Source organism: Arthrobacter sp. zg-Y1219, assembly GCF_030125545.1.
Lineage (GTDB): Bacteria > Actinomycetota > Actinomycetes > Actinomycetales > Micrococcaceae > Arthrobacter_B.
Window position 1 is genome coordinate 56,680 of the sequence record NZ_JASKLY010000020.1, and the last position, 111,224, is coordinate 167,903.

At 64.7% G+C, this 111,224-nt stretch carries 110 protein-coding genes, 1 other RNA gene and 1 riboswitch (1 of these 112 running past the window's edge); of the genes, 46 read left to right on the forward strand and 65 right to left on the reverse strand.

Annotation, left to right across the window (positions count from 1 at the left end; all coding sequences use genetic code 11):
• Window positions 1-98 precede the first annotated feature (98 nt).
• A complete protein-coding gene (locus tag QNO00_RS15345; RefSeq protein ID WP_284025121.1) occupies window positions 99-746 on the reverse strand; it encodes a hypothetical protein in 648 nt (215 codons plus the stop codon).
• A gap of 793 nt (window positions 747-1,539) precedes the next feature.
• Here QNO00_RS15345 and QNO00_RS15350 point away from each other — a divergent pair.
• Both QNO00_RS15350 and QNO00_RS15355 read left to right on the forward strand, forming a co-directional pair.
• Entirely contained in the window at window positions 1,540-2,598 is a 1,059-nt protein-coding gene (locus QNO00_RS15350; RefSeq protein WP_284025122.1) for an SMP-30/gluconolactonase/LRE family protein, read from the forward strand.
• 75 nt (window positions 2,599-2,673) lie between these two features.
• Window positions 2,674-3,144, forward strand: coding sequence for a hypothetical protein (locus QNO00_RS15355; RefSeq protein ID WP_229966207.1), 471 nt, complete (start codon window positions 2,674-2,676; stop codon window positions 3,142-3,144).
• Here the strand turns inward: QNO00_RS15355 and QNO00_RS15360 are convergent.
• Window positions 3,141-3,599 (reverse strand): DoxX family protein, encoded by a 459-nt coding sequence (locus QNO00_RS15360; RefSeq protein ID WP_229966208.1) that lies wholly within the window; start codon window positions 3,597-3,599, stop codon window positions 3,141-3,143. The two genes, QNO00_RS15355 and QNO00_RS15360, sit on opposite strands and share 4 nt — an antisense overlap.
• Window positions 3,600-3,620: 21 nt before the next feature.
• Window positions 3,621-4,796 (reverse strand): M20 metallopeptidase family protein, encoded by a 1,176-nt coding sequence (locus QNO00_RS15365; RefSeq protein WP_284025123.1) that lies wholly within the window; start codon window positions 4,794-4,796, stop codon window positions 3,621-3,623.
• A gap of 247 nt (window positions 4,797-5,043) precedes the next feature.
• Between QNO00_RS15365 and QNO00_RS15370 the strand changes: the two genes are divergently transcribed.
• From QNO00_RS15370 to QNO00_RS15400, 7 genes are all read left to right on the forward strand, one after another.
• Window positions 5,044-5,403: a hypothetical protein gene (locus QNO00_RS15370; protein ID WP_284025124.1), complete on the forward strand. Its 360-nt coding sequence runs from the start codon at window positions 5,044-5,046 to the stop codon at window positions 5,401-5,403.
• Window positions 5,404-5,407: 4 nt separating this feature from the next.
• Window positions 5,408-7,339: a hypothetical protein gene (locus QNO00_RS15375; RefSeq protein WP_284025125.1), complete on the forward strand. Its 1,932-nt coding sequence runs from the start codon at window positions 5,408-5,410 to the stop codon at window positions 7,337-7,339.
• Window positions 7,336-7,956 carry a hypothetical protein gene (locus tag QNO00_RS15380; protein WP_284025126.1) on the forward strand — a complete coding sequence of 207 codons (621 nt, stop codon included), beginning with the start codon at window positions 7,336-7,338 and terminating at the stop codon, window positions 7,954-7,956. Before QNO00_RS15375 ends, QNO00_RS15380 begins: the two co-directional genes overlap by 4 nt.
• A 69-nt stretch (window positions 7,957-8,025) precedes the next feature.
• Window positions 8,026-9,441 (forward strand): sensor histidine kinase, encoded by a 1,416-nt coding sequence (locus tag QNO00_RS15385; protein ID WP_284025127.1) that lies wholly within the window; start codon window positions 8,026-8,028, stop codon window positions 9,439-9,441.
• Window positions 9,442-9,542: 101 nt separating this feature from the next.
• Complete coding sequence (locus tag QNO00_RS15390; protein WP_284025216.1) at window positions 9,543-10,274, forward strand: response regulator; 732 nt, start codon at window positions 9,543-9,545, stop codon at window positions 10,272-10,274.
• Window positions 10,275-10,383: 109 nt separating this feature from the next.
• Complete coding sequence (locus tag QNO00_RS15395; protein ID WP_229966215.1) at window positions 10,384-11,265, forward strand: ABC transporter ATP-binding protein; 882 nt, start codon at window positions 10,384-10,386, stop codon at window positions 11,263-11,265.
• Window positions 11,262-12,494: an ABC transporter permease gene (locus tag QNO00_RS15400; protein WP_284025128.1), complete on the forward strand. Its 1,233-nt coding sequence runs from the start codon at window positions 11,262-11,264 to the stop codon at window positions 12,492-12,494. Before QNO00_RS15395 ends, QNO00_RS15400 begins: the two co-directional genes overlap by 4 nt.
• Here the strand turns inward: QNO00_RS15400 and malQ are convergent.
• Both malQ and QNO00_RS15410 read right to left on the reverse strand, forming a co-directional pair.
• The gene (gene malQ, locus QNO00_RS15405; RefSeq protein ID WP_284025129.1) at window positions 12,491-14,647 is read right to left on the reverse strand and encodes a 4-alpha-glucanotransferase; all 2,157 of its coding nucleotides are present in this window, start codon (window positions 14,645-14,647) and stop codon (window positions 12,491-12,493) included. The two genes, QNO00_RS15400 and malQ, sit on opposite strands and share 4 nt — an antisense overlap.
• 58 nt (window positions 14,648-14,705) lie before the next feature.
• Window positions 14,706-15,035: a DUF6221 family protein gene (locus tag QNO00_RS15410; RefSeq protein ID WP_229966218.1), complete on the reverse strand. Its 330-nt coding sequence runs from the start codon at window positions 15,033-15,035 to the stop codon at window positions 14,706-14,708.
• Between the two features lie 123 nt (window positions 15,036-15,158).
• Here QNO00_RS15410 and QNO00_RS15415 point away from each other — a divergent pair, with 123 nt between their 5' ends.
• Both QNO00_RS15415 and QNO00_RS15420 read left to right on the forward strand, forming a co-directional pair.
• Entirely contained in the window at window positions 15,159-15,407 is a 249-nt protein-coding gene (locus QNO00_RS15415; RefSeq protein ID WP_284025130.1) for a hypothetical protein, read from the forward strand.
• 119 nt (window positions 15,408-15,526) lie between these two features.
• Window positions 15,527-15,757 carry a hypothetical protein gene (locus QNO00_RS15420; RefSeq protein WP_229966220.1) on the forward strand — a complete coding sequence of 77 codons (231 nt, stop codon included), beginning with the start codon at window positions 15,527-15,529 and terminating at the stop codon, window positions 15,755-15,757.
• On the opposite strand, the gene QNO00_RS15425 is transcribed toward QNO00_RS15420, so the two are convergent.
• The 3 genes from QNO00_RS15425 to QNO00_RS15435 all read right to left on the reverse strand — a co-directional run bounded on the left by QNO00_RS15425 (window position 15,754) and on the right by QNO00_RS15435 (window position 20,808).
• On the reverse strand, window positions 15,754-16,512 hold the full coding sequence (locus QNO00_RS15425) for an SDR family NAD(P)-dependent oxidoreductase (RefSeq protein WP_229966221.1): 759 nt from the start codon (window positions 16,510-16,512) through the stop codon (window positions 15,754-15,756). The two genes, QNO00_RS15420 and QNO00_RS15425, sit on opposite strands and share 4 nt — an antisense overlap.
• A gap of 165 nt (window positions 16,513-16,677) precedes the next feature.
• Window positions 16,678-16,950 carry a hypothetical protein gene (locus QNO00_RS15430; RefSeq protein ID WP_284025131.1) on the reverse strand — a complete coding sequence of 91 codons (273 nt, stop codon included), beginning with the start codon at window positions 16,948-16,950 and terminating at the stop codon, window positions 16,678-16,680.
• Window positions 16,951-17,331: 381 nt separating this feature from the next.
• A complete protein-coding gene (locus tag QNO00_RS15435) occupies window positions 17,332-20,808 on the reverse strand; it encodes a proline dehydrogenase family protein (RefSeq protein ID WP_284025132.1) in 3,477 nt (1,158 codons plus the stop codon).
• Window positions 20,809-20,954: 146 nt separating this feature from the next.
• On the opposite strand from QNO00_RS15435, the gene QNO00_RS15440 reads away from it, so the two are divergent.
• Window positions 20,955-21,884, forward strand: a complete 930-nt coding sequence (locus QNO00_RS15440; RefSeq protein ID WP_284025133.1) for a LysR substrate-binding domain-containing protein — start codon at window positions 20,955-20,957, stop codon at window positions 21,882-21,884.
• 69 nt (window positions 21,885-21,953) lie between these two features.
• Here the strand turns inward: QNO00_RS15440 and QNO00_RS15445 are convergent, their stop codons facing one another.
• The 6 genes from QNO00_RS15445 to QNO00_RS15470 all read right to left on the reverse strand — a co-directional run bounded on the left by QNO00_RS15445 (window position 21,954) and on the right by QNO00_RS15470 (window position 29,762).
• Window positions 21,954-22,847, reverse strand: coding sequence for a YsnF/AvaK domain-containing protein (locus tag QNO00_RS15445; RefSeq protein WP_229966225.1), 894 nt, complete (start codon window positions 22,845-22,847; stop codon window positions 21,954-21,956).
• 247 nt (window positions 22,848-23,094) lie between these two features.
• Entirely contained in the window at window positions 23,095-24,783 is a 1,689-nt protein-coding gene (locus QNO00_RS15450) for a long-chain-fatty-acid--CoA ligase (protein WP_284025134.1), read from the reverse strand.
• A gap of 63 nt (window positions 24,784-24,846) precedes the next feature.
• Window positions 24,847-25,824 carry an ATP-grasp domain-containing protein gene (locus QNO00_RS15455; RefSeq protein WP_229966227.1) on the reverse strand — a complete coding sequence of 326 codons (978 nt, stop codon included), beginning with the start codon at window positions 25,822-25,824 and terminating at the stop codon, window positions 24,847-24,849.
• A 26-nt stretch (window positions 25,825-25,850) separates the two neighbouring features.
• The gene (locus tag QNO00_RS15460; RefSeq protein WP_284025135.1) at window positions 25,851-27,458 is read right to left on the reverse strand and encodes an AbgT family transporter; all 1,608 of its coding nucleotides are present in this window, start codon (window positions 27,456-27,458) and stop codon (window positions 25,851-25,853) included.
• A gap of 75 nt (window positions 27,459-27,533) precedes the next feature.
• Entirely contained in the window at window positions 27,534-28,916 is a 1,383-nt protein-coding gene (locus tag QNO00_RS15465) for a M20 family metallopeptidase (RefSeq protein ID WP_284025136.1), read from the reverse strand.
• Window positions 28,917-29,000: 84 nt separating this feature from the next.
• Complete coding sequence (locus QNO00_RS15470) at window positions 29,001-29,762, reverse strand: SDR family NAD(P)-dependent oxidoreductase (protein WP_284025137.1); 762 nt, start codon at window positions 29,760-29,762, stop codon at window positions 29,001-29,003.
• A gap of 169 nt (window positions 29,763-29,931) precedes the next feature.
• Here QNO00_RS15470 and QNO00_RS15475 point away from each other — a divergent pair, with 169 nt between their 5' ends.
• The 3 genes from QNO00_RS15475 (at window position 29,932) to QNO00_RS15485 (ending at window position 32,860) form a co-directional block, all read left to right on the forward strand.
• A complete protein-coding gene (locus QNO00_RS15475; protein WP_229966230.1) occupies window positions 29,932-30,621 on the forward strand; it encodes a phosphoribosyltransferase in 690 nt (229 codons plus the stop codon).
• 185 nt (window positions 30,622-30,806) lie between these two features.
• Window positions 30,807-31,400 (forward strand): HdeD family acid-resistance protein, encoded by a 594-nt coding sequence (locus tag QNO00_RS15480; protein WP_229966231.1) that lies wholly within the window; start codon window positions 30,807-30,809, stop codon window positions 31,398-31,400.
• Window positions 31,401-31,579: 179 nt separating this feature from the next.
• Window positions 31,580-32,860, forward strand: coding sequence for an ammonium transporter (locus tag QNO00_RS15485; RefSeq protein ID WP_284025138.1), 1,281 nt, complete (start codon window positions 31,580-31,582; stop codon window positions 32,858-32,860).
• 24 nt (window positions 32,861-32,884) lie between these two features.
• Here the strand turns inward: QNO00_RS15485 and QNO00_RS15490 are convergent, their stop codons facing one another.
• Window positions 32,885-34,723, reverse strand: a complete 1,839-nt coding sequence (locus tag QNO00_RS15490) for a thiamine pyrophosphate-requiring protein (RefSeq protein ID WP_284025139.1) — start codon at window positions 34,721-34,723, stop codon at window positions 32,885-32,887.
• Between the two features lie 140 nt (window positions 34,724-34,863).
• On the opposite strand from QNO00_RS15490, the gene QNO00_RS15495 reads away from it, so the two are divergent.
• A complete protein-coding gene (locus tag QNO00_RS15495; RefSeq protein ID WP_284025140.1) occupies window positions 34,864-35,400 on the forward strand; it encodes a dihydrofolate reductase family protein in 537 nt (178 codons plus the stop codon).
• Between the two features lie 159 nt (window positions 35,401-35,559).
• Window positions 35,560-36,120, forward strand: coding sequence for a GtrA family protein (locus tag QNO00_RS15500; protein ID WP_284025141.1), 561 nt, complete (start codon window positions 35,560-35,562; stop codon window positions 36,118-36,120).
• 78 nt (window positions 36,121-36,198) lie between these two features.
• On the opposite strand, the gene QNO00_RS15505 is transcribed toward QNO00_RS15500, so the two are convergent.
• From QNO00_RS15505 to QNO00_RS15520, 4 genes are all read right to left on the reverse strand, one after another.
• Window positions 36,199-37,578 (reverse strand): NAD-dependent succinate-semialdehyde dehydrogenase, encoded by a 1,380-nt coding sequence (locus tag QNO00_RS15505; RefSeq protein WP_229966236.1) that lies wholly within the window; start codon window positions 37,576-37,578, stop codon window positions 36,199-36,201.
• A 96-nt stretch (window positions 37,579-37,674) separates the two neighbouring features.
• A complete protein-coding gene (locus QNO00_RS15510; RefSeq protein WP_284025142.1) occupies window positions 37,675-38,496 on the reverse strand; it encodes a trimeric intracellular cation channel family protein in 822 nt (273 codons plus the stop codon).
• Between the two features lie 81 nt (window positions 38,497-38,577).
• Window positions 38,578-39,018, reverse strand: a complete 441-nt coding sequence (locus QNO00_RS15515) for an SRPBCC family protein (RefSeq protein WP_229966238.1) — start codon at window positions 39,016-39,018, stop codon at window positions 38,578-38,580.
• 75 nt (window positions 39,019-39,093) lie between these two features.
• The gene (locus QNO00_RS15520) at window positions 39,094-39,768 is read right to left on the reverse strand and encodes an NUDIX hydrolase (RefSeq protein ID WP_284025143.1); all 675 of its coding nucleotides are present in this window, start codon (window positions 39,766-39,768) and stop codon (window positions 39,094-39,096) included.
• Window positions 39,769-39,913: 145 nt separating this feature from the next.
• Between QNO00_RS15520 and QNO00_RS15525 the strand changes: the two genes are divergently transcribed.
• Window positions 39,914-40,549: a GyrI-like domain-containing protein gene (locus QNO00_RS15525; protein ID WP_229966240.1), complete on the forward strand. Its 636-nt coding sequence runs from the start codon at window positions 39,914-39,916 to the stop codon at window positions 40,547-40,549.
• Between the two features lie 14 nt (window positions 40,550-40,563).
• Here QNO00_RS15525 and QNO00_RS15530 read toward each other — a convergent pair whose 3' ends face one another.
• On the reverse strand, window positions 40,564-41,115 hold the full coding sequence (locus tag QNO00_RS15530) for a dihydrofolate reductase family protein (RefSeq protein WP_284025144.1): 552 nt from the start codon (window positions 41,113-41,115) through the stop codon (window positions 40,564-40,566).
• A 201-nt stretch (window positions 41,116-41,316) separates the two neighbouring features.
• Between QNO00_RS15530 and QNO00_RS15535 the strand changes: the two genes are divergently transcribed.
• Entirely contained in the window at window positions 41,317-41,670 is a 354-nt protein-coding gene (locus tag QNO00_RS15535; protein WP_284025145.1) for a hypothetical protein, read from the forward strand.
• Between the two features lie 60 nt (window positions 41,671-41,730).
• On the opposite strand, the gene QNO00_RS15540 is transcribed toward QNO00_RS15535, so the two are convergent.
• Both QNO00_RS15540 and QNO00_RS15545 read right to left on the reverse strand, forming a co-directional pair.
• On the reverse strand, window positions 41,731-42,999 hold the full coding sequence (locus QNO00_RS15540; RefSeq protein ID WP_284025146.1) for an ABC transporter permease: 1,269 nt from the start codon (window positions 42,997-42,999) through the stop codon (window positions 41,731-41,733).
• On the reverse strand, window positions 42,996-43,718 hold the full coding sequence (locus QNO00_RS15545; protein ID WP_284025147.1) for an ABC transporter ATP-binding protein: 723 nt from the start codon (window positions 43,716-43,718) through the stop codon (window positions 42,996-42,998). The genes QNO00_RS15540 and QNO00_RS15545 overlap by 4 nt, the downstream gene beginning before the upstream one ends.
• Window positions 43,719-43,850: 132 nt before the next feature.
• Here QNO00_RS15545 and QNO00_RS15550 point away from each other — a divergent pair, with 132 nt between their 5' ends.
• Window positions 43,851-44,081, forward strand: a complete 231-nt coding sequence (locus tag QNO00_RS15550) for an alpha/beta hydrolase (protein WP_284025148.1) — start codon at window positions 43,851-43,853, stop codon at window positions 44,079-44,081.
• A 164-nt stretch (window positions 44,082-44,245) separates the two neighbouring features.
• Here the strand turns inward: QNO00_RS15550 and QNO00_RS15555 are convergent, their stop codons facing one another.
• A complete protein-coding gene (locus QNO00_RS15555) occupies window positions 44,246-44,827 on the reverse strand; it encodes a TIGR03086 family metal-binding protein (RefSeq protein WP_284025149.1) in 582 nt (193 codons plus the stop codon).
• 215 nt (window positions 44,828-45,042) lie between these two features.
• Here QNO00_RS15555 and QNO00_RS15560 point away from each other — a divergent pair, with 215 nt between their 5' ends.
• Window positions 45,043-45,687, forward strand: a complete 645-nt coding sequence (locus QNO00_RS15560; RefSeq protein ID WP_284025150.1) for a TMEM175 family protein — start codon at window positions 45,043-45,045, stop codon at window positions 45,685-45,687.
• Between the two features lie 82 nt (window positions 45,688-45,769).
• Here the strand turns inward: QNO00_RS15560 and QNO00_RS17425 are convergent, their stop codons facing one another.
• The 5 genes from QNO00_RS17425 to QNO00_RS15575 all read right to left on the reverse strand — a co-directional run bounded on the left by QNO00_RS17425 (window position 45,770) and on the right by QNO00_RS15575 (window position 52,135).
• Window positions 45,770-46,279: a flavin reductase family protein gene (locus tag QNO00_RS17425; RefSeq protein WP_502863441.1), complete on the reverse strand. Its 510-nt coding sequence runs from the start codon at window positions 46,277-46,279 to the stop codon at window positions 45,770-45,772.
• Between the two features lie 30 nt (window positions 46,280-46,309).
• Window positions 46,310-47,755, reverse strand: coding sequence for a GMC family oxidoreductase (locus QNO00_RS17430; RefSeq protein WP_502863443.1), 1,446 nt, complete (start codon window positions 47,753-47,755; stop codon window positions 46,310-46,312).
• Between the two features lie 69 nt (window positions 47,756-47,824).
• Window positions 47,825-48,997 (reverse strand): ABC transporter ATP-binding protein, encoded by a 1,173-nt coding sequence (locus tag QNO00_RS15565; RefSeq protein ID WP_284025151.1) that lies wholly within the window; start codon window positions 48,995-48,997, stop codon window positions 47,825-47,827.
• 16 nt (window positions 48,998-49,013) lie between these two features.
• Window positions 49,014-50,726 carry an ABC transporter permease gene (locus tag QNO00_RS15570; protein ID WP_284025152.1) on the reverse strand — a complete coding sequence of 571 codons (1,713 nt, stop codon included), beginning with the start codon at window positions 50,724-50,726 and terminating at the stop codon, window positions 49,014-49,016.
• Window positions 50,727-50,899: 173 nt separating this feature from the next.
• Window positions 50,900-52,135 carry a cytochrome P450 gene (locus tag QNO00_RS15575; RefSeq protein WP_284025153.1) on the reverse strand — a complete coding sequence of 412 codons (1,236 nt, stop codon included), beginning with the start codon at window positions 52,133-52,135 and terminating at the stop codon, window positions 50,900-50,902.
• A gap of 162 nt (window positions 52,136-52,297) precedes the next feature.
• On the opposite strand from QNO00_RS15575, the gene QNO00_RS15580 reads away from it, so the two are divergent.
• Window positions 52,298-52,888, forward strand: coding sequence for a PadR family transcriptional regulator (locus tag QNO00_RS15580; protein ID WP_284025154.1), 591 nt, complete (start codon window positions 52,298-52,300; stop codon window positions 52,886-52,888).
• Window positions 52,889-52,975: 87 nt separating this feature from the next.
• Here the strand turns inward: QNO00_RS15580 and QNO00_RS15585 are convergent, their stop codons facing one another.
• Together QNO00_RS15585 and QNO00_RS15590 are read right to left on the reverse strand one after the other, a co-directional pair.
• Entirely contained in the window at window positions 52,976-54,136 is a 1,161-nt protein-coding gene (locus QNO00_RS15585; protein WP_284025155.1) for an acyl-CoA dehydrogenase family protein, read from the reverse strand.
• Window positions 54,137-54,269: 133 nt separating this feature from the next.
• Window positions 54,270-55,415: a WD40/YVTN/BNR-like repeat-containing protein gene (locus QNO00_RS15590; protein ID WP_284025156.1), complete on the reverse strand. Its 1,146-nt coding sequence runs from the start codon at window positions 55,413-55,415 to the stop codon at window positions 54,270-54,272.
• A gap of 333 nt (window positions 55,416-55,748) precedes the next feature.
• Here QNO00_RS15590 and QNO00_RS15595 point away from each other — a divergent pair, with 333 nt between their 5' ends.
• Complete coding sequence (locus tag QNO00_RS15595) at window positions 55,749-56,792, forward strand: extracellular solute-binding protein (protein WP_284025157.1); 1,044 nt, start codon at window positions 55,749-55,751, stop codon at window positions 56,790-56,792.
• Between the two features lie 142 nt (window positions 56,793-56,934).
• Window positions 56,935-58,323 (forward strand): MmgE/PrpD family protein, encoded by a 1,389-nt coding sequence (locus QNO00_RS15600; protein ID WP_284025158.1) that lies wholly within the window; start codon window positions 56,935-56,937, stop codon window positions 58,321-58,323.
• A gap of 265 nt (window positions 58,324-58,588) precedes the next feature.
• Here QNO00_RS15600 and QNO00_RS15605 read toward each other — a convergent pair whose 3' ends face one another.
• From QNO00_RS15605 to QNO00_RS15705, 21 genes are all read right to left on the reverse strand, one after another.
• Complete coding sequence (locus tag QNO00_RS15605; RefSeq protein WP_284025159.1) at window positions 58,589-59,620, reverse strand: ABC transporter substrate-binding protein; 1,032 nt, start codon at window positions 59,618-59,620, stop codon at window positions 58,589-58,591.
• 55 nt (window positions 59,621-59,675) lie between these two features.
• Window positions 59,676-60,461, reverse strand: a complete 786-nt coding sequence (locus QNO00_RS15610; protein WP_284025160.1) for a D-glutamate cyclase family protein — start codon at window positions 60,459-60,461, stop codon at window positions 59,676-59,678.
• Window positions 60,458-62,062 (reverse strand): FAD-dependent oxidoreductase, encoded by a 1,605-nt coding sequence (locus QNO00_RS15615; RefSeq protein WP_284025161.1) that lies wholly within the window; start codon window positions 62,060-62,062, stop codon window positions 60,458-60,460. The genes QNO00_RS15610 and QNO00_RS15615 overlap by 4 nt, the downstream gene beginning before the upstream one ends.
• A 60-nt stretch (window positions 62,063-62,122) precedes the next feature.
• Window positions 62,123-63,274, reverse strand: coding sequence for a zinc-dependent alcohol dehydrogenase (locus QNO00_RS15620; protein ID WP_284025162.1), 1,152 nt, complete (start codon window positions 63,272-63,274; stop codon window positions 62,123-62,125).
• A gap of 4 nt (window positions 63,275-63,278) precedes the next feature.
• On the reverse strand, window positions 63,279-63,476 hold the full coding sequence (locus QNO00_RS15625) for a DUF4177 domain-containing protein (protein ID WP_284025163.1): 198 nt from the start codon (window positions 63,474-63,476) through the stop codon (window positions 63,279-63,281).
• A 44-nt stretch (window positions 63,477-63,520) separates the two neighbouring features.
• Entirely contained in the window at window positions 63,521-64,795 is a 1,275-nt protein-coding gene (locus tag QNO00_RS15630; RefSeq protein ID WP_284025164.1) for a Rieske 2Fe-2S domain-containing protein, read from the reverse strand.
• A gap of 54 nt (window positions 64,796-64,849) precedes the next feature.
• The gene (locus QNO00_RS15635; protein ID WP_284025165.1) at window positions 64,850-65,878 is read right to left on the reverse strand and encodes an amidohydrolase family protein; all 1,029 of its coding nucleotides are present in this window, start codon (window positions 65,876-65,878) and stop codon (window positions 64,850-64,852) included.
• A 30-nt stretch (window positions 65,879-65,908) separates the two neighbouring features.
• Window positions 65,909-66,901 carry a PDR/VanB family oxidoreductase gene (locus tag QNO00_RS15640; RefSeq protein WP_284025166.1) on the reverse strand — a complete coding sequence of 331 codons (993 nt, stop codon included), beginning with the start codon at window positions 66,899-66,901 and terminating at the stop codon, window positions 65,909-65,911.
• A gap of 11 nt (window positions 66,902-66,912) precedes the next feature.
• Window positions 66,913-67,566, reverse strand: coding sequence for an RraA family protein (locus tag QNO00_RS15645; RefSeq protein WP_284025167.1), 654 nt, complete (start codon window positions 67,564-67,566; stop codon window positions 66,913-66,915).
• 173 nt (window positions 67,567-67,739) lie between these two features.
• Window positions 67,740-68,732, reverse strand: coding sequence for a substrate-binding domain-containing protein (locus tag QNO00_RS15650; RefSeq protein ID WP_284025168.1), 993 nt, complete (start codon window positions 68,730-68,732; stop codon window positions 67,740-67,742).
• Between the two features lie 87 nt (window positions 68,733-68,819).
• The gene (locus QNO00_RS15655; RefSeq protein ID WP_284025169.1) at window positions 68,820-69,629 is read right to left on the reverse strand and encodes an enoyl-CoA hydratase/isomerase family protein; all 810 of its coding nucleotides are present in this window, start codon (window positions 69,627-69,629) and stop codon (window positions 68,820-68,822) included.
• Between the two features lie 56 nt (window positions 69,630-69,685).
• Window positions 69,686-71,860, reverse strand: a complete 2,175-nt coding sequence (locus tag QNO00_RS15660) for a xanthine dehydrogenase family protein molybdopterin-binding subunit (protein ID WP_284025170.1) — start codon at window positions 71,858-71,860, stop codon at window positions 69,686-69,688.
• Window positions 71,857-72,726, reverse strand: coding sequence for an FAD binding domain-containing protein (locus tag QNO00_RS15665; RefSeq protein WP_284025171.1), 870 nt, complete (start codon window positions 72,724-72,726; stop codon window positions 71,857-71,859). The genes QNO00_RS15660 and QNO00_RS15665 overlap by 4 nt, the downstream gene beginning before the upstream one ends.
• Window positions 72,723-73,202 carry a (2Fe-2S)-binding protein gene (locus QNO00_RS15670; RefSeq protein ID WP_284025172.1) on the reverse strand — a complete coding sequence of 160 codons (480 nt, stop codon included), beginning with the start codon at window positions 73,200-73,202 and terminating at the stop codon, window positions 72,723-72,725. Before QNO00_RS15670 ends, QNO00_RS15665 begins: the two co-directional genes overlap by 4 nt.
• Before the next feature lie 2 nt (window positions 73,203-73,204).
• A complete protein-coding gene (locus tag QNO00_RS15675) occupies window positions 73,205-73,846 on the reverse strand; it encodes an enoyl-CoA hydratase/isomerase family protein (RefSeq protein WP_284025173.1) in 642 nt (213 codons plus the stop codon).
• A gap of 54 nt (window positions 73,847-73,900) precedes the next feature.
• A complete protein-coding gene (locus QNO00_RS15680; protein ID WP_284025174.1) occupies window positions 73,901-76,063 on the reverse strand; it encodes an acetate--CoA ligase family protein in 2,163 nt (720 codons plus the stop codon).
• Between the two features lie 41 nt (window positions 76,064-76,104).
• A complete protein-coding gene (locus QNO00_RS15685; protein WP_284025175.1) occupies window positions 76,105-77,148 on the reverse strand; it encodes an ABC transporter substrate-binding protein in 1,044 nt (347 codons plus the stop codon).
• A 38-nt stretch (window positions 77,149-77,186) separates the two neighbouring features.
• Window positions 77,187-78,026 (reverse strand): class III extradiol dioxygenase family protein, encoded by an 840-nt coding sequence (locus tag QNO00_RS15690; protein WP_284025176.1) that lies wholly within the window; start codon window positions 78,024-78,026, stop codon window positions 77,187-77,189.
• Window positions 78,019-78,390 carry a protocatechuate 4,5-dioxygenase subunit alpha gene (gene ligA, locus QNO00_RS15695; RefSeq protein ID WP_284025177.1) on the reverse strand — a complete coding sequence of 124 codons (372 nt, stop codon included), beginning with the start codon at window positions 78,388-78,390 and terminating at the stop codon, window positions 78,019-78,021. Before ligA ends, QNO00_RS15690 begins: the two co-directional genes overlap by 8 nt.
• 41 nt (window positions 78,391-78,431) lie before the next feature.
• A complete protein-coding gene (locus QNO00_RS15700; RefSeq protein WP_284025178.1) occupies window positions 78,432-79,079 on the reverse strand; it encodes an RraA family protein in 648 nt (215 codons plus the stop codon).
• Window positions 79,080-79,096: 17 nt separating this feature from the next.
• Complete coding sequence (locus QNO00_RS15705; protein WP_284025179.1) at window positions 79,097-79,783, reverse strand: RraA family protein; 687 nt, start codon at window positions 79,781-79,783, stop codon at window positions 79,097-79,099.
• Between the two features lie 217 nt (window positions 79,784-80,000).
• Between QNO00_RS15705 and QNO00_RS15710 the strand changes: the two genes are divergently transcribed.
• Window positions 80,001-81,179 carry a PucR family transcriptional regulator gene (locus tag QNO00_RS15710; RefSeq protein WP_284025180.1) on the forward strand — a complete coding sequence of 393 codons (1,179 nt, stop codon included), beginning with the start codon at window positions 80,001-80,003 and terminating at the stop codon, window positions 81,177-81,179.
• Window positions 81,180-81,186: 7 nt separating this feature from the next.
• Here the strand turns inward: QNO00_RS15710 and QNO00_RS15715 are convergent, their stop codons facing one another.
• The 3 genes from QNO00_RS15715 to QNO00_RS15725 are packed head-to-tail and all read right to left on the reverse strand — an operon-like array spanning window position 81,187 to window position 83,689.
• The gene (locus QNO00_RS15715; protein WP_284025181.1) at window positions 81,187-82,020 is read right to left on the reverse strand and encodes an ABC transporter permease; all 834 of its coding nucleotides are present in this window, start codon (window positions 82,018-82,020) and stop codon (window positions 81,187-81,189) included.
• Window positions 82,017-82,832, reverse strand: coding sequence for an ABC transporter ATP-binding protein (locus QNO00_RS15720; protein ID WP_284025182.1), 816 nt, complete (start codon window positions 82,830-82,832; stop codon window positions 82,017-82,019). The genes QNO00_RS15715 and QNO00_RS15720 overlap by 4 nt, the downstream gene beginning before the upstream one ends.
• On the reverse strand, window positions 82,829-83,689 hold the full coding sequence (locus QNO00_RS15725; RefSeq protein WP_284025217.1) for an alpha/beta fold hydrolase: 861 nt from the start codon (window positions 83,687-83,689) through the stop codon (window positions 82,829-82,831). The genes QNO00_RS15720 and QNO00_RS15725 overlap by 4 nt, the downstream gene beginning before the upstream one ends.
• 305 nt (window positions 83,690-83,994) lie before the next feature.
• Between QNO00_RS15725 and QNO00_RS15730 the strand changes: the two genes are divergently transcribed.
• A complete protein-coding gene (locus tag QNO00_RS15730) occupies window positions 83,995-85,206 on the forward strand; it encodes an XdhC family protein (protein WP_284025183.1) in 1,212 nt (403 codons plus the stop codon).
• Here the strand turns inward: QNO00_RS15730 and QNO00_RS15735 are convergent.
• Window positions 85,164-85,661, reverse strand: coding sequence for an HtaA domain-containing protein (locus tag QNO00_RS15735; RefSeq protein ID WP_284025184.1), 498 nt, complete (start codon window positions 85,659-85,661; stop codon window positions 85,164-85,166). The genes QNO00_RS15730 and QNO00_RS15735 overlap by 43 nt on opposite strands.
• 170 nt (window positions 85,662-85,831) lie before the next feature.
• Here QNO00_RS15735 and QNO00_RS15740 point away from each other — a divergent pair, with 170 nt between their 5' ends.
• From QNO00_RS15740 to QNO00_RS15760, 5 genes are all read left to right on the forward strand, one after another.
• Window positions 85,832-87,064: a multidrug effflux MFS transporter gene (locus QNO00_RS15740; protein ID WP_284025185.1), complete on the forward strand. Its 1,233-nt coding sequence runs from the start codon at window positions 85,832-85,834 to the stop codon at window positions 87,062-87,064.
• 103 nt (window positions 87,065-87,167) lie between these two features.
• Entirely contained in the window at window positions 87,168-87,827 is a 660-nt protein-coding gene (locus tag QNO00_RS15745) for an alpha/beta hydrolase family protein (protein ID WP_284025186.1), read from the forward strand.
• Between the two features lie 232 nt (window positions 87,828-88,059).
• Window positions 88,060-88,695 carry a hypothetical protein gene (locus QNO00_RS15750; protein WP_284025187.1) on the forward strand — a complete coding sequence of 212 codons (636 nt, stop codon included), beginning with the start codon at window positions 88,060-88,062 and terminating at the stop codon, window positions 88,693-88,695.
• 113 nt (window positions 88,696-88,808) lie between these two features.
• Entirely contained in the window at window positions 88,809-90,611 is a 1,803-nt protein-coding gene (locus QNO00_RS15755; protein WP_284025188.1) for a flavin-containing monooxygenase, read from the forward strand.
• Between the two features lie 74 nt (window positions 90,612-90,685).
• The gene (locus QNO00_RS15760; RefSeq protein ID WP_284025189.1) at window positions 90,686-91,492 is read left to right on the forward strand and encodes a hypothetical protein; all 807 of its coding nucleotides are present in this window, start codon (window positions 90,686-90,688) and stop codon (window positions 91,490-91,492) included.
• Window positions 91,493-91,532: 40 nt separating this feature from the next.
• Here the strand turns inward: QNO00_RS15760 and QNO00_RS15765 are convergent, their stop codons facing one another.
• Window positions 91,533-91,781 carry a hypothetical protein gene (locus QNO00_RS15765; protein ID WP_284025190.1) on the reverse strand — a complete coding sequence of 83 codons (249 nt, stop codon included), beginning with the start codon at window positions 91,779-91,781 and terminating at the stop codon, window positions 91,533-91,535.
• Between the two features lie 128 nt (window positions 91,782-91,909).
• Between QNO00_RS15765 and galT the strand changes: the two genes are divergently transcribed.
• Together galT and galK are read left to right on the forward strand one after the other, a co-directional pair.
• Window positions 91,910-93,052: a galactose-1-phosphate uridylyltransferase gene (gene galT / locus QNO00_RS15770; protein WP_284025191.1), complete on the forward strand. Its 1,143-nt coding sequence runs from the start codon at window positions 91,910-91,912 to the stop codon at window positions 93,050-93,052.
• The gene (gene galK / locus QNO00_RS15775) at window positions 93,049-94,206 is read left to right on the forward strand and encodes a galactokinase (RefSeq protein ID WP_284025192.1); all 1,158 of its coding nucleotides are present in this window, start codon (window positions 93,049-93,051) and stop codon (window positions 94,204-94,206) included. Before galT ends, galK begins: the two co-directional genes overlap by 4 nt.
• On the opposite strand, the gene QNO00_RS15780 is transcribed toward galK, so the two are convergent.
• Window positions 94,203-95,039 (reverse strand): ABC transporter substrate-binding protein, encoded by an 837-nt coding sequence (locus QNO00_RS15780; RefSeq protein WP_284025193.1) that lies wholly within the window; start codon window positions 95,037-95,039, stop codon window positions 94,203-94,205. The two genes, galK and QNO00_RS15780, sit on opposite strands and share 4 nt — an antisense overlap.
• Window positions 95,040-95,320: 281 nt before the next feature.
• Complete coding sequence (locus tag QNO00_RS15785; RefSeq protein WP_284025194.1) at window positions 95,321-95,812, reverse strand: hypothetical protein; 492 nt, start codon at window positions 95,810-95,812, stop codon at window positions 95,321-95,323.
• A gap of 79 nt (window positions 95,813-95,891) precedes the next feature.
• Between QNO00_RS15785 and QNO00_RS15790 the strand changes: the two genes are divergently transcribed.
• Window positions 95,892-96,248 (forward strand): nuclear transport factor 2 family protein, encoded by a 357-nt coding sequence (locus QNO00_RS15790; RefSeq protein WP_284025195.1) that lies wholly within the window; start codon window positions 95,892-95,894, stop codon window positions 96,246-96,248.
• Between the two features lie 105 nt (window positions 96,249-96,353).
• Here the strand turns inward: QNO00_RS15790 and ssrA are convergent.
• Window positions 96,354-96,723: a transfer-messenger RNA gene (gene ssrA / locus QNO00_RS15795) on the reverse strand.
• Between the two features lie 140 nt (window positions 96,724-96,863).
• On the opposite strand from ssrA, the gene QNO00_RS15800 reads away from it, so the two are divergent.
• Together QNO00_RS15800 and QNO00_RS15805 are read left to right on the forward strand one after the other, a co-directional pair.
• Window positions 96,864-97,616: a nucleoside/nucleotide kinase family protein gene (locus QNO00_RS15800; RefSeq protein ID WP_284025196.1), complete on the forward strand. Its 753-nt coding sequence runs from the start codon at window positions 96,864-96,866 to the stop codon at window positions 97,614-97,616.
• Between the two features lie 59 nt (window positions 97,617-97,675).
• Complete coding sequence (locus tag QNO00_RS15805) at window positions 97,676-98,059, forward strand: VOC family protein (RefSeq protein ID WP_284025197.1); 384 nt, start codon at window positions 97,676-97,678, stop codon at window positions 98,057-98,059.
• A 105-nt stretch (window positions 98,060-98,164) separates the two neighbouring features.
• Here the strand turns inward: QNO00_RS15805 and QNO00_RS15810 are convergent, their stop codons facing one another.
• Entirely contained in the window at window positions 98,165-98,464 is a 300-nt protein-coding gene (locus QNO00_RS15810) for a hypothetical protein (protein WP_284025198.1), read from the reverse strand.
• A gap of 185 nt (window positions 98,465-98,649) precedes the next feature.
• On the opposite strand from QNO00_RS15810, the gene QNO00_RS15815 reads away from it, so the two are divergent.
• The 3 genes from QNO00_RS15815 (at window position 98,650) to QNO00_RS15825 (ending at window position 100,936) form a co-directional block, all read left to right on the forward strand.
• Entirely contained in the window at window positions 98,650-99,591 is a 942-nt protein-coding gene (locus tag QNO00_RS15815) for an SMP-30/gluconolactonase/LRE family protein (protein WP_349643497.1), read from the forward strand.
• A 733-nt stretch (window positions 99,592-100,324) separates the two neighbouring features.
• Window positions 100,325-100,522: an Ltp family lipoprotein gene (locus QNO00_RS15820; RefSeq protein ID WP_284025199.1), complete on the forward strand. Its 198-nt coding sequence runs from the start codon at window positions 100,325-100,327 to the stop codon at window positions 100,520-100,522.
• A 45-nt stretch (window positions 100,523-100,567) separates the two neighbouring features.
• Window positions 100,568-100,936 (forward strand): hypothetical protein, encoded by a 369-nt coding sequence (locus QNO00_RS15825; RefSeq protein WP_284025200.1) that lies wholly within the window; start codon window positions 100,568-100,570, stop codon window positions 100,934-100,936.
• Between the two features lie 927 nt (window positions 100,937-101,863).
• Here the strand turns inward: QNO00_RS15825 and QNO00_RS15830 are convergent.
• Complete coding sequence (locus QNO00_RS15830) at window positions 101,864-102,208, reverse strand: antibiotic biosynthesis monooxygenase family protein (protein ID WP_284025201.1); 345 nt, start codon at window positions 102,206-102,208, stop codon at window positions 101,864-101,866.
• A 114-nt stretch (window positions 102,209-102,322) separates the two neighbouring features.
• Window positions 102,323-102,387: riboswitch (guanidine-III (ykkC-III) riboswitch) on the forward strand.
• A gap of 10 nt (window positions 102,388-102,397) precedes the next feature.
• Between QNO00_RS15830 and QNO00_RS15835 the strand changes: the two genes are divergently transcribed.
• The 4 genes from QNO00_RS15835 (at window position 102,398) to QNO00_RS15850 (ending at window position 105,643) form a co-directional block, all read left to right on the forward strand.
• Window positions 102,398-102,712, forward strand: coding sequence for a DMT family transporter (locus tag QNO00_RS15835; RefSeq protein ID WP_229966263.1), 315 nt, complete (start codon window positions 102,398-102,400; stop codon window positions 102,710-102,712).
• Between the two features lie 2 nt (window positions 102,713-102,714).
• On the forward strand, window positions 102,715-103,101 hold the full coding sequence (locus tag QNO00_RS15840) for a DMT family transporter (RefSeq protein WP_284025202.1): 387 nt from the start codon (window positions 102,715-102,717) through the stop codon (window positions 103,099-103,101).
• Window positions 103,102-103,228: 127 nt separating this feature from the next.
• Entirely contained in the window at window positions 103,229-104,695 is a 1,467-nt protein-coding gene (locus QNO00_RS15845) for an amino acid permease (RefSeq protein ID WP_284025203.1), read from the forward strand.
• 96 nt (window positions 104,696-104,791) lie between these two features.
• Complete coding sequence (locus tag QNO00_RS15850; RefSeq protein ID WP_284025204.1) at window positions 104,792-105,643, forward strand: GAP family protein; 852 nt, start codon at window positions 104,792-104,794, stop codon at window positions 105,641-105,643.
• Here the strand turns inward: QNO00_RS15850 and QNO00_RS15855 are convergent.
• The 3 genes from QNO00_RS15855 to QNO00_RS15865 form a co-directional block, all read right to left on the reverse strand.
• On the reverse strand, window positions 105,620-107,182 hold the full coding sequence (locus QNO00_RS15855) for a sensor histidine kinase (protein WP_284025205.1): 1,563 nt from the start codon (window positions 107,180-107,182) through the stop codon (window positions 105,620-105,622). The genes QNO00_RS15850 and QNO00_RS15855 overlap by 24 nt on opposite strands.
• Window positions 107,179-107,922, reverse strand: coding sequence for a response regulator transcription factor (locus QNO00_RS15860; RefSeq protein ID WP_284025206.1), 744 nt, complete (start codon window positions 107,920-107,922; stop codon window positions 107,179-107,181). Before QNO00_RS15860 ends, QNO00_RS15855 begins: the two co-directional genes overlap by 4 nt.
• A gap of 135 nt (window positions 107,923-108,057) precedes the next feature.
• On the reverse strand, window positions 108,058-109,260 hold the full coding sequence (locus tag QNO00_RS15865) for an MFS transporter (RefSeq protein ID WP_284025207.1): 1,203 nt from the start codon (window positions 109,258-109,260) through the stop codon (window positions 108,058-108,060).
• 140 nt (window positions 109,261-109,400) lie between these two features.
• On the opposite strand from QNO00_RS15865, the gene QNO00_RS15870 reads away from it, so the two are divergent.
• From QNO00_RS15870 to QNO00_RS15880, 3 genes are all read left to right on the forward strand, one after another.
• On the forward strand, window positions 109,401-109,781 hold the full coding sequence (locus QNO00_RS15870; RefSeq protein WP_284025208.1) for a hypothetical protein: 381 nt from the start codon (window positions 109,401-109,403) through the stop codon (window positions 109,779-109,781).
• Window positions 109,782-109,912: 131 nt separating this feature from the next.
• Window positions 109,913-110,290: a hypothetical protein gene (locus QNO00_RS15875; RefSeq protein ID WP_284025209.1), complete on the forward strand. Its 378-nt coding sequence runs from the start codon at window positions 109,913-109,915 to the stop codon at window positions 110,288-110,290.
• 154 nt (window positions 110,291-110,444) lie between these two features.
• Complete coding sequence (locus tag QNO00_RS15880) at window positions 110,445-110,810, forward strand: DUF1622 domain-containing protein (RefSeq protein WP_284025210.1); 366 nt, start codon at window positions 110,445-110,447, stop codon at window positions 110,808-110,810.
• A 12-nt stretch (window positions 110,811-110,822) separates the two neighbouring features.
• On the opposite strand, the gene QNO00_RS15885 is transcribed toward QNO00_RS15880, so the two are convergent.
• Window positions 110,823-111,224 carry the 3' portion of a hypothetical protein gene (locus QNO00_RS15885; RefSeq protein ID WP_284025211.1) on the reverse strand. 66 nt of this gene lie beyond the right edge of the window, so the window shows 402 of its 468 coding nt (coding positions 67-468); the start codon falls outside the window, past its right edge; it ends in the stop codon at window positions 110,823-110,825.

The following is a 111,224-nucleotide window of genomic DNA, read 5'->3' on the forward strand; positions in this document are numbered from 1 at the left end:
GAGGCCCGGGAGGCCCGTTTGTTTCGGCGGCAACAGCAGACTTTTCGGGGAACCGACCGAGGTCTGTTTCCTGTTCAAGGGGTTTCATGACGAGGCTCCTAATCCGTAATTTCGACGACGATGTTCAGCCCGCTGTCGGGGTGATAACCCCAGGATGCAGTGAATTCGTCCCAGTCCGCGCTCTGGCGTCCGTCCAGCGCTCGGGTGGTCCCGATCCGGCTTTCCACACTGTCCGGAATATCCATCTCAGCAAGAAGACAGGAGATATCGGCATAGTCGGCGCCGGTGGAGTCTTCTCCTTCACTGCTCATGGAGATTGACTGTCCGTTGTCACCGATGTCGATGCCATACGTGTCCGTGACGCTGCAGGACTCAGCCGCCTCTTCAATAGCGTTGGAGGAGAAGGGAATGTTGATCTGTCCCAGCCCGATTCCTGCGATCAGGCCAAAGCCGAGGCCGACTGCCCCGTAGACCAGGTGCTTCCGGCTTGCGCGCGAAGACGCCTCCGCCGGTCGCCAGTCGGCGCCTGAGGCAGGTGGATGAACGGTTTGTCCGGGAGAAGCAGGCGGAGGAGGCTGGCTTTGGCCGTACCCTGCCGCCGCGGAGGGTGGTGCGGGTGGTGCGGCAGGACCTGCTGCCGATACTGCCGGTGAGTCGATGTCACCTGCCACCTCAGCTGAACCGGTTTGCTGACGTTCCGGCTGGGCTGCCTTCTGTGGTTCGCCATTTGCTCGATGTTGCAACATTAACTGTTTTCCCTGTTCTGGACGGCGGATAAGCGTTGGATGCGGAGCTGAAGCCGTCCCCAAATTAAGGTGCACAGCTATCGCGCCAGCAGAACCAATGCCTAGCCTTTATCCTGCCCTACAAACCGAGACGGGATTGCCGGAATCCTGGAAGGCAGTCCGATAACCCTTTGATCAGAATTTTCATGGAAACCGCGCAACTTTCTGCTGCACCGAACTAATCGAAGTCCCATGGGAATGAGCAGTCAGTAACCGTTAGTGACTTCCCCTCCTGATGCCACTCTTTCGATCCGGGATAAACGCTCCAGTCAGCAGCATGCGGATATACCGCCTAGGGATTCCGTCCGGTTTCCCCAGCACGGCAGGCCGTCGCAAGAACAAGACTTCGATGCCAACGAAGTCATCCCCGGGCCGGGGATTCAAACGAAACCCCAGCTCAAGGACTTCTGTGATTTCGTTGGGAATTCATAGTTGCAGGGGCAGGTTTCGTCGGGGATGACGTCCGCTTCCCGGCACGCGTTCCCACTCTTCGTTATTCCTGTGACTGATGGGGCCGCAGCAGCCCCGGCAGGTATCAAAGAGTGGGAATCCGTGCGGGGTAGCCGGCAAAAGCGCCGAGCTCCGGACAGCATCCCGCCGGCCCCACCAATTACGGGCCGACCCGGCAAAAAGATTAGGATGATCCTAAGCACTTTGGGCGGCCGCTGTCCTCGGTCTGCAAAGCACTGCGCGGCGTTCGGCCGCCCGAGGACCCCCACCCGCAACGGAGCCTTGAATGTCACAGAACGCCAGGATGTCACAGCGCACAAAGCAACCCGCCGCCATCTGGCGCGGAATGGCAGCGCTCGGAATGATCGGCGCCCTCGTCGGATGTTCCGGCCTGGACACGGGAAGCACCTCCCCGGACACCGACAGCACGACGGCAGGTCCCAGCCAGCGCGCCGAACGGACCGCCGAAAAGGTCGTCCAGGTCAGCGAGGTCCACCCCGAAACGGGCATGACACTGATCGAAGGACCGACGTTCGGGCCCGACGGCGGCCTTTTCGTCGTCGACGTCACCGCGCCTCCGGGGGATCCGAAAGTCCTGAAGGTCGACGTCGACGGGCAGACGGTCGAAGGAATCTACACCAACGAAACCAGCGCCTTCACCTCGGCCCAGTTCAGCCCGCAGGACGGACGGCTGTACCTGACCGACTTTGTCGGCGGAAAGATCGAGAGCATCACGGCTGAGGGCACCGATCCGAAGACCTTCTTCAGCGGCGATGTGGAGGGCACCTCCACGAAACTCGACGATCTGGCCTTTGACGAGGCAGGACACCTCTTCGTCAGCGACACCACCGGCCATGACGGCCCGGCGTCGGAGGTCCAGGGCAGGATCGTGCGGATCGACAAGGACACCGCGCAGCCAACGGTCCTGGCCAGGGACCTCCCTGCCCCCAACGGAATCTCGTTCACTGAGGATTTCAAGGCCCTGTGGGTCAGCCAGTACTCGGAAAACCGCATCGACTACCTGGGCCTCAGCGAGGACAAGACCCGCGTGGAAACGTCCCACCCCGGCGTCCAGGTCAATGGCGGCAAGAGCCAGATCGACTCCAACGCCGTGGATGAGAGCGGAAACATCTACCAGGCGTTCCACGGGCAGCCCAGCATCTACGTCTACAGCCCGCAGGGCGAACTGCTGTCCACAGTCTCGGTGCCGGCGGACGACGCCGAGGGCCTGACTTCCGCAACCAATGTGGCCATCAAGCCCGGCACCTCCGAGGCCTACATGACGGTCAGCGGGCCCGACGGCGGATTCGTCTACTCCTTCGAAGCGCTGGGCACCGGGATCCGCCAGTCCAACGGCGGCTAGGCCCGACGGCGAACGCCTCCGCGCGCCGTGGGCAAATGCCGTTGTCTGTAGTGCGATCCCCTAGAGTAACCGTCCATGGACTCGCCACCGCAGTTTGTCGTCATTCTGTTTGGCGCCCTGATCGTATGCCTCGGTCCGGTCCTGCTGGCGGGAGGCATTCTGGCCTACACCGGGCGTTGGACAGACTGGGTTGGTCCATCGAGCTACCCTTCGACGGCGAAGCACTCCCGGTTTGGGTTTATGGTGTTTTGGGCCGGCCTGCCGATGACCGTTGTGGACATCCACCTCGCGCTGGAGGTGCTGGGTATGGACGCCGGGGTGACAGGGTATCTCGTGCAGCCAGCCGCTGTTTCCTGCGCGCTGGTAGTGTTCATCCAAATCTATTTCCTGCCCCGGTTCCTCCGCCCCGTGCTGCTGCCCCGGTGGTACCGGGATTGGGAGGCTGCCCAATTCGAGGTGGAGGAGCGGGAGGCTGCAAAGCGCCGTGCGAGGCGTACACGCCGTCGGGAGAAACGCCGGAAAGCGAAGGAAAAGGCCCGCAGCTAGCCCTTCTTCAGCGCGGCCCGCAGCGCCTTCCAGGCCCCGGTGGACCACAGCGCCCAAAGCACCAGCAGCGGCTGGAACAACAGCCGCACCAGCCGGGCCCGGTCAGTGTCGAGCCCGAATGCATCGGTGTGCGTCACGTACTGGGAGATGTTTCCGGGGGAAATCGCCACGAAAAACGCCGCCACGGCCAGGCCCACCGGCACCCGGCGCCTGCGCAGCAGGATCAGCGCCGCACCGAGGCTGAGCTCCTCAACACCGGAGAGCAGCACGACGGCGTCGTCGTCCATCGGCACCCAGCCCGGGACCTGGGCCTGGAATTCCTCCCGGGCGAAGGTCAGGTGGGAGGTCCCGGCGAAGGCCAGGAACGAACCGAGCGCAATGGCCCCCAGACGCCGGGGCTTCGAGGTGGGCGGAGCAGGTTCGGCAGCGGCCGTGATCAGGTGTGAAATAGCCATGGCCCGAGCCTACGCCTGCTGCTACGTCAGCCGGTTATACGCCAGCTGGGCCAGTGCGGCAGCCTGGTCGCCCAGCACCGAATCGTCAAAAAGCACCCGCGGGGAGTGGTTCCAGGCGACGGTTTCCGGGTCCAGCGACGGCGGTGTGGCTCCCAGGAAAATAAACGTGCCGGGAACCTCGTTGAGGATCAGGGAGAAGTCTTCCGAGCCCATGAGCGGATCGCGGGACTCCAGCACCCGGTCCTCACCGAATATCTCGCGCAGCCCGGAGATGGCCTCCCGTGTCCGGCCGGCATCGTTGCGCGTCACCGGATAGCGCTCGGTGAAGTGCACTTCCACACTGCATCCGTGCGCGGCGGCGATGCCCTCGGCGAGCGTCGTGGATTCCACGATCACGCGGTCCAGCGACTCGTCGGACAGCGTGCGGACCGAGGCCCCCAACTTGGCAGTGTCCGGAATGACGTTGATGGCGTCGCCCGCTTCGAGCTGAGTGACGGTTAGGACAATCGGGTCAAAGACGGAGAACCTGCGGGTGGCCATGGTCTGCAGCGCCGTGGCGATTTCGGTCAGGGCCGGAACGGGGTCGACGGCGGTCTGCGGCTGCGAGCTGTGGCCGCCGGATCCCTTCACAGTGATGCGCAGTTCGTTCGCCCCCGCCATCAACGTGCCCGGCCGGGTGCGGAAAACACCGAGCGGACCGGGCCGCACATGGATCCCGTACGCAGCAACGGGGCGCTCCCCCGCGGCGTCGAGCACTCCTTCGTCCAGCATGAGACTCGCGCCATCGTGGCCTTCCTCCCCGGGCTGGAACATGAAGATGACGCTGCCGGAGAGGTCCTCCTGCTGGGCGTGAAGCAGTTTGGCCGCCCCCACGAGTCCGGCCACGTGCAGGTCGTGTCCGCAGGCGTGCATGTTGCCGTTGGTGGAGGCATACTCCAGGTCGGTCAGTTCTGCCACCGGGAGGGCATCCATGTCTCCGCGCAGCAGCACGGCAGGCCCCGGCTCGGCGCCGCGGAGCACGGCGACCACCGACGTCGCCTTGACGCCCAACGTGATCTCCAGGTTCAGTCCCTCCAGCGCAGCCAGGATTTTCTCCTGGGTGCTGGGCAGATCCAGCCCGGTCTCGGGCTCCCGGTGCAGGGCACGCCGCAGCGCCACCAATTCAGGGAGGATCGCCTTTGCTTCTTCAACAAACATGCTCTGTGTCCTGTCATCCGCGCCGATGCCCGGCCGCCTTCGTGCCAACTTGCTACCTACGCAGTAAACCATTCCTTTCCCGCCAGCACACCGCCGGTTGCTCCCGCCCCACCTGCAACAGCCCGACCGACACCTTCCGGGGTCCTCCGCGCAGGCCCGGGCCAGTTGTCCACAGGTTTAATTCGGCCCTGTCCCTGATGCCGGGGAACGCACTTATAGTGATCGCAGAAACAGGGGTGGTGGTTTCATGTACGACGTTGACGTATCTGCGCTCCAAGCGGTGCTCATGGCGGTTGCAGTGGACGGCACCGCGCTGCACCAGGCGGCAAATGAGGCGCGGGCCGGCGGCGACGAGGCGGCCGGCCAGTTCGGCACGGCTGAAGGAGTGGCCGAGGCCTTCGGGGTTTTCTGGGCACCGCGGGATGACCTGGGCCAGCGGGTGGCCAGCCTGGTGTTCCGTAAGGCTGACGCCGTTGCGGAGGCCGCCCAGGCATTCGTGGAAGCTGACGGCGAGATGAGCAGCACCGCGCTCCGTTCCCTGGCGGAAATCCACACCGGTTATGCACCGCCGGTTAGCCGCCCCCGGCCCGGAACTCCGGTGGAGTAGCGCCTTGTTTTACCTCGAGGCGCTCCCCGATATCAATGTCCCCTGGGCTGTTCTCACTGCGGCAGCAGCCACCATGAGGGACCGGGCCTCGAACGCCGTCAGCCTGTTTGACGCGGTCTCGGCCACGTGGGACGGACTGCAGCAGGCCTACCGGGAAACCTCCACCCAGGACAGGGTGTACTCCGCGTTGCTGGACCTTCGTGACCCGCTCATGGATTGGGCAATAGCACTCTCGGCGGGCTGCACTGTGCTCGAAGATTTCGCAGCGCAGGGACTGCCCCTGCAGCGGGAGGCCAACATCCTGGCTGGGGAAGGGGTCGGCCTGCGCACGTCAGCCGCGGCTGCTGACGCCTCCGGCGACGATGAGCTGCTCGCTGCCGCAGCCCGCGACGGGACCGCCTTCAACCTGCGCGTCCAGACGCTGCAGCAGAACTGGACGCGGCTGCTGGAAACCGTCAGCTCGGACCTGGCCGGCATATCCGGCGGCACCGGAGAAACCCTGCCGGTCATCGCCGCTCTCGGCGGGCCGGTGCTGCCCGCTCCGGACTGGGTTGGGCTGACCTCCACCCTCGATGACCTCGGGGAACTCGATCCGGAGGCCGTGGTCGACTCGATCCTCTCCCTCACCGACGACGAGCTTCGTGAGTGGTCCCTGGTCAACCCGGAAGCGGCGCTGATCCTGGCGCGCAATAAACTTCCCCACACGCCCGCATCAAAGACCGCGGAATTCGTCATGGGTTTGGCCAGCGGCGGAGGCTATAAGCGGCCGTGGGGGAGCCTGGCCGCCGACCTGGCGCCGGAAGGGATCACCGTCATCCGAACGCAGTGGCTGACCCTGGATCCGCTCGAACAACGGAGGCTGCTGCTGCTGTATCCCTCCCTCTTCGGAAACATGAACGGCGTCCCCCTGGCCCAGCGGGCAGTGGCCAACATTGTCACCGTTGCCGGCTACCGGGAAGAAGTGGCCAGGCAGCTGGCGGGCATGGGTGGTGAACCTCAGAAGGAGAACTTCGCGCCGAACCCGGGCGAACAGGCCCTCTACTCCGCGGCGCGCTCCGTCTGGGATGAGCTCAACCGGAAGAAGGAGGGGCTGGACCACGCCGCCTTGGCCGGAGTCCAGGTAGTGATGGTGAGCTTGGACGGAGACGGCCGGGTTGTCACCATGAACGGAACACCCTCCCCCGCCACCAAAACCAGTACGATCCTGGTGCCCGGAACGGGCGCCGACTTGTCGAGTCTGGAAGACTACTCGCTGCGGCTCAACCAGCTGATGAAGGACAGCGGCCCCCAGGATCTCTCCTTCTATTGGCAGGGAACGGATCTGCCGGATGAGGTGAAGCACAACGCCTCCGCCCGGTACAACGAGGCAGGCGGCCCCCTGCTGGCGGGTTTCGACGCCGCCGTCGATCTCGAGCTGACCGCCGGCACTCGGACCACCAGCATCGGGTACAGCGCCGGAGCAGCACTCGTGGGGACCGGCGAACGGGAGGGCCTCGATTCCACGAACATCATCTATTTGGCGCCGTCCGGTGTCGGAAACGACGTCGGCAGCATCGGCGACACCCAGAACCGGGAAGCCCACCGGTTCTGGATCCAGGCCCGGGATGATCCCATCTCAACGGCTCTGCTCCTGAGCGGGGCGTCCCAGGGCGGCGACCCCGAACAGATGGATGTGACCCGGCTGGACTCCGGGTTCATCAATCATGATTCGGGCGGTGAGCTGGTCTCGGGCCATGAACAGTATTTCCATCCGCAGTCCACTGCCATGCAAAACATGTGGCAAGTCGTCTACGGCGGGAACGTTTACCCGTACGTTCCGGATGAAATGTACGTGGACGAGGGCGGCTTGTGGCCGTACAGTCCGTTGGAGAAGACGCCCGAGGACTATGCGGGAGACCGTATGCCCTCTGTTCCGATTGAAAGTACCGAACGATGATGCGGAATCCCCTTTCTGCGGCGCTGCCCCGGTTTGCCGCCCTGGCACTGCTGACTTCCGCCCTGGGAGGCTGCGCCTTGAACCCCTTTTCCGAAACCCCGGACCCGGCGGGCCGGCCGGCCGCTGACATCGTGCCGGAGCTGGAAGCTCTCTTCCCCGAACTCCTGGCAGAGGCAGGAGAAGGGTCACCGATCGAGGTCGCATCGCTCCGGGAAACCTCCTGCCTCGACTCGGTGCAGGACGAGCATCCAAACGCGATGACGAGCGCGCAGGCCTGGGCACTGGGGCGGTATGCCGACCATGCACCGGCCCAGGCGGCAGTGGACGCCCTCGCCGCCCATCTGAGCGGGGAAGGGTGGGCGCTGCAGGACGAGTTGCGGAAGGAAGCGGACAGCAACGGCGATGTCCATGTCATCAACTACACGAAAAACGATTTGCGGGCGCTGGTGCGCTACCGGCATGCGGAACTCGACGGCCACCGGGTCGTTGATGTGATCCTCAGCAGCCCGTGCGTGGAGAATCCGGTGGAGCACCGGATGATCCGCTCCAAGCTGGACCCTGATTACGGCGTCCACAGCAAGCACTACGATTACGAGGCCGAAGCCGCAGACCGATGAGCTCCGCGCAGGACGGCGTTCATCCCTGCGGCGGAGTTCCCGGAGCGCTCGGACTCCTAGACTGGCACCATGATCGATTCCCCGGCCTCCCACGCCGGCATCCGGAGCAGTTCCGGGGCCCGCCGCCGGCCGCGCCCAACTCCCCGGGTTCCCCGAGTTCCCCGGCTGCCCTGGCAAACCGGTGAGGACTGGGAGCGCCCAGGCCCGACGCGGGAGCAGCTGCGGCGGGATGTGCTCGGCGCCGCCCTCGTCTTACTGATCAGCGCCGTGGCGCTGGAGAGCAGCCGCGGCTTCGGTGCCATGAGCGGCGATGACCGCCCCTTCTGGGTGCAGCACCTGGTGATGGCGCTGATGGTGCTGCCGCTGGCAGTGCGGCGCCGTTTTCCGATCACCGTGCTGCTCGTGGCATCGGGCCTCTTCTTGGGCCTAAGCATGTACATGCCGGGCCTCGGCGCCCAGCTTGGCTTCCAGGCGGCCTACTTCGCCGCGATCTACGCCGCGGTGGCGTGGTCGCGGAACCGCCGCCTGCTGAACCTTGCCCTGGTGCTGGTGATAGCGGCGATGGCCCTGTGGCTGCTGCTTACCTTCACCGTCTCGCAGTCCTACGACGCCTTCCTCCAGGAAATCCAGGAGCAGAACGACAGCCACGACGGCCTGATGTCGCCGATGGTTTCGTATGCCGTCTACACCGTCCTGATCAACGCCGCCTACTTCGGCGGGGCGATTCTGTTCGGCCGCACCTCCTGGCGCAGCGCCCTCCAGCGCGAGCAGCTCTCCCAGCAGGCCGAGCAGCTCAAGATCCAGTCCGCTGTGCTGGCCCACCAGGCCGTGGTCAACGAGCGGCTGCGGATCGCGAGGGAACTGCACGACGTCGTCGCGCACCACATCGCCGTGATCGGCGTCCACGCCGGGGCTGCGCGCCGGGTACTGGCGAAGAAGCCCGAAACCACTGCCGCAGCCCTGCAGACCATTGAGGAATCAAGCCGCGAGGCGGTGGATGAAATGCGTTCGCTGCTGGGGGTGCTGCGCGCATCCGACGAGGGGGAACCCGCGAACGACGGCGGCATCCACCGCCGGCCCGAGCCCGGCCTGGCGGAGCTGGACGGGCTGGTCGCCGAGCATCGCGCCAACGGGCTCAAAGTGTCCTTTTCCCGGGTCGAAGATCTTCCGGGCGCGCTGGACTCGGTGTCCGCCCCACTGTCGCTGTCGATCTACCGCACGGTGCAGGAATCCCTGGCGAACGTGCGCCGGCATTCCACCGCCGGCGCCGCCGTCGTCGCCCTGCGCACCGGATCTTCCGGCGACGCCCGCTGGCTGGAAGTGGAAACGGTCGACGACGGCAGGCCGCGTCCCTGTGCGGCCTCCGGCTCCGGCTTCGGGTTGCGGGGAATCCGGGAACGGGCAGCCCTGCACGGCGGAACCGCCGAAATCGGACCGCGGACCGGCGGCGGCTGGCGGGTGCGGGTCCGGGTTCCGATTCGCTGAACCCCGCTCCGGCCGCTTTAGCGGTACCGTAATTTCCGCAGGCGGTACAGTCCCTGCGGCCAGGGGGGGCTTTCCCCGACGAAAGGGTGTGAACGCACGTGATGGAACCGATCCGGGTCCTGCTGGCGGATGATCAGGCGCTGGTGCGTGCGGGCTTCGCCATGATGCTTTCGGTGGAAGATGACGTCGAGGTTGTAGGGCAGGTGGCCAACGGCCGCGAGGCAGTGGACTTCGCCGCGGCCTACCCCGTGGACGTAATCCTGATGGATGTGCAGATGCCGGTGCTGGACGGAATCAGGGCCACCGAGGAGGTGGTGCAGGCCGGTCTGGCCAAGGTGATCATCCTGACCACGTTTGAACGCGACGACTACCTCTTTGATGCCATCCGCTCCGGTGCCAGCGGCTTCCTGCTGAAAAACGCCGACCCGGATGACCTGGTGGCGGCGGTGCACGCCGTGGCCAGCGGCCATGCCTTGCTTGCACCGGAAGTCACGGTCCGTGTCATCGAGCGGTTCGCCCGCCAGCTGGGGTCCGAACAGACGCCTGCGGCCGCCGGGACACCGGCTCCCGTTTCCGCCCACCACCGCAAGCTCCTGGAATCCCTGACGTCCCGGGAGCGCGAAGTCCTGGTAAATGTGGCCGCCGGATGCAGCAACGCCGAGATCGCTTCCCGCATGTTCGTGGCCGAGGCAACGGTCAAGACGCATGTTTCCAACCTGCTCGCCAAAATCCAGGTCCGCGACCGGGTGCAGGCCGTGGTGTTCGCCTACGAATCCGGCCTCATCCTTCCGGGGGAGACCGCTGCTGAAATGCCCGGCGACCGGCACCGCTGACTCCAGGTCTTCACCCGTCCGGCCGATCCCAGCAGCCGCGGCCGGAACTAAAGTCGAGGGAGAAGTTACCCCTGACGACGCCCGGCCTGCCGGGAAAGGAGCAGCCCCCATGCTGCAGGTTCAAGACCTCACCCGGAAATTCGGGGACAAGACGGCGGTGGACAGCGTCACGTTCGACGTCCCGTCCGGCCAAATGACCGGATTTGTGGGCGGCAACGGCGCCGGAAAGACCACCACCATGCGCATGATCATGGGGGTGCTGACGGCCACCGGGGGCGAGGTGCTCCTCGACGGCTCCCCCGTGACCGCCGCTGACCGGTCCCGCTTCGGCTATATGCCCGAAGAACGGGGGCTCTATCCCAAGCAGCCCATCCTGGACCAGCTGGTCTACCTCGGCCAGCTCCACCGGATGAGCTCAGCTGCCGCCCGCACCGAAGCCATGGATCTGCTGGAACGGTTCACTCTGGCCGACAGGCACAAGGACAAGCTGGAGTCGCTGTCCCTGGGCAACCAGCAGCGGGTGCAGATCGCCGCGTCGCTGCTGCACCGGCCCAGCGTGCTGATCCTGGACGAGCCGTTCTCCGGGCTTGACCCTGCCGCGGTCGATTCCATGGTGGAGTTGCTGCGCGAGCGTACCCGCGAAGGTGTCCCCGTCCTGTTTTCCAGTCATCAGCTGGACCTCGTGGACCGGCTCTGCGACAACCTGGTGGTGCTCAAGGCCGGAAAGGTCATGGCCTCCGGATCCAGCGAGCAGCTGCGCGCCGAAGCGCCCCGCCGGCACCGCATCACCATTTCCCCGGATGCCGGTTGGCTGCGGGACGAGCCCGGCCTGGAGGTTATTGACGTAGCCGGACCCACGGCAGTGCTCGAGTTCGACGGCGACACCACCGCCCAGCGCGTGCTCGGCGCCGCCCTGGCCCGCGGCACGGTTGAAGAATTCACGCCGTTGAGGCCGTCACTCAGCGAAATTTACCGGGAGGTATCAGCATGAGCACCACCGAGACCCGCCGCCCTGATTCCTCGGCGCCTCAACGGCCGGAACCGGCGGAGGACAACACTCCCCCTTGGGCCATCGTCACCCTGCGCGAGGTTATGGTGAAGGCCCGCGACCGCAGCTACCTGATTTCGACTGTGGTCACCCTTGTGCTGATCGTGGGTGCCGTGGTGTTCAACGCCTACATGGCCAACCGCGGCACCGACTACACCGTGGCCGTGACCGCAGGGTCCGGAGCGTCGGTGGTGGACACCGCCGGCCAAAGTGCCTCCGCTGACGGCAGCACCGCGTTTGAGGCGGTTACTGCCGACTCCCCCGAGGCTGCACGGAACCTGGTCAGCGACGGGGAGGCCGACGCCGCGCTGCTGCAGGACTCCGACGGCACCTGGACACTGGTGGGCGACGAGGAAATCGACAGCGGACTGCGCTCATCGGTCGCTGAAGCTCTGCGGATCACCGTGATTAATGACAACGCCGAAGCGGCTGGGATGACCGGCACGGAGCTGCTGGCCGGAAGCGAGCTGGAGGACGAACTGCTGGACGGCGATGCCGACAACGCCCTGCTGGCCACCATCGTCGGCTTTGCCTTCAGCTTCCTGTTCTACATGTCGGCCATCATTTTCGGCATGGCCATCGCCAGCTCGGTCCTGGAGGAAAAGCAGAACCGGGTCGTGGAAATCCTCGCCACCGCCATTCCCATCCGGCAGCTGCTCTACGGCAAGGTGGCGGGCAATACCGTCCTGGCCATGGTCCAGCTGGCACTGTACGGCGGGGCTGCCCTGCTGGCGCTGAACTTCACGGACACCGCGGACATGGTGGGAATGATCATTCCGGCCTCCGGCTGGTTCCTGGTGTTCTTCCTCGCCGGGTTCCTGATCCTGGCATCCGCCTGGGCCATGCTGGGTGCCATGGCCAGCCGCAGCGAAGACCTGAACAACAGCTCCACACCGGTCCTCGGCGTCATCTTTGCGGCACTGTTTGCCGGCATGTTCGCCGAGGGACAGCTGCTGGTCATCGCCTCCTTCGTTCCGGTGGTTTCGTCCGTCGCCATGCCCATCCGGATGCTGAACAGCGAGATTCCGCTGTGGGAAACCTTCCTGTCCCTCGGCATTGCCCTGGCCGCGGCCTACGCCCTGCTGCGGTTCAGCGAAAACATCTACCGCCGCGCCGTCATGCAGAGCGGAGGCGCGCTGACCCTGCGCAAGGCCATGAAGCTGGAGTCCTAGATCGACCGCTGCATCAGGTTCGCCAAGGAGTTGAAGCGGTCGTTGGACGGCAGGTCATCGAGCAGGATGGCCTGCCCGTCCGGTCCGCACAGGGGGATGCGCCAGTTGGGGTATTCGTCCCCCGTGCCGGGCTGGTTTTGGGTTTGCCGCTCCCCCACCGCGTCGGTCAGGGACACCCCGAGGAGCACCGACGGCGTCTGCAGGATAAAGGAATGCAGCGCCTCGACGGTCTGCTGTATCTTCTCGGCGCCGACGGCACCCGTTTCCGCCAGCAGCCCCCGGGTGCGCACCAGGGACAACAGGGCTTCCTGAGCCGCGGCGTCGAGCTCCCGCTCTTCCTCCACCGGGCGGCTCAGCAGGCCCAGGGACGCGCGGAGGTCCACGTGTTCCCCGGCCAGATAGCCTGCGGCAGGCGGCAGGTCATGGGTGTTCACGGTGGTCAGTGCCCCCTGCCGGTACTCCTCCGGCAGGCGCGGACCGGTCTCCGTCTGTTCGAACCACAGGATGGACGTACCCAGCACGCCGCGCTCCCCGAGGTATTCCTGCACCCAGGGCTCGAACACCCCCAGGTCCTCGCCGATGACGACGGCGCCGGCGCGTTCGGCTTCGAGCGCCAGGATTCCGATCAGGGCTTCGTGGTCAAAGTGCACATAAGCGCCGTCGCCCGGAGAAGATCCGGACGGAATCCACCACTGCCGGAACAGTCCGAGGATGTGGTCGACGCGGATGCCGCCGGCATGCCGCAGCACCGTGCGCAGCATGTCCCGATACGGCAGGTAACCGGCGTCGGCCAGCCGCTGCGGATGCCACGGGGGCTGGCTCCAGTCCTGGCCCTGCTGGTTGAACATGTCCGGCGGTGCGCCCACGGACACGCCGGGCGCCAGGACCGGACGCAGCATCCAGGCGTCGGCTCCGGCCGGATGCACGCCAACGGCGAGGTCGTGGACGACGCCGATGGCCATGCCGGCGCGGCGGGCAACTGACTGGACGTTTTCGAGCTGCTGATCGCAGATCCACTGCAGCCATTTGTAGAACTGTCCGCGGGCAGCAAGCTCGGCACCGTGTTCCTGCACGTAGGGGCTGTCGGGTCCGGTGATCCGCTCCCATTCCGGAGCTCCGGCCGGCAGCGTTTCCGTCAGCGCGCACCACAGGGCGAAGTTTTCCAACCCCTGGCCTTCCAGGGCACAGAACTGTTCAAACTGCTTTTCCCGGGCAAAACTGCGCGGCACCGCGAAAATGTCTTCCAGCGCTGCCAGCTTGGCCGCATAGGTGGAGTTCCGGTCCAGCTGCTCCGCCGACAGGTTCGCCGCGCCCAGGGTACGTGCCGCGTCCTCGACCTTTGCCCTGGCCTCGCCGGGAAGGTAGCCGTACTCCGGTATGTCTTCCACCCGGATATAGAGCGGATTGAAAAAGCGCCGCGTGGCCGGCAGATACGGTGACGGCTCCAGCGGCGGCACGGGTTCGGCGGCGTGCAGCGGGTTGATCAGGATGAACCCGGCACCATGGTCGGCTCCGGAGAGCGCGGCCAGATCCGCCAGGTCGTTGAGGTCGCCGATCCCCCAGGACCGGGAGGACCGCACCGAGTACAGCTGCGCCATCAGCCCCCAGGCGCGGCGGCGGGAGAGCTCCGCCGTCGTCGTCAGGCGTTCCGGCGTGACGACCAGGACAGTTTCGGCCTGACCGCCGCCGCCCTCAACCTCCAGTCGGTGCCACCCCAGCGGCAGGTCGTCGGGCAGCAGCACCATGGTGCGGACGATCCGGGTTCCGTCGACATCCAGTTCCTCGCTGGGAACCGCCGGCCACTCGATCTCCCGGCGGTTCCCGTCTTCCAACGTTATCCAGACGCGGTTTTCCTTCCCCGCGGGGGTGTGCACGGCGACGGAGTGGCTCCTGTGTTCGCGAACGACGACGGCCCCGGGCAGAGTCTGTCGCCACGGTGCCAGCCGCCCGCCAGCCAGGGACGCCGCCAGCTCTTCCTCGGACTCCACTCCGACTCCAAGCGCGGAGAGCACCCTGCGCAGGGTTTCATCCGACACCTCGCGGGGCGTTCCGTCCCATCCCTTGAAGGTGGTGACAACGCGGTGCTGGGCTGCGAGCTCACGCAGCAGCGTGCTGCTTTCGGCCGGAAGGTCTGTGGAGTTCGGTGAAGTCATGACAATCAATCTAAGGCTTCGGATGCCCCGGCGCCCACTCCGGAGCCTCTGGCCGGGGTCAGCTCCGCTTTTCGGTGAGCCGCCAGACATCCTGATAATCCGGATGGTCCTGGTAGGCAGCAGCCATGGCCGCCAGCGCCAGGGTTGTCCATTCCAGCTCGTCCGCGAACTGCTTCCCCTGGCCGTCCGGATCCATGACCATCCGGGCGAGGGCGTTGCGTCTGGCACCGCCAATAATCTCGATCAGCATTAGCTTGGCCTCGCATTCGCGCAGCAGCCGCTCCTCATACCAGCGGTCGGAAGGGGAAACACCTCGGGCCGTCAGGAGCTTGCGGGACTCCGCGGCATCGTCCTGGAAGCGGGTCAGCAGGAAGTCCACGATATCCATGTCCTCGATCGTACGCGGTGGAAATCAGGGCGTCAGGGACACCGTTGAAAAAGCCCTCGCTGAGGACCGGAATAATTCCGCCTCCGGGTTAGTTGACATAACTAGTCAAGCGAAAGAGAGCCCGTGCCAGCTGTCAGCACGCCCAGCACACCCACACGTTCCAAGCCTGCCCGCGCCAAGCGGGTCCGAAACATCCGCGCCATCCGCCGCGGGGACCACGTAGAGGTCCGCAGCGGAAGCGAAGTGTATTACCGCGGAGAAGTCCGCGACACCGCACCGGGCCTGGGCACCGTCTGGATCCGCGAGGACGACGCCGGAACCCGGACCGCCGTCAGCGTCGAGGATTTCACCATCTGGAAGATCCCTGCGTAACCGAAAGATTTCATCCTTCGGTTTCCCGGTGGAAATATTCCGTTAACGGAATCGGTCCACGCTTAAGTACTGCAGTTCAAATCAGTGGAACTTTCCCCGCCTGCGTCCAGGAGGCTCCCGTGACACTGCCGCCAAATCACCGCCGCGTTCGGGTTCGGAATCTCAACGACCTTCAGCGGGGCGATGAAATTGAGGCCATGATCCTCAGCGTTGTCCACCACCGCGGCCGGGTGCAGGATGTCGCTCCGGGGATCGGCGCCGTCTGGATCCGCACCGCCGCCGGAAAGCGGGCGCTGGTCCATGCTGACGAGTACCGGCTCTGGCAGCTCCGGCCCGGCGAACACGGCTAGCGGTCCATCAAGGCTCCGGCGCTGATGTTCAAGGTAGCGGCTGTCATGCTGGCCGCCTTGTCCGAGGCCGCGAACGCTGCCGCATAACCCACCTCTTCCAGTGTTGCTGCCCGCCGCAGCAGCGTGGCTTCGACAATGCTGTTGGTTATATCCTCGCGGCCGTCCAGGTCCGCCGGCAGGGATTCCGGAATGCCGCCGCTGCGCAGCGTGACCACGCGGATGCCGTATTCACCGAGCTCGACGGCCAGTTGCCGCCGCATCGCCTCAATGGCTTCGAACGCAGTGATGAGCCCGCCGTAGTAGTTTCCCGGCGTCGTGTCGCCGGAGCCCCCGAACGCCAGGATCACGCCTGACCGCTGCCGCATCATATGCCTGGCGGCTGCCCTGGCTGTCAGGAACATGGACTGCACCGCGGTGGATACCGGGCGCAGATAATCCTCCACGTACATGTCCACCATCGGCGAACCCTGGACATCGCCGTGCTGGATCACGTTCATTGAGATGTCCAGGCTCCCGGAGGCTGCCGCCACATCCTTGGCATGCGCATCCACGGCCTGCGCGTTGGTGGCGTCCAGCAGCGCCGTCTCTGCCAGCCCGCCGTCGGCGCGGATCTCCCGTGCCACGGCCTCCAGCTTCTCCGGACTGCGGCCGGCCAGGTAGACACGGGCCCCCTCGCGGGCGAAGGCACGGGCCACCGCTCCCCCGACCGCTCCTCCTCCGCCGTAGATGACGGCGGTTTTCCTGTTGAGCAGCATGTGAGCCTCTTCGGTCCGCTGTGGCTGTGGCTGTGGCTGTGGCTGTGGCTGTCAATGATGGCACCGCCGGACCGGCTTGCACAGGGACCCGGGCTGGAAGCCCGGGTCCCTGTGCCAGTTATTGGCGGCAGTTATTGGCGGCAGTTATGCGGCTGCGCCGGCGCTCTACCAGCGCACTTTTTTCTCCCTTCGGCCCTGCTTGCCGTTGGCATGCGTGGGTTTGTGGTCCTTTCCCAAGCTCTGCCATCCGGGCAGGGCGCTTTCTGCGGCCAAGGAGGAGGCGGTCCTTTCGGGAGTCTCGCCGGTCAGCTTGGCCGCCGCCGCGGGAGCCATGTTCACCGTTGCCTCCAGCGGTGCCCCCGGTGCCGGCGCGGATAGGACCGGCACGGTCGGTGCCGGCGCGGTCAGGGGATTCGAGTGGTGTTTCTTGGACGTCATGGTGGTCTCCGGATCTTCAAGTACGGGCCGGGAGCTTCGCTGGTATGGCGCAGGCGGGCCGGTCCTCACCGTTCCGGACAGGCAAGCCGCGGAAGACGCGGAGGCTGCAGCGGAACGGTCGGGGACGGAGCACGGCCACTGCTGCGCACACTGGACAAGCGCACCCGGCGATGGGTGGATGCTGTCTGCGAAATAGCGGGTGCGTGCGGCCGGGGGAAGCAGCAAATGACTCAGTTCAAACTGGCTGCTCCGGCGGCCCGGTTCCGGGCACGGCCCTACTCGTAAATGAGTTCCATGGCCACACCGTAACAACAAAAGACGGCACCGGGATAGACCCGGTGCCGTCTCTTCCGGGACTTTTGCCCGACCTTAGGTCCTGCCCTAGATCAGGGCGTCAGACAGATGATTGGGCGTTCCGAAGCGGTGAGCGGTAATGCTGATGGCCTGCTCGTGGAGGAACGGCAGCAGCTCGACGCGGCCGGCCTCGGTGACCGGGTTCGCATAAACAGCCACGTCCGGCCGGCCTCCCAGGGCCCCCGCCAGTGCCAACGCGCCGGACCCGATGAGGCGGATGCGGGTGCCGTGGAGCGCGGGATCGAAACCGGCGGCAAAGGCCAGCCACGCGGCGTCGTTTTCCTCCGCCACCGATATCCCGTGTTCGGTCAGCAGCGCACGGACGGCCAGCGGCAGTTCCACGCCGGTGGACACGCGCAGCGCGGAACCGGCCAGCAGTCCTGCGGCCACAACCCGCAGCAGGGCGGAGAGCGGCTGATCTTCGGACAGCCGGACGGTCACGGGCAGCGGCCGGTAACGGAAGACGTTGCGTTCGGCGCTCAGCGCGGAGACATCCTTGGCAGTGCCGAATTCGTCGGCCCATGCTGCCGCGTCGCTGCTCAGTGCCCGGTGCAGGAAGTCGGTGTCGGCAGCAAAACTGCCGGAAACAGCCGCGGCCAGGATCTTGGCGGCTCCCTGATGACGGACGGGGGCGCCGGCGCCGGTGGCGGGGGCGGGTTCCCACTGGCCCAAGCCCATCAGGTAGTTCGGGCCGCCGGCCTTGGTGCCGGCGCCCACCGCTGACTTCTTCCAGCCGCCGAAGGGCTGGCGCTGCACAATCGCGCCGGTGATGCCGCGGTTGATGTAAAGGTTGCCGGCGGAAACGCTGTCCAGCCAGACGTCCATTTCAGCGGAGTCCAGGGAGTGCAGGCCCGAGGTGAGGCCGTACTCGATCTGGTTCTGCAGGGCGATGGCATCCTCGAGCGTGGCTGCGGTCATCACGCCGAGGATCGGACCGAAGTACTCGGTGAGGTGGAACTCGGAGCCGGGGCGCACGCCGGTGCGCACCCCCGGGCTCCACAGCCGGCCGCTGTCATCAAGCTGCTTCGGTTCGATCAGCCAGGACTCGCCCTCGCCCAGGACCGTGAGGCCGCGCAGCAGCTTGCCGGCGGCCGGCTCGATGACCGGACCCATCTGCGTCACGGCGTCCACCGGATAGCCGACCTTCAGGGACTGCACGGCGTCGACCAGCTGGTTGCGGAAGCGCGGGGACCGGGCCACCGAGCCGACGAGGATCACCAGCGAGGCCGCGGAGCACTTCTGGCCCGCATGGCCGAAGGCGGAGGCGACGACGTCGCGGGCGGCCAGGTCGAAGTCGGCGCTGGGCGTGACGATGATGGCGTTCTTGCCGGAGGTCTCGGCCAGCAGCGGCAAATCGGCGCGGAACGAACGGAAAAGTTCGGCCGTTTCGTAACCGCCGGTGAGGATCACCCGGTCCACTGACGGATGGGCGACCAGCTGGCGGCCGAGTTCGCGCTCGCGCAGCTGCACCAGCTGCAGGACGTCGCGGGGAACACCGGCTGCCCAGAGGGCCTCCACCATGACCGCGCCGCTGCGGGCTGACTGCCGCGCGGGCTTGATGATGACGGCGGAGCCGGCGGCCAGGGCCGCCAGGGTTGAGCCGGCGGGAATGGCGACCGGGAAGTTCCACGGCGGTGTGACCACGGTCAGGCGTGCGGGAATGAACCGGGCGCCGTCGACGGTTTCCAGGTCCTTGGCGCGCTCGGCGTAGTAGTGCGCGAAGTCGATGGCTTCGGAAACTTCGGGATCCGACTGGTCCAGCGTCTTGCCGGTCTCGGCGGCCATGACTTCCATCAGGTCCGCGCGGCGGTCCTCCAGAGCGGCTCCGGCGCGGTGCAGGATCTCGGCGCGTTCGGTTCCGCTGAGGGCTGCCCAGCCCTTCGCGGAATCGACGCCGGTGGAAATGACGGCGGTCAGTGCCGCTTCGTCGGTTATCTGCGCGTCGGCGACGGCGGCCACGCCGAGGACGGAATCCTCGATGCGCTCCAGAATGGCCCGGCCCCACGCCTGGTTGGCCGGCAGTGCCGGATCAGTATCGGGGGTGTTGGAAAAGTCAGTGTTCGCGGCGTCGGCGCCGCGGGAATCTGCCGTGCGCGGCTGGCTGCGGTCCTGGACCCGGTTGGAGGCGGGAACGGCATCATCGAGGTCCGCCAGGGAAGTGAGGAAGCGCAGCTTCTCGCGTTCGAACAGCGCCTCGTTTTCGCTGAGCTCAAAGACTGCGGACATGAAGTTCTCGGAGCTGGCGCCCTCTTCCAGGCGCCGGATCAGGTAGGCGATGGCGACGTCGAACTCCGCCGGGTGCACCACCGGGGTGTACAGCAGCAGCGATCCGACGTCGCGCTTGACGACCTCGGCCTGGCCGGTGGCCATGCCCAGCAGCATCTCGAATTCGATGCCGTCGGCGACTCCGCGCTGCTGGGCCAGCAGCCAGGCGAACGCGACGTCGAAGAGGTTGTGGCCGGCCACGCCGACGCGGACGTTGGCGACGCGCTCGGGCTGCAGCGCGTAGTTAATGACCCGCTTGTAGTTGGTGTCGGTCTCCGCCTTGGTGCCGCAGGTGGCCAGCGGCCACCCGTGCAGGGAGGCCTCCACCTGTTCCATGGGCAGGTTGGCGCCCTTGACGACGCGCACCTTGATGGCGGCACCGCCGTCGGCCCGGCGTGCGGCGGCGAACTCCTGCAGCCGCATCATGGCCGACAGGGCGTCGGGGAGGTACGCCTGCAGAACGATGCCGGCTTCCAAATCCTTGAACTCGGGCATGGACAGCAGCCTGGTGAAGACCGCCATGGTCATCTCCAGGTCCTTGTACTCCTCCATGTCCAAGTTGATGAACTTCTTCCGGGCAAAGGAGGCGGCCTGGCGGTAGAGCGGAGTCAGGCTTTCCACCACGTGCTCGACGGCTTCGTCGAACGCCCAGTGCGAGTGCGGGGACACGGTGGAGGACACCTTGATGGAGACGTACTCGACGTCGTCCCGGGCCAGGAGGTCATGGGTGCCCTTGAGGCGGCGTCCGGCCTCGCGTTCGCCCAGCACGGCCTCGCCGAGCAGGTTCATGTTCAGCCGGACGTCGTCCTTCCGGATGTCGGTGATGGCCTTGCCCAGCCGGGCATCGGTGGCATCGACGATCAGGTGGCCCACCATGCGGCGCAGCACCTTGCGGGCCACGGGGATGACAACCTGGGGCAGCACGGGGGCCATGACGCCGCCGAGGCGAACCGCCGAGCGCATGTACCAGGGCAGGAAGCCCGGCACCCGGGGCGCCAGGGCAGCAAGGTTCCGACCGGCAACCCGCAGGTCCTCGGGACGGATCACGCCGTCGACAAATCCCACGGTGAAATCCAGTCCGGACGGGTCCTTCAAGACTCCGGCGAGCTGGGCTGCCGAGGCGTCCACCGGCACACTTGCGGCTTCGGCCAGCCAGCGGCGGACGAGGGCAACTGCTTCACCGGCCAGGGCCTGGGGTGCGTCCGGACCGGCGGTGGTTTCGGTGACGATGTTGCTCATGGCGGCCAGCTCTTTTCAACGTGCGACTGATTGATTCTTCTCCAAGTATCCGCGCTAATTTGCGTAAGGCAAAGGTTAGTTTTCTTACGCATATAAGTTAGATTTACTAATGATTTGGTTTATCGGAAAAACATCGGAGGAAGCCCTTGCTGGATGTGCGCCGGCTGAACCTCCTGCGGGAGGTTAAGGTGCGAGGGACGCTGGCCGCCGTGGCGGAAGCGCTGTCCCTGAGCCCCTCCGCCGTCTCCCAGCAGCTGGCCCTGCTGGAGAAGGACGTCGGCGTGCAGCTGCTGCGAAAAACCGGACGCGGAGTGCAACTGACCCCGCAGGCGGAAATCCTGGTCAGCCACACCTCAGACATCCTGGAGTCGCTGGAACGGGCCGAAGCGGACCTGGCGTCGTCCCTGACCACCGTCACCGGGCGCATCCGGGTGGCGGTCTTCCAGTCAGCGGCCCTGGCCCTCATGCCGGGAGCCCTGTCCATCCTGCGGCAGGAGCATCCGGAGCTGCGGGTGGAAATGGTGCAGCGCGAGCCGGAGACGGCACTGTACGAAACCTGGGCGCGGGACTTCGACGTGGTGATTGCGGAGCAATACCCCGGGCATGCCGCCGTGCGGCATCCGGAGCTGGACCGCGTGCATCTGACCTCCGATGCCATTCGGCTCGCCGCACCCCATGCGGGCTTTCCGCCGGTGCAGACGCTGGCCGACACCGCGGAGCTGCCGTGGGTGATGGAGCCGCGGGGTGCTGCTTCGCGCCATTGGGCGGAGCAGGCGTGCCGGCGGGCGGGTTTCGAACCGGATGTCCGCTACGAAACCGCCGACCTGCAGGCCCAGATCCGCCTGATCGAGTCCGGCAACGCCGTGGCCCTGATGCCTGACCTCGTCTGGACCGGACGGGAGCCGAGCGTGCAGCTCCTGGAGCTTGACGGCAAGCCGCGGCGCAGCATCTTCACCTCCGCACGGCGGGCCGGCAGCCGGCGCCCGGCCATCCTGGCCTGCCGGGAGGTGCTGGAGCGGACCGCGCGGCAGGTGGCGGTTCAGCACCCGGCGCCCGACCAGCGGGGCCGTCCTTAACGGACAGCAGCTCCGGCCGAAGCCGGAGCTGCTGTTCGTGAATCATTTCCCCATCAGGCGTGCCCGGAACTAGTGTCCGGAGCCGGATCCGCCTGACTTGTCGGTTCCCGACTTGCCGGACCGGCGCGGTGAGCCGTCCACATCGGTGTCGATCTGCTCCTTGCTCACTTCTTCAGTCACGCTTTCGGTGTCGGTGACCGTCTCGGTGTCGAGCCGGACCCGCTCCACCGGAACGGTCTTCTTGCTGACCACCGGCTCCTCGGCGTGCAGCGTCACCTCGTGCTCTTCTTCGCTGAGCTCCGGGCCCGACGTGGCGGCGTCGATGTTCGCATCAGTGATCGGCTCGCGCTCGACGCGGACCTCTTCGTGGCTGACCGGAACCTGGGTGGTCACGGTTTCAGTGACGACGTATTTCCGCAGCCGCGCCTTGCCGGTCTGCCGGCTCTGGGTTCCAACGTCGAGCCGTTCTTCCGAACGGGTCATGGCGTCGTCGGTGGTGGGACCGGAGGTGTCGTGGCCCACGGTTCCGGAGGAGTCCCCCGCACCGGAGCGCGTGAAGTCCTCGTCGATGCCGGTGCCGGACCGGCTGTCGGTCATGGTGCCCGTGCCGGCGCCCATTGAGCTGCTGTCGGACGAGCCGTCGTCGTAGGTGAATCCGTAGTAGCGGTAGAGCGTCACTTCCTCCTCCGGCGAGATGGATCCGTCGGATTCCACCTGCGGAGAGTTCTTGACCTCGTCCTTGGAATACGGCACCAGCACGTCCACGCCTTCAACGGTTGCCTCGCTAAGCGGAACAAAGGACTCGTTGGTGCCGAAAAGGCCGGTGTTGACCGTCACCCAGGCGGGTTCGTTGGTCTGATCATCCAAGTAAAACGTTCCAACCGCGCCAATTTTGTCGCCGTTGGGACCCAGTACGTTACCTGAACCGGCCATGAGGCCTTCGACTTGCTGATTGCTGATCATGCTGTTCTCCTTCAGCTGCGAACCTTCACCGTTGTCCGGTGCTTATTCACGTTGGGCCGGAGTATGCCGGATGCATCGAAGGACGAACGGCGGAGGAATGATGAGCCGATCGGCCGGTGACGGCGCACGCCAAACTCCGGATGAGCCTTTGTGAGGGCCCTTTTGGCGACCCGGCCTGGAATCCCAAGCCTACTTACTATTCCAACGCAACAGCTTCAGAGCGTCAATAGGTAGTGTTCCGCTTGCCCTATTTGGTATCGGCCAAGAGCTCCCGGACGGAACGGCGCAGCACCTTGCCCAGCAGGGACTTCGGCAGTTCCTCGACGGCAACGATGCGGCGCGGCACCTTGTAGGGTGTCAGCCGCTCGCGGCACCAGGCCCGGAGCGCGGCTTCGTCCAGTTTCGTTCCGGCCTGCAGCACGACGGCGGCCACCACCTGCTCGCCGCCGTCGGCCCGGGGAAGCCCCACTACGGCAACGTCGGCAATGTCCTGGTTGCTGCGCAGCACCTCTTCGACCTCGCTGGGAGAGACGTTGAAGCCGCCGGTGATGATCAATTCCTTGCGGCGGTCCACCACCTTCACGAACCCGTCCTCGTCCACCGTGACGATGTCGCCGGTGCGGAGCCAGCCGCCCTCGAGCAGCACCTCCTCGGTGTCCTCGGTGTTGTTCCAATAGCCGGCAAACACCTGCGGCCCGCGGATCAAGAGCTCACCGGGAGCGCCGGCGGGAACATCGTTTTCCGGATGCTCCGGATCCGCCACGCGCATTTCGGTGCTCGGGAAGGGAACCCCGATGGTGCCGTTGCGGCGGGATTCGGCAAACGGGTTGCCCAGCGCCACCGGCGAGGACTCGGTGAGCCCGTAGCCTTCCACCAGCAGCCCGCCCGAGACTTCTTCCCACAGTTTCACCGTGGTTGCCGGCAGCGTCATTGCTCCGGAGATGGCAAAGCGGATGGTGGACAGGTCAATGCCGCGCTTTTTGGACTCCAACGCCACCTTTTCGTAGATCGGCGGGACCGCGCAGAAGACCGTGGGCCTGGACTTCTTCGCGGCTGCCAGCACCAGGTCCACGTCAAACTTGGGGAAGAGCACCAGCCGGGAACCGGTCAGCATGGCGAACGTCAGGTACAGGGTCAGGCCGAAGGCGTGGAACATCGGCAGCACGCCGTAAATGGTCTCCTTGCCCTCCTCGGCTCCGTGCATCCAAGCCTGGCCCTGGAGGGCATTGGACCGCAGGTTGAAGTGCGTGAGCATCACGCCCTTGGGAATGCCGGTGGTGCCCGAGGTGTACTGCAGCGCCGCCAGGTCCTGCACGGACGGCCGCGGATGGGCGGCGTCGATCGGGGGTGTGCTCAGCAGCTTTTCCCAGGACATGGTGTTCTCGGTCTTAGCCGTCAGCCCGGCGCGGGTGCGGCGCAGGGAGGGCACCGGCAGCCGCAGGGCCAAACGCTTGAGCCGCGGCATGGCCTTGGTGATGTCCACGGCGATCACGGTCTTCACAGCGATGTCACCGGGGAAACCCTGGATCTTTTCCACGGCCTTGTCCCAGACGATCGCCACCTGCGCTCCGTGGTTTTCGAACTGGTGGCGCAGTTCCCGCTCCGTGTACAGCGGGTTGTGGCCGACGACGACGGCGCCCAGGCGCAGCACGGCGTAGAACGCGATGAGGTACTGAGGGCAGTTCGGCAGGACGATGGCCACCCGGTGCCCGCGGCTCACACCCAGCCTCCGCAGGCCTTCCGCCGCGCGGTTGATCTGGTCACCCAGCTCGGCGTAAGTCGTCTCAGCGCCAAAGAACTCCAGCGCCACCTTGGGCCCGAAGCGGACGACGGCGTCCTCCACCATGGCTGTCAGGGACTCGGTGGGCAACTTGATGTTTGCCGGAACGCCGGGCTGGTAGTTCTTGACCCACGTCGGTTCCTGGGCAGCAGTCATGAGCGGAAGCTCCTTCGGTTTGGCTAATTCCGACTATAGCGACGCGCCGCTCCGAGGGATAAATTACTTGTCGGAAGGCACGGCGCCGAGCCCGGCCAGATACTGCGCCAGGGCCCGCGGCGCCGAGCGCGGAGCGGTCGCTTCGACCACCGCGTTGTAGTTGGTGTTGGTGTTCACGTCATAGGTGAGGATCCGGCCGTCGGCGGTTTCCATGAACTCGATGCCGCAAACCTCCAGCCCGGTGCGCCGGGCGAAGTCGAGGTACCGGCCGACGATGGGGTGGTCGAATCCTTCCCGCAGGCTGAAGAGCTGGGTGTCGGCATCCGGGGCAATGGTGGCTCCGGGCGGCATGATGGGTTTGCCGGTGGAGGGATCGATCGCGCAGGCGTCCGCCGGGCAGAGCTGGAATCCGCCCCGGGCAGTGTCCGCGGTGATGGCGTAGATGAATTCACCGCCGACGATCTCCACCCGGGTGATGGTGGGTTCGGCGGCAACAATGAACTCCTGGATGAGGGTAATGCCGTCTGCGGGTTCCTCGAACTCCGGGCCGGCCACGTAGTCCGCCAGCTCTCCGTGGGATTCGAATTTCCGCACCCCCAGGCCCTTGCCGCCCTGGTTGTGCTTCGTGATGAAGGGGGCGGAGAACTCCTTCGCCGCAGCCAGGATCTGGTGGCGGCCGACGGCGGCAACGGTGCGCGGCGTGTCGATCCCGGCGGCGCGGAGTGCGGTGAGCTGGTCGACCTTGCTCATTTCCAGTTCCAGGATCCGCCGGCCGTTGACCGTCCGCCGGCCGTGCGCCTCAAGCCAAGACAACACCGACCGGGCGTAGTCCTTGGACAGGGTGTGGCCGCGGGTGGCGGAGGACGCGCTGATGCGGGACCAGAAGATGCCTTCCGGCGGCACCGAGTCCAGGTCCAGGACGCCGTCGGTCAGCAGCCATTCCTCCACCTCCAGGCCTTCGGCTTCAAAGGCGCGGGCAAACGGGGGAAACCACTCGGGGTTCTCGTGCAGGGCGTAGATCTTGGGGCGGGCGGAGCTCATGAAGGTGCCTTTCGCTGGTTTCAGGTCTAGCGGTCGATGTAAATGCCATTGCCCGGGCCCAGCGGCAGGTCGAACACGAAGAACACCGTCAGCACAGCCACCCAGGCCAGCCAGAAGAGCACGGTGAAGGGCAGCATCCTTGCGATGACCGTGCCCAGTCCGGCCTGCGGCTCATACTTGCGCAGCATGGTGAGGAGCACAATCATGTACGGGTTCAGCGGGGTCAGGATCTGTGTGGCGGAGTCCCCCACCCGGAAGGCGCCCTGAATGAACGCGGGTTCAAACCCGATCAGGGCGAACATCGGCACAAACACCGACGCCATGAGGGTCCACATGGCCGAGCCGGAAATGATGAACAGGTTCAGCACCGACGCGAGCAGGATGAAGCCGAGGATGGCCGGATAGCCGGTCAGGCCGATGGACTCGAGTCCGGAGGCTCCCGCCACGGCAATCCAGTTGCCGATGCCGGACCAGTTGAACAGGGCGATGAACTGGCCCAGGATGAACGCCAGCACCAGGAACCCGCTCATGTCCTTGAGTGAGGCGCCCATGACCAGCGGAATGTCCTTGCCGGAGGCGATGGTGCCGGTGATCTTGCCGTACACCAGTCCCGGAACGGTGAACAGGACAAACACAATGAAGACGATCGAGCTCAGCAGCGGAGACTTGGGCAGGAAACCGCCGTCTTCATTGCGCCAGGGTGAGTCCGGCAGCAGCGCGCCCACCAGGATGGCTCCGGCAACGACGACGCCTGCCAGCACCGCCCAGCGCACGCCGCGGCGCTCCACCCCGGTCAGCACCGACGACAGGGCCGGTGCCGGAGCGGTGCCGGTTTCCGGCTGCCTGTCGATGCCGACGGCGTCACCGGCGCTTTCCTCGGTGGGCACACCCTGCCGGGCCAGGCGGGGTTCGAGGATCTTGTCGATGATGAAGCCGGCCAGCAGGATCAGCACAAACGAGGAGACGAAGTTGAAGAAGTAGTTGGACAGCGGATTCACCGCAGCGCCGGGGTTTGGCAGGTTCTCGGTGACCGCCGTCGTAATGCCGGAAAATAGTGCGTCCAGGCTGGTGACCAGCATGGACGTGGAGTATCCGGCCCCGGCGGCGGCAAAACCGCCCAGCAGCCCGGCCACCGGATGCCGGCCTGCCGCCTTGAAGACCAGCGCGGCCAGCGGCGGGATCACCACGAAGGCGGCATCGGACATGATGGACCCGGTGACGCCCACGAAGCCGACGGCGTAGGGCAGCGCCCAGCGCGGAGCGGAGCCGAACGCCTTGCGGATCAGGGCCGACAGCAGCCCGGATTTCTCCGCCACGCCGACGGCCAGCAGGATCGGCAGCACGGTGGCCAGGGGCGGAAAGCCCAGATAGTTCGCGCCGAGGGTGGTGGTGAACCAGCTCAGCCCCTCGGCGGTGAAGAAGCCTTTGATGACCGTTTCTTCGGTGGCTCCGGGCACGGTGACCACCACGTTGGCCCAGGCCATGGCGGTGGAGACCACGGCCACCGCCAGGAAGAGAAACAGGAACAGCATGAACGGGTCCGGCAGCTTGTTGCCGATGCGTTCCACCCCGCCCAGGAGGCGGTCGGGGAGGCTGCGGCGGCCGGTGCGCAGGGCGGTCGGTGGAGTCGTCATTCCGGTCTCGTTTCCTGGTGCGGGAGAGGCGGGTCCTGGGTCAGTCGAAGGTCCTGGTCAGTCGCAGGCCCTGGGTCAGTCGAAATAGGCGGGAACGTCCACCGGGCCGCCGGCGTCGGCGAATTCCCGGGCCACCGCCCCGCGCAGTTCCGGGTCGCAGAGGTAGTCCAGGGCGGTCAGTGCCAGCCCCGCGGCGCCGTCGAGCGCACCGGACTCCGCGGCCGGCGAGCCCGCCGCCTCGGCGAAGGCCCGGGTGTGCAGGGCAACGTCGGGCGGAGCGATGCCGATCAGCGGATGGATGCCGGGAATCCGGTAGCTGACGTTCCCGAAATCGGTGGAGGCAGCGATGGTTTCGGACACCACGCCGGCCGGCAGCGGGCTGCGTCCCCGGCGCTGCTGTGCCGCCACCCACCGGCCGGTCAGGGCGGAGTTGGTGCGCACGGGCAGCGACGGCGGATGCTCATCCCAGCTGATTTCCACGCCGGTGCCGGTCATGAGGGCGGCTCCGGTGGCTATGTCTTCGAGCCGGCGGCTGAGGTCCTTCAACGTGTCGGGATACTTGGAGCGGGCGTAGAGCTTCATCACCGCTTTTTCCGGAATCACGCTGGGACGCTGGCCGCCCTCGGTGATGATGGCGTGCACGCGGTCGGCGGGCGGCAGCTGCTGGCGGAGCAGCCCGATGCCGGCGTAAGCCAGCGAGGCCGCGTCCAGCGCGTTGCGGCCCATGAACGGCTGGGCGGAGGCATGTGCCGCGACGCCGGAAAACGTGACCGTGAGCAGCCGCCGGCCGAGCCAGACCTGCTCGGCCAGGTCCATGGCATAGGGGTGGACCATGATCGCCGCATCGACGTCGTCGAAGGCGCCGTTGCGGGCCATGACCTCCTTGCCGGAGTGCCCTTCCTCGGCCGGCGTGCCCAGGAACACCACCCGTCCGGGAAAGGCTGCCGGGTTTTCTTCGAGCGTTTTCGCCAGGGCGATGAAGGCGCCCACGCCGGTGGCGGCAATGACGTTGTGGCCGCAGGCATGCCCCACCTCCGGCAGGGCGTCGTATTCGCTGAGGATGGCGATGGCCGGAACGCCGCGCGCAGCCGTACCGGCGTCGGTGCCGGTGCCCGTGCCGGTCCCGCTGCCTGATTCCTCTCCGATTTCAGCGCAGATTGCCGTGGGGAGGCCGTAGGCGCCCAGCTCCGCCTTGATTCCGTGCCGGTTCAGCAGGTCCACGAGAAACGCGGCGCTGCGGTGTTCCTCATACGCGGTTTCCGGATCCTGGTGCAGCGTATGGACGACGTCGTGCAGGTCTGCGGCGAGAGCGTCCACCTTGGCCTCCACCACGGCTGCCAGAGCCGCGGCTGCTCCGGCAAAAGGCGACTCAGGTGTCGATGCCGTCTGCATCCGGCGGCCCGTTTCGGCGTCGAGCTGGTTCAGGTAAGCGGTGCTGGGGACTGTGAGGCGCGTCATGGGCCCCCACACTAGGGCCGGGACGCGCTCCGGAGCCACTTCATGACGCGGTGTGCCGCGGCGGGGCCACCGGCCGCGGCGGAGCTACCGGCCGCGGCCGGCGATCCGTGCCACGAGGGCCTTCGGGCCGCGGGCGCCGACCCAGGCCAACGCCTTGTACCGCTTGGACGGAATGGACACGCCCTTGCCGGCGAAGGCGTCAGCGAGCCCCTCGCGCACCACGCGTTCGGCGTCGAGCCACATCCACCCCGGGTAGATGGACTTGTCCATGTCCATCCGCTGGTGAAACTCGGTGTGGACGAATCCGGGGCACAGGGCCGTGACATGCACCCCGCGGCCGCCGTAGTGGAGGTTGGCCCAGCGGCTGAAAGTGATCACCCAGGATTTCGCCGCGCTGTAGGTGCCGCGCGGGATGAAGCCGGCCACGGACGCCACGTTGATGATGTGGCCGCGTGGTTCCTCCATCCGGGAGAGCATCGTGTTCAGCGCGGTGTGGCTCAGCGCCAGCGGAGCTGCCACCAGCACGTTCAAGTGGTCCAGTTCCACGGAGAGCTCGTTGCGTTCGAAGCCGTTCTTCAGGCCGTAGCCGGCATTGTTCACCAGCATGCTGATGTCCGGCCTCTCCAGCCGCCGGCTGACCCGCTCCACGCCCTCGGGATCGGCCAGGTCGGCTGCAATGTACTCCGTATGTACGGCGTATTCGCGGGCCAGAAGTTCGGCCGAGTCCTTCAGCCGCTCCTCGTTCCGGGCCGTGAGGACCAGGTTGTAGCCGCGGTTGGCGAGCTGTCGGGCAAATTCGGCGCCGATGCCGGACGTCGCGCCGGTGATCAATGCTGTGGGAGTCATGGGTCCACCTTTCCACGCCCATCCTGCTATGCGCCGCAACCTTTGGCACGCGCCTCTGGCGAAGCTCAAGCCTTTGTCCCGCGCGGCCTCCGATCCGTGCCGACGCCTTGCACCCAGCTGCCGGCGCCCCTACCGTGGCAGGAAAGGCCCGGCCCCCATAGGAAGAGCCATGGCACCACTGCGGTTATATCGGGACAGGCAGGACGCAGGGCGGAAGCTCGGCGTCGAACTCGCGCCGTACTTCGGCACGCCGAACCTGCTGGTGCTGGGTCTCCCCCGCGGCGGCGTTCCGGTGGCCGCCGCGGTGGCGGGACTGCTGCGGGCCCCGCTGGACGTCGTGGCCGTGCGGAAAGTCGGCGTACCGCTGCAGCCGGAGCTGGCCGCAGGGGCACTGGCCTGGCTCGCCGGAACCGTCACCTCCGTGCGCAACGAAGCGGTCCTGGCCGAATGGCAGCGCTCCCTCGGGTCCTCCCGCGAACATGATCCGCGCGCTGCGGACCAGGCGTTCGACGACGCCGCTTCGGTGGAGCTGCTCGAAGTGATCCGCCGCGACAAGCTCTACCGGATGCGGCGCGATCCCCTGGACGTCAGCGGGCGCACCGTGCTGGTGGTGGATGACGGGTTGGCCACCGGCAGCACCATGCGCGCGGCCCTGCTGGGGCTGCGCGAGCAGAATCCGGCCCGCCTGGTTGCAGCTGCTCCGGTGAGCTGCGGGACAGCCGGGGAGGCGGCCGCAGCCGTGGCCGATGACGTCGTAATCCCCTGGCAGAGCGGCGCATTGTCCGCCGTTGGGCAGGCCTACGAGAGCTTCGACCAGACCACGGATGCCGAAGTCCAGCGCCTCCTGAACCTGCCGTAACCGAAGGCCGGCCGCAGCTGTGTCCGACACAACGGGCCGGCCAACATTCGGCGGGCCTGCCGGTCCCGGCGGTCTGCCGTGCCGGAGGGGCCTGAAGGGGCCCTGCCCTAGAGTTCCGGACACCTCCGGCGGGATAATCCAAGGGCGGGGGACCTTGCTGTTTCCGACTTTGTGGGAGGTTCCAAATGTCCATGTCAGGAAGTGCCCTTGGACTGGGCGGGTTGAACCTGGATGTCAGCGAACTCACTCGCAAGGCGGTGCGGAATATCCGCGGCGGGCTGGCCCTCACGGGGGCCCTCTCCATCGTGCTGGGCGTCTTGGTGCTGTTCTGGCCCGAGGCGACGCTGGATGTGGTTGCTTTCCTGTTCGGACTGTATTTCCTGGTCTCCGGAGCCGTGCGCGTTGTCACGGGCATCGTCACGCCGCTGTCCGGGGGACTGCGGGTCCTGAACATCCTCACCGGAGTGCTGCTCTTCGTCGTTGGCGTGGTGGCGATGCGCAATCCTCTGGCCTCGCTGACGGTGCTGGGCATGGTGATCGGCATTGCCTGGATCATCGAGGGCATCATGGCGCTGACCGAAATCGAGAGCGGCGGGTCGCGGTGGTACGCCATCACCTACGGGGTCATCAGCGTCATTGCCGGCGTGGTGGTGCTCTTCCTGCCGGTCGGTTCGCTGGCGGCGTTCGTCATCTTCGGCGGCATCTTCCTCGTGGTGCTGGGCATCGTGGAAGTGGTGCGGGCCCTCTCGTTCGGCCGCGGCCTGCCGCTGTCGGCGTAGGAACGCGTATTCCGCCGACTGTTCCGCGGCCGCGTCCAGCAACCTTCCAGCAGTTGTTAACACAGCGCTAACCTGCCCGGAAACCTGGATGTAATACGGGGCCTCCACTCTGGGAGAAGCACGGTTACCACCCGCCGCTCCGGCCCAGCGTGGCCGCCCATTCCGAATGGAGCATCTCCATGGACTCTGGAAACACTGCTTGGCTGCTGGCCAGTTCCGCGTTGGTCTGCCTGATGATTCCCGGTATCGCCTTCTTCTACGGAGGAATGGTCGGCTCGCGCCGGATCCTGAACATGATGTTGATGTGCTTCGGCGGAGCGAGTCTCGTCGCAGTGCTGTGGGTGCTCTACGGCTATTCGGCTGCTTTCGGCAACTCGGTAACGGGGGCGGGACTGCTGGGCAATCCGCTGGAGTTCCTCGGGCTCTCCGAGTTGCTGGTCGAAGACCCGGACAGTTCGCTGCCCGTGGCACTCTTCGCAGTCTTTCAGTTGATGTTTGCCTGCGTTACCACGGCCCTGGTGGCCGGGGCCGCCGCCGGCCGGATGAAATTCGCCGCCTGGATGCTGTTCGCCGGGCTGTGGGCCACCCTGGTCTACTTCCCGGTGGCGCACTGGGTCTTTGCCTTCAGCAGCGAAGACGGCACGGTCACGGGCGGCTGGATCGCCAATCAGCTGGGCGCGATCGACTTCGCCGGCGGCACCGCCGTCCACCTGAATGCGGGAGTGGCAGCGCTCGCACTGGCTCTGGTGCTGGGCCGTTCCAAGGGCTGGCCGCACGCCCACGGCAAGCCCCACAGCCGGCCGCTGGTGCTGCTCGGTGCGGGACTGCTCTGGGTTGGCTGGTACGGCTTCAACGCCGGTTCGGCCCTGAGCGCAGGCCACGCGGCCTCAGTCGTTTTCCTGAACACGGCAGTGGCTGCGGCTGCCGGGCTGCTCGGCTGGATGCTGATGGACCGGCTGCGGCTGGGCACGTCGTCCTCGCTCGGGGCGGCCTCCGGCCTGATCTCAGCGCTGGTGGCCATCACGCCGGCCTGCGGCGCGGTCAGCCCGCTGGGCGCCGTGGCGATTGGCCTGCTGGCCGGGCTCGTGTGCTCCCTGGCCATCGAGTGGAAGTTCCGGCTCGGCTATGACGACTCCCTCGACGTCGTCGGCGTCCACGCCGTGGGCGGGCTGCTCGGCACCCTGCTGATCGGCCTGTTCGCCACCGAGGCCGCGCCCAACGGCGTCAGCGGGCTGTTCTACGGCGGAGGCTTTGAGCTGCTGGGCATCCAGGCGCTGGCTGCCGGCGCGGTCCTTGCCTACTCCTTCGTGGTCACCTGGGTCATCGCGAAGGTGCTGCAGCTGACCATCGGCCTGCGCATCCCGGAGGAAAGCGAACTGCAGGGCATCGACATGGCGGCCCACGCAGAATCCGCCTATCTGAACGATGAGGAGCCGGTGGAACTGGGCGCACGCCCGTAGCTGCACCGGGAAAGGACAAACCCGTCAGTCCTCCGCCAGGGCCTGTTCCTGGCGGAGGTAGACGGAGAGGAGGTCGCGGGCGTGCTGCGTCTGCGGCCCTTCCTTTTCCATCGCTTCGACCATTGACGCGGCCTGCTTTTTCCCGGCGGGGAACGGCGGCAGAAGCGGAACGTCCGGGTCCGAAATGACCTCGATGATGCACGGCCGGTCGGCAGCGAGCGCCCGGTCCCAGGCGGCGCCCAGCAGTTCCGGATCCTCCACGCGGATGCCCTCGAAACCCAGCAGCTCCGCGTACCCGGCGTAGTTGAAGTCCGGCAGCGCCTGGCTGGCCTCAAACCGCGGCTCGGTCTCCATCTCCCGCTGTTCCCACGTGACTTCCGTCAGTTCGCGGTTGTTCAGCACACAGACGATGAAGCGCGGATCCGCCCACTGCTTCCAGAGCCGGCTGACAGTGATCAGTTCGGTGAGGCCGGCCATCTGCATGGCGCCGTCCCCGGCCAACGCGATGAGCGGCCGGTCGGGATGCGCCAGCTTCGCGGCCAGTCCGTAGGGCACGGCGCAGCCCATGCTCGCCAGCGTGCTGGAGAGGTGCGCCGGCACGCCCGCGGGGAGGCGCAGCTGCCGGGCGTACCAATAGACGCTGCTGCCCACGTCCACGGCCACCTGTGCGTCGGCGGGCAGGCGCCGGCTCAATTCGTGGACCGCGCGTTCGGGATTGATCGGGTCCGCCGGGGTGAAGGCCCGCTCGAGGGACAGCTCATGCCAGGAGCGCACTGCCTGTTCGACGTCGTCGCGCCAGGCGGAGCCGCCGCGCTCCTTGAGCAGCGGCAGCAGCGCATCGAGGCTGCCGGCCGCGTCACCGGTGACCGCCACCTCCACCGGATACCGGTTGCCGATCGCCGCCGAATCGATGTCGATCTGCACCGCCCGGGCGGCACCGGGCGGCGGATAGAACTCGGTCCACGGATCGTTGGAGCCGATGATCAGCAGCGTGTCACAGTTGCCCAGCACAAAGCCGCTGGCTGAGGTGCCCAAATGCCCCATGACGCCGGCAGCCAGCGGATGGGATTCATCCACATAGGGTTTGCCGAGCAGACTGGTGGTGATGGCGGCGCCGAGCTTCTCGGCCAGGGCCACCACCTGGGCCTGCGCACCCCGGGCCCCCTGTCCGACCAGCAGGGCAACTTTTTGCCCGCTGTTGAGCAGGTCCGCAGCGGCGGAGACGTCCTCCGGCCGCGGCAGGATGCGGGCCGGACTCCAGAGCGGTGCAGTGGTGAGGACTCCGTGTTCCTGTTCCAGCTCCGGCGCGTCGGCCTGCTGGACGTCGTGGGGCAGGATCACCACCGACGGGGTGCGGGTGGCCAGCGCCTCCTTGAAGGCCCGGTCAATGATCAGGGGTGCCTGCTCGGGGCTGCTCACCTGCTGCCGGAAGCCGGAGGCGACGTCGCGGAACAGATGCATCAGGTCCACCTCCTGCATGTAGGCCGAGCCCAGCACGCTCAGGCTCTGTTGCCCGATGAGGGCCACCACCGGCACCGAGTCCATCCGGGCGTCATAGAGGCCGTTGAGCAGATGGATGGCGCCGGGACCCTGGGTGGAAACGACAACTCCCACTTCCCCGGTGTACTTCGCATGCCCCACGGCCATGAATGCTGCGTTTTCCTCATGCCGGGCCTGGATGAACTCCGGGCCGCCGACGCGCCGCAGGGCACCCATCAGCGGGTTGATGCCGTCTCCGCTGTAGCCAAAGATGCGGCCCACGCCCCAGGCCTGAAGCCGCCGGACCAGCAGGTCCGCCACCAGCCCCGGTTCGCCCTGCTGTTCCGGCTTCCCCTGCTGTTCAGTACCGTCTGTTCCGCCCATGACGCCGCCTCCCGAAATGATCAGTGTGCTGAATAACCACCACTCTATCCCCCGGTCGGTTTCAGCAACTTTGCCCTCCCCAACCACAACCTGCAGCCGGCCTGGTGTGCCGGTCCTTCCCCGCCGTTATGCTCGTGGACATGGGTAAGGTCCTCTATTACGTCGCGTCATCACTGGATGGATACATAGCCACCGAGGACCACAACCTGGACTGGCTGCTGGCCTTCGGGTTTGAGGCCTTCCAAGAGCACTATGACCAGTTCATTGCCGGTGTCGGGTCTCTGGTCATGGGGTCGACCACTTATGAATGGGTCCGCGAGCGTGAGCCGGACAGCTGGGACTTCGGCGCGCTGCCCTGCCAAGTGCTGACACGACGGAGCCTGCAGGCGCCTCCGGACAGCGGCGTGCGCTTCGCCTCCGGGGAAATCCGGCGCATCTGTGCGGAAGCGGTGAACGACGCCGCCGGCCGCAACGTGTGGGTGGTGGGCGGCGGCGACGTGGCGGCGCAGTTCGCTGAGGCAGGGCTGCTCGACGAAATGCGGGTCACCTACATGCCCGTCGCCCTGGGCGCCGGGCGCCCACTGCTGCCGGTGTCTGTGCCGACGGCGCCGATGCGGCTGACCGGCACGACGTCGTTCAACGGCGGCGCCGCCGAGCTCCGCTTTTCCTTCATCTGAAGCTCTCCGTCATTGCTGCGCGGCTCTCCCGACCGCCAACTGTCTTGACCGTCACGCCCCGAATGGCCGGCAGCCTCAATTTTGTGCCCCTCGCCCCCTTGTGAAAATATCCAAGGGAATCCCGGCATCTGCCGGGCGGAGGAAGCAGGGAACGGGTCCATGGCCAACAGCAAAGTCGCGCCGGTGCGAAAGATCATGCGCCGGCTGGGCTCTTTTTCCCTCGTCGGCACCGTGGCCTTCGTGGTGGATGTATCCCTCTTCAATGTGCTGGCCTCCACGGTCCTCACGGACAGCCCGATCACCGCCAAGGTCGCTTCAGTCGCCGCCGCAACGGCCGTGTCCTGGATTGGCAGCCGCTACCTGACTTTCCGCAGCACCCGCGGCCGGAGCATCCGCAGCGAAACCCTGCTGTTCGCCCTGACCAACGTGGTGGGCCTGCTGATCGCCACCGGGTGCCTTTTCGTTTCCCACTACCTGCTGGGCTTTGACAGCCAGTTCGCCGACAACATCTCCGGGAATGTGGTGGGTGTCGCTGCCGGCAACGTCTTCCGCTACTTCGCCTACCGGTACATCGTGTTCACCACCGCAGAGGAACGGGCCGCCCGCACCGCGGCGAAAGAGACGGCGGCGGAACAAGACCGCGTCAGCGACAGCCCGGTGGAGGCCAGCCCGGCCGGGGATAGTCCGGCCACCGGCGGAGCGGTGAAGGAATCCGTTTAGTTCGCACTCCTCCGCCTACGACGACGGCGGTGCCGCCTTCCGGAGAAGGTGGCACCGCCGTCGTCGTACCGGGGTGGGTTAGCGCTGCTTCGGAGTGCGGATGAGCTTCTTGTTAACGAACTCGTCCATGCCGAAGCGGCCCAGTTCGCGGCCCACGCCGGAACGCTTGACGCCGCCGAACGGCAGGTCCTCCTGCGTGCCGGAGACTCCGTTGATCCAGACCATGCCCGATTCCAGCTGGTCGGCAACTTCCAGGGCCTTCTCCTCGTCGGCGCTGAAGACGGCGCCGCCCAGGCCGTAGGGCGAGCTGTTGGCCAGCTCCACGGCTTCGTCGGCGCTGGAAACCTTGTAGATCACTGCGGCCGGACCGAAGAGCTCCTCGGAGAAGGCACGCATGTCCTCGGTGACACCGGTCAGCACGGTGGGCTGCACGTAGGCGCCGGGACCGTCGATGAGGCTGCCGCCGGTGTGCAGGGTGGCACCCTTGTCCACGGCGTCCCGGATCTGTTCGACCAGGCCGTCCGCGGCCGCCTGCGAGGAGAGCGGGCCGAAGCGGGTGTCCTCATCCAGCGGGTTCCCGGGCTGGATCTTTTCCATCTTCGCCGTGAACTTCTGCACGAAGTCCTCGTAGAGGTCCTCCATGACGATGAAGCGCTTGGCAGCGTTGCAGGCCTGCCCGGCGTTGCCCATGCGCCCGGCCACTGCGGAGGCGACCGTGGCGTCCAGGTCCTTGGTATCCAGCACGATGAACGGATCGCTGCCGCCCAGTTCCAGCACGAACTTCTTCAGGTTCCGGCCGGCGACCTCGGCGACGGCGGACCCGGCGCGCTCGGAGCCGGTGAGCGAGACACCCTGGATCCGGGGATCGGCAATGATGTCCGCGGCCTGCTCGTTGGTGGCGAACAGGTTGATGTAGGCATCCTGCGGCAGGCCTGCGTCACGGAAGATCTGTTCCATGACCAGGGCCGACTGCGGGCAGTTGTTGGCGTGCTTGAGCAGCACTGTGTTGCCCAGCATCAGGTTGGGACCGGCGAAGCGGGCCACCTGGTAGTACGGGTAGTTCCACGGCATGATGCCCAGGATGGCGCCGATCGGTGCGGTCTTCACGGTGGCTCCGCCGCCGCCCTTGACGGTGAGTTCCTCATCGGCCATGAAGCCGGGGCCCTCGGTGGCGTAGTAGTCGTAGATGTTTGCCGAGAGGGCTACTTCACTCTTGGCTTCGCTCAGGGGCTTGCCCATTTCCGTCGCGATGAGCGCGGCGAGTTCATCGCTGCGTTCGCGGTACAGCTCGGCTACCCGGGCGATGGTTTTGCTGCGGGTTTCCACCGGCTGCCGGCGCCAGGCGGCGAAGGCGCCGTGGGCCGCGCTGATTGCTTCGTTGATCTCGCTGTTGGTGGCTTCGGCGAATTCTTTGAGTGTTTCCCCGGTTGCGGGGTTCACGGTTTTGTAAGCAGTCATTCCTGCCACGCTACCCGCGGGCAGGTGCCGGGGCCAGCCGGCATTTCGCTCCCAGCTCAATGCACCGGCGCGGTCAGCCTCAATGCAGCGGGGCGGTCAGGGGCGGACCGGCGGGGCCTCGCCGTCGGCTTCGGGTCGTTTTCGGCGGAAGGAGCGAAGGCCCGGAACCCGGTTGAAGCGGGGCCGCGGCCACCCCTGTTCCTTCTTTCGGCCGCCCCTGCGCCCCGCGGCTTCCCCGGGCAAATCCCCCACCACGGAGCCTGCCCCGCGCGGGCGGCGGGTCAGGCGGACGCTCCACTCCCCCGGTGCCGGCAGCCGCCAGCCGCGGCGCCGGGCCACGGTGCAGACGACGGCGGCCGTCACGATGGCCATGCCCATTCCGAGGTTCGGCAAACCGAGGTGATACAGGATCACCATTTCCACGGAAGCGATCAGGGCGCCGGTGGCGTAGAGCGTGTTCCCGCCGAAGATGGCCGGCACCCGGCCAACCACAATGTCGCGGATCATGCCGCCGCCCACCGCCGTGGCCATGCCGATCAGGATCGCCGGGAGCCACTCCAGATCGACCGCCAGGGCCTTGGACGTGCCGGTGGCCGCCCAGCAGCCCAGGGCGAAGGCATCGATGACGATCAAAAACCGGTTGGCCCATTTGCCTCGAAGCTCAATCAGATAGGCGATGAACGCGCCGGCGATGGCGACGATCAGATAGGCGGGGTTGGTCAGTGCCACCGGCGTTCCGACCTGCAGCAGGGTGTCGCGCAGGACACCGCCGCCCAGTGCGGAGGTCAGCGCCAGGACCAGGAACCCGATGGGATCCATGCGCAGCTGCCGGGCCACGGCACCGCCGAGCACGCCGTTTGCCAGCACTCCGGCCAAATCAACGACGTCGAAGACGGCTCCCGGATCGAAATTCTCCACGTCGCTCCCGGTGCTCGATTATTGCCGTGTTTCCGGCGTCCATTCTAGCCGTGGCGGCGGCTGGCGCGTCGCCTGCGGCGGCTACTTCGCCGAGAAGTGGGCGGCCAGCTTCTCCAGGGTCTGTTCCAGGTTTGCCGGATGCCGGCGGGTGACACCCGTGATGCGGTACATGACGCGGTGGCGGACGTTCCGCGCATCCCACTGTTCGGTCACCAGGGTGCCGCCGTCCGCGGGCTCGAGGAGGTACCGCCAGACATGGCCGCCGGAGTGGCGCCAGGCAATCCGGCGGCCTTCCTCGAACTCGGTCACCGTGTTGCTGATCTTGTAGGGCACACCCATCTTCATGTCCATCCCGAACCGGGCTCCGGGCGCCAGCCGGTCCGGGCCGCTGGGGTGCGCCGCGCGGACCGTGCCCGATCCGTCGATGACGCTGTGCATGGCCGGGCGGGCGAGCAGATCGAACACGGCATCCGGTGAAGCGGACACCAGCCGGTCGCGGGAAATCAAATAGGGACTGTTCATCGGCCCAGTGTAATGGCGGGTTGATCCGGGCCGCGGCGGCACCAGAACCGCGCCCGCCGCGAGCTGCACGGTGAGCTAGAACGTCCGCTGATAGGTCCACGCGGTTCCGTCACGGATCAGCCGGTGCCGGCGGAAGGGTTCCGCGGCCGCGTCAGCTCCCGGGTATTCAGCGTCGCCCTGCCACACCATGACAGGAGGCACCTGCCCGGGCAGCTGGCGGGTTACATACGTTTCGGGAACGGCTGCCGCAGCGCCGGCCAGCGCCTCGGCCACATTCTTCCGGTCCAGCAGCCCGTGCAGGGTGACCCAGGTGGGCGGCACCAGGTCCATCGTCCCCTCGGTGCTCCGGCGCAGCGCTTCCGCCGGTGACAGCCAGACGGCGTCGACGTGTTCTTCCGGGCTGAGCCGGATATTCCCGGCGGGCGCCGCAGCCACGAAGAACTCAGTTTTCCAGCGGCGCGGGGCTTCCGGCGGCGGCACCCAGCAGGACAACCGCGCCAGTTCCTCCGGCGCCAGCACCAACCCGGTTTCCTCAGCCGTTTCCCGCACGCCCGCCCGGCGGGCGGCAGCCACTTCGGCGTCGTCGTTCTCCGTTGGCTCCGCGGCGTCGGAGGGGTCCACCACTCCGCCGGGAAAGACCCAGGCGCCGGCGAAGGAACCCCGGTGGCGGGGGCGTTCAAGCAGCAGCACCTGCAGGCCGGCCGGGGCATCGCGCAGCAGCACCACTGTGGCGGCCGTACCGTGCAGCATGCCGGGCATCCATTCGTGAGGAAATGTCGTGCAGGGATCCGTTCCCCCAAGAGGATGGTAGCCGTTTGGTTCGGGGCGGTAGCCGTCGGCACGCTGGCCGACCTACGCTGAAGACCGAGGTGGCGGCGGTTTCCAAGGGCGGTGCATGACAGTGGAGAAGTTCGAATTCAGGAAGGCCTATCCGGAGCTGTACGCTCCGAAAGCCGGTGATTTCGTCCTCGTGGAGGTTCCGCCGCTGCAGTACCTGGCATATGACGGCAGCGGGGATCCCAACACGTCCGAGGAGTATGTCTCCGCCCTGGAATGCCTCTACCCCACGGCGTATGCCGTGAAGTTCGCGTCGAAAAAGGACCTGGACCGCGACTTCACCGTGGGCCCGTTGGAGGGCCAATGGCGGGCCGACGACATGGAGGCGTTCACCCGCGGCGCCAAGGATGAGTGGGACTGGACGATGCTGGTTGCCCAGCCGGCGTGGATCACCCGGGACATGGTGCGGGCGGCGGTCACTGCGGTGCAGCAGAAAAAAGGCCTGCCCGGGCTGGACCGGCTGCGGCTGGTCACCCTTGACGAAGGCACCTCGGTGCAGATTCTGTACATCGGCGCCTATGACGCCGAAGGCCCCGTGCTTGAGCGGCTGCACCACCAGTGGATGCCCGCCCACGGACTGACGTTTAACGGCGACCACCACGAGGTGTACCTCAGCGACCCGCGGCGGACCGCTGCGGAGAAGCTGCGGACGGTGCTGCGGCAGCCGGTCCGCCCGCTCCAGCCCTCTGATTAGACCAGGGCTGTCCGTCAGTCAGGACGCGGTCCGTACGTGAGCACGGCGTTTCCCGAAACGGTGATCTGCGAGTCGACCAGCTGCAGCCGCGTCCGCGGGTCTCCCGGTTTGAACAGCCGCTGCCCGGAGCCGGCCACCACCGGGTGGACGACGAGGGTGAGCGCATCCAGCAGCCCGGCAAAGAGCAGTTGGCGGACCACTGAAATGCTGCCGTCCACGGCGATGTCTCCGCCGTCGAGCTCCTTGAGCCGCCGGACAAAGTCTTTCAGCTCACCGTCCATGAGCGTGGAATTTTCCCACTGCAGATCCGCCTTGGCCAGTGTCGTGGAGGCGACGAACTTCTGAATCGGGTTAATGAAACTGCCGAAGGCGTCCTCCTGGTTGCCGGGCCAGTAGTCCGCCCACTGTTCGTAGGTCACGCGGCCCAGCAGCACCGTGTCCTGCGTGGAAAGTGCCGTTCCCATCAGCGCGCCCAGGTTCTCGTCGAAGTGGTCGAACTGCCACTCCCCCGGACTTTCCACCACGCCGTCGATCGAGCTGAACAGTGAAGCCGTCACCTTGCGCATGTTGATCTCCTGCCGCCGCCATGCCCTGCGTCTTCCGACCGGAGGTTTCCTGCCGGACCCGTTCCCGGGCAGGATAGCCGCTTGGTCATCTGAGGGGAATGCCGCAGGAAAGGGTCACCGGCAGGGGCTTCCGGTCGGTCCCGGATGCGTCTTAGGATGGCGGCGAAGCCTATATCATTCCGTTCCGCAGGAGGAATGGCCATGCCTTCGAACCCGCCGTCGGCGTCCGGCCCCCATGGATCCGCCGGCCGCCAGGACTACGGCAATGTCCCGGTGATTATTTCGGCCGTACTGGCCGCCGTGGCCGGCGTGGCCGTGGCCCTTTTCTCCACCGGAGGAACGGAGCGTGACTTCCGGTGGGAGCTGGGTGTTGCGGCTGCCTGCGTGACCTTCATAGTGTCGCTGCTGATTTTCCTGCTCCTGATCGTCACCGCCCGCCCCAACCCCGAGAACTTGGGCAAGGGCACCGGGATCAGGCGCAGCTTCGGTTCCAAGCCGGGCGCGGTCGACGACGACGACCGCGGGTTTCGCCCGGACGACCCGGATCCGCGGTAGCGAAGCCCGGCGGGACCACCGCCGGCGACGGGCCGCCGGGCGAACGCCCCGCCGCTGCCGTTACTCGTACCGCAGGGCGTCGATCGGGTTCTGCTTCGCCGCACGGCGGGCCGGCAAGGTGCCGGCCAAGAACGCAATCAGCATGACGACGCCGATGATGGTCGCCACTGAGGCAGGCGTGAACAGCATGATGTGCAGGCCGGGCAGGGCCGAAAGCACGGTATTGGACAGCACGGAGCTGATTATCGAGCCGAGCCCGACGGCGACGCCGGCCCCGAGCGCGGAGCCGAGAAAGCCGATGAAGATGGCTTCGAAGCTGAACAGGGCGAAGATCTTGCCGCCGCCCATGCCCATGGCCTTCATCAGCCCGATTTCCCGGGTGCGTTCCTGCACGCTCATCAGCAGCGTGTTCACAATGCCGAAGCCGGCAGCGATCAGGGCAATGACTGCGAAGGCATTCAGCACGCCGATGATGCCGTTGATGACGGTCTGGATGGCGCCGATCTGGTCCGCGACGGTCAGGCCGGTAAAGCCCTGCGCTTCAAGGTCCGCCTTGACGGCCGCGATCTGCTCTTCGTCCGTGCCGGCGTCCAGGAAGGCAATGGAGGTGATGTACCCGGTGGAGACACCCTCCGGGATGCCGGTGCGCTGCAGGGCGTCCAGTTCGGCGCGCAGGTCGGAGTTGAAGCCGGCACCGTCGCCGAACAGCGAGTCGTTCTGCACGCCGGCGATGACGGCCTCAACGGTGTGCTGGGTGCCGGCGTAGTCGGTGACCGCGATGGACACGGTCTGGTCCAGGGCGGCGTCGGCGTCGGCAAAGCCCAGCGGTTCCACGTAGCTGGACGGGATCAGCATTTCCGCTCCGGTGCCTTCGCCCAGCTGGCGTCCGGCGGCGAGGTCGGCATCGGCCAGCCCCACCATCGGGTTGGTGGTCAGCTCGAACTTGGCTCCGCCGTCGTACTGGATGTAGTCCGGCGCCAGCATCGCGGCGGGCTCGACCTTTTCGATGCCCTCGGTGGCGAGGATGGTCTCGATGTCCGCGTCGGCGAGCAGGGTGAAGTTGCCCTGGGTGGCGGCGCCGTCGGGGTTGTATTCCTTGGGCCCGTCATCTTCGGCTGCGGCCTCGGCGGTGGGCGAGACGGTCATCAGGTTGTCGCCGCCGATGGCGCCGACCTGCTTGTCGATGTAGTCCGAGACGCCGGCGCCGATCGCGCTGGTCAGGGTCAGGGTGAAGGCACCGATGAAGATCGCGACGACGGTCAGCGCGGTGCGGACCTTGCTGCGGAAGGTATTCGCTACGGCTGAGCGGAGAATATCGCCGACGGTCATGCTGGGGCCCCTGTGGTGATGGTGGTGGAGGTGAGTTCGGCGGCGGACACTTCGCGGCCGTCCTTGATGTAGAACTGGCGCCCGCAGCGGGCGGCGAGGTCGGTGTCGTGCGTGACCGCGATCAGGGTGATGCCCTGCTCCCGGTTCAGGTCGAAGAGGATGTCCTCGACGACGGCGCCGGTGGCGGTGTCCAGGTTGCCGGTCGGTTCATCGGCGAAGATCACCGACGGGTTGTTCACCAGGGCGCGGGCAATCACCACGCGCTGCTTCTGGCCGCCGGAGAGGTCGGTGGCGCGGTTCTTGGCCTTGTCCGCCATTTCCAGGCGTTCCAGTGCCTCCATGCCCCGTCGTTTGCGTTCGGCCGGCTTCACGCCGGCGATCATCAGCGGCAGGACGACGTTGTCCAGCACCGACGAGTTGGGGGTGAGGAAGAACTGTTGGAACACGAAGCCGAAGTCGCGGTTGCGCAGTTCGTTCAGCTCGTTCTTGCCCAGCGAGCGGGCGTCCTGGCCCTTGACCGTGATGGTGCCGCCGTCCGGGGTGTCCAGCAGGGCGAGCAGGTGCATGAGGGTGGACTTGCCCGAGCCGCTTTTGCCGACGATGGCCAGGGATTCACCGGCTTCGACGGCGAGGTTGACGCCCTTGAGCGCATCGAAGCGGTTCTCGCCCTGCCCGTACGACTTGGTCAGGCCCTGGGCGCTGAGTATGTGTGCTGTCATGCTGTTCAGATTATGTGCGGCACCTGCACGTTTGCCGTGTGTGCCCGGCCATGCCGTCGTGTCAGCGGGCGTCCTGCGGAGGGGTCCCGCAGATCCGCTTTTACGCCGGCAGGGCCGGATATTGACTTCTGAATGGCAGCGATACCCCCGGCATTCATGCCCGGCGGTCCGCGGCACGGCAAGCCCGAGATTTTCGTTTCACACGGCCGCGCCGACAACGTCCGGCCCCTCCGTTCCAGCAGCCGCAAGATGGTCCCGTCACTGGAACGGGACGGCTACGGCGTCAGCTACCGGGAGCGTGACGGCGGCCACTCGGCTCCGCCGTTGATCATTGGGGAGGCGCTGGACTGGCTGGGCTGGTAGCCGGAATCCAATCCGGCGGGCGCTGCCGCGCACTGGCTCCCACTCTTTGTTGCCTTCTGGGGCCAGTGTGATCCCTGCGGCCTCATGCGTCACGAAGACTGGGAACCCGTGCACGCTCTGGCGGTTCTGCCCGCACGGATTCACCGCACGGACAAAGCTCCCGCTCAGAGCGGCGGAACCCAGGCGGGATCGCGGCCGGTCAGCCCGATCAGCTGGTCCAGGGGCGAGGCTGCCTCATCCACCGGAACCGCGGGCCCGAAAAGCTCCGGGCTGCGGGGCTGTTCCAGCAGGAATTCCGCGCAGGCCTGCACAGCCCGCGGGTCCGGGTTGAAGTGCTGGCCGGTGGAGCGGGCCAGGTCCCAGCCGTGCACAATGATCTCGTCCAGGGCAAACATCCCGGCTTCGGAGGCCGAGAGCGGAACCCGCCCGGCCACGGTCTCGCCGTCCCAGGCTGATGGGTCGGCCCAGGCCCCGGCCAGGGCGGTGAGCTGATTGGGAATCCGCTCCCGCCAGCCCCCGGCCAGGTTGCCGGAATCGGCCGGCGGAGCTTCCTCGGCGCCCGGCGGCAGCGCACGCTTGAGCGCCGCGAGCTGGAACTCCAGTGACAGCCCGTCCATGTGGTCCAGGAGATCGCCCACCGTGTACTCGGGCGACGGCGTGGGCCAGTTCAGCTGATCGTCCCGGATGGCGGTTATAACCGCGCCGGTGTCCCGGGCTGCATGGTGAAAATCGACTGGAGCGCGCATGTTTCCTCCTCGCGGGAGAGCATCTGCCGGATCGGCAGGACCCATCTGCTCTCCTCAAAACGGTAGCAATGAAGAGTCCCGGCCCGTAAGGGTCAGCCGGTCCAGCCAGGTCACCGGCGGGATTCTTCCTGCCCGTCCAGGGGCTCTTTCCACCGTCCCCGGCCACGGCTAGGATTGCCGCACCGATAATCCGGCAGCGCGGAAGACGGTGGGCCATGGCCAAGAAGCCTGCGGAATCCGAAGCGGGCCGTGCAGGAGAGTCCCGGCTGATCAGTTTCATCGATGCCGTCATTGCCATCGCGATGACTCTGCTGGTCCTGCCACTGGTCGACGATGCCGCGGACATCGGCACGCAGTCCCCCGCGGCATTCCTGCGGGACAACGCCTATGGCCTCTTTGCCTTTGTCCTGAGTTTTGTGGTGATTTTCCGTTTCTGGCTGGGCCACCACCAGATGTACGAGGGAGTCTCCGGCTACACCCCGGGCCTGGTCTGGGCGAATCTGCTCTGGCTGCTGTGCCTGGTGTTCCTGCCCTTCCCCACCCAACTGCTGGACACCGGCGACCGGGGCGGCTCGCTGACCAACGGCCTGTACATCGGGACAATGGTGCTCGCCAGCGCCTCCGCGCTGGTCCAGCAGCTGATCATTCGCCGCACACCGGCCCTGACCGCACCTGACGCCGACCCGGTTCCGGTGCTTCCGGCGGCCACGATAACGGCACTGTTGGCGGCAGCCCTGCTGGTCGCAGTCGCGGTTCCAGCAGTCGGGCTCTGGGCGCTGCTGCTGCTCTTCCTGCAGGCGCCGGTGCAGCGGCTGGCCGCACGGTGTGCAACTCACACCATGGGAAGACGCCGTGCGTGATTTGAGGGGACTATCCCGTTTCGATGGCTGCCGGCCCTCTGGCCTCCGTCTCTGGTACCGCGGTTGACCCCGGGATGCTCTTCTAGGTCCAAGGAGCAAAGCGCCTGCGCAGGTACCCCAGAGGGGCAGTGCCCGATGCTGTCACCTGGCACACCTTGCCAAGAAGGATCGTGTGATCTCCAGCGTGAATCACTTGATGGACCTCGCAGTCCGCAGAAGCGGTGGAGTCTTCGGTTAGTTGGGGGGCCCCCTGCGGGCCCGAACGCCAGGCAAAGTCCCCCAGGTTGGCGGTTTTGCCGCTGGCGAAAGCAACCGCAGCCCGGGAACCGTCACCGGAAAGTATATTGATGCCAAAGCGCCCCTCCCGCAGTACAGGAGCAAGCGCCCTGCACCCTTGACCCAGGCTCACCATTACAAGCGGGGGGTCCATGGAAATCGAGGCGAAGGCGTTGACGGTCATTCCTCCTGCATCTTCGCCTCCCCATGTCACCACAGTGACACCGGTGGGAAAACTCCCCACAAACGCCTTGAATTCCTCTGGGTATAGGTGCATTTCCACAGCTTCGGAGACCGGTGCGGGTTGAAGACTCATGGCAACTTCTTTCTGCAATGACGGACTCGACTATCGCAGTATTTCAGTAGTTGGAGTAAATACCAATGGATTGGAAACTTTTTCTTCTGACGCGGCAATCAGTCGGGCCGCTCTGCTTCCTACCACGGCCTCTGTAAGCCACGGATCAGCCCTGACCATTGTGGGAAAGATCGAAGCATCCACGACCCGCACTCCCTTGACTCCGTAGACGCGGCACTGAGGGTCGACAACGGCAGCGGGGTCACTGGGGCCGCCCATGCGGCAGCTGGAAGAATGGTGCCCTGCTGGCTGAAAGGCCGTCTCCGCCCAGCCATCAACCTCGATGTCTGTCATGCCAAAACGCCAGGGGCGCCCCGACTCGTCAGTGACCGCCCCCAGGGCGTCCCGGAACTCGGGGCGGCTGATCAGGTTCGACAGGTGCCGGTACATAAGGCGTGAACGGATACGATCCAATGGATGTGACAGGAGTGCCGGTTCCAGAACAGGCTTAACCCCCGGGTCCGCCGACCCAATAGCGGTCCTGCCCCGAGAGAACACTTGTGCAAGTGCGCCGACCACCAGCGCCCGGAATCCAGGAGGCGCCCCCAGCCGCCAGTCCCGGTCCGAAATGGACTGCTGCCGGTTGACGGTCCAAGCCATCATGTCGCCGCTTCCCGTTGCTTCCAACCCAGTGTTCCAGCGTGCCAGCATGCCAAAAGAACGGCTCCCGGAGATCTCAGCAGACCCTGATGCGACCACCACCCGCGGATGGGTCTGAAGCCCAATGCCCACGGGACTGTCAATGAGGGGAACGACACCGGCCCGGCGGAGAACCTCGGGCGGCCCTATACCCGAACGCTGAAGAACCGCTGGGGATCCTACGGCTCCTGCGCACAACAGCACCTCACCCGCAAAAAAGGACTGGCTATGGCCTCCATGGCGTGCAATGACGCCGGCGGCCCGGTTGCCGTCCCACAGAATTCGGTCCACAAGGACGCCTCCGCGCAGCGAGATTCCGCCATGCCTTTGCTCATCCCCGAACAACGTCCGTGCCCACGGGCCCGAGTCTTCCTTTCCCCGCGCCAGCGGAGACACGCCCAGGACTCCTGGGGCATTGTGGTTCGGCGCCCACGGATGGCCTTCTTCCAGGGCTGCGGACCGGAAGCCCCAGTCGACGTTGCTCCAGTCAGCTTCCGGCGTGCGGCTCACCTTTATGGGGCCCTTAGAGCCATGTGGCGGCAGCTGGCCGAATTCGGCGTCCGCCTCCACGCATTTGAAGTGCGGAAGCACATCCTCCGGCGCCCAGCCGGAGCATCCGACTGCAGACCAGTGATCGAATTCGAGTATGTGCGGGCGGATCCCCCGGCGACTTGGGTGTGCAGCCCCATGACCGGATTCAAGGACGAGAATCCGTTTCTTGCCGCCAGCCGCCAGCCCAGCAGCCAGCGCCCGTCCTGCGGCGCCGGCCCCGACAATTACAAAGTCCCAGGTTTCCACGACGTAGAGGCCTCCCGTTCAGGCAGCCGAAATGTTCAGTTCCCGGCAACGCCCCGACTGTCCTCCCGCCTAGGCGCCGAAGATATGGACTTTGTCCGGATCCACGGCGATCCAACCTTCCTCTCCGCGTTCCAATGGCTCTCCGTGCCAAACGCGGTACACCTTATGCTGGAATGTCAGGATCTGCTCAGCGTGGCTGCCAGAGAAAAGTTCGGTACGGTAAACGGCCCTGAGCTTGTTGGGACCAGTCGGTTCAACCGCAGATACAGTGCCGTGCTCGGGCCGGAAAATCGCGACAGCCTCGTCACCTACATTCATGGTGTGCGGCACATGTGTGCCACGAATCCGGCCAATTGCCGTCTCCACTTCCACCCCCTCGGAATCAACGGCCACCACCTTGCCCGGCAGCTCGTTGGTTGAGCCGATAAAGGTTGCGACGTATCGGGAAGCCGGGTTCTGGTAAACCTCGCGGGGGGAAGCCAGTTGGGCAACCTTGCCCTTCTCCAGAACTGCGATCTGCGTACCCAGCTCCATGGCATCTTCCTGGTCATGCGTCACATAGACGGCCGCGAATCCAAAGCGCCGTTGCAGCGCCGTCAACTCCACGCGGAGGTCCTTGCGCACCTTTGCATCAACGTTTGAGAGTGGTTCATCGAAAAGCACCAGTGCATCGCCGCTGACGAGCGCCCGGGCCAGCGCAACGCGTTGCTGCTGACCGCCGCTAATGTGGTTTGGATATTGGGTAATCACTTCGTCGATGCCAACAAGTTTGGCTATCCGGTTCACGTCCTCTTCGACCTGTGCTTTTTTGATCTTGCGGTTGCGCAGCGGGTACGCAATGTTGTCGAAGACTGACATGTTCGGCCAGAGGGCGTAAGACTGGAACACCATGCTCAGTGTTCGCTGCTGGGCCGAGAGTTCAATGCGCTCGACCGAGCTGTAAACCGTCTTCCCGTCGATGTCGATCCGGCCTGCATCAGGCTTCTCCAGTCCGGCTATACAGCGCAGAAGCGTGGTCTTGCCGCACCCACTCGGTCCCAGAAGAACCAGGAACTCACCGGCGCTAACGGAAAGGCTGACGCCGTCGACCGCCGGAACCGTCGTGCCGTTGGCCCGCTGGAAGAACTTTGACAGCGACTGGACGATCAAAACTTCTCGTCCACGCTCAGGTTTGTCAGTCTGCTCATCCGCAGCGGGTGCGAAGGAGGAAGATGTGGTTTCAGTCAGTTGGATGCCGCTCATGTGATTCTCCAAATTCTTAAAGCAGGTTCGCGGGACGACGACGGGATACCTTGGGTGCCTGAGTCCATCTCGAGGACCAACGACCAAACCAGACGGCGGCGAACACCGTGATCGTGGAGACGACCGCAAGGATGGAAGCAAGGACGGCGAGCTCAGTGAATGAGCCATAGCGGCTGAGTTCGAGCATTTGGAACCCGATAACGGGATTGTTCGCTCCGGCCAGCAGGGACGAGGCAGTTAAGTCCGAGAGCACCCGGACGAATACCAATGCCCACGCGCCCACGAGGGCCGGCACCATGAGCGGGAGGATGACCCGCATGAAAGTTTTGCTCTCCGGTGCCCCGGAAATGCGGGAGGCTTCCGTGAGCTCGCCTCCCACCCCTGCCACTGCGGCGTCTGCGGAGATCGAAGCGTTCGGGAGGCACAGGGCGCAGTATGCCAGCAGTAGCAGGAAGGTTGTACCACTGAGGTAAAAGGGAGGACCAGTGAAAAGCAGGACCATGCCCACAACAATCACGAGGGCTCCCAGCGTGGCCGGAAGCTTGATCCCGACGTCGATAACTCTTCCGAGAACCGGCCCCGAACGTGCAACATACAGCGACACCAGGGCAGCGACAACGACGACGATAGTTGCTGCGGTCAACCCGAGCGTGAAGCTGTTGGCCAGTCCCTGCATGGCGTAGGAGTTGCTGAAGATGTCCGCGAAGTGCGAGAACCCGAAGGAACCCCAGTCGATATCAGCGCGCCAAGATCCGGTGAGCGCCACTATCAACAGTGCGAGGCAGGGAAGAGCGGTGGTCAGCAGGACGTAGCCGATCATGGCGCCGCGGGCTACGGGACGCCATTTGCCCAAGCGCAGCGGCGTGGAGCGGCTTCCTTTGCCCCCGACCGTAGCGAACTTGTTGGAGCGGAGGATCCTGGACTGGAGGAGCCACGCACCGAGCACAACAACCGAAATGATTAGGGACAGTCCGACGGCGACACCCTGCTTTGGCGGATAGGAAAAGACCAGGAGGTTTACGATCTGCTGCGAGAGAAGCGTAATGTCGGCGCCAGTGCCGATCATCGAGGGAATGTCCACCGTAGCGAACGCTACCCAGACCCACAGCAGCGCGCCCGCAGCGATGGCCGGCAGAACGGCCGGAAGAGTGACTTTGAAGAGCGTGCGGATCGCACCGGCTCCTGTGACGCGGCTCTGCTCTTCCAAGCTGGAGTCCAGCATCCTCAGGGCCGGCGCGATCATCATATAGGTGAACGCGACGCCATAGACGGTAAAAACGAGGATGAGCCCGCTCCAACTGTAGATGTCCATGAGCGGCACGGGTTCTTCCACACCGAAGAATGCCGTCATCTTCATCCACGCGCTGTTTAGGTAACCTCCCGTGGGTGCCAGCAGCAGTATCCATCCCACAGATCCGGCCACGGGCGGCAGCAGGAACGGGACCATGGGAAGCAGATCGGAGAAAAGCCCCATCCGTGCATCGGTCCGTTCGTTCAGCCAGGCAAGTGCTCCGCCGATCAAAACGGCGAAAACCGTGCTGCCGGCCACGACAAAGACCGTACTGCCGACCAGGCTCAGGACATCCTGCTGCAGAGTTTCCTGAAGAGGGGCGAGCGTGATCTGGCCATCGACTACGAAGAGACGAAGCAGGACCGTGCCCAACGGCACCACGGTCAGGGCAATGAAACCCACGGCCACAACCAAAGAGATAATGCTGAACGGGGACATCTTCTTTCCGTTGCGCAACCGGCCGAAGGACCTTCGCCGCCTCGACGGCGGGAGACCGGCCGCCCCTGTTTCGACCGGGCCGGGCGACCGATCGCCGTCCTCCCGGATAGTGATTACCGAAGTCACGATGAATCTCCGCCTTTCAAGTTCTGTGGATGCTGCTGTCGGCGCTGCTAGGAGATGACCGTGACCAAGCCCTCGGCTGTCTCGGAATCTGTACGCGTGGCCGCGATGTCGACCGGGATGCTCCGCGATGCCCGGAATGGCCAGTGCTCGCGTTCAATCTCTCCCCTGAGGCTGAACCCGCCCGTGCCGGTAATGACAGATTCCAGGGCGGCGAGCACGATTGCCCGTGCAATGTTCTTGCCGGGGCAGGAATGGATTCCTGCCCCGAATGTGAGGTGCGGGTTCGGCGAGCGCCCGATGCGGAATTCATCCGGGCTCTCGAAGACTTCAGGGTCACGGTTGGCGGCGGGGAAGACCAGGGCTACGGGTTCACGGTCGCGAATAACCTTTCCGCCGTATTCGACGTCCCCGTCCGCAGTGCGGGCAAAGCCGAGCTGTGGCATGTCCAGGCGCAGGAACTCTTCCAGGGACTCGGCAATCAGCTCCGGATTGCGGCGCAGCGTCTCCTGCAACGTCGTGTCTTCCACGAGGCGGGTCAGCATATTGCCCAGACTGTGCGAGGTCGCCAGCCAGACAATGACAAAGGGCTGTCTGACGGCGCCAATCAGCTTCTCATGGTCCAGTGGCATTCCGTGGGGCCGGGCCTGAAGGAGGGCGGTTGTCAGATCTGTTTCTGGATCCCGCGGGTTCCGAGTCCTGTCCTCGACAAGTCCGACGGCAACCTTTAGCAGCCCCGCGTGAGCTTCGGCCACCATGGCTTCATCCCTTTTCTGACCACCTTTGACGTACTGGTGCAGCCACCGGTCCAGGTCCTCAGGAGCGACGTCATCCATTCCGTAGAAGCGGGTGAGTGCGTACGCCATCAGCGGTCCGCCGAAGTCCCGTTCGAGATCCGCTGTTCCCTTGAGGACCATGCCCCGGACGAGCTTCTCGGCATGAGCCCGGATATCAGGCGCTATCCGTTCGCCGATTGGACCGTTAAAAACGGGAAGCATGGCTTCACGGAAGTCGGTGTGCTCCGGCTGGTCGGCATGCATGAGGGGGCGGGTTTTGCCGGCCATCCCTCCAGGGACAATGTGCGTCACTGAGTTGACGAAGCGCTTGTGATTCTTTGCGATGGCAACGACGTCAGACCGCTTCGTTGCGGCCCAGAATCCGCCCCATCTCTCCGACCTGGCCAGAGGTGCCGTATCCCGCAGCTGGTGCAGTGCCTTGTGCGGATCCGCAATAAATTCAGGAGCCAGTGGATCAAAGTCCCCGGCGGCCTTCTGAAAATCGGTCATGCCACGCCTTCCAGCCGAATATGTGATGTCCAACACGTTGACACTAACGCACTAGTGCATATGCAACAAGGGTTAGGAGCGACAATGCCGCCGGCCGGGCTTTTGGCACAGCATTTATGCGATACTTGTGACGCGCTTATTCGATCCAATGAAGGGGTGCGCGTGGCACTACCGGAAGAATCTCGCAGGCCCAGCGTACTGGGTCATGCCATCCTGCAACTCTTAACGCGAAATTCGGCCAGCGGATACGATCTCAAGAAGAGATTTTTCTCCTCGGTCGGCCACGGCTGGCACGCCTATGACACTCAGATTTACCGTGAACTGAAATCCCTGGAAGGGGCGGGCTACGTAACCGGTAAGGTTGCCAAGGGTCGCTCCGGGCCGCAACGGCGGATCTACAGCATTACAGACACCGGCCGCAGCTCCCTGCGGGAATGGTTGACCTCGGACTTGGACGTGGCCAAGCATAAGGACGAGTTCAACCTGCGTGTCTGGACGGCGGACCTTTTCCCCGAACACACTTTTGAAGAATTGCTGGAGAGCTCCAAGGCCCAGTGGCAAGCGTCCCTTGACCACCAGCGACTATCTCTCCAAGTCCTTATTGACGAATACGGTGCACCGGACGGCGGGGCGCCGGCAGAGGTATATGGCCGGCAACTGGCCATCGACGCCACCATCGCGGTAACGGAGGCCAAACTCGCCTGGGTCGAACGCACTTTGAGGGTAATCCGCAACCGCAAGGCCGGCTCATAGGGCATGACAACGGCAGCTGGGGGCCGAAAGTATTCCGGCCCCCAGCATCGACCCCGAGCACGGAGCCGATCTTTTACGCGTTTGCTCTTATTTGACCGCTACGCCCGGGCCAGGCCGGCCCCCACTGGAGTCCAGCCCGATGGCGGCCTTTCCATAAGCAACGGATGCCAAGTCCCAAGTGAAGGCCACATGCTGCGAGGCGGCGTTCACATCCCGCCACCAGCGTTGCATCTCCCCACTGAGGTAGACACCGCTGCCACCGCTGGCCTGATACAGGGTGTTCACTGCGTCCCTGCATTGCTGAACCGCGAAGGCCAGATTTCGGGAGCGGGCAGCCTTTTCAATGGCTGTGAACGTTGCGCCGGGGTGGGCGTTGTCCACCACGGCTGCGTCCTGCAGGAGGAGGGCTGTCGCTGCATCTATCTGAGCAGCCGCCAGCCCCAGCCTCGCCAAAGCAGGGCCGTTTGCTGCCTGGACAGCCGGTGGCAACGGGGTGATTCTGCCGGCAGAGGCTTCGGTGAAAACCCGCAGGGCGGCTCTTGCCGCACCCAGGGGCGCGCCAGCAAGCGACATTGGCCAGACTGAGTCATACGGAAGCGTGTAATGGCCTCCCTTGTGGATGGCTGCACCCGGGGCCAGGCCTTTTGCCAGGTCGCTGAAGCGAACCGCTCGATGCTCAGGTATGGACGCGTCCTTCACCAACAGGGACTTGCTGCCCGTCCCTTTGAGCCCGACGGCATGCCAATCGTCGATTATCTCAATGTCAGTTGCAGGAATTAGGAAGTACCAGGCCTCCGAGGAACCGTCCTCTTCCTGCACCTGCCCGCCGACCAGAACCCAGTTCGAATGGTCAATTCCACTGCAGAACTTCCCCACCCCGCCTTCCCAGCGGAATCCCCCGTCGACCCTGCGCGGCTGCTGGCCACCCAATCTGATCAGGGAGGCGATCAGCGACCGGGGATCTTCGAAGATTTCGGACTGCGCCTGCTCGGGGAAGAGGGATGCGAGCCAGGTGTGGCCCGCCAGCACGCCGTAAACCCAGCCGGTTGAGGCGCAGGACGACGCGAGCTCCATCTGCACCTCGAGCATCGTGCCGAACCCCAGCTCGGACCCTCCCCAGCGGCGCGGGGTAACCACGCCGAAGAGGCCCGAATCAACCAGTTCGCTGACTGTAGCCTGGGGAATTCTGCGCAGTTCTTCGGTTTCCGCAGTCCGAGCGGCGATACCCTGACCCAGGGACTGCGCCACGGTGAGTGCCTCTTCGCGTGAGGCCAGCACCTGGGGCAGAGCCGGCGCAGCCGCCGGGCTGTGCATATCTATTGTCATCTTCTTGTCCTTACTGGATGGGCACACGGTTTGGTTCGCGGCAGTTGCAGCATTCCTAGAAGCCGGCTCTGGCAAGTTCCTCAATCCGCTGACGCTCCTCTTTCGGCAGGAACCAACGGTAGTGGTGGACCTTGGAAACCGGAGGCAAACCGGCAGCCACTTCCTGCCAAAGCCCACCCCGGTCTGAGCTGTAGTACAGTTCGCCGGTCGCAGTGCCGCAGAACAACTCGACGCCCTCCGGGTGGGAGGCCAGAGACATGGCTTCGATATTCCCCTTCAGCGGCTGCGGCAGACCGTTGGAAACCTCGCGCCAGGACGTTCCGCCGTCATCACTGCGGATGACCCCCGCGTTCGAGGTACCTTCCTGCTGGTCCACCCAGGTCCGGGGCGGGTTCCCCGCCCCGGCAATGAAGATCGTGTCTTCGTTGTGCGGATCGATCGCCATGGCATCGGGATAGCCCAGACGGTCAGAGCGCGTTTGAATGTGTGTCCAGCTTTCTCCCGCGTTGGCGCTGTAGTACACGCCCTCACCGCTGGAGAGAAACATCTGCCGCGGGTCCCGCTGCCGGATCACGATCCGATGCGTGTCGTGGTACCAGAGGTCGTTCGGAGACTCGTAGGAGGCCAGCTCAGTGAAAGTCTCGCCGGCATCGGCAGTCTTGAGCAGGGCGCCCTGTTCAACGCACACGTAGAAGGTGTCCGGATCCGAAGGATGCCATGCAACGTTCTTGGCGTGTGCCAGGTGCGGGGGTGGCGGGAAGGTCCATTTTTCCGTGCCGGGAACCTTATTGAGCGCCGGGAGCTTTGTCCATGTCAGGCCCATGTCATCACTGAAGTAGAGGGATGCGGGCTCGACGCCGGCAAGGATGCGGACACCGTCGCCGCGGTACTGCGCGGCTAGGTGGAAAATGTGGTTCTCTGCGATGCCGGATTGGCGGCGTTCCCATGTCCCGCCGCCATCTGTGCTGACCCACAGCCCCCCTTGGCCGTGGCCGCCGGCGAAGATGGTGCCGCTCCTTTCCTCAAAGAGGACCGAGCTGATATGGACATCCTCAAGAGTCCTTTTGGCCTCCCTCCATGGCAGGTGGGGGGCTTCCCGTTCGAAATGGACGATGCCGCGGATGGTGCCGACGAGGAGCTCGCTTGCGGGCTCCTCGGAATGGGAGACTGCGGCGCCGTTCGGCGATACACATACCACCATGTAGCTCACCTTCTTCAATCTTGTCTTAGATGTGATCTGTACTACCGGGAAACAGTAATGAATAAGTGCACTACTAGCAAGACCCCAGCGTACCGGCCGGCGCGAATGCCCCCCGTTACCCAAGAGGCATTGCCACTAACAAACTTCTGCTCTAGCATCCAAGCATGATCTTGTTCCGGATCCCACCGGAGGGTGGCCGGGCAGCAGTACTGCTCCGAATGTTCCGCAAAGAGGCGGTTCAGGGACGGGCCTAGGAACACATTTCGGTTGCATGAAGCAATCAGACTCAAGTTCCCGACGATCTGCAGAGGGAACCCGAACAAAGGCTTGAACATGCGCAAACCCCTCCTCTCCGCAGCGTTCGCGGCGTCTCTTCTGCTCACTGCCTGCGGTGGCCAGGCGGCCTCCAGCCCTCCGTCCGAGCCCGTAGGCCCGGTGACAGACCTGGACAGCCTGGTCGAAGCGGCAGAGGCTGAAGGTGAGGTCCTGCTCTATACGGCACTGACAGAGGGAGACATGAACTCACTCGTGGAAGCCTTCGAGGCCAAGTACGACATCGAGGTTCAAGCGTTGCGTCTCGGCGGTACGGATGCGGCTACCCGCTTTGACACCGAAACTTCGGCAAACGCACCCAGCGCAGACATCCTGGCGCTGGCAGACAGTCGATACGTTGGCGACGCCGTCGGCAGCGGGGCGCTTGTGAACATGGAAGAAACGGGCCTGTACGATCTGCTGGATGAAGTTCCGGAGCACCTGAAATCTCCCGACGGGGGGTTCTCCATCTCGCAGATCGTGTTGTCCGGCGTTGCCTACAACACCGAGAACGTCTCGTCTACCGACGTTCCCGGGTCTTGGGAAGACCTTCTGGATAGTCGTTGGACCGGCAAGCTCGTGGGAACCTCGCCTGATGCCTCAGTCAATAATCTGGTCGTCTGGGGTCAGCTTTACGACACCTATGGCGCGGACTTTGTTTCTGAGCTCGGAGCCCAGGTGGCCCGGACCTACCCGAATATGGTGCCCCAGCATGAGGCATTGTCCGCGGGCGACGGAGACCTGGCTCTGCAAAGCGCCCAGTTCTTCATCGAAGGCCAAAAGCAAGAGGGGAAGCCGCTCGAATTTGTCCATCTTTCTCCCTCCGTCTACCCGGTGATTGCGACGGGAGTTTCGGAACGGGCACAGCACCCGAATGCCGCACGCCTGCTTGCTCATTTCATGATGACTGAGGAGGGAACCCGGACGGTGACCGATCCGGCAGTGGGTTCATTTTCGCCATACGACGATCATTTGATCCCCGAAGATTTTGCCATAATTTCCGCAGAGGACTTCGAAAGATATGAGGGCATGCGGGACGAAATCATGGAAGCCTTCGGCAAATAGCTTCCGCTGGTGCTTCCAGTGTCACTCTGAGACGCGGGGCGGGGGGGTAGGGCAATAAACACCGCCCCCCTTTGAACCCGCCCCGCCCCCCCCCCCCCCCAGAGAATATTTATGCCACGTCTCACCCAAAGGAGACATTCTTATGCACCTGGTACCCACAATGTCCGCCACAGAGCATCTCGGTGAGTTCTCCGCTTCGCTCCGCTACAAGGATCTGCCCCCTGCAACAGTTGATCGCGCCAAGCAGCTGCTGCTCGATCAGCTTGGCTGTCAAGTGGCATTTTCCAGTCTGCCCTCGAGCCGGCAGGCCCGCTCATATGTCCTCGCCAGACGTCCGGGTAAGGGTACTTCCACAGTCGTCGTCAATGGTGACCGCCTCGGTCCGGAGGATGCCGCCTTCCTCAATGCCGTCAGCGGCCACGGATTTGAGTACGACGACACCGAGATGGGCACTGCTTCCCATCCCGGCGCAGTGGTCATTCCGACAGCACTCGCTTTGGCAGAACAACATGGGACACCGGGACCCGACGTGATCACGGCGATGGTGGTGGGCTATGACATCATGGTCCGCGTCGCGTTGTCAGCTCCGGGAATGATGCAGAGAGGTTTCCACACCACTGCTGCCGCTGGACCCTTCGGCGCGGCAGCCGTCGCTGGGCGCCTTTCAGGATTACCCAGCGCCCAGCTTGCCAGTGCCCTCGGGATCGCTGCAAGCCAGGCCGCGGGAATAACCGAATATACGTCTACCGGCGGTTCCGTGAAGAGATTCCACCCGGGGTTCGCCGTCGCCGCGGGAATCCGGGCGGCAGCTCTGGCCGCGGCGGGAGTGGATGCACCTTCCACCGCTTTGGAGGGGACGCGGGGATTCATTGCTGCCTTCAGCGGCTCGGATCGTTCGGGAGAGCTCTCCGATGGGCTCGGCATCGAATTCATGCTCGACAGGACCGGCACTAAGCCCTACTGCTGCTGTGCCGGGCAGCACACAGCCATAGACGCCATGGCAGTACTGATGGAGCGTGATGGTCTCCGGGCCGAAGAAGTTCAATCGATCGAGGTCTATCAACGAGACCGCGAGCGGCACGTAGTCGGCAAAATCACCGCTCCGAAGGACGAGATCGAGGCACAGTTCAGTGCAGCGTTTGGGCTTGCTTTGAGGCTCGTTACCGGTCGCAACGGCTACGCTGACTACTGCCTCACCAATCTCCAAGATGAGGGTATCCGCGCCCTCTCCCGTCGAGTCACTTACCCCGTTGCTGCCGAAGGTTCGCTGCCCACCGGGCACGCCCCAGCCCGAGTAGTTGTTACCCGCCGGGATGGGTCTCGCATTGAAGCCACCGTGGAATACGCCTTGGGCTCCCAGGAACACCCGTCGGGTTGGGCCGACGCCGAAACGAAATTTCAAGACCTTGCTGACGGGGTCATTTCCGAGGCGCAAATACGGCAGGTAATCGAGCAGGTCCAGGGGTTTGATTCCGCCCCTGGTGTTGGGGCGCTGATGCGATCGCTCACTCTCCCCAAGAGCGCCCGATAGCGCATCTGGTGTGGGGCAAACCCCTGCCACATTGCCTTTCACATCCCGATCCTGTGCAGGACCGGGATATGTTGGCCCGTCGCAATCAGCCGTATTCGCGGCGGTCGGTGGAGCTGGACATGTGAAGCTTGGCTGTGCGTGGCCCCTGATGTTCGATGATGGACCATCACCCTGAATCTCCGGAGTACTCACCCGGCGCGAAGCGCGGCGGAACCAGCCTGGGTTCAGCCGCGCCTCGGCACGCCGAGTGCGTCGGCTCGCACTGTTACTTTTTGAGCTGCCCGACGATCTCGTCCTGGCGCGACTGAATCTCCTGGATCTCTGCCGTGCCCGGGACCCGGAAGTCCGCCGGAACACCGTCATCGTAGGGCGAGAAGACGCCGGCACCCGACGTGATGGTGGAGATGCCGTCCTCACTCATCAAAAACTGGGCCAGCAGGCGGGCCGCCGCCGGGTGCTCGGCAGCTGTCGCAACGCCGAGCGCCTGAGCAGGGTAGTAGTTCGGGGACAGCGACTTGAATGCGAGCGGCTGCCCAGCCGCGGTTTGTGCGGCGACGAAGAATTCCGGGCTTGGCACGGCCAGCTCTCCCTCGCCTGCGGCTAGGGCTTCATGCATCGGGACCAGGTTCGGATAATAGCGGCCAATCTGGGCGCCGATCTCCGACAGGTAGTCCTCACCCTGGGATTCGGACACGATCGACCAGGTAAGGATGTTGGCCAGGGAGGATTCCGGTGCCACGGCCAGGATCTTGCCGGTCCAGCGGGGATCAAGCAGGTCCTCCCAGGTGTCCGGTGCGTCCGCTTCATCGACCAGATTGGAGTTGTAAACCAGGCCATTGTTCGTGACGGTCAGCACCGCGGTCTTCTCTTCCTCCAGGAGCATGTCAGAGGGGAAGTCCGGGACCAGAGGAAGGACACCGGTCTCTTCCAGGGGAAGAATAGTGCCCTTTTCAGTCGCTGCGCCAAAGAAGGAGGTGTCGTTGACGACCACGATATCTGCCGTCCGGGACTTTGCTGCGCTTTCGGAGTCGAACCTGTTCATGGCATCGCTGCCACCCAGCCGGATGTCTTCAATGTCGATGTCGTAAGTTGCCTCGAACTCCTCAACCAGCTTGACGAGGTCCGGTTCCAGCAGGCTGGTGTAGAGACGGACGCTTCCTTCCGATTCCGCAGCGGCAACCAATTCCTCCAGGTTCGAAAACTCGACTGCGGTCGGTTCCGCGGTGGCCGCGGCACCTCCGCTGCATGCGGTCAGGCTTATTGCCAGGACGGCATAGAGTGCCAGGGTTTTGCGCATTGCTTTTCCTTTCGTCGACATGGACGAATCGGGCGGGTAGAGCAGGAATTTGGTGCTATAGAACAGATGTTTCCTCGACACGCCGGTCCGTAATGAGCATGTACGGCGGGTCAAAGGTCAGCATGAGGTCCGGCTTTGCAGCTTGCGCCGCCAGGACGGCAGTGGCGCTGCAGGCCCAGAAGACCGGGACTTCGCCGGCTGCCAGGGTGGGCGCCGAACCGAAGTCAGGCTTGCTCAGGTCTTCGAGTCCCAGTTCCCCGGGATCCCCGAAGTGAATGGGCCCGCCATGCGTGGCCGGGAAGCGGGAGGTCACTTGAATGGCACGTATTGCGTTCTTCGTATCCATCGGCCGCATCGTGACGGCCAGGTTCGTTGCGAAAGCACCCACTGACTGTGCTGGAACGGTCGTCGTGTAGACCCGGCCCTCACCTCGAACCACGCCGGCCTGGGTCAGCGCATGTTCGAAGGTAAGGGAGCAACCGAGGTAAAAGGCAACCATATCTTCCCGCCACAGGCCGGATATGTCATCGCATGTGCCGGCCAGTTCGCCGTTACGCCAAATCCGGTAGCTGTGGAGGTCAGTCCGGATATCTCCACCCGGGGCCAGATATCCGGGTTCCGGATCGCCTGGTGCGCCCACATGCAGCAATCCTGCCGCTTTGGAATTCAGCTGGCAGAAACGCAAAAAATCCGCCGCGTACGCCTGGGGAAGCATCAGGACTGAGGACTGGGTGTATCCCTGCGGAATGGTACGGAGATCACCGCCCCACCTGCCTGCCGCAATTTCGCTGCGCAGCCGACCGGGCGATTCCAGCGGAATCTCCGTCGTCAAAGGGCTCATGCGTGCACTCCCGCGGGTATGGCAGGAACCGTGGCAGGCCGGGGAGTTAGGGCTGAGGCACTCCGTGCGGCGATTTGCCCCGAGATCAGAAACTCGGCGATGTCCCCCATCGAGTTGTAATACGGCCCCCACAGTGACCCGCACTCACCAATCGCATAGAGCCGCTGGATAACCCGGTCACGGTGGTCCAAGACCCTTTGTTCCGAGTCGTGCTTGGGCCCGCCATGCGTGTTGACGAAAGTGGGCAGCATCGGACCTACCGCGTAGTACGGCCCCGCCCCAAGCGGCGCGCGGTAGTTGCTGCGGCCGAACGCATCGCTCTCCCCCGAGACGCAGCTGCGGTTGTACTCTTCCACGGTTGAAACAAGTTGGGCTGCGTCCAGATACCCGGCCCGATACGATCCCGGAGCCTCGGGGTAGCGACACTTGTGGGCAAGTTCCTCGAGAGTATCCGCCCGGACGATCCAGCCGTCATCCAGCTCCGCTCGGTTGTCGTCGCTCCATGCCGGGGTCCGTGAGTTGAGGGTCGTCATAACGGCGCCGGCGTGGAAGGCCTTGGCGTCAAAAATCTGGAAGGCCGGTACATGGGCAAACTCCGCGGAGTCCACATCCACCCTAAACCAGCTCTCGCGGTTGCTGTATCCATGGTGAACCTCCCCCGTTTCCGTCGTCTCGTTGTGAAAGCGGCGGGCGTTCTTGTCCACCCAGATGACACTTCCTGCATCCTTGAAAGCAGGAGCCCGGTGCCCGAAGCCGGACATCTGCATGAAGTCGTAAGTCACGTACACTCGCCCGGGTTCAGGTTCGATTCCCCAATACAGCGGGCCCGATACGGAGTTCATATGCCAGAGCTGGGCACCTGCCTCCTGGGCGAGCTCAATTCCGTCCCCCGTCAGTTCTGGACTCCCTAGGAAAAGCACCGGGCAGTGTGTGAGGTACTGCTGCCTCATCCGCTCGTTGAACTCGAATCCGCCTGTTGCCAGTATGGTCGCTTTCCTGGACCTGACGGTGATCCGTGCTCCATCGGAGGTTTCCGCTACCACGCCGTGAATTTCGCCCGATGACGGGTCCTGGACCAGAGCGACGACCCGCGCTCCATACTGGATGCGCGCACCTCGGTTTTCCGCCAATGCGGCGATGGACTCGTAAAGGGCAGCTCCGCCTGGCGCCTTGATGGCGCTGAGCCCCAACAAGCCTTCTGCACCTGGCGCCCCGGGGTACTCGGGAAAGAAACCGTCAGCGCGGAAGGGCTCGGGGTTTTCCTTCATTTCGAAACCGAGCTGAGATTGGAACTGCGGAAGAGTTTTCATGCCGTCGATGAAGGCACGCAGCACTGCCGGCTCTGTCTGGCCCGCGCACATCCAATCCAGGTAGCGGAAAGCCTTCTCATCATCAACGGGGAACGTGAGCAGGGACCCTGCGACGCACACGGAGTTCCCGCCGCCACGGTCCGCCTTTTCAAGCACCAGGACATCCTCGCCAAGAGCAGTTGCGGTGGCGGCGCAGGTGGCACCGGAACCCCCGTACCCCACTACAACCAAGTCGGCTTCCTGATCCCAGGCTGGCGGTGCCCAGGCCTTGTATGGGTAATTTTCGATCAACGGAGCTACCTTGCCCTTCGGGAGTCTGATGCGGACGGACCTGACCACGGCCGTTCCTGGTTATTGGCTGGGGACGATCGTTGCGTGCAGGACAGGGTCACTGTCCCACCCGCCCGTGGCACGCAGAGCGTAATCCACATCGTCCAGTCCGCCAACGAAACTGGACATTAATTCCAACGGGTACTTACCGGACGCGATGAGCTGCAGCGCCCACTCGACCGATTCGAAGCTGTGTCCTCGGACTGCCTGCAGGTCGAGGTGTTTACGGGACAGTTTCCAAATGGGAAACCCATCCAGCGGGGTCCTGGACGCCGCAGCCATGATGATCCGGCCTCGTTTAGCCACCAGGTCGATGCCACGTTCCAGGGTCTCCGAATTCCCGGCGGCCGCGTCGATGACCAGACTAGCTCCCGAGCCGTGGGTCAGGTCTGCGATCAGCCCCGCGACGTCGTCGGGGCAGTCCCCGTCGACCACGCAGGTTTCCGTGGCACCGAACGCCTTCGCCACGTCCAACCGTGCGGAATCACGTGTCAATCCCACAACGACGACGTGCGCCGCGCCGGCCTCTTTAGCCGCCAGCAGCGATCCGATTCCCGCTTGGCCCGGACCCATGACGACGACGGTGTCGCCGGGGCGGACACCCCCATCGAGGTACGCCCATTGATATCCGTTTCCCAGCGGCAGTCCCAGTGTCGCCAGCACCGGGGACACGCCGTCGGGAACACGGTGAGGAACGGCATTGGGGTGCACGAACATCATTTCGGCATAACCGCCCCAGAGCCCGTGGCCCACTGCCGTTCCCGTGGATCCGAATCTCAGGGCATCCGGGTTGGCCGATGTGTCCGAAGCCAGACACGACCGGAACTCGGAACTCCGACAGAAAGTGCAGTGCCCGCAGGGCAGATACTCCTCCAGCAGCACCCTGTCGCCGTCGCCGACTCCCCACCGGGCTTCGGCTACCGGACCGACCGATACCAGGACCCCTACATTCTCGTGGCCCATGATTCGCTCAGGCAGGTCGCTGCCGTATGAGTGGACGTCTGACCCGCACACGCCTGCCGCTTCGACCCGCAGCAGTGCCGAGTCTGGTCCGGTTTGCGGAACGTCGAGGACACGGATCTCGTTGCTCGCCGGACCGACAGTCACAGATGCCCGGATGCGCTTGGTTATACCGGATACAGCGGCGCTCTCCCGCGGCGGTGCGTTAGTCACGGAATCAGCCCGCCTGGTTCCGCGGTCGCACGAACACCAGGATCAGGTATCCCGTGGTCGAGGAGTTGTAAATAATGGGTTGGATGCTGTCCAGGGACCAGCCTTGGGCATCGTGCTCGTCCAGGACCTCCTGCATCTTCTCCGTAACAGCCTCCGGCGTGTAGCCGGTGGCCCTGACTTCAACAACGTGGTGCTGCTGCATACTGTCTTGTCCCTTCTGGATCTGATGTTGGTCGGCGCTGCGTCTCACCAGTAGGTCAGCGTCATCTCCTTGGCGGCATCGCGCCAATCAGTTCCAGTTGGGACAAGGGCATCAGCGCCGCGCACTTCCCGGTAGGTTTCCGGTTCAGTTCCTGCCGGTGCCGTACCCGTCTCCATCTCGTCCATGAGCTTAAGCAGCATCCGACGGCAGGCCAAGACGGCCCTGTCCGTGCTGCCGAGGGCCTCGGTGCTGCGGTCCACGATGGCGCCCATGCCTTCCTGGATGGCGTAGTCCTGGGTATTTACCCCTTCGATGCCGGTGAAGGTCTTGGTGCGCTGAACCTCACGGTCGATCAGGTAATCATTCGCGGCATTTCGCTGGAGCCAATAAGTCCCGGGAATCCGCTCGGGAACACCGCGGCCCATTTCAGATTCGTGGGCGTCCCACCACTCATCGCTGATCGGATGGTCAATGTCAGCCGATGCCAGCGTGTTGTAGACCATGACGTTTTCATCGTCGATCGGAACCCAGATATGTCCGTACATACCGGGCATTTCCGGCGTCTTGCCGTCCAGCCCAACCAGAAAGCCACGGCACTGCTGCGACGGCAGCAGGAACTGGTAGATGCGAAGGTACGTCGTGTCATTGCCGACGTTGCGCAGCGACGCATATCGGAATCCGTAGTCGGTGAAGTCGACGTCGAGCTTCGGATGACGATCCAAGTTGCGCAGCAGGCGCGGGTTCTCGAGGTCGTTGTTGTGGGCAAAGGACGAGTGGGCAGTGTCGATGCCGCCTTCGATAGCTTGGAGGAAGTTACAGTGCTCACCGGACTTGGAAACACGGCGGTGTGTCGCCGGAGCGCGCATCCACTCCTGGTCTGGGACTTCCGGGGTGTGTTCCTGAGGGCCCATATAGGTCCAGACAATCCCTGCGGCCTCATACGTGGGATACGCCTTCATGGTTACCCGGTACCGGAACTTGCTGTCAGGCTGCTCGGTAGGCATGTCTACACAGTTGCCCAGTGTGTCGAACTTCCACCCGTGGTAGACGCAGCGCAGGCCGCATTCCTCATTCCGCGCAAAGAACATTGGCGCCTTGCGGTGCGGGCAGTAGGCATCGACCAGGCCCACTGCACCGGAACTGTCTCGGTATGCGATTAGGTCCTCCCCGAGAATGCGGACTCTGACCTGGGGCGAGTCTGGTTCCGGGATCTCCTCGCTGAGGCAGGCTGGGATCCAGTAGCGGCGAAAGAGCTCACCCATCGGTGTACCCGGGCCAACCCGGGTCAGGCGTTCATTCAGTTCCTTGGTGATACGCAACGTGTCCTCCTTGAGACGGCTACGGCGGTAAGAAAAGTGGAGTATTGCGGCAGGCTAGAGCCGCTTATAAAGACCCTGGGCATTTGCTGAAAAGATCTTTTCCTTCTCGTCCTCTTCCAGCCAGCTGATGGATTCGATAAGAGGACGGAGGTCGTCGTAACTGCGCCCGGTCTCCGGATTGATTGGTGATCCGCTCCCCGGGACCTCGGTGCCGAAGAGCACCCGGTCAGCGCCAACCAGGCGGATCAGCAGCTCCAGGGACGGCTGGTAATGGACCAGCGAATCAAAGTACAAGCGGGACAGGGAATCATCGAAGGATTCGACATCGGAGCCCTTGCCAGCCTTGTTGTCGAAGGCTTCCACCTCCGTATTTTCCAGATAGCGCGCTGCCCTCCAGCGGCCAATCTGATAGGGGACAGACCCGCCACCGTGGCTCATGATGAGCTTGAGATCCGGGAAATCCCTGAACGTGTTGGACTCCGCCAGTGAAATGACGCTGCGGCTCGACTCCGTGATCATGTGTTCGCTGTAGGACTCGCGCCAACTCTTGCAGCCACCGGAGTGGACCAAGCCGGGGACGTTTAGCTCGACCATCTTCTCGAACAGCGGGTACCACCACTCGTGGCCGATCCGCGGCAGCCGCTGCTCCTGGCCCTCCGCCGGATCGGGATTAATGAGCACACCCACAAAACCAAGTTCGTCGACGCAACGTTCAAGTTCCTCAATCCAGGACTCGGGCGTTGTCCCCGCAGCTTGGGGCAATGCGGCTACGCCCCGAAAGCGTTCTGGAAAGGCCTGCACTTGAGCTGCGACGGCGTCATTTGTGGCCCGGGCCCACCAATGCACGATCTCTGCGGGCTCCTCCGAATGCATGAGCTGGAACGGGCGGGGAGAGATGAACTGCATGTCTGTCCCGGCAGCGTCCAGAAGGGACACATGCCGCTGCGCCGCGGCAAGGACCTTGTCCTTGGGCAGCTGGATTCCGCTGCGCCCGTGGGCGCCCCGACCAGCGATCAGGATGGACCGGTAGGCATAGAGCTCGGCCGGGGACGAGACATGGCCGTGGATATCAATAACCGTCATGGAAATACCTTTGGGTGGCAGGGATGAAGACTAGAGATCGAGCACAATGCGGGGGGATTTGGCACGCGACACACAGACGAACATGGATTCGTTGGCCTCCCTCTCGGCAGCGCTCAGGATCTGGTCGCGGTGTTCCACCTGGCCAAGCAACACTCGGGTCTCACAGGTTCCGCAGAAGCCTTCCTCGCATGAAGATGGCATGTCCGGTACCACGGCGCGAATCGCCTCAAGCACGGTCTGATCCGGGCTGACGCTCACTGTGCAGCCGGTGCGCCGCAGCTCGACCTCGAAGCTCTCCACGCTTTCTGAAACCTCGGGCTCGGGGGCATTCGGAGCTGCGCCGAACCGTTCGAAATGAACCTGTGCGCTCCTTCCGGCGGCTTCCGCTTGGGCCAAAACGGCTCCCAGGAGCCCTTCCGGGCCGCAGCAATAAACTGCGGTGTCGTCATCAACATCAGCGAAGATTGCCTCCAGATCCAGGATCCCTCGGGTGTCCTGAGGCACCAGAGTGACGTGCTCCGCGCCCAGCACAGACAGCTCATCTTTGAGCGCCATGGACTCCAAGCTCCGGCCTCCGTAGTAGAGATGCCAGGCCTTCCGGTCTCCCAGTTCGCGGGCCATGGAGAGGATGGGAGTAATGCCGATACCTCCCGCGATGAGGACGTATTTGCCGGCATAACCAAGTTCAAATCGGTTCCTGGGCCCACGCACCTTCAGCAGCCGGCCGGTCATCACTGTGTCGTGGATTTCCGCCGATCCCCCGCGGCCGTTGGGTTCCCGCAGGACAGCCACTTTATAGCGGCACCGGTCGTAAGGATCGCCGCAGAGGGAATACTGCCGTACCAGACCCGAAGGCAAGACAATCTCCAGATGCGCCCCGGGCTCCCATTCCGGCAGGTCCGCCCCCTCGGGATGGACAAAGGTGAGTGAGTGCACGCCTTCTGCTTCCCACTTGACGTGCCGCACCCGAAGCTCCATCACGTCTACCTGCGAAGTCTGCTTTTCCATGGCTTCAGTTGTCATGAAGGTCTCCTCTAGGAAATCGGCGTCTGGAGGCGGTGGTAGCCGGCCCGCGACCGGGCTTCACGCAGGTCCGAACCGGTGCGGATATCCTCCCGGATACCGTCTTCCCTGGCTTGAATGTCCTCGCCTACGCCTATCACTTCCTCGGCGCGGTCACGCGGCACCGCGACCAAGCCGTTGGCGTCCCCCAGGAGGAGGTCACCCGGCCGAACTGTGACTCCGCCAATGAGCACCGGGACATTGAGCGCCTCCAGCTGGACGCGGTCCTTGCCTGTGCGCATCCAATTGCCGCGTGTGAAGAGCGGATAGTCCAGCTCCAGTGCCCGGTCAAGGTCGCGGCACACTCCATCGATCACGGTTCCGGCGAGCCCGCGGCGTTTGGCCACGATGGTCATCAGGTCACCCCACACCGTGGCATCCATTCGTCCCGCGTTGTCGATGACCACCGCTTGCCCGGGGTCAAGGTCGTCGACAAAATCACCAACGGTCGCCCCCGCTTCGTAGGCCGGCAAATACTTGACGGTGAACGCTTCGCCGGCAAGACGGAAGGACCGGTCCAGAGGCATGATGCCGAGGCACTGGCCGGGGATGCCCAGTCGGTCCATGGCATCGCTAACGCCGGGGGTTTCCAGGGCTTTAAGCCGCTGAAGCAGTTCGTTGCTCATCCTGAGTCCCATCTCCGCCCTCGAACGTCTGTGTTCAATCGGGCATTCACTTGTGTAAGTCAGATCACAAACTAGCTGATAAGTGCGTGACTCCGAACGTAGCCGAGCACCCTCAGGAATGCAACCGATTTGCCGAGTTATTCGGCAAATCGGCTACCAAATTACTGCACTAGTCAAAGGGAGAGTGTCTGTTCCGCAAAGATCTCTTTCACATCGACCTTTTCCTGCATAAGGCCCTGTTCCACCAGATAGTCTGCAGCTGCGTCCAGGACAGGCAGTTCGCTCGCAAAGCCATAGGGCACGGGATCCGCCAGCCGTGCCCGCGCCACTTCCCCCGGTGACAGCACACCAGCTGTGGCATATAGCCCCAACAAATCGAGGGCCGAAGACAGTGTGGCCCTCTTGGCTGCTTCGAAAGCGGAATACAGATTGAGGACGATCCACGGGTGGCGTTCCACCAGTTCCCTTCGCACCACCACGCAGTGGTTTATCGGCAACAGGCCGTGGGCGTCCAGATAGCGCCGGCCCTCAGCCTCCGGGTCCGCAAACAGGGGAACTACGTCGGCCTGCCGTCCGGCCGCTCCGGTCGACCTGTCGATCAGGTTGGTCTCCGTGAGGTGCACGAAGGATGCATCCAACTCCCCGCGTCTCATCAGCGAGGCCAGCGTCTCACCTGGCTGCACATGCCTGAACTCCACTCCTTTCGGGGCCTGGAAGCCGGTAGTTCCTCCGTGGCTCCGCTCTGGAGGGCGCTCCATAAACCAGCGCATCTCCGAGGGATGGACTCCAAAATCGTGCTGCAGCACTGCCCTCGACCAGAGTGCAGAAGTCTGCTGATATTCCGGCACACCCACCCGTTTGCCTCGCAGGTCCGCGGGCTTCAGTATGCCCGCCCCCCTGCGCACCATGATGGTGGTGTGGAAGAACCGCCTCGTCGTGAAGACCGGGAGAGCGACCCAGTCGCGCTTGCCCTGCGCCCAGCCGATCAGCAACGTGGCCAGGGACATCTCCGACACGTCGAAGTCTCCGAACTTCAACTGGCGCCAGAACATTTCCGAGGGATGGACGTAGCTGACTGTCCAGTCGATTCCCTCGGGCTGCAACGATGACAATGGTGAGGTCATCGCGTTGCGGGACAAGCAGGCACTGATACTGATGCGGCTCATGGTGTGCTCCTGATGTGGCCGGGCGGGGTTCCGTTCCTCCCCGCCCGGCAGTCTTATGCTGGCTGGCTCCGGGCCGGGTCCGACAGGCTAGGACGTACGGACGTAATCCTTGTTGGTACCGCCCTTCTGGGACTTGAGGTAGCCGTCAACATCTCCAAGCGGGTCAATGGACATGCGCATGCGGGCTGCGACCATGTCATCCGAGAACATGGCGTGGTTCAACGGGAGGTGCTCGTCAAGATGAATGGCAATCTTCGCGTGGGCAAGGACAGCGGGGTTGCGGCCCGCCAGCTCCTTGGCGATCTGGTACGACTCCGCATCTAGTTCGGCAGCCGGAGCGGACAGCGTGGTGAGCCCCATTTTTTCTGCTTCGATGCCATCGATGTTGCGTCCCAGCAGCTGCAGGAGGACAGCCTTCTTCCGGGGAATCCCGGACTTGACGACTTGGGCGGTGACACCCTGGCCGAAGCTCCCGCGCAGCACCTCCGGCATGCCCATCTGGGCATCTTCAGCGGCGATCACAACGTCGTGGGCCAGCATCAGGGAAAAGCCGCCGCCAAGGCAGTAGCCGTGAACAGCTGCCACGGTGAGCTTGGGGTAGTCACTGACTGCCAGGGACAGCCGCGCCGGAGTCTTCCACTTCGCCCAGTCATAGAGCGGGCGGTACTCCTTGCGGAAGTCACGGAGGTAGTGGAGGTCCATTCCGGAGCAGAATGACGGGCCGTTCGCGCGGGTAAGGACCACCTGAATGCCGTCGTCATCCCGTACTTCTTCGAGGGCAGCGATGTACCCGTCCAGGATGTCGCCGTCGAGCGCATTGTGCTTCTCCGGGCGATTCAGGGTGATTACAGCTACCTTGTCCTCGTAGCGCTTCTCCAGCAAAACTTTCTCGGTCATGGTGTTCTCCTTGGTTGTGATTGAGTTTTTGGTCTTGTATCCAGAGCCTTCGGCCATTAGCCGACGATGCCCGCGGGCCGTACTGTCGAAGCATTGGCCGTTAGCGCGGCAAACACCTTTTCGGCCGTGAGCGGCAGCGAGCAAAGCCGGATACCTGCGGCGTCATGGAGTGCGTTTGCCACGGCGGCCGGGACACCGATGTTCACAAGTTCCCCGACTGCCCGAACACCGGCGAGCCCGGTTTCCGGAAGAGCGGCGTCCCCCATCAGGTGGATGGCCAGCTCTGGAATGTCGACGCCGGAAGCGAGTTTGTAATCGTTAAGGGAATCGAGGCTTATCCGGCCGCCTTCCTGGCGCAGGTCCTCAAAGAGGGTCTGGCTCAGGCCGAAGACGAACCCGCCTTCCAGCTGCCCGCGAAGACCCACGGGGTTCAGCGCTGGGCCAACGTCCACTGCGAGGACAGCTCTGCGGGCACGAATAATTCCCGTGGCTGGGTCGACCGCCACCTGAATTGCCAGGGCACCGTGGGCATGGCCCAGATCGCCCACCTCACTGCGGCCGACCGATCCTGTTCCCTCAACGACAAGGTTTTCCTGCCGGCGTTCAGCCAGGATTTCTCCCGGCCAGAACGGACTATTGTCCGCGCCCTGAGGAAGGCTGGGCGCGGCATCCAGCTCTGCCAAGAGCCTGCGACAGGCATCCTCGCAGGCACGCCCCACAACCACGGTGACCCGGCTGGCGCCGGCCCCCTGGTCCACGAGTCCGCTGTCCGTGCCCAATCCCCGGACCATCACTCTGGATCGGGGAACGCCCAGTCGTGCGGCCACCAGCCGCCCAAAGGCCTCGAAGCTGCCCGCTCCCTGATCGGGAAGGGCGAGGTCCAGCTGAAGTCCATCAGTGTCAGCCGTCAGTCTGACCGTAGACTCACCGGGACCGGCACTCCGGTGAAAGACTGAATAACCGGTGCCAAGAAGCATCTCTCCGTCCGGTCTCCCCGATCGTCCCCAGTCTGAGCTTTCCGACCGCACCCGTTCCAACAGCACCCGTGAGACTGATTGCCGCAGATGGCGGTACTTGAACTCCAACGGGTCCTCGCCGCGGGCCCGGGCAATCATCTCCAGGTGGGACTCGGAGGCGAAGATGGTCTGGAACTCACCCGGTGACCGCACATGGGATCCGGGCATCGTGTTCGTGTAGGCGCCGACCGCGGACTCAGCGAGGTGGGGAACGGAATAAGCGCCCATCGGCAGGCCGAGCATCGGCAGAATACCCTTGGGCATCGGCTTCAACGCCACGAAGGCCCCACCGTCCAGCACGAACCGTGATTCGTGGGCATGAACAGTGCCCTGGCGCAATCCCGTGCGCAGGTACAGTGACCCGCCGTGCCGTCCGCCCGTTCCCTGCAAGGCCTCAGAGAAGCTCAGGCGGCCACGCACTGGCCGGCCAGTGCGAACGGAGAGGAAGTAACAGATGCCCTCCACGAACGGATTGCCCTTGGACCCGAAATCTCCACCTATTTTGACGGGATGCACTTCGAAGTCAGCTTCCGGACGGTCCGAGAGTGCCGCCAGGTCGCGGCGGAGCTTGTAGGGTTCCTTGTGCGAGGCATACACATGGACCTTGTCCCCGGTTGCGTCAACCAACGCCCCGTGAGTTTCCAATGCGGCGGAGGAGGAACGGGCCCAGGTGAATTCGTTCTCAAAGACTTCGTCGCACTCGTTGAAGGCAGTTCCCGGGTCACCGGTACGTGCCGCATCCTCGCCCTGGAGGTTGTGGTGTCTGCGGCCGGTGACGGCGTTGATATAACCCTCATACCCGGGGTGGATGGCCGGCGCGTCCGGAGCCAAAGCTTCCACCGGTGTCAGCAGAGGAGCCAAGGCGCGGTACTCCACCCGCACCCTGCCGGCGGCCTGTCTTGCCGTGGCTTCGTCAACTGCCGCGACCGCGGCGACCGGCTGCCCGGCGAAAAGCACACGGCCAGGAGCAAGCACCGGATAGTCCCTGGTAAAGCGCCCGAACCGGCGGTCTCCGATGTCTTCGGCGGTTAGCACTGCTTCCACCCCGGGCATTGCGGCAGCTGAGGAGGCATCGATCGACAGGATCTCCGCATGAGGATGAGGGGACCGAACCAATGCAAGGCTCAGGGCTTCCCCGGGCACATCCTGTGCGTATCGTGCTGCGCCGGTCACCCGGTCCCAGGCTTCCCCTGCGTACCCGCCGTCGTCATTCACTGGCTCTCCCCTCCGCTTCGGGCCCGCGCAATCGCCCGAACCAGTGCCACCCGGACGAGCTGGCGCTTGTAGTGCCGGCTGCCCCGGTGATCATCTTTGGGCTGGATCTCTTTTTCGAGCGCATCCGCTGCGGCCTCGACCGCTTTCGCCCCAATCGCGCCATTCCCGCCGACTACCGATGCTGCGAGGCACTGTGATGCTTTCAACGGATGCACATGGGTATCGGAAGCACCCACGAAGATCCGCGGGTTGGCAATCTGGCCGCCGGTCTCTTCGTAGGCGACGGCCACTGACACACTCGCATAGTCGTCCAAGCTGCTCGTCTGCAGCTTGGACCAACCGCTGCGCAGCGTTTGGGGCCGGGGCGGCAGTTCAACTGCAGTCAAAAGCTCCCCCCGCTGAATGCTGGTCCGGAAGGGCCCTTCCGCCAGGGATTCCAGCAGGACGCGCCGGGTGCCGCGTGAGGATTGGAGCACGACTATGGCCCCAAGAGCGCATAAGAGCGGTGAAGGGTCGTGCCGGGGGTCGGCATAAGCGAGGTTCCCGCCAAGCGTTCCCACCGCGCGAACCCGGACGTTGCCAACGTCGGAGAACATCAGGGGCAGCAGAGGGTCGTAGCCGGCCAGCGCCGGATTTCGAAGCAGCTCGCCATGTGTGGTCATGGCTCCGATCGTGAGCCCCGCGCCGACGACGACACCACGCAGCCCATGCAGCTTGGCTAGGGATACGATCGATCCCGGCTGGATCTGCCCCTTCGACAAGGCCATCGTGAAGGCTACACCGCCGGCCAGTGCGTGTGCCCCGTCTGATTCGAGCAGGTAGCAGGCTTCCTCAACAGTGGGAGGAACGTCGTAGGACGTGTTCACTGTGCTGCCTTCCGCAGGGCACGATGGATGCCGTAGTACCCGGTGCAGCGGCATGCGGTACCGGCCATTTCCAGCGCGATGTCACCAGGCTCCATGCCGCAGACATCGTGTTTTTCCAAAAGGCTGGTTCCCATCACCAGCTGACCTGAGGTGCAGAAGCCGCATTGGAAGCCGCCCTCCGAGATAAACGCTTCCTGCAGCCGGGTACATGCAGGCCGGGCGCTGAGTCCTTCCACCGTAGTGAGTTGGCGACCGTCAACCTGCAGCGCCAACATGTGGCAGGCGGCTACGGGTTCTCCGTCCAACAGGACTGAACAGACGCCGCAGAAACCAACTTCGCATCCGACTTTGGTGCCAGTAAGCCCCAGGTCTTCCCGGACGAAGTCGACTAGCCTCCGGGTTGCCGGCACTTCAGCGGTGACGGGTTCCCCGTTCACGACCAGGCTAAGCGGATATTGCCGCTGCGGCGTCTGCATAACTAGGCCTTCCGCGTCTCGAGACGCGTGGACCAGCCCAACCGCCCGTTCTCCAGGGATTCGGTGTTTAGCTTGGCGAAAGCCATGGCCTCCTCGGCCGCCGTTTTCAGCGCCTGGCCCGGCTCGACAACGGATTCGACGAATCCCAGGTCCAGCGCCTGCTCGGCGGTGAGGCGCTCCCCCGTCATCGCCAGGCGCATCGCCCGGCGCGGGCCAATAACCTCTGCCAGTGCAGCAACGATTGGGCGTGGAAAGCGGCCGTGCAGGAACTCGGGCACAGCAAACCAAGCTGAGGACGAAACAACCACCCGGGGGCAGGTGGACAGCAGGTGCAGCGCTGCCCCCAGGGCGGGACCTTCAACGGCGGCGAACCACAGCAGAGGCGACGTTTCGAACGCGTCGATCAGGCGGACCCCTGCCGGGGGAACGCCGGGGATCCGCTTCGCTTTGAGGTCACCGCCGGCACAAAAAACCGGTCCTCTCGCGCTAAGGACGCCAACCTTCAGCCCTGCGTCTGCGAATTCCTGCAGGACCGCCAGCGCCTCATCCACGATGTCGGCGGTCATTGCATTGCGCCGGTCGGGATCGGCTAGTGTCAGGTATCCGACACCCTCTTCGATACGGCTTTCGACAAACGTTCCCATGTTTTTCTCCCCTGTTCTTTGGTGCGGTTCTCTGGTGCGGTAAACCGCCCGGAGCTAGTTTCCGGCGGCCAATACGACGAGTGCGTCAAGCGCCACTACACGGTCAGCCGAGACGTTGAGCGGATTGATGTCGATTGCCTCAATCAGGCCCTCGAAGTCCACTGCCAGGCGACCGAGTCCTTCGATGGCTGCGAGCACGCCCTCGTGGTTCAATGACACTCCCCGAAATCCGCTGACAAGGGTTCCTGCCTTGGTGGCGGCGAGCAGCGTCGCCGCCTGGTCACGGTCAAAGGGGGGCAGGCCCACGGCGATGTCGTCGAAGAGTTCCACCGTGATGCCGCCTGAGCCCACTGCGACGGCGGAGCCGACCTCCGCGTCGCGGGCGAGCCCCAGCATCAGCTCGGTACCGCCGGAAACGAACTCGGCGACCAACACCTCCAAGACGGCTCCGGCATCCGCTGCAGCAAGGTTGGACCGCAGGGTGCCGAATCCGTCGCGAACGGCCTCAGCAGTGCCGAGGTTGAGCAGGACGCCTCCAATGTCCGACTTGTGGGTCAGGGTTTCAGAGCTGATCTTGAGCACCACCGGGTAACCGATTTCCTCGGCGGCGGTGACGGCGTCTTCGGCGCTTCCCGCACGCACTTCGGACGTGGTGGGTATTCCGTAGCGGCGCAGCAGCATCTTGGAGTCGTATTCGGACAGGCTCACTGGTCCGTTGGAATCCTGCTTGGCCCGGATCTCCGCGCGCAGCCTGTCTGCCTCGAGGTGCGGCACATGTCGCGGACGAGGGCGGACGACTGCGGCACGTCCGATCTTGGTAACGACTGACAGCGCGCGGCTGGCTTCCTGGAGAACAAAGATGCCGGGCAGCTCGCGCCGTACGGAGCGCGCGTGGTCAGTGAGCGAATAGGAAGAAAGGGACATCGAGCCGACGGGCTTGGGCAGCGGGTCCTCGCCCCGTGCCAGCGAGGAGAGATTGCGGAGGTACCGCTCTTCTCTGACCTTGGCCGGCGTGCGTGGGAGTTCTTCCTGTACCAGGACGACGTCGATGTTCGGGTCAGCAGCGACCAGGCGCACACACCGCTGATAAATATCCGGGTTTGCGAGCCCGGGGAAGCCGGTATCCAGCGGATTGCCTACGGAGGACCCTGCCCCCAGCAAAGCGTCGAGCGCTTCGGTGGTCGCCGGATCAAGACGCGGGAAGGCAACGCCCTGCTGCGATGCGTAGTCCATAAGCAGGTCTTTGAGCCCGCCGGAGTGCGAAACGACGCCGATGCGTGGACCGGGCAGGAACCCGGCGTTGAGAAGCACTTCAATTGCATCCACAAGCTCGTCCTGCGTGTGAACGACGACGATGCCGAGTTCCGCTGCCAATGCTTCGAACGCCCGAAGGGAGCCCACGACTGAACCGGTGTGTGCAAGAGCGGCCTTCCGGCCCTCCGGGGAAGCACCCACTTTCAGGACAACCACGCGCTTGCCGTTGGTCCTTGCCAGCTCGCAGGCTTCGCGGAAAGTGCCAATATCCTTGACGGATTCGATGAAGCAGCCAATCACCTCGGTCTTGTCATCGGTCGCGAGGTATTTGATGTAGTCCGCGCAGCTGAGGGACAGCTCTGACCCGGACGCCACAAGCGTGGAAGGTGCGATGCCTCGGTCCATCAGTGCTTCGTAGGTGAACATCAGGACTCCCCCGCTCTGCCCCACCAGCGCCACCGGCGATCCCTCGTCATCGGAAACGCGCTGGAGGGAGATGGTCATGAGGGAAGAATCCAGACGGAACATACCGCCGAAGTTGGGCCCTGCGATTGGAATGTCGGTTTCGGCGGCGATAGCTCGAATCTCCGCACCCAGCGCCATACCTTCAGGATCTCCGCCTTCACCGAAACCCACGGCATGGATGGCGATGGCCCGCGCGCCGGAAGCGATCGAATCGCGAAGCGCGGCTGGAACGAGTTTCGCGGGAACCGAAATGATCACGTGCCCCGGACGCTCAGGCACCTCACCGATGGAGGAATAACAGCGCCCTCCCCAGAGCTCTTCACGCCTTGGATTTACCGGGTAGACCGGCCCGGCGAAGCCCATCCGGACGAGGTCCTTGCTGGCCTTGTCTGTTGGTCCTTTGTCCGTTGCCCCAATAATGACAATGTTCTCCGGTGCCACCAGCGGCCCTAGGTCAGCGCTGCGGACGGACTCGGCGTCGAGGATTTCAGTGCTCATGAAGTCTTCCTTATCGGTAGGGGTACTGCGGCAGTGCCTGGTTAGCCTGCGTCCAGAACGGACTGGCGGAAGCTGTCGTTGAGGTACTCGGGAACGGGTGTCACCCGGTCCACCACCCCACCGTCAACGAGGTACTGCTGGAAAGCGACAACCGCTTCCGCATCGAAGCTGCCGTCGCTGCTGACAGTGGGTAGTTCCACATCGGCCCAGTCGGAGGCTTCAGTCATGTTCGTGTACTTGGTGAGGATCCCGACGATGTCGGCCCGCCGCCCCTCCACCAGGGCCTTCTCGTAGAACCCAAGTGCCCGCAGTGAGGCCTCAACGAAAGCCTGTACCGCAGCCGGATCAGCGGAGACGATCTTTTCCGATGCCTGAAGCCAGGTGGGGAACCCCTCGGCGACTTCTCCAACCCCTGCGACGGCAACGGCGATGTCTCCCGAGATGGCGGTTGAAGCGAGGGGTTCGAACATCCAAGCGCCGGCGATCTTGCCATTGGAAAGGGCGGAAAGCATGTCCGGCAGGCCCATCACCGTAAACTCGACTGTCCCCGGATCCCCTCCTGCAGCGCGGATCGCTGACTCGGCGAAGTACTGGCTGCTCGTTGAGGGACCAACCACGGCGACTGTTTCACCGTCCAGATCCCCCGCTCCTGTGACCTGCCCCGAGTCGGCCAGGTCCTTTCGCACCAGAAGGGCGGGGACTGAGGTATCCGGCCCATAGACGTTGGTGGCAAGTACCACCGGGTCCTTGATGCCTGCGGCCGCGGCGTTAAAGAACGTTGCGTTGGGCTGTCCCGTTCCGAAGTCCACCTGCCCGGAGGCGAGCAGGGCTGGAACGTCGCTCGATGCTTTGACCGGCACCAACTCGACCTCGAGGCCGACATCGTCAAAGTACCCTTCTTCGATCGCCGCATAGAGCGGAGCGTCGGCCGCGGCCGAGAGCGATGCGACCTTGACCTTGGTCAGTTGCTGCGTACTCCCCGGCGCATCCGCTGCGGGGTTTGCACCGCCGCAGGCAGATATCGCGGCCATGCCGATGAGGGCTGCGAGCACGCCGGCGCGCGCCGGCCAAAGCCTTGGTTTCATCTGGTGGATCCTCTCAGGAAATCGGGGGCTGCACGCTGTCAGGCCAGGTTCTGCATAGCCACGACGCCGGCGGCGGTATTCGCCACGGGCACGACATAACCGCTTAGGGCCTGTTTGACGTCTTCGTCCATTGCTCCCCGCATGATTAGCCACATGACGAGTTCCGCACCTTCAGATCCGGCGAGGTGGATGTATTCGGGGTTGGACAGGGAGGCCAGATTGCCGGGGTCCTCGACGATTTCGCGGAGGAACTGCCGGTCGAAATCAGGGTTGATGTGGCCCGCCCGCTCTCCCTGCAGCTGATGGCTCATGCCTCCTGTCCCGACGACTGCGACTCGCACGTCATCGGGGTAGGAAGCGATCGCCCGGCCTATTGCCTGCCCAAGGTCATAGCAGCGGCGGGCCGTGGGAGTGGGCTGCTGCACCACGTTGACGGCCAGTGGTATTACTTTCACGGGCCAATTGGCGGGAGCGCCGAACAGCACCTTCATGGGGGTCGAGAATCCATGATCGACGTCGAGACTCTGACACACAGTCAGGTCGAAACCATCGTTAACGACCTGATCCACGATGTGCCAGGACAGATCAGCGGCACCCGGATATTCGGCTATGGGAGGGCGGCCAAAACCCTCATCCGCAGGCCGGTAAAATTCAGCAGCGCCGATTGCGAAGGTCGGGACAAGGTCGAAGGAAAAGGACGCTCCATGATCGTTGTAGACCATTACCACGACGTCGGGCCTGGTGTCGGCAAGCCATTCGCCCACCTCCGTGAATGCCTTCATACCAGGGTTGGTGTCCGTCCCGCGGGCTGCTGCTTCGACCGCCGGCCCCAGCGCTGGAACATGTGAAATACCGATGCCTGCCACAATTTCAGCCACTTGGCTGCCTCCCTCCATTGCTCATCATTTGTTTGAAATCTTCTGCCGTGGTGCCGGTCATTGCGGCCAGGACTTCCTGGACGCTCAGCCCGTCCATAACACCGATTTTGTAGGCGAAGTAGATGTTTCCCCCCTGCTGGATCATGCTCATCCAGTCCCTTTTCCGCACCGCCTCCCGCTGTCCGGGGCTCAGCCCGAAACGGTCCATAAAGGCTTCCGGATCGGTTTGGAAAGATTCCCGCTCGGTCGGGCTGTTGAGCGCCGCGCTCATCCTGTTCAGCGGGTAGCCCATGCGGGACCGGCGTCCGTCGAACACATATGTTCCCGGAATGTCGTCGAAGCCAAGTGGTGCCTTCGGGTCCATGCCTTCCGCTCCTTTCGATTTGTGGTTGGTGGTGGAGGACCTTAGTTCTTCAGCGGTTCACCCAGAGCCCGGAAGCCGTAGACATCCACCGTGAGCTCTCCGTTGCGAAGGCGCTCCATGAACATGTCCTCCTTGGCAACACGCTCCCTGGCAGCTTCCACGACGCGGGAAACCTCGGACGAGGGAATGACCACTATTCCGTCTTGGTCGGCAACTACCAGGTCCCCTCGGGCGATCACCCTGCCGCGAAGCGTGATGTCCCGGCCCACGGCACCGGGCCACTCTTTGCGGGTCCCTCGGATGGCGATGTGAGTGGAGAACGCCGGGAACTCCAACCCGGCCAATTCCCGCGTGTCCCTGACACCGCCGTCGATCACCAGGCCGGCGACACCACGGGCCTGGGCAGCTACAGCCATGACCTCACCCCAGTAGCCGTAAGCGCCTCCACCAGCGTCAACCATGAGCACATCCCCTGGCCCTGCGGCTGCAAGTCCCCAATGAAGGGCCAGATTGTCACCGATGGCGGCTTCAACAGGAAGCGCCCGTCCGACGATCTGCGCGCCGGTCCAAGCGGGACGGAAGGACGCATCAAGGAAAAGGTCACGGGAGGAGGCTTCATACAGCGTGGCCGAGCCCATTGCGAGCAGTTCAGCTGCGTCTATGTCCAGCACGTCCGATTCGATAGTCATGTCTGTCGTCTGATCCTTTAGTCGGCGGTCACTGCGGGGAACTGCGAGTCGTGCATGACCTCGACGACGTTCCTGCCGGAGCGGACGGCCGCAGCCATTGCCGCTTCGCGGGCGGCGATGCGCTCAGCAAGGACCAGGACACGGTGGGCGTCAGCAGCCGCCACGAACACGATTCCGTTCCAGTCGGCAACCACTAGGTCTCCGGAGTGGACGGCGACGCCGCCGATCTGGATAGGCTCATCCATCGATTCCTGGACTATCCGCCCCCTGGCGCTGACCGGGACTGACGCCCTCGCATAGAGCGGCAAGCCCACCGCCGCGGATTCCTGTACGTCGCGGCAGGCTCCGTCCACGATTACCCCGGCGACGCCCCGCTGTGTTGCGGCTTCAGCCAGGAGGCCGCCCCAGCAGGAAACGTCGGTCCGCCCGTGGTTATCGATGACGATGACGTCGCTGGGCGCGGCAACGGCGACCAAAGGCGTAGCAATGTGTGTGGTCGCCCCGGCTGCCGATTTGGGGGCGGCTTTGACCGTTCGGACGCGCCCGGCGGTAACCCGTCCCGTTTCCCATTGGGCACGGAGTCCCGTTACGGCTCCGCGCAGCCCCAGCATGTCGAGCGCGTCTGAAACCGCGCAACTGTCGAGCGCGCTCAACCGTTCCAGCATTCCGTCTAAGGCCTGTTCTTGGATCGCCTCTGCGCTCATGCCGCCAGCTCCTTCGCTGAGTTTCCGAATGTGACCACTGCCACTGTTGCGTCTCAAATCACGCTATCGGAATTGTGCGCTATCCGGAATCGCACTTGTGTGGCAAGTTGTGAGGTAGGTCTCCGACAGAGTGTCGGAGACCTCAGCTGGCAGGCCGGTGAAAAATCCGCCCGTCACTGAACGAATCGTCAAACCGTCGCATGACAGGATCATCTCTATGTATCTGGAAAGCATTGTCAAAGACCTGTTTAACCAGCTCCATGCGCCACTGCTTGTCCTCGATACATCAATGGAACTCGTGGCGCACAGCATCCACGAGGACGCCGAACATGATGCCACACAGGTCGCCATGATCGTTTCCCGCCGTGGAACTGCGGGAGCCGTCGAGAGTTTCAAGCGTTACCGAGTTAAGTACTCAACTGAGCCGGTACGGATCCCGGGGCGGGCAGGCGGGCGGGGACACATAGTGGTTACCGTCCGGAGTGCCGGACAGCCCACTGGCTATCTGACCTTTCCCGACCTCTACGGGGAAGACATTCCAGAGGCGCATCTCGCGGCCATCGAGGCTGCGTCCAGCGAAATCGGTGAAGCCCTGCGCGACAGGATGCTCGACCGGCGCCGAGGAAGAGAACATGTAAAACAGCTGCTGGCCGGACTTCTGGGCACAGACCGCCTGCAGCACAATTACGCCGTGCAGGAGATCCTGGCTGGGCGCCTACTGACTCCTGCCGCCCAGTACTGCGTAGTGGTTTTGGAAGCCGGCCGGAGGGAAAACGACCAAGCATCTGCGCGCCGTCACCTGGAAAATGCGGTGGAACAGATCACCGCAGCGGGTGCGCCACGCTGCATGGGTGCGGTCATCCACGGAGAGGGCATTGTGATCGTTCCGGAGTGTTTGGATTCCGATACGCTCAGCGGACTGCTGGCGGAGCACGGCCTGGATTCAGTGTGCGCTGGATCCGGGGGGAGGGCGGACACATTGGAGGAAACGGCCCAGTCCTACCAGCAGGCGCGTACCGCACTTCAGGCCGTCCGACGGGACCGGTCACGCTACGGCCGCTCAGCTGCGTGGAACGACCTCGGCGCCGACCGCATCCTGCTCCAGCTTCCTCTGGAAACCATGAGCGGTTTCGACCTTTCGCCCGGCATACAGCGCCTGTTCGCTGCGAAGAACGCCGAGATGCTCGTGGAATCGGTTCGCGCCTACCTCGACGCAGGAGGCAACGCCGTAGAAGCCTCGCGGGTACTGCACGTTCACCGCAGCACGCTGTACTACCGGCTGGACCGTGCCGCCGAAGTGTCCGGACTGGACTTCGCGGATGGCAAGCTCCAACGGGAATTGCACTTGGAGCTGCGGGTCGCGGACCTCATTGGCTTGCAGCCCCGAAGCTGCTGACGGTGTCTCAGTGTCGCTTCCAGGGCATCAGGAGCCGCTCCAACAGGGCGAACAGCCCTGCAAACCCGAACCCGAAGAGGGCAGTGACCACCAGTCCCACATACATCTGCTCCACTTTGAATACCTGCCAGCTATTCCAGATCAAGTAACCGATTCCGCTGGATGCCCCGGTAAATTCGACAGCGACGATCACCAGCAGCGCCACGTTCATGCCAAGTTTCAGCCCGGAAAGGATAAAGGGAAGCGCCCCGGGCAGCGCAATATCGAAAAACATCATTCTGGTGCCCGCGCCGAAGCTGGACCCTACCTCCAGCTGCGTGCGGTCGATCGCCCGGACCCCAGCGGCCGTATTGACCAGGACGATGAAGAAGACCGCCACCGCCAGCACCATATACTTCGATGCCTCTCCCAGTCCGAAGATCAGGATAAACAGGGGAAGTATCGCCAGCTTCGGAATTGGGAAGGTGGCGTTCACGAGGGGCTGGAGAATGGCCCTCACCACGGGTGAGAGGCCCATCGCCAGCCCCAGCAGGACTGCCGGAATCCCTCCGATCAGGAATCCGATCACTATCCGGGAGAGGCTGATCCCGATATGCCCCCACAGCTCGGCGCCGCCCAGGCCTTGGACCAGGGCAAGAAGCACACCGCTTGGCGGTGGGAAGAAGCGCGCGTCAACCACCCCACTGCGCGAACACAGCTCCCAGAGCAGCAGGAGCACAACGGGAGAGGCGATGGAAAGCGTCAGCCCGGTTGAACGGCGCAGCTCCCGTCGCTGGGTTTTCAATTCAGGTACATGGGTGGCCGAGGCCTCGACTTGCCCGATCGGGCTGGTCACCTTCATGCTTGATCTCCCTCGGGCTGTCGAAGCTGATTCCAGATTCGCCCGAACATCGCGCCGTACCTTCCATCGGTCCTGACTGCGGCGACCTGGCGGGGACGGGGAAAAACGGAACGAACGTCGATGACGTCCTTGATGGTTCCGGGACGACCGCTCATTACGATGATCCGGTCTCCCAGAACGAGCGCCTCGTCAAGGGAATGAGTGACGTACAGGACCGTCTTGGAGGTTTCCTGCCAGATCCGCAGCAGCAGCTCCTGCAACACGAGTTTTGTCTGCTCGTCCAGTGCGGCAAACGGTTCATCCATCAGCAGCATTTGGGCATCGGTCGCGAAGGCCCTCGCTACGGAGACTCGCTGGCGCATACCGCCGGAGAGTTGATGCGGGTACGCGTCGGCAAATGGAGCCAGGCCAACCCGCTCGATGTACTCGACGGCTATGCGCTGGCGTTCCTTTCTCCCCATACCGCTGGCCTTCAATCCGAAGGCCACGTTCTCCCGTACCTTCATCCACGGGAACACACCGTGTTCCTGGAAAACCATGGCACTGTCCGGACGCTGCACAGCGTCGGAGTCCGGGTGAATGAGTATGCGGCCGCCATTGAATTCTTCGAGGCCCGCCAGCACCCGCAGCAGCGTTGTCTTGCCGCAGCCGGATGGACCCACGATCACAAGGAATTCACCCCTCCGGATCGTCAGGTCGATCCCGTCCAGCGCTGTGATCTTGCGCCTGCCCAGGTCGAACTCAACCCTGAGTCCTTCCACCTGGACCTTTGTGTCGGGCTGCGTGTCTGATTCAAACCCAATATGGGTCATCCGCGTGCTCCTTCGGGTGTTGCTTGGCTCAGGCCCTCAAGCAGGGCTTCGTTGAACTGCACCGGGCATTCCCAGTAGGGCGAGTGCCCTGCCTCAGCGATAACCCGCAGAGTTGCGCCCGGAACTCCTGCTGCCAGCCGACGGTAGGCCGGCGGGGTCACGTATGGATCGGCGCCCCCGGCTATGAGGTGGACGGACACGCCTTTGCCTTCCGGCCCACCCGACCGGGCCAGCACAGCCAGATCCGACAGCCGGATTTTTGCCCCGCCGGCTCGGCGGAACCCTTCCGCCCTGGCCGGAAGGGCAATATGCTCGGGCACCGCTCTGCGTCCTCCTGCCGGACCTGCCGCTTCCGCCCTGCCCCTGTCTGCAATCAAACTGCGCCAATCCGCGGTACCTGTCGGATTCTCACCGCGGTAGACGGGTCCCAACTCCCGGAGATATGCCGGCAGGGCCAGGAACTCCGGTGGCAGAAGCGTGCTGGTGCCCGCCGGATACAGGACCTCTGCGATCCCTGCCAGAGAGCAGACGAGCGTCAGCGATGCGACGCCATCCGGATGTGCCAATGCATACTCGACGGCCGTCCGTCCGCCGGCGGCCGCTCCCACCAGGTGGACCGGCTGATCCACACCCCTGGCACTGAGCAACAACCGCAGCAAACCGCTGTCCTCGGGTGGCGCACTTCCCGGTTCTGCAAGCGGAGAGTTTCCGCACCCCGGCCGATCGTAGGCCAAGAAACGGAATCCACGCGCAACCATTGGGTCGATCTGGTGGCGGAATGTCCGCGAATGGCCGACACCGGAATGAAGGAAGATCGCAGTGCCGGCACTTTCGGCTCCCCTCTCCCCGGTGTCCATCAACCACAGCGTGCAGCCGGTCGCCAGGTTTTCCCAGGCACCCGATTCGAAGTTGTCGGAAGCTGTTGCTCCGCTTTCGGGCGTTATACGGTCTGAAACTCTCACCGGCTAGTGGTCCTTCCAAGGCTGCAGAAATGTGAGACCCACCATACATACATACGCACAAGTTTGATAGTGTTTGTTCGGACCGCCACAGGGGCACGCCCCGCACTATCGACGCCATGCCGGGCACGATGCAGGGCTGATGGAATGTGATGCTTGCACATCACCGCCCCCGCCGCTTTGACTGACGGATTGGAAGACCAGTGCTGAACATTCTCGACCAACTGATTCAGCGCTGGCGGGCGGATGAGGCCGTGGCGGTGTCCACGGTAATCCACACCAGCAACTCCGCCCCCTTACCTTCCGGGTCTTCCCAAATGGTGACCGTGGACGGTGAAGTTTTCGGTTCCGTCTCCGGCGGCTGCGTGGAGGGGGCGGTGTACGAGGAGAATACTGCCGTTTTGAGAGGGGAGCCCCCGGCCGTCCGATCCTATGGATTCAGCGATGCCGATGCATGGTCCGCCGGCTTGACATGCGGCGGCACCCTGGAAGTCTTCAGCGAACAGATCGACCAGCAGTCCCTTCCTTGGCTGGAGGAAATCTTCCAATCATATCTGGCAGGCCGCCCCCTAGCGCTTGCGACGGTCCTCGCCGGCCCGGCGGGCAGCCCGCCGCCCGGAGCGAAGCTCCTGATTCGACGAGATTCAATTGCCGGTTCATTGAATTGCCCCACCCTGGATGAGCGGGTGACAGTGATGTCCCGGGAGCTTATGGCGGAGAGAGCGCACGGGATCCTGTGCCTTTCGGATTCCGCAGGCAACCTTAGGGAACCTGTGCGGGTATTTGTTGAGACCTTTCTGCCCCGGCCCCGGCTCCTGGTATTCGGGGCCGTCGATTTCAGTTCAGCCCTGGCAGAAGCTGGCTCCTTCCTCGGATACCGGGTCACAGTGTGCGATGCCCGCCCGGTATTTGCGACACAGGAGCGCTTCCCCAGCGCCGATGAAGTGGTTTCCCGGTGGCCGCACGAATATTTGGCCGAGCAGCTTGGCGAAGGACTGCTCGACGACCGAACCGCCATCTGTGTGCTTACCCACGATGCAAAATTTGATGTCCCACTACTTGAGGTGGCCCTCCAATCGGCATTCTCGGGGTATGTGGGTGCAATGGGTTCCCGGCGAACACATGAGGACCGAATGGACAGGCTCCGGGCAAGGGGCCTGGGTACAACAGCGCTTTCCCGGTTACATAGTCCGATTGGGCTGGATCTCGGTGGCCGAACGCCGCAGGAGACAGCGGTGTCGATCGTCGCGGAAATCCTGGCCTTCAACCACGGCCGCTCTGCCGCCCCACTGGGCAGCGGGGCCGGCACCATCCATGCTGCAGCTCCGCGCGGTCTAGATGAGCGGGACCGCACATCGGAGTGCGGTCCCGGCTACGGCAGTCCGATTCTGACGAGCACAGGATCCATTTCCTGACCCTCCGGATACTGGCCATTGAACAGGGGCGCACCCTCAGCCGTGAGGAGGACCCGCCCAGCCGACCACAACAGATCAGCGCCCGATCGCTCGAACATTCCCTCATGCAGGACTGCAAGCGCAAAACGGGTCCCGTCGCCGGAAACGACGGTGAGAACTGCACCGTCCGGCCCAAGCTCAAGCCGTGGGTCCTGGAGACTAATGGACATCATGCCGAAGTGACCGCGAATGGCGGCGACTCCTTCAAAAGCCAAAACTCCATATCCGGTGCCAGCATTCAGGGTGCTCCCTGCCGGGCGGAAACTGAAGTAACCGTTACCCAACGCTCCAGCCCCGTCGCCGACAGATACTTCTACGTCTGGCACGGAGAAAATATAGCGAATGAAGCTGCGCTTCACGCCCCAGGTCAAGCCGAAGGGCGGTAGACCACCGGCCGATTCGGTGCCATTAACCATTCGGAGTCCTCCATTTTCACAACGAGCTTGTTCACGCAGGGCACCACTGCGATGACCCACTGCTAAGAATCGCATAAGTTTGCTAGTGTGTGCCACGCAACACGGTTCGTCCGTTATCGCAGCCGAATTTCCCGGACGCGCGGGCTGCCCCTAAATCTCTGAGGAGCCGGATGAATAGTGGACCCCAAGACCTGACCAGCCGGATTTCGGAGCGACCTGGTGGTTCCCCGCCTAAGGCGCAGCGGACTAGCCTGTTGCTGCTGGGATTACTAACAGCATTTGGTCCCTTGTCGCTGGACTTCTACCTTCCCGCCTTGCCTGTTATGACGGCTGAGCTGGGGACAACGGATGCTGTGGCTCAGCTAACCATTTCAGCGTGCCTGATCGGGCTCGCGCTCGGCCAAGTAGTCGCCGGGCCGTTGAGCGACCGGCACGGCCGCAAAGTGCCACTGGCCATCGGGCTGTCAGCCTACGTTGTGCTATCGATCGCCTGTGCTGCAGCACCCGGGATTGAGGCCCTGGTGGCGTTTCGCCTTGTACAGGGCATGGCGGGGGGATCAAGCATCGTGATTGCCCGGGCAATGGTGCGGGATACCTACGGTGCAGAGGGGTCGGCGCGGGCCTTCTCCCTGCTCGTCATGGCTGCTGGAGTGGCCCCCATAGTGTCACCGGTCCTCGGCGGCCAATTGCTGCTCTTTGCCTCCTGGCGGGGGCTCTTCGCCGCCCTGGCAGTTCTCGTCAGCGTGCTGTTGATCGCAGTTCTTTTGCGGGCACACGAATCCCTCCCCCGCGAAAGCCGGCATTCGGGAGGGTTCTTGAGATGGCTCGAACAGCTTCGCTTCGTGACCCGTGATCCCGTTTTTATTTCAGCAGCCGCTGTACAGTGCCTAATGGGCGCCGGCATGTTCACGTTTATTGGAATGAGTGCTTTTGTTTTCCAGCGCCACTATGGCTTCGACGCCCAGGCGTACGGCTATATGTTCGGCGTCATCTCGCTCGGCATCGTCACATTCAGCAGAATCAACGCTTGGGCCGTCGCGCGGTGCGGTGCGGTGGCGCTCGTGGGCTGGGGCATCGCAGCAGCCATCACAGGGACTCTCTCCCTGCTGGCGGCCGTACTTTTCGAAGCCCCGTCCCCTGTCGTCGTGGGCTGCCTGTTCCTCAGCATTGCCAGTGGTGGACTGATCAGCCCCAACTGTCACGCACTGGCTCTGAGCAACCAAGGTTTGCGCTCCGGGACAGCATCCGGATTGCTTGGGCTTATGCAGTTCGGTCTGGGAGCGGCGATGGGTCCATTGATGTCTCTCGCAGGAGCAACAGCGCTTTCCATGGCTTCTGCCATGTTAACGACGACCGCGCTTATGCTGGTCCCTTACCTGTTCGCACTCAGGCGCGTCCGGTAGCTTCAGTGGCTGTCGGGAGAGCCCTCTGGCCAACCCGTCATTGCACCTCACCGGGAGTAGGGCAATTGTTGCAAAGCGTGTGAAGAATCGTAAATTGAAGAACATGCCCATCGAGCACGAACAGTTCGCCATCCCCACCGGTGACACCGAGGTCTCAGCCGCCTTCGCCGCACCGGCCACCGCAACTGCGGCCGTCGTCGTCGCGCACGGAGCCGGCGCGGGCATGGACCATCCGTTCCTGACCGGTTTCACCGATGCCCTGAACGACGGCGGCATCGCGACCCTGCGTTTCAACTTTCCCTACCGCGAGGCCGGACGGAAGTTTCCGGACCGGCCGCCGGCCGCCATCGCAGCCTGGCGCGCTGCCATGGCGGCAGCGGCCTCACGCACCGCCGGACTGCCGCTCTGGTCCTGTGGAAAGTCCTTCGGCGGGCGCATGGCCTCCATGGCCGCCGCGGAGGGAATGCCTACGGCGGGACTGCTCTTCCTGGGCTACCCGCTGCATCCGCCGGGCAAGCCGGAGAAAATGCGCGACGAACATCTGTACGGGCTGACGCTGCCGATGCTGTTCCTGCAGGGCACCCGGGACACCTTCGCGCTGCCCGGCGAACTGGAACCGGTGGCCGAGCGGATCGGGCCAAACGCCCGCATTGAGTGGATCGACGGCGGGAACCACTCATTCGAGGTGCGCGGAAACAAGCGGGCACCTGAAGTCATCGGGGCCGGAATGGCCGCGTACGTCTCGGAATTCATTCGGGCCTGACTCCGTCAACTCCCGGAACGGATGAAGTAGCGGCCGTTCAGCCAGGCTGCGATGCTGAAGACATGCCCAGTACTCATGTCCTCTTGCCGCCCTGTGACCGAGATCGCCGATTCTGCTTGCTGAGTGACAGCGACGGTCAGAGATGACAATTCATTCCGCTGCCAGCGCCCCGGAGCCGAACGACGACGCTGCACGTCAAGCCACCGAATTTGAGTCCTTGGATCGAGCGTTCGTGGAGGACATATACAAGACAGTGGTGAAAGGAATTGCGCGTGAGATGGTTCTCAGCGGCGAGGCTGACCCGCAGAAACTAACAGTCGACGAGCTTAGGCAGCTAGCCGAGAAAGAGCTCTTCCGCCGACGCGGAGCCGGCGAACTCGACTTAGTAATGACCGTCGACCACAGCCAGTCCATTCTGGAGGACGCCCGCCGCTTCGCTGCGGATGGCAAGCGTGAGTATGCCTTTGTCTTTTACGCCCTGTTTGTCGAACACATACTGAACCGGGCGGTCCTTGACCGCACCGTTGAGCTCAGGCTCGCGAAAGACGAGTCCATCTCGCTCATGAGAAAGTCCATGAATGATAAAACCGGGGTCATCTGGCATCTGCTGTTTAGGGAGCAATTCCCTGAGGAACTGAGCCGCTCCATTCGTCTGCTTGCAGAACGAAGAAACGCATTCATGCACTACAAATGGGGTCCGGATCCCGAAGGGGACATGTCGCCGGAATCTCTGCGGTCAAGCCACGAATCGGCCTTGCAAGCAGCAGAGGAGACGGCAGTTGGTGTTGAGGCTTACGTTGATCAGCTCATCTTTGCCGCCCCTCACATTTCCGGGTGGCTCAGCAGCAACCCGGAGGCACCCTACTAGCGGCAACCCTGCTTTGGGAGCAGACGCTCCGCCCTTCCGCGCCGGGGCCGGGCCGTGTTTACTGGAGCTCCGCAACCGGTGATGGTTGCTTCCGGACCCACATAGGAGTGGATATGGCTGAAACGTCGCAGGCCCTGCTGGATCAGTCAGTCGAAAATTGGCTGAGGAACCTCGACGCCGCGTTGAAAACCCGGAACGCCGCGGCCGCGGCCGAACTTTTCGCAGAAGACGGCCTCTGGCGGGATTTCGTCTCCTTCACCTGGAACCTGAAAACACTCGAAGGACGCGAACAGATCGCCGGCATGCTCAATGCCGTTCTCGAGGAGACTGATCCTGGCGCCTGGGCACTGGCAGAACCCGCAACCGGAACTCCGGAGCTGACTGAAGCTTGGATCACCTTCGAAACCGGGGCGGCAACCGGGTGGGGCCACCTGCGGCTGCGGGACGGCAAAGCGTGGACCCTGCTCACCACCATGCAGGAGCTCAAGGGATACGAGGAGCCGACGGGCGCCCGCCGCCCCAAGGGAGTGGAACACACCATTCGCCGCGGACGTCAGTCATGGCTGGAGGAAAAGGCCGAGCACAACGCCAGGCTGGGCCGCGAGGAACAGCCGTACTGCGTTATTGTCGGCGGCGGCCAGGGCGGAATCGGGCTGGCCGCCAGGCTGCGGCGCCTGAACGTCCCCACCATCGTCATCGAACGAAATGACCGGGCCGGCGACTCCTGGCGCAACCGCTACAAATCCCTCGCCCTGCATGACCCGGTCTGGTATGACCACCTGCCCTACCTGAAGTTCCCCGACGACTGGCCGGTTTTCGCGCCCAAGGACAAGATTGGGGATTGGCTGGAGCATTACACCGCCATCATGGAACTGGACTACTGGTCCGGAACCGAATGCCTGAAGGCACGGTTCGATGACGACAGCGGAACATGGGAACTGAAAGTCCGGCGCCGCGGCGAGGACATCACGCTCCGGCCGCAGCAATTGGTCTTTGCGCTCGGCGTCTCCGGTTATCCCAATACCCCGGAGTTCGACGGCGCCAAGGCCTTTCTGGGCGAGCAGTACCATTCCTCGCAGTACCCGGGCGGCGGGGACCAGTCGGGCCGCAAGGCGCTGGTTATCGGCTCCAACAATTCCGCCCACGACATCGCGGCCGATCTTTGGGAGCACGGCGCCGATGTCACCATGGTCCAGCGGTCCTCAACCCATGTGGTGCGCAGCGACTCGCTCATGGAATTCGCCCTTGGCGGCCTCTATTCCGAGGCCGCGCTGGCTGCCGGCGTCACCACTGAAAAGGCGGACATGCTCTTCGCATCCCTCCCCTATCGGATCCTGCCGGAAGCGCAGATTCCCATTTATCAACAGATCGCCGAACACGACGCCGAGTACTACAACCAGCTCCGCGACGCCGGCTTCGATCTGGATTTTGGCGAGGACGGCTCAGGCCTGTTCCTGAAGTACCTGCGGCGCGGGTCCGGCTACTACATCGACGTCGGTGCCTCTCAGCTGCTCATCGACGGCCGGGTTAAGCTCCAGCGCGGGCAGGTGGCCAAGCTGACCGGCAACGGCGTGGTGCTGGACGACGGTTCGGAGCTGGACGCCGACGTGATTGTTTACGCCACCGGATACGGCTCCATGAACAACTGGCTGGCCGACCTGATTTCCCCAGAGGTCGCAGACCGGGTGGGAAGATGCTGGGGCTATGGCTCGGACACGATCAAGGATCCCGGCCCGTGGGAAGGGGAGCTGCGCAACATGTGGAAGCCGACCAACGTGGAGAACCTCTGGATCCATGGCGGCAACCTGCACCAAAGCAGGCATTACTCCATTTTCCTGGCCTTGCAGCTCAAAGCACGGATGGAAGGCCTGCCCACTCCGGTCTACGGACTGCAGCCGTCCCACCATCTACGCTGAGCCACCGGAATGAGCTGGCACGACGAATGCCCGCCCCCTGTGCCGGCAGGCCCGACGTTCGATAAGCTATCGGCATGCTGAAGAGACTGGCGAAGAAAGTCGCTGTGGCAGCACTGATTTTTACGGCCTTGGCCGCTGGCCTGGCCGCTGTCCTGGGTTATGGATTCCTGCAACTGCTTCAGACGGCAGTTTTCGGCGACGACGGCGACCCCTCGATCCTGTCGTTCGTCGCCGCCTTCATCACGCCGCCGCTGTTCATCGGTGCCGCGGTGCTGCTGGGCCTGGGAGTCCGGGCGCAGAGGCGCCGCACGCGGACCGCCCGGAACCGCCGCGATGATGCCGCGGCGCAGGCCGAGGCCTGGCGCCGGCTGTACCTACGCCGTGACGACCTGCTGGTGAAGTGGTCACGCTACGAAACCGACGTCTCGCTGATGATCGATTATCCGGTGATGACTGACTACTCCGACCCCGTCATCCGCGAGATCATCGTCGCCATGCAGGGCATTCGGGCGGCTGAGGCTGAAGCCCTGGACCTTGGCCGCGGCCGGGCTGAGAATTCGAAGCTCCGCCGTGCCGTGGACCGCTTCGAGGTAGCCTTCGTCACGGCTGAAAAGTACGCCCGGCGCTGCGGACAGTCGAAGCTCAGCGACTCCGAGCGCAGCAAGCTCGCCACTGCACGGCAAGCCCTGAACATCATCCTCGACGGAGCAGCCACACCGTCGGAGGTCGACGCCGCCTATCGCAGCCTGCGCGGCTCGCTGCGCGGAATCATCGACCTGCCGGACTCCGCCGTCGCCGATCTGGAAGCGCACACCAGGCAGGCCCTGGGCGTGCACCCGCACGGCTCAACGGCTGCTTCCGCCGCCAGCCGCGCGGCCTAACGGGTTCATCCAGCAGCGGGAACGCCGCGAGGGGATGCCGCTAGCTGCGTTCGTCGTCTTCCCTTTCGCGCGGATACTCATCCTCATCGCTGTTCGCTGCCCCGCCGTCGGCGTCCTGCTCCAACCTGTCGGCCTCGGACCCGTCAGGCCGCAGCGGATCTCCATGCGGTCGCACCGGGTCCTGAATCCCCGTGTCCTCCTGTGCCTCCGGGACAACGGAAGCCTGCTGCTCAAGGACATCGGCTTCATTCTGCGCCGCTGTTGCGGGACGGTCATTCGGAGTGGACATCGTTCTGCTCCTTTTGCTGGAGGGAATTCTTAAATTGTAAGCCTGCTTACCAGGTTGTCCGCAGGGCATGAGCGCAAACACCTTGGGATAGTCTGTGACTTCCGAGCGATCGGCAGACGAAGGAATCCATGACAGTCTCCACCAGTACGCGGCTCTCCGACGGCCGGGAACTCATCTACTTTGATGCTGCGGAGGACACCGCCCGCCGGCGGGCAGCCGCCCCGGCGGACCGCCGAGGACTGCCGGCCCGGCCGGACAACGGAACCGCCAGGTACGACGCCCTCACCGGAGAGTGGATCGCCGTCGCCGCGCACCGCCAGTCGCGCACCCACCTGCCGCCCGCCGACCAGTGCCCCCTGTGCCCGTCCTCGCCGTCGCGTGCTTCGGAGATCCCGGCCGAAGACTACGAGGTGGTGGTCTTCGAAAACCGTTTCCCCTCCTTCGGCCCGGAGCTGGGCGTCCTGCCGGACAACCCGTCCTGGGGCACGACGGCGCCGGCATACGGACGCTGCGAGGTGGTGGCCTTCGATTCGGCACACGAGGGCTCCTTCGGTTCGCTGTCCCCCGAGCGTGCCCGCACCGTCGTCGATGCCTGGGCCCACCGCACCGAGGCGCTGTCAGCGATGCAGGGCATCCGTCAGGTGTTCTGCTTTGAGAACCGCGGGGCGGATATCGGCGTCACCCTGCTGCATCCGCACGGACAGATTTACGCCTATCCGTTCATTCCGCCGCGCTCGGCAGTCATGGCGCAGCAGGCTGCCGCCTTTTTTGAAGCCTCGGGCGGTCGGCAGACCCTGGTGGGTGCGGCGTTGGAAGCGGAGCGGAGCTCCGGGGACCGGATGATCCTCGAGGGCCGGCATTTCAGTGCCTTTGTGCCGTTTGCCGCCCGGTGGCCGCTGGAGGTTCATTTGGTGCCGCACCGCCAGGTTGCCGACCTTGCCGATCTGCGGGACGACGAGCGGGATGACCTGACATCCGTCTACCTTGACCTGCTGGCCCGGGTCGACGGGCTGTATTCCACGCCCACCCCGTACATTGCGGCGTGGCATCAGGCGCCGCTGGACGCCCGGTTCCGCGCGGCGAGCCGCCTGCACCTGCAGCTCACCTCGCCGCGCCGGGCCGAGGACAAACTCAAGTTCCTGGCCGGCTCCGAGGCGGCCATGGGAGCTTTCATCAACGACACGATCCCCGAGCAGGTGGCCGCGAACCTGCGTGCCGCCGCTCCCGCTTGCGCCGGCACGGCGCAGGCCGCCGGAAAGGCCCTGGCATGACGCTTTCCGCCCCGGAATTGGTTACCGCTTTCACCAACCGTTTCGGTCGGGAGCCGGCGGGCGTCTGGTCCGCCCCCGGACGGGTCAACCTGATCGGTGAGCACACCGACTACAACGACGGGTTTGTGCTGCCTTTCGCCATTAACCGCTCGACGTCGGTGGCGGCGGCACCGCGCCGGGACCGCACCACGCAGGTGCATTCGGCGTTCAACGGCGGAAGCACTGTCAGCGCGAGCCTGGACGACTTGCAGGCGGGCAGCATCCAGGGCTGGGCGGCCTACCCGCTGGGCGTGCTGTGGGCGTTCGAGGACCACGGCGCCCGGGTTCCCGGCGTCGACCTGTATCTGGATTCGGATGTGCCGGTCGGTGCCGGGCTCTCCTCCTCGGCGGCCCTGGAGTGCGCCGTGGCCGTCATGGCCAACGAGCTCTCCGACGCCGGGCTGACCGGACCGGAGCTTGCCGCGCTGGGGCAGCGCGCCGAGAACCTGATGGTCGGCGCACCCACCGGCATCATGGACCAGTCCGCGTCCCTGCTCGGCGAGGAAGGGCACGCGGTTTTCCTGGACTGCCGGACCCGGGAAGCGCAGCTGGTGCCGCTGGATCTGGCCGGCAACGGCCTCACCCTGCTGGTGATCGACACCAAGGTCAGTCACGAGCATTCCACCGGCGGATACGCCGCCCGGCGGACTTCCTGCGAGCGCGGCGCCGAGGCCATGGGCGTCGCCGCGCTCCGCGACCTCTCCCTCGCTGACCTCCCTGCTGCCGCGGGCATTTTGGATGAGGAGACCTTCCGCCGCGTCCGGCACATAGTGACGGAGAACGACCGCGTCCTGGCCGCCGTCGACGTCCTGCGCGGGCAAGGCCCCGCCGGGCTCGGCGCCCTCCTCAACGAGAGCCATGCGTCCATGCGGGACGACTTTGAGATTTCCTGTCCGGAGCTGGACCTGGCCGTGGACACCGCGCTCAGCGCCGGTGCGCTGGGCGCCAGGATGACCGGCGGCGGCTTCGGCGGCTCGGCCATCGCGCTGGTCAACAGCGACGACGCCGACGCCGTCACCGCCGCGGTAACGGTGGCGTTCGCCGCGGCCGGCTACGCCGCACCGGCTGTCTTCACGGTCCTGCCCGCCGCCGGTGCCGGACGCGTGCAGGGCTAGGAGGCGTCCGGGCCGCCGGAAACGAAGAACGGGGCCAGGTCGCCGTAGGGGTTCACGGCCGTTTCGTCGTCGAACCCGTCGAACTGCTGGCGCAGGCCGATCACGGCGCGGGCACCTTCATCCGTGATGGTGGTGTCCCGGGCCATGCCCCAGGGGCCCAGTTCGGCGTCCAGCACCAGACGCGCGTCGGGCTTCGACAGTCCGCGCACATCGGCCACCACGTCCACGGCGTCGTTCCGGTGGGCCGGATCCAGCACCCAGGCCAGTGCCGCCTCGTAGCTTTCGCGGAAGCGCACGGCGACGTCCCGGTGTGCGGAGTACCAGTCCCCGTTCCAAGCGGCCACGGAACCCAGATAGGGCATGCCGAGTGCTGATTCATCGGCGAGCTGGTTCATCCCCTGTTCCCGTGCCAGCGCTTCGAGGCCGTCGCTCAGCAGCGTGGCCGAGGCGTAGCCGTCAGTCATGCGCCGGTAGCGTTCGGCCACCCCGCCCTGGCTGACCACCGTGTAGTCGGAGTCCCGGCGGAGGCCGGCCTTGTCCAGGATCGAGTACATGACGTACGCATAACCGCTGTCCCTGGCATCCACCGCCACCTCGCCGCCGTGGACGGCCTCCAGCGACGTAATCTCCGGCGGACTGACCGCCGTCAGTTCCATGCCCAGGTCCAGGGCAAAATCGGCCATAACGTACAGCGGGCTGCCGTAGTCGTTGGAGGCGTTGCAGCGGTAATTGACCACGTTGTCCCAGGCGGTCTGCAGGACCTCGTAGTGTCCCGCGGCGAAGTCCCGAAACTGCTGGTCCGAGGACTGCACCTGTTCGTACACTACGTGCACGTCGTTGTCCCTGAAGAATCCCTTTTTCTCTCCCGCTGCCAATGCGGGAGAAAGTGAAAAGACTCCCATCCTCAGGGGATTCGAGCTGCTCCCTGGCTGTGACATCTCAGGTCCTTTGATCGCTCGGAGTTAACCCCCACAACCAGCCTAGGGAGCCGGGCCTGGTTGCGAAAGGATGCATCGCTAACGGGCGCCGCCGGCCCTTGCACGGGCCCGGTAGCCTGCGGCTATGCATCTAAAACGCCGCGCCGCCCTGCTTGCGGGATACGGGATAACCGGGGTCAGTGGCTGGCGGTTCCCCGCCTGGATTCCAGCAGCGGTGGTATCCAGGCATCGCACAACGATCCGGTCACCCACGAATACACCGTTTTATGCACGACATCCACCACGGTTTCATCTGTCGGCCAGGAGGCCGGAGGAGCACCGACGCCCGTGGCATTTTCCAAGGTCTGATCCGTGGCCAGCCGCACCACGGTGTGGGTGCTGTTGGCCACCGGTCCGCGGATGCCGGTGACTGACCAGACACCCCGCAGCGCACCAAGCACCGCGCCGGTGCCCCAGTGCATGGCGTGATTCCACGCAGGCGGGCGGGCGTCGTCGTCGGGCTTTTGGCCCAGCAGCGTCAGCAGCGTGCGTGCCGGCACATACGAATTGGGCCGGGACGTGACCAGCTGCTCCACCTTTTCGCCGGCCGTCATCACCGCCACGCCTGCCAGCCCCGCCACTGTCCCCGTACCTGCCGCCTTGAGCAGCATGCGTCCGCGGCCTGCCATGGTTGACCTCCCCTGTCCGGTTTGGGCTGATTGGAATCCAGCGTAAGAGATCAGCGGCAGGATCGGGCACACTGAAAGCATGAGCGTGCACTCCAAGATTCAAACCGCCGAATTGGAACTTCTCGCCTCGATGACGCGGAGCAATGCAGAGCGGGTGGGAGAACTGCTGCATCCGGAGTTTGTGGAAGTTGGGCGTTCCGGGCGCAGGTGGACCCGCGGGGAAGTCATGACAGCCCTGAGCCTCGAGGAACGGCGTCCAACGCCGGAAGCGGATGAATGGGACTTCACGGACCTCGGCCCGGACCTCGTTCTTGTCACCTACCGGCTGCGCGCGGGCACCCGCCAAAGCCGGCACGCGTCGGTGTGGGACACGTCGGCCTCTGCGCTCCGGCTGCGCTACCACCAGGGAACAGTGATTCCGCTGGAGTTCCAGTAGGCCGGAGTCCGTCCGGCGAGTGCTCCGGCACGAACCCCAGGGCTGCGCAGAACGCCGAAGGCCCGCCCGGGTACGGGCAGGCCTTCGAATTCCGGCGGGTGCCGGTCGTGGAGATGGGGGGAATCGAACCCCCGTCCGATGTTGTGTTGAAAGGGCTTCTCCGGGCGCAGTCTGCGTCGGATTTTCTTGGCCCCAGCCGTCGTACAGACGTGCGGCTGATCCGGGCCCAGCCGTTAAGGAGTCCCGAACACGCCAACGGCGGGCATGTTCAGCAGTGGCCCTCTAAATGACGCCAGGATCCGGAGCGAGAGCAACTCCGGGCTGACGGACTGTGCCTTACTGCTTAGGCAGCAAGGGCGAAGTCAGTGCGCATAGGTTTGGCACTTATTTTTTGCAGAGAGCGTTTACGAGATAACTCTGCATCCTCGGCCCGCTTCCCCTGTCGCGGCAAACACCGTCGAAACCGATCATCCCCGTATTCAGTTGCCAAGCCCGTTCAATTTACAAGGCCGCCGTTCCCGGCGTCCACAGAGAATAACGCGCACCGCCCCGCGATGATTCCCGCTCCGGCCCAGGCATCTGCTGCTGCGGACCAATCTGCAGGACAATGTCCCAATGGACATCTCACGGCCCGCCGAGGATCCCGGAAACGCTGTCGGCACCAACACTGTCGGGACCGCCCCGCCGGAGCTGACCACCGCCGCCGAACTGATCAGCCGGGCGCGGACGCTGGCGGCCGGCGGCACCCGCCGGATCCTGGGCATCACCGGGGCGCCCGGAGCCGGCAAGTCCACGGTTGCCGCGCAGCTCGTGAAGGCGCTGGGACCGAACATCGCCGTCTTGGTGCCGATGGACGGGTTTCATCTGGCGAACAGCATCCTCAGAGACCTGGGCCGCCACGGGCGCAAAGGAGCGCCGGACACGTTCGACGACGGCGGCTACGCGGCACTGCTGCAGCGTCTGCGCTTCCAGCTGGCGGACGAACCGGTAATTTTTGCCCCTGATTTTCGGCGTGACCTGGAGGAATCGATCGGGTCTGCAATTTCCATTCCTCACACCGTTCCGCTGGTGGTCACGGAGGGCAACTATCTTCTGCTGCCCAACAGTTCCTGGCCCCGCGCCCGCGCGGCAATGGATGAGGTTTGGTATCTGGCGGCGGACGCCGCCGTCCGCCGGGAGCGCCTGATTCGCCGCCACGCACGGTTCGGCAAGTCACGGGCTGAGGCCCGCAAGTGGGCGTTGGGCAGCGACGAAGCCAACGCGCGCATCATCCGGCGCCACGCCCGCCGGGCCGACGTCGTCGTCCGGCTTGCCGACGCGGGCCGGGCCGCCGGCCACTCTTTTTCCGCTCCGCCAACGGGTGGATAATTTGGTTCCATCACTTCCCGGCCATCCCCCATCATTTCCCCGCCATCCCAGGAGCAGCCATGAAGAGCGAACTGAACCCGTACCTGTCCTTCCGGGACAGCGCTAAACCAGCCATGGAGTTCTACCAGTCGATCTTCGGCGGTGAGCTCAGCACCAACACGTTTGCCGAGTTCGACGCCGCCGAGGATCCGGCCGATCGGGACAAGATCATGCACTCGGTGTTGCGGACGCCCAGCGGGATGGTCCTCATGGCCGCTGACGTTCCCAGCAGCATGCCGCTGGGCGACAACAGCAGCTTCACGCTTTCGCTCAACGGGGACAACGAATCCGAACTGAGCGGCTATTGGGAGCGGCTGATCGAGGGCGGCAGCATCACTGAACCGCTGGAAGTGGCCCCGTGGGGCGACAGCTTTGGCATGTGCACTGACAGGTTCGGAGAGTGAACTGGATGGTCAACATCAGCGCCGGCGGGGACGAGAGCTGACGGACTGGCCCGCGGCGGCAGGCCGGTATCCCGCCGCCGCGAATGCCCGGACCCACGGCCTTTCCTAGCGGCGGCGTCCGAAAATGAGGGCGGCCGCGGCGGTAACGGCGGTGACGGTGTAGACGGCCGGCCAGGCGCCGAGCTTCTTGGCCAGCGGGTGGGACAACCCGAAGGCAGCCACGTAGCCGGTTGTCAGGGCCACAGCCGTGCCGGTTCCGGCGTCGCGCTTCCACATGGTGAAGGCTGCTGCGCCAGCGGCAGCCAGTACCGCTCCGCCAAGCTGGCGGTTGCCGGTGTCCCGGGCGGTCTTGTAACCGCCGATAAGGCCGGCGCTGGAAACGAGGGACGTCAGAAGTGCACTCACGGTTGATTTCTCCTAAAGGCTGGGGCACGAAGGTCGTGAACAAACACCACCCTATCCCCCGCGACGGACAGATCCGGACCGGTGGATCGGCGCGCAGAGCGCGAAGGAATGGCGCGCCCGGCAGCGTCTAAGCTGAGGCGAAGCTTCTCCTCTTCTTACGCCCACTTCCACCGCTAGGACTACGCATGACGATGACGCCGGGAACTCTGCTCGCTGATGATGCCACTCTGGAAAAGGTGGCCACCGGCGCCGCCTGGGCCGAGGGGCCGGTCTGGATTCCGGCCCGGTCGGCCGTGCGTTTCAGTGACATACCGGGAAACCGGGTTTTGGAATTCCGGGAAGCCACCGGCGTTCTGGAGGTCTATGCCTCCGACGCCGAGTTCCCCAACGGCCGCGCCCTGGACCTCGACGGCGCCGTCGTCCAGTGCTCGCACGGCCGGCGGGCGATTGAGCGGGACACCGGCACCTCGGACGGCGCCGTCCCTGCCGTGAGCACCCTGGTGGACTCGTACAACGGCCGGCGGCTGAATTCACCCAATGACGTGGTGGTGAAGTCCGACGGCACCATTTGGTTCACCGATCCGTCCTACGGAATCCAAAAGGAGAGCGAGGGCCACCTGGGCCGCGAGGAATACGGTGACCGCTATGTCTTCCGCTTCGATCCGTCCAGCGGCGAGCTGACGCCGGCAGTCGTTGACGTGGAGGTCCCCAACGGCTTGGCGTTTTCTCCCGACGAATCAGTCCTGTACGTCTCGGACACCTCGCGCGGCACACCGGCCATGGACGGCGGCGAGCGCCTGCACGGCCACGCCATTCATGCCTATGACGTCGTGGCGGGCCGCTTCGCCCGGAACGGAAGGATTTTTACCGAGGTGGATCCCGGCGTGCCGGACGGCTTCCGTGTGGACGTCCACGGAAATATCTGGACCTCTTCGCAGGATGCGGTGCGCGTTTACTCCCCGGACGGGGTCCAGATCCTGCGGATCCCGGTGCCGGAAACCGTCAGCAACCTCTGTTTCGGCGGCGACGACGGACGCACCCTGTACCTGACGGCTTCGACCAGCCTGTACCGGATCCGCACCCGGGTCACCGGTGCGGCCGCCGCACTTCGGGGCGGCAGCCGTTAGGGCCGCCGTTTAGGAGCAGCAGTTAGCTGAACCGTGCGGCGGCGGACACCGCGAGGTCGCGGGCTGCGGTGAAGCGTTTGGCCGTGCTGGCCCGGTCAGAAACCGTGCCGCGCGCACCATCCGGTTTCCCCGGCGGCGGCGACCGGCGTCGTAGGCATGCGGGGCGGAATCGACGTCGGACGCCTCCGCCAAGGCTCCCACCAGCACTATCGCGTCGAGCAGCGCCTCACAGGCACCCCCGCCCCAGGTTTGGCGCCATGCCGTGGGCGGCATCCCCCGGCAGCGCCGTCCTTCCGAAAACGTAGGAGGGCAAACGCGGTATGTCGAACAGCTCGCGGTAGTCCACCGGGTTCTCCGAGCCGATGCAGGCGGACCAGTTGGTGTTCCCGGTCCAGCAGGATGATGACGAACAGGCGCCCGGCCCCCCAGGTCTCCGTCACGCCGGCTGAGATTGATGGTCCCCGTCTGCCCTGATTGCGCTCTGCAGATCGTGATTGCCGAGGTACTGGCCGCCGAGGAACGGGACGCTGACGCCCTTGCAGACGCACTGATTGACTACAACATGGACGAATGGCTGGACGGTAAACTGGACTAGTCCGGCAGCAAGGAAGGAAAGCTACCTTGACGCGCAACACCAAGTACATCGCGGCGGCAGTGCTAGGCCCTGACTGGTTTGACGGCATGCATGCCCGCACCGACCGACTGCACGCCTGAACCAGCCCCCACCGTGACCGTGACCGCCAGGCCTAAGCCTACTGAGGAGCAGTCCCAGAAGGTCCCGGCAGGCCACCGCGCCGCTGCGGAGAAGGCCCAGCAGATGCTGGACGATCTGGCGTGGTCCCCGGCGAAAATCCGTGAAGAACTCATGGACATGTATGACTATGACTACACCGAGGCAGAGGCAGACTACGGCGTTTCGCAGCTGAAATAACCCCCCACCAACTACGCCCCCACTACACAGGAAGGACAAGCAACCATGAGCAAGAAGCAGCAGGCCCCCTACCCGCCGCAGCAGGGCTATCCCGCCCAGCCCTATGTGGACCCCGCAGCTATCGCCGCAGCAGTGGCACAGGGCCACGCAGCAGGCGCAGCGCAGCCGGTGCCAGGCCGCCGCACCCTGACCCGCACCGTGGCCCGCGTGGCGCTTTGCATCTTCCCGCTGATGGGATATGCCCTGGACATATCCCTGGGCGTCTGGGTGCAGCTGCTCTACCGCGCGATCACCAAGCAGCCCAAGGGCCGCCCCTTGTTCTGGCTCGGGAAGAAACTGACCATCAAGCCCCGCAAGGAGATTCCGCTCTATCAGGCCCAGAAGACCCGCTGGCGCGTGAACCTGAACGTCTAAGCCCCATAAGCCACCTGCCCGGTTTCCTGAGAGGAAGCGGCCCTAAACCTCTTGGCCGCTAGGGATACGCGGGTTCCGGGCAGGTTGGTGCTTTCCCCGGGTGGACCCCTCCCTCGAGGGCAGGTTGAAGCTGCGGGGGCCGTCCTCCCCCAGGCCGGACGCCGCCAGGGCGGGATGGCCAGCGGTGTCGTGAACTGCACGGTCTCCGGTTGAGTGCCCCGGGACATACCGTCACAGGCCCTTAGCAGTAGAACGCCGGCTGCTCCGGCCAGGACCTGCCGCCGGGTTGGAAGAAGGGCTGCACTGCATCTCGTCCTCCCCCTCAGCAGGCGCCGAACGGCCGCGGCCAGCAATCCCCACAGGCCGTTCATGATGAGGATTGGGACGACGGCGATCGGCATCGCCAGCGGCCCCTGCACAGTCCCGGTCAGAACCGTCGACACCACGGCGCTGAACGAAATGATGTGCAGGCCGTAGGCGAGACCGGCCAGCGTCAGGGTCAGGGCGAGCTGCCACTTCACGCCGGGCGGTGCTGTCAGCGATGTTGTTTTCGGGGATCTCTTTCATACTTCGACGCTATGAAACCGTCCTGATCCGGACATCGGGCGAGGGGCGTCACTTCTGTCGCCTGTGGATGACATCCGCGGTCGCTTTCCGGGGACCGTATTTCCCGCGAAGAGTTCCGAGCAGATGAGCGGGGCTGAACTACCTATCTCCTGCAGCGCTACATGCGCCTCATCGGTGCCCGCACGGTCAAGAACATCACCACCGTTACCGATGTGGTCACCATCCTCATCCGCGGATCAGAAAATGAGCGATACCGCCCGCAGCGGCGGCGTGCTCAATCTTCATGAGAATCCTCCGTCTGCTCCCGCCCCGTCGCCACCAGAGTGTCCCGCCGGGCGGGTATTCCTCAAGAGGAAGCGCTCACTCCGCGGTTCCGGTGCTGCCTCCGGCCGTCCGGTAGCTCCACAGCTCAGCACTCAAACCAACGGGCTTGGGCCGGGTCCCCGCCGAGTCACCGTCACCGGCTGCTGCTGCACCGTGTCCGTGCGCAAAGTTCTTGGACGACACCCAGTCCTGGAACGACTTCTCGTCACGCCAGCGCGTGACGACCAGCCAGGTGGTCCGTTCATCGGTGGGCTGCAGCAGTTCGAACCCCTCGAAGCCGTCCTGCCCGTCGACGGCGCCGGCCCGCGCCGCGAACCGGTGGGCGAGCTCGTCGCCGGAATCGGCGGGGACAGTGATTGCGTTGATCTTGATAATGGTCATGGGCCCATTATGCTCAATTTCCGAAATGCTCAGTTTTCGAAACACCATCAGCCGGACGTTTGGCGGGTGCCATGTGCCGGGTGCCGGGCCGCTCCGGATTTGCTACCGTGGGAGGCCAAGACCGGATGCCGGTCTCCGGACGACGGATCAGTACCCGGACAGCGACAAGACTGGCCAAAGGAATCTGTCATGGCATGGGTCATTCTTGTTCTCTCCGGCATGTTGGAAGCCGTCTGGGCGACGGCGCTGGGTAAGTCGGAGAACTTCCGCCGGCGCTGGCCAACGGTCATCTTCGGCGCCGGCATCATTTTGAGCATGGCCGGCCTCGCCTTCGCCATGCAGTCCATCCCGGTGGGAACCGCCTACGCCGTATGGGTGGGAATCGGCGCCGTCCTCACCGCCGCCTACGCCATGCTTTTCGGCGGCGAAAGAGCCACGGTGCTGAAGGTCCTGCTGTTGCTGGGCATCGTGGGCTGCGTTGTCGGCCTGAAGTTGGTGGCCTGATCATGCCGTGGATCATCCTGCTCCTCAGTGCCGTGCTGGAAGCCGTCTGGGCCACAGCACTGGACGCCTCCGCGGGGTTCACCCTGCTGGCGCCGTCGCTGATCTTTCTCGCCGCCGGCATTGCCTCCATGGTCGGTCTCTCCTACGCCATGAACTCCATTCCCATCTCCACGGCCTACGCCGTGTGGACCGGGCTGGGCGCAGTGCTTACGGTCGTGTACGCCATGGTGTCCGGCGGCGAGCAGCCGGGACTGCTGAAGATCCTTTTCCTCGCCGGAATCATCGGCTGCGTGGTGGGCCTGAAGTTCACGGATGCCCCGCCGGCGGCACGGGAGCCCGCCGGCTCCGACGGCGAAACACCCGCAGGGCCGTCCGAAACCGCTGAATAGCTGCTCCTGCGCGCCCGTCTTTCCGGCCGGTCTTTTCACTGGATTCCGACGGGACGATACTGCTCTGAGTGTCCGAATTTACGGTTTTCGGCGCCCGCGGTATCGGCTGCAACGATCGGAGCCTTCCATGGCCACGGCAGAAAGCTCATCTTCCTCATCCCTCTTCCGGCGCAAGCCCATCAACGAGGTGGACGATGAGAAATCCGGCAACAAACTCTTCAAGAGCCTTGGCCTGTTGCAGCTGACTGCCATCGGCGTCGGCGGCATCATCGGCGTCGGCATCTTCACCCTGGCCGGCCTGGTGGCCAACGGAGGCGGTGAGGCACCCGGCGCCGGGCCCGGTGTGCTCATTTCCTTCCTGATCGCCGGGCTGGCGAGCGCCGCAGCGGCACTCTCCTATGCGGAATTCGCCGGCCTGGTCCCGCGCGCCGGCTCCGCCTACACCTACGGCTACGTGGCCCTGGGCGAGATCATCGGCTGGTTCATCGGCTGGGACCTGCTGCTGGAATACACGGCCATTGTTGCGGTGGTGGCCATTGGCATCTCCGGCTACTTCACCGAGTTCATGGCCGGAATCAGCGTTGAGGTTCCGGCGTGGATGCAGGGCACCGGCGACACCGTCGAGGGCGGCCTGATCAACCTTCCCGCCCTGGTGGTGTGCCTTTTCATCACCTGGATCCTGAGCCGGGGAACCAAAACCTTCGGCCGGTTCGAACTCGTGGCCGTGGCCCTGAAAGTGCTGCTGATTCTCTTCATTATTGGCCTGGGGTTCTTTTTCGTGAACACCGAGAACTACGTGCCGTTCCTCCCCAACGGTTTTGGGGCGGTCTTCGCCGGAGCCGCAACGGTGTTCTTCGCGGTGTTCGGTTATGACGCCATGAGCACGGCGGCGGAGGAAGCCACTGACGGCAAGAAGCACATGCCCAAGGCGATCCTGCTGTCGCTGGCAGTGGCCATGGTGCTCTATGTCCTGGCCACACTGGTGCTGACCGGCATGCAGAATTACACCGAGATCAGCCCCACTGCGGGGTTCGCTTCGGCCTTCCAAACCGTCGGCCTGCCCGTCATTGCGACGGTCATTTCGGCGTTCGCTGTGCTGTCCATCCTGACCGTCATGCTCACCTTTCTGCTCGGAGTCACCCGGGTCTGGTTCTCCATGAGCCGCGACGGCCTGCTTCCGGGCTGGTTCTCAGTTACTGACCGGCACGGCACTCCGCAGCGGGTGACCTGGATCGCCGGCATCACGTCCGCCCTGCTGGCGGGGGTCTTCCCGATCCGCGCCGTGGCTGATCTGACGAACATCGGCATTCTCGCCGCATTTGTGGTGGTCTGCATCGCAGTCATCGCTCTGCGACGGCGCGAGCCGGATGCGCCCCGGGAGTTCCGCCTGCCGCTGATGCCGTGGATCCCGGCGTTCGGTGTCCTCTCCTCCGGATTCCTCATGCTGCAGCTGCACTGGGAAACCTGGCTGCGCTTCGGTGTCTGGCTCGTGATCGGCCTCCTCATCTACTGGTTCTACGGACGGCGTCATTCACTGCTGAACCCCTCCAGCCCGCGGCATGCCCAGCCGCCGTCGGCCCCGGAACCCGCCTAGCGCAGCCCGCGCCGCGGTCCCTTCGAACGACAGCCGCCTGCCGAGTCCTCCTTTTGGCCGACGACGGCGGTGGCCCCGACCTTTACTGTTGGTGCCATGGATCCCACACTTTTCGGTGCTTTGGCTGTTCTCGCGCTCGTGGACTCCACGAGTTTCGGCACGCTGCTCATTCCGGTCTGGCTGCTGCTGGCGCCGGGCCGGTTGCGGCCCGGCCGGATACTGCTGTTCCTGGGAACGGTGGCCGTTTTCTATTTCGGAGTTGGCCTGGCGATCCTGTTCGGTGCCGAGCTTGTTGTGGAGAACTTCTCCGGCCTCTATGAATCACGCGGGTTTTCGGTGTTCCTGCTGGCCGCCGGCATAGCCCTGCTGGCCTGGAGCTTCCGGCTCGAGGCGCAGGCAAAGCGGGAGAAGGCAGCCCGGGGTTCGGTGCAGCATACCGGCCACGGAGCCTCAGGAACCGGCGGAACAGGCACCGGAGCCGCAGGGACGGCCGGCATGGACGAAACTGCAGGCACCGACCTCGCCGAATCCTCCGCGGGCGCTCCGGCCTCGGGCCGGCTCGCCCGGTGGCGGCACAAGGCCGTGGGCTCCGAGACCCGGGGCAGCGGGGGTGCGGCGGCCCTGATCGGTTTGGCTCTGGGTGCCACGACGATCGAGCTCGCCACCATGGTGCCGTATCTGGCGGCCATCGGCCTGCTCAGCGCCTCCGGCCTGCAATGGCCGCTGACCGGCGCCGTTCTCGCGGCTTACTGCGTGCTCATGGTCGCGCCGGCTCTCGTGCTCCTGATTGCGCGCTTCGCCGCGTCCCGGCGGGTGGATCCGATGCTGAAGAAGCTGGACGGCTTCCTGAGCCGGACTTCCACCAACACACTGTCCTGGATCACCGGAATCCTCGGGGTCCTCCTGATCGTCAACACCGCAGGTTCAGTCCTGAACTTCGGTGGATGAGTCCGGTTCCCGCCCCGGCTGCACGATGTCTTCGGATGCTGGCCGCACGGGCAGCCGGACAGTGAAAACGCTGTCTCCCGGCACGCTTTCCAACGTAATGGTGCCGTGGTGGGCGGCCACGATGGCATCCACGATGGCCAGTCCCAGCCCGGAAGACCCGGTCCGCTCCGAACGCGAGGTGTCGCGGCGGGCGAAGCGGGAGAAGATCCGCTCCTGAAAGTCCGCCGGGATTCCGGCACCGGTGTCAGCGACCCTGAGCACCGCGTCGTTGCCGTCCCGGACCAGCGACACATCCACCGTGGTGCCGGGAGGCGTGTGCACATGGGCGTTGGTGGCCAGGTTGATGAAAACCTGACGCAGCTGCCCGGGATCACCCGTTACCGTAACGGGCTCCTCCGGCAGCTCGATGCGCCAGTGGTGGTCCCGGGCGGCAATTCGGGCGTCACTCACGGTCTCGACCAGCAGGCGCGTGAGGTCCACTTCGCTGCGGATCTCCTGCCGCCCTTCGTCGAGCCGGGCCAGGAGCAGCAGGTCGTCAACGAGGCCGGCCATGCGCCGGGACTCGGCTTCCACCCGGCCCAGCGATTGGGTGCCCTCCGGGCTGAGGTGTTCGGTGAGACGAACCATTTCGGTGTAGCCGCGGATGGAAGTCAGGGGTGTGCGCAGTTCATGGCTGGCGTCGGCAACGAACTGGCGGATCTGCAGTTCGCTGCGCTGGCGCACTTTCAGGGCATGGGCAACGTTGTCCAGCATCTTGTTGAAGGCCAGCCCCACGCTTCCAACCTCCGTTTGGGAATCGGCGAGGTTCTGCGGCACCCGTTCGGCCAGCGCGACGTCGCCCACGTCCAGCGGCAGCCGGGAAACGCTGGTGGCGACGGCCGCCACTTCCTCCAGCGGGCGCAGGCTGCGCCGGATGATCAGATAACCCAGGACGGCGGTCAGTGCCAGGCCGAGCAGGGACACCGCGGCGATGGTGAGTCCCAGCCCGAGCAGCGTGTTTTTGGTGGCTGCCAGCGGCATTCCGGAGACCACCACGCTCCCGGTCTCCGGCTGCGGCTGGGACACCAGCCGGTACTCGCCGAAGGACAGCTCGGCGGACACCGGAACGCGGTCCGCCGGCAGTGCGGCGAGGACTTCGACGTCGTCGGCGGACAGCGCCTGCCGGGTGCCGTCGTCGAGCGTCACCCCGTTGCTGAAGGCCGTGTTTCCGTAATACCGGACATCGAGCATTCCCGGTCCGCCTTGGCCCGGGACATCCAGCGGGTCGGGCAGGTTGCCGTCGTCGGGCGACGGCGGCGTGCCTCCGGGCGGCAGGGGAAAGTTCACGGCACGGTCCGAGGCCTCCAGCAGGGTCTCGTCCAGTTGCTGCACCAGGAAGACGTTCATGACCGCGTGGCTGAGAAAGCCGATAGTGCAGCAGGTCAGCGTGAGCAGGCCCAGTGTGGCCAGCAGGAGCTTGGTTCGCAGCCGCCAGCCGTGCAGCCTCTGGAGGACCGGGCGGCCACCCGTGCCGTCGCGGTGCGGAGCGGCGTTGCTCATCCGGCAGGTCTGAGCACGTATCCGGCTCCCCGCACGGTGTGGATCATGGGTTCGCGGTCGGCGTCGATCTTTTTGCGCAGGTACGAAATGTACAGCTCGACGATGTTCGCCTGGCCGCCGAAATCGTAGTCCCAGACCCGGTTAAGGATCTGCGTTTTGCTGATGACCCGGCGGGGGTTCTCCATCAGGAAGGTCAGCAGGGCGAATTCGGTGGCGGTCAGCTGGATCTCCTGGCCGGCCCGGGTCACTTCGCGGGTGTCCAGGTTCAGCGTCAGGTCACCGACCACGAGCTCGGCGGTGTCGACGGCGGTGACTCCGGAGCGCTGGACCAGCCGGTGCAGCCGCAGCAGCACTTCCTCCATGCTGAAGGGCTTGGTGACGTAGTCGTCCCCGCCGGCCGATAATCCGGTGATGCGGTCCTCAACGGAGTCTTTCGCGGTGAGGAACAGTGCGGGCACATCGGGAGCGAATCTGCGGATCTTCACCAGCGCCTCGACTCCGTCGAACCCGGGCAGCATGACATCAAGGACCAGCACGTCGGGACGGAAGTCGCGGGCGGTTTCCACCGCCTCGCGTCCGTCCGCCGCCGTCACCACCTGCCAGCCGGCCATGCGCAAACCCATCCTGATCAGCTCGGCGAGGTTGGGCTCGTCGTCGACCACGAGGGCGCGGATCGGAGTGCCGTCGGGGTGCGAGAGCTTGGGAAGGTTACTCACGAAGGAGCCAGGGGCCTCGGACATGTTTGGTTTTCCTATCGGTCCGCCCGGAGGGGGTTGGTCCCAGCATAAACAAACAGGTTCCATCCTGCAGGCAGGTGCTGGCCGGAGCCTGTCCTGCTGCTGTGAACCGGCTGTGGATGACCTGAAGTTATTGGCCTAGGAGATTCCCGCGGGAGTCCGCGCATTCAGCCTCATCCGGTGCAAAACGAGGGCCAGCACCACGCACAGCAGGTAGCCGCCGGCCACGAAGATCCACCCGGCGAGGAACCCGCCCGAATACTGCAGCAGCAGGCCCATGGCCAGCGGTCCCGCGGCGAAGCCCGCGTACATGCCCAGGGACACAACGCCCGAGGCGGCACCGACACGCTCGGGCGCCACCTCGCGCAGAACCGCTGCCATGACCACAACATTCACACCCAGCACCGTGGCTCCGTGCAGAACGACGCCGCTCCACAGCAGCACCGGCCAACCGGTCTGCCCCGCCGCCAGCAGCAGCCCGGCACCGCCGATCGCCCCCACGGCCAGCGTCACCAGCAGGACCGGCACGGCAGTTCCCCGGGCCATGCGGCGGCCCCAGAGAATGCGGGAAGCCACGCCCACGACCCCCGCCGCGGCGGCTGCCGCACCCGCCAGCAGGAGGGAAAAGCCCACCTCGCGCTGGGCGAACAACGGCAGGTAGACGTTGGTGGCCTGCATTCCTGCTCCGGACAACAGAGCAAATCCGGCCAGGAGCCACACAGTGGGTGGAAAGGGTTGCCGCCCGACGACGGCGGTCGGCCCGCCCGCGGGCAGCCGCGGCGGATCAGCCGGGAGCTTGTTCCATGAGTAGAGCAGCAGTGCGCCCATGACGACGGCGGCGCCGGCGGCTGAGCCCCGCCAGCCGGCCAGCAGTGCCGCAGCCGGGAAAAAGAGGCTGGAAAACAGCTGGCTGGCCTGCACACCTGACTGCTTAATGCCCAGCCAGCCGGCCCGCCGGGCCGGCTCGACGTGGTGCGTGATCACCCGGTTGGTGGTCGGATTGGAGATTGCCTGGGCCGGCCCGGCCAGGGCCACGGCCACCAGAAGCCACACGTAATTCCGGGACACCGCCATCAGAACGAGGGCCAGCGCCGTTCCGCCGAAGATCAGCAGGAGCTGGGCACGTCCGGAAATCCTGTCGCTGAGCCGCCCAAGCGATATGGCGGACAGAGCCGCGCTGAGGAAACAGACCGTCGCCAGCAACCCGAACTGCGCCTCACTGATGCCAAAATCAGAAATGATCAGGGTGCTCGTGGCGCTCAGCCCGTAGTTCATGACCGGTCCGGCACCCATGGCGCAGACAAGCACAAACAGCAGGCCCGGACCGGATTTATTGTTCAATTCTCACCCTTCTCGCAACGACACAGTACATTCTGGCGCACCGGTGAACATCGTTCGTTCATAAAGGAGCTATTATCTGCTTGGGGACCTGCTGGGTGGGTCTGGTAGCTGGGGGAGTAGAAATGGGCGAGTCTCAAGCAATGCCTTTTGCGCGGAAGAAATCCGCCATGCTCTTCCGCCGCGGGCGGACCATGTTTGTCCTCGTTGCCGTGTTTTGGCTATGGCTGCTGCTGGGCAGTGCCGATTTCATCGCCAGTCTCTTCGAGTCCCCTTTCTACGCGCTGCTGGCTCTTTACGGCCTCGGCGTCGTAACCCTCATTTCCCTGCTGGTGGCCGGGGTTTCCGTGTTCTACATGGTCGTCAACCGCCCCGCCGGCACCGAAATCCCCTCGGGGGACGCCGTCCGTCACGGTCTCTCCGAGCTGGCGCCCGTCATCCGCATGGTGCCGCGCCGGGTCGCCGACCACAGTGCCGCTCTGTCCAACAAGGCCGCAGCAAAATGGCGGGATCTGGCTTCCTGATCTGAGCTTCCCGCGCCGGATGGTCTGCGGGCTGCTGATGGCCGGATGGTCTGCGGACTGCCGAGTGAGTGCACATCCCGCCGGGGGCGGCTCGGACCAAAGTGTCAGTGCCGGGCGGCATGGTGGTTCCCATGACTCCCGTCGCTTCACCTTCCCCGCCGGCGCCCGCCCTTCAGCCGCTTTCTCGTGCGGCGCTTACCGGGCCCAGACCTTCCGCCAGGCCGGCTGCGGGTCCGTCGCCGACAGTCACGCATGCTCCGTACCGCCGCGAGCCGTACATCCGGTGCCGGACGCCGTCGTCGGTCATAGACGGCAAGGCTGCTGCCTGGACGCGCACGTCGGTGCTGCTGCACTGGATCGACGACAGCGGCCGCGCCCACAACCGCTGGGTTCCTGCCGAAGCGGTGCAGCGCATCCGCCGGGATGAATCGTCGTGGCAGGACCCGTACGACGACTGGTCCTTCTACTATCCGGCCAACCCCGCTTCCCACATTCCCGTCGCAGCCTAGGAGCGCGGGCACTTCTTAGGTCCGCTTTTTGGTGCCGGATCCTGACGCGGTTCCCGGACGCCTTTCCCTTGACAGGGACAAGACCCGCAGGGCTTATGGAGATAGGGCGGAGCGCCCGGCTGAACCCAACTGCGGTCCGGGAGCGGAGCACGGAATGGATTTCAAGGGCATCATCGAGGAAGCCGGGGAAATCGTTGATCTGGCCGGTGTTGCTGTCATCATTGCGGGGGCCGTCATCGCGAGCGTCTCCGCGGTGCGCGCTCTCCTTCGGCGCACCGGACAGCCCGTTTATGAGCCCTATCGGCAACAGCTGGGCCGGTCCATCCTCCTGGGCCTGGAGCTGCTCGTTGCCGCGGACATCATCCGCACCGTGGCTGTGACTCCCACCTTTGAATCGCTGGGTGTGCTCGCCCTGATCGTCCTCATCCGAACCTTCCTCAGCTACACCCTGCAGCTTGAGGTCACGGGCAGACTCCCCTGGCAGCGCAGCGGCGTCGCTTCTGCGCCTCCCCTGGAATGAGAGCAGCCGGAATCAGTGGCGGAGAACAGCTGCACGCTTGCGCCTCTCTCCCTCGAGCTGTGCTGCCTCCCGGAGCGACACCACAACCAGCGACACGGTCAGGCCGAGGGTGAGAATGCCCGCGGGATTGGCCAGAGCGGCGGAAATGCCCGCTGCCTCTTCTCCCAGCAGTGCAGACATTACTGAACCGGTCCGCCCGGGTGAGCCGCCGACGTCGGGCACCAGAAAGCCGAAGGCGCCACCGGCGGCCCAAGCGGCCAGCAGCAGGAATGACGTTCGCAGCGGCGCTCCAAAGTTTTGGTATCGGGTTGCGGACACGGTGATTCGTACGGCTGACACCAGCATCAGCACGGCCAGAAGCGGTCCTGCCGTTGCCGCGAAGATCGCGACCAGATTGCCCTCGATACCGAAAAG

Excerpts from the sequence above, each read along its gene's own strand:
- QNO00_RS15345 (WP_284025121.1), bottom strand. The coding sequence starts at position 746 with ATGTTGCAACATCGAGCAAATGGCGAACCACAGAAGGCAGCCCAGCCG.
- QNO00_RS15350 (WP_284025122.1), top strand. The coding sequence starts at position 1,540 with ATGTCACAGCGCACAAAGCAACCCGCCGCCATCTGGCGCGGAATGGCA.
- QNO00_RS15355 (WP_229966207.1), top strand. The coding sequence starts at position 2,674 with ATGGACTCGCCACCGCAGTTTGTCGTCATTCTGTTTGGCGCCCTGATC.
- QNO00_RS15360 (WP_229966208.1), bottom strand. The coding sequence starts at position 3,599 with ATGGCTATTTCACACCTGATCACGGCCGCTGCCGAACCTGCTCCGCCC.
- QNO00_RS15365 (WP_284025123.1), bottom strand. The coding sequence starts at position 4,796 with ATGTTTGTTGAAGAAGCAAAGGCGATCCTCCCTGAATTGGTGGCGCTG.
- QNO00_RS15370 (WP_284025124.1), top strand. The coding sequence starts at position 5,044 with ATGTACGACGTTGACGTATCTGCGCTCCAAGCGGTGCTCATGGCGGTT.
- QNO00_RS15380 (WP_284025126.1), top strand. The coding sequence starts at position 7,336 with ATGATGCGGAATCCCCTTTCTGCGGCGCTGCCCCGGTTTGCCGCCCTG.
- QNO00_RS15385 (WP_284025127.1), top strand. The coding sequence starts at position 8,026 with ATGATCGATTCCCCGGCCTCCCACGCCGGCATCCGGAGCAGTTCCGGG.
- QNO00_RS15390 (WP_284025216.1), top strand. The coding sequence starts at position 9,543 with ATGGAACCGATCCGGGTCCTGCTGGCGGATGATCAGGCGCTGGTGCGT.
- QNO00_RS15395 (WP_229966215.1), top strand. The coding sequence starts at position 10,384 with ATGCTGCAGGTTCAAGACCTCACCCGGAAATTCGGGGACAAGACGGCG.
- QNO00_RS15400 (WP_284025128.1), top strand. The coding sequence starts at position 11,262 with ATGAGCACCACCGAGACCCGCCGCCCTGATTCCTCGGCGCCTCAACGG.
- malQ (WP_284025129.1), bottom strand. The coding sequence starts at position 14,647 with ATGACTTCACCGAACTCCACAGACCTTCCGGCCGAAAGCAGCACGCTG.
- QNO00_RS15410 (WP_229966218.1), bottom strand. The coding sequence starts at position 15,035 with ATGGATATCGTGGACTTCCTGCTGACCCGCTTCCAGGACGATGCCGCG.
- QNO00_RS15425 (WP_229966221.1), bottom strand. The coding sequence starts at position 16,512 with ATGCTGCTCAACAGGAAAACCGCCGTCATCTACGGCGGAGGAGGAGCG.
- QNO00_RS15430 (WP_284025131.1), bottom strand. The coding sequence starts at position 16,950 with ATGACGTCCAAGAAACACCACTCGAATCCCCTGACCGCGCCGGCACCG.
- QNO00_RS15435 (WP_284025132.1), bottom strand. The coding sequence starts at position 20,808 with ATGAGCAACATCGTCACCGAAACCACCGCCGGTCCGGACGCACCCCAG.
- QNO00_RS15445 (WP_229966225.1), bottom strand. The coding sequence starts at position 22,847 with ATGATCAGCAATCAGCAAGTCGAAGGCCTCATGGCCGGTTCAGGTAAC.
- QNO00_RS15450 (WP_284025134.1), bottom strand. The coding sequence starts at position 24,783 with ATGACTGCTGCCCAGGAACCGACGTGGGTCAAGAACTACCAGCCCGGC.
- QNO00_RS15455 (WP_229966227.1), bottom strand. The coding sequence starts at position 25,824 with ATGAGCTCCGCCCGCCCCAAGATCTACGCCCTGCACGAGAACCCCGAG.
- QNO00_RS15460 (WP_284025135.1), bottom strand. The coding sequence starts at position 27,458 with ATGACGACTCCACCGACCGCCCTGCGCACCGGCCGCCGCAGCCTCCCC.
- QNO00_RS15465 (WP_284025136.1), bottom strand. The coding sequence starts at position 28,916 with ATGACGCGCCTCACAGTCCCCAGCACCGCTTACCTGAACCAGCTCGAC.
- QNO00_RS15470 (WP_284025137.1), bottom strand. The coding sequence starts at position 29,762 with ATGACTCCCACAGCATTGATCACCGGCGCGACGTCCGGCATCGGCGCC.
- QNO00_RS15475 (WP_229966230.1), top strand. The coding sequence starts at position 29,932 with ATGGCACCACTGCGGTTATATCGGGACAGGCAGGACGCAGGGCGGAAG.
- QNO00_RS15480 (WP_229966231.1), top strand. The coding sequence starts at position 30,807 with ATGTCCATGTCAGGAAGTGCCCTTGGACTGGGCGGGTTGAACCTGGAT.
- QNO00_RS15485 (WP_284025138.1), top strand. The coding sequence starts at position 31,580 with ATGGACTCTGGAAACACTGCTTGGCTGCTGGCCAGTTCCGCGTTGGTC.
- QNO00_RS15490 (WP_284025139.1), bottom strand. The coding sequence starts at position 34,723 with ATGGGCGGAACAGACGGTACTGAACAGCAGGGGAAGCCGGAACAGCAG.
- QNO00_RS15495 (WP_284025140.1), top strand. The coding sequence starts at position 34,864 with ATGGGTAAGGTCCTCTATTACGTCGCGTCATCACTGGATGGATACATA.
- QNO00_RS15500 (WP_284025141.1), top strand. The coding sequence starts at position 35,560 with ATGGCCAACAGCAAAGTCGCGCCGGTGCGAAAGATCATGCGCCGGCTG.
- QNO00_RS15505 (WP_229966236.1), bottom strand. The coding sequence starts at position 37,578 with ATGACTGCTTACAAAACCGTGAACCCCGCAACCGGGGAAACACTCAAA.
- QNO00_RS15515 (WP_229966238.1), bottom strand. The coding sequence starts at position 39,018 with ATGAACAGTCCCTATTTGATTTCCCGCGACCGGCTGGTGTCCGCTTCA.
- QNO00_RS15520 (WP_284025143.1), bottom strand. The coding sequence starts at position 39,768 with ATGCTGCACGGTACGGCCGCCACAGTGGTGCTGCTGCGCGATGCCCCG.
- QNO00_RS15525 (WP_229966240.1), top strand. The coding sequence starts at position 39,914 with ATGACAGTGGAGAAGTTCGAATTCAGGAAGGCCTATCCGGAGCTGTAC.
- QNO00_RS15530 (WP_284025144.1), bottom strand. The coding sequence starts at position 41,115 with ATGCGCAAGGTGACGGCTTCACTGTTCAGCTCGATCGACGGCGTGGTG.
- QNO00_RS15535 (WP_284025145.1), top strand. The coding sequence starts at position 41,317 with ATGCCTTCGAACCCGCCGTCGGCGTCCGGCCCCCATGGATCCGCCGGC.
- QNO00_RS15540 (WP_284025146.1), bottom strand. The coding sequence starts at position 42,999 with ATGACCGTCGGCGATATTCTCCGCTCAGCCGTAGCGAATACCTTCCGC.
- QNO00_RS15545 (WP_284025147.1), bottom strand. The coding sequence starts at position 43,718 with ATGACAGCACACATACTCAGCGCCCAGGGCCTGACCAAGTCGTACGGG.
- QNO00_RS15550 (WP_284025148.1), top strand. The coding sequence starts at position 43,851 with ATGGCAGCGATACCCCCGGCATTCATGCCCGGCGGTCCGCGGCACGGC.
- QNO00_RS15555 (WP_284025149.1), bottom strand. The coding sequence starts at position 44,827 with ATGCGCGCTCCAGTCGATTTTCACCATGCAGCCCGGGACACCGGCGCG.
- QNO00_RS15560 (WP_284025150.1), top strand. The coding sequence starts at position 45,043 with ATGGCCAAGAAGCCTGCGGAATCCGAAGCGGGCCGTGCAGGAGAGTCC.
- QNO00_RS17425 (WP_502863441.1), bottom strand. The coding sequence starts at position 46,279 with ATGAGTCTTCAACCCGCACCGGTCTCCGAAGCTGTGGAAATGCACCTA.
- QNO00_RS15565 (WP_284025151.1), bottom strand. The coding sequence starts at position 48,997 with ATGAGCGGCATCCAACTGACTGAAACCACATCTTCCTCCTTCGCACCC.
- QNO00_RS15570 (WP_284025152.1), bottom strand. The coding sequence starts at position 50,726 with ATGTCCCCGTTCAGCATTATCTCTTTGGTTGTGGCCGTGGGTTTCATT.
- QNO00_RS15575 (WP_284025153.1), bottom strand. The coding sequence starts at position 52,135 with ATGACCGATTTTCAGAAGGCCGCCGGGGACTTTGATCCACTGGCTCCT.
- QNO00_RS15590 (WP_284025156.1), bottom strand. The coding sequence starts at position 55,415 with ATGGTGGTATGTGTATCGCCGAACGGCGCCGCAGTCTCCCATTCCGAG.
- QNO00_RS15595 (WP_284025157.1), top strand. The coding sequence starts at position 55,749 with ATGCGCAAACCCCTCCTCTCCGCAGCGTTCGCGGCGTCTCTTCTGCTC.
- QNO00_RS15600 (WP_284025158.1), top strand. The coding sequence starts at position 56,935 with ATGCACCTGGTACCCACAATGTCCGCCACAGAGCATCTCGGTGAGTTC.
- QNO00_RS15605 (WP_284025159.1), bottom strand. The coding sequence starts at position 59,620 with ATGCGCAAAACCCTGGCACTCTATGCCGTCCTGGCAATAAGCCTGACC.
- QNO00_RS15610 (WP_284025160.1), bottom strand. The coding sequence starts at position 60,461 with ATGAGCCCTTTGACGACGGAGATTCCGCTGGAATCGCCCGGTCGGCTG.
- QNO00_RS15625 (WP_284025163.1), bottom strand. The coding sequence starts at position 63,476 with ATGCAGCAGCACCACGTTGTTGAAGTCAGGGCCACCGGCTACACGCCG.
- QNO00_RS15635 (WP_284025165.1), bottom strand. The coding sequence starts at position 65,878 with ATGACGGTTATTGATATCCACGGCCATGTCTCGTCCCCGGCCGAGCTC.
- QNO00_RS15640 (WP_284025166.1), bottom strand. The coding sequence starts at position 66,901 with ATGACAACTGAAGCCATGGAAAAGCAGACTTCGCAGGTAGACGTGATG.
- QNO00_RS15645 (WP_284025167.1), bottom strand. The coding sequence starts at position 67,566 with ATGAGCAACGAACTGCTTCAGCGGCTTAAAGCCCTGGAAACCCCCGGC.
- QNO00_RS15650 (WP_284025168.1), bottom strand. The coding sequence starts at position 68,732 with ATGAGCCGCATCAGTATCAGTGCCTGCTTGTCCCGCAACGCGATGACC.
- QNO00_RS15655 (WP_284025169.1), bottom strand. The coding sequence starts at position 69,629 with ATGACCGAGAAAGTTTTGCTGGAGAAGCGCTACGAGGACAAGGTAGCT.
- QNO00_RS15670 (WP_284025172.1), bottom strand. The coding sequence starts at position 73,202 with ATGCAGACGCCGCAGCGGCAATATCCGCTTAGCCTGGTCGTGAACGGG.
- QNO00_RS15675 (WP_284025173.1), bottom strand. The coding sequence starts at position 73,846 with ATGGGAACGTTTGTCGAAAGCCGTATCGAAGAGGGTGTCGGATACCTG.
- QNO00_RS15680 (WP_284025174.1), bottom strand. The coding sequence starts at position 76,063 with ATGAGCACTGAAATCCTCGACGCCGAGTCCGTCCGCAGCGCTGACCTA.
- QNO00_RS15685 (WP_284025175.1), bottom strand. The coding sequence starts at position 77,148 with ATGAAACCAAGGCTTTGGCCGGCGCGCGCCGGCGTGCTCGCAGCCCTC.
- ligA (WP_284025177.1), bottom strand. The coding sequence starts at position 78,390 with ATGGACCCGAAGGCACCACTTGGCTTCGACGACATTCCGGGAACATAT.
- QNO00_RS15700 (WP_284025178.1), bottom strand. The coding sequence starts at position 79,079 with ATGACTATCGAATCGGACGTGCTGGACATAGACGCAGCTGAACTGCTC.
- QNO00_RS15705 (WP_284025179.1), bottom strand. The coding sequence starts at position 79,783 with ATGAGCGCAGAGGCGATCCAAGAACAGGCCTTAGACGGAATGCTGGAA.
- QNO00_RS15710 (WP_284025180.1), top strand. The coding sequence starts at position 80,001 with ATGTATCTGGAAAGCATTGTCAAAGACCTGTTTAACCAGCTCCATGCG.
- QNO00_RS15715 (WP_284025181.1), bottom strand. The coding sequence starts at position 82,020 with ATGAAGGTGACCAGCCCGATCGGGCAAGTCGAGGCCTCGGCCACCCAT.
- QNO00_RS15720 (WP_284025182.1), bottom strand. The coding sequence starts at position 82,832 with ATGACCCATATTGGGTTTGAATCAGACACGCAGCCCGACACAAAGGTC.
- QNO00_RS15725 (WP_284025217.1), bottom strand. The coding sequence starts at position 83,689 with ATGGACACCGGGGAGAGGGGAGCCGAAAGTGCCGGCACTGCGATCTTC.
- QNO00_RS15735 (WP_284025184.1), bottom strand. The coding sequence starts at position 85,661 with ATGGTTAATGGCACCGAATCGGCCGGTGGTCTACCGCCCTTCGGCTTG.
- QNO00_RS15740 (WP_284025185.1), top strand. The coding sequence starts at position 85,832 with ATGAATAGTGGACCCCAAGACCTGACCAGCCGGATTTCGGAGCGACCT.
- QNO00_RS15745 (WP_284025186.1), top strand. The coding sequence starts at position 87,168 with ATGCCCATCGAGCACGAACAGTTCGCCATCCCCACCGGTGACACCGAG.
- QNO00_RS15755 (WP_284025188.1), top strand. The coding sequence starts at position 88,809 with ATGGCTGAAACGTCGCAGGCCCTGCTGGATCAGTCAGTCGAAAATTGG.
- QNO00_RS15760 (WP_284025189.1), top strand. The coding sequence starts at position 90,686 with ATGCTGAAGAGACTGGCGAAGAAAGTCGCTGTGGCAGCACTGATTTTT.
- QNO00_RS15765 (WP_284025190.1), bottom strand. The coding sequence starts at position 91,781 with ATGTCCACTCCGAATGACCGTCCCGCAACAGCGGCGCAGAATGAAGCC.
- galT (WP_284025191.1), top strand. The coding sequence starts at position 91,910 with ATGACAGTCTCCACCAGTACGCGGCTCTCCGACGGCCGGGAACTCATC.
- galK (WP_284025192.1), top strand. The coding sequence starts at position 93,049 with ATGACGCTTTCCGCCCCGGAATTGGTTACCGCTTTCACCAACCGTTTC.
- QNO00_RS15785 (WP_284025194.1), bottom strand. The coding sequence starts at position 95,812 with ATGGCAGGCCGCGGACGCATGCTGCTCAAGGCGGCAGGTACGGGGACA.
- QNO00_RS15790 (WP_284025195.1), top strand. The coding sequence starts at position 95,892 with ATGAGCGTGCACTCCAAGATTCAAACCGCCGAATTGGAACTTCTCGCC.
- QNO00_RS15800 (WP_284025196.1), top strand. The coding sequence starts at position 96,864 with ATGGACATCTCACGGCCCGCCGAGGATCCCGGAAACGCTGTCGGCACC.
- QNO00_RS15805 (WP_284025197.1), top strand. The coding sequence starts at position 97,676 with ATGAAGAGCGAACTGAACCCGTACCTGTCCTTCCGGGACAGCGCTAAA.
- QNO00_RS15815 (WP_349643497.1), top strand. The coding sequence starts at position 98,650 with ATGACGATGACGCCGGGAACTCTGCTCGCTGATGATGCCACTCTGGAA.
- QNO00_RS15825 (WP_284025200.1), top strand. The coding sequence starts at position 100,568 with ATGAGCAAGAAGCAGCAGGCCCCCTACCCGCCGCAGCAGGGCTATCCC.
- QNO00_RS15830 (WP_284025201.1), bottom strand. The coding sequence starts at position 102,208 with ATGACCATTATCAAGATCAACGCAATCACTGTCCCCGCCGATTCCGGC.
- QNO00_RS15835 (WP_229966263.1), top strand. The coding sequence starts at position 102,398 with ATGGCATGGGTCATTCTTGTTCTCTCCGGCATGTTGGAAGCCGTCTGG.
- QNO00_RS15840 (WP_284025202.1), top strand. The coding sequence starts at position 102,715 with ATGCCGTGGATCATCCTGCTCCTCAGTGCCGTGCTGGAAGCCGTCTGG.
- QNO00_RS15845 (WP_284025203.1), top strand. The coding sequence starts at position 103,229 with ATGGCCACGGCAGAAAGCTCATCTTCCTCATCCCTCTTCCGGCGCAAG.
- QNO00_RS15850 (WP_284025204.1), top strand. The coding sequence starts at position 104,792 with ATGGATCCCACACTTTTCGGTGCTTTGGCTGTTCTCGCGCTCGTGGAC.
- QNO00_RS15855 (WP_284025205.1), bottom strand. The coding sequence starts at position 107,182 with ATGAGCAACGCCGCTCCGCACCGCGACGGCACGGGTGGCCGCCCGGTC.
- QNO00_RS15860 (WP_284025206.1), bottom strand. The coding sequence starts at position 107,922 with ATGTCCGAGGCCCCTGGCTCCTTCGTGAGTAACCTTCCCAAGCTCTCG.
- QNO00_RS15870 (WP_284025208.1), top strand. The coding sequence starts at position 109,401 with ATGCCTTTTGCGCGGAAGAAATCCGCCATGCTCTTCCGCCGCGGGCGG.
- QNO00_RS15875 (WP_284025209.1), top strand. The coding sequence starts at position 109,913 with ATGACTCCCGTCGCTTCACCTTCCCCGCCGGCGCCCGCCCTTCAGCCG.
- QNO00_RS15880 (WP_284025210.1), top strand. The coding sequence starts at position 110,445 with ATGGATTTCAAGGGCATCATCGAGGAAGCCGGGGAAATCGTTGATCTG.